Annotated in this window: 96 protein-coding genes and 1 tRNA gene (2 of these 97 only partly in view); 56 read left to right on the top strand and 41 right to left on the bottom strand. The window is 43.9% G+C overall.

Translation table 11 applies throughout. The features are described 5' to 3' along the window. From ZOBGAL_RS09875 to ZOBGAL_RS09835, 9 genes are all read right to left on the bottom strand, one after another. Nucleotides 1–348 carry the 5' portion of a sugar O-acetyltransferase gene (locus tag ZOBGAL_RS09875; RefSeq protein WP_013993448.1) on the bottom strand. It extends 213 nt beyond the left edge of the window, so only the first 348 of its 561 coding nucleotides appear in the window; its start codon is at nt 346–348; its stop codon lies beyond the left edge, outside the window. A 7-nt stretch (nt 349–355) separates the two neighbouring features. Beyond that, entirely contained in the window at nt 356–2,128 is a 1,773-nt protein-coding gene (locus ZOBGAL_RS09870; RefSeq protein WP_013993447.1) for a glycoside hydrolase family 36 protein, read from the bottom strand. A 449-nt stretch (nt 2,129–2,577) separates the two neighbouring features. Continuing rightward, nucleotides 2,578–3,903 carry a vanadium-dependent haloperoxidase gene (locus ZOBGAL_RS09865; RefSeq protein WP_013993446.1) on the bottom strand — a complete coding sequence of 442 codons (1,326 nt, stop codon included), beginning with the start codon at nt 3,901–3,903 and terminating at the stop codon, nt 2,578–2,580. Then, a complete protein-coding gene (locus ZOBGAL_RS09860) occupies nt 3,887–7,396 on the bottom strand; it encodes a VCBS repeat-containing protein (RefSeq protein ID WP_013993445.1) in 3,510 nt (1,169 codons plus the stop codon). Before ZOBGAL_RS09860 ends, ZOBGAL_RS09865 begins: the two co-directional genes overlap by 17 nt. Further along, complete coding sequence (locus tag ZOBGAL_RS09855; protein WP_158499726.1) at nt 7,393–10,872, bottom strand: VCBS repeat-containing protein; 3,480 nt, start codon at nt 10,870–10,872, stop codon at nt 7,393–7,395. Before ZOBGAL_RS09855 ends, ZOBGAL_RS09860 begins: the two co-directional genes overlap by 4 nt. Before the next feature lie 171 nt (nt 10,873–11,043). Beyond that, nucleotides 11,044–12,570 (bottom strand): RagB/SusD family nutrient uptake outer membrane protein, encoded by a 1,527-nt coding sequence (locus tag ZOBGAL_RS09850; protein WP_013993443.1) that lies wholly within the window; start codon nt 12,568–12,570, stop codon nt 11,044–11,046. A 39-nt stretch (nt 12,571–12,609) separates the two neighbouring features. Then, nucleotides 12,610–15,705: a SusC/RagA family TonB-linked outer membrane protein gene (locus ZOBGAL_RS09845; RefSeq protein WP_013993442.1), complete on the bottom strand. Its 3,096-nt coding sequence runs from the start codon at nt 15,703–15,705 to the stop codon at nt 12,610–12,612. A gap of 378 nt (nt 15,706–16,083) precedes the next feature. Next, nucleotides 16,084–17,097 carry a GntR family transcriptional regulator gene (locus ZOBGAL_RS09840; protein ID WP_013993441.1) on the bottom strand — a complete coding sequence of 338 codons (1,014 nt, stop codon included), beginning with the start codon at nt 17,095–17,097 and terminating at the stop codon, nt 16,084–16,086. Nucleotides 17,098–17,432: 335 nt separating this feature from the next. Then, nucleotides 17,433–18,689, bottom strand: coding sequence for an NAD(P)/FAD-dependent oxidoreductase (locus ZOBGAL_RS09835; protein WP_013993440.1), 1,257 nt, complete (start codon nt 18,687–18,689; stop codon nt 17,433–17,435). A gap of 208 nt (nt 18,690–18,897) precedes the next feature. Between ZOBGAL_RS09835 and ZOBGAL_RS09830 the strand changes: the two genes are divergently transcribed. From ZOBGAL_RS09830 to ZOBGAL_RS09675, 32 genes are all read left to right on the top strand, one after another. Further along, the gene (locus ZOBGAL_RS09830; RefSeq protein WP_013993439.1) at nt 18,898–20,436 is read left to right on the top strand and encodes an HAL/PAL/TAL family ammonia-lyase; all 1,539 of its coding nucleotides are present in this window, start codon (nt 18,898–18,900) and stop codon (nt 20,434–20,436) included. Continuing rightward, nucleotides 20,433–21,560 carry a WG repeat-containing protein gene (locus tag ZOBGAL_RS09825; RefSeq protein WP_013993438.1) on the top strand — a complete coding sequence of 376 codons (1,128 nt, stop codon included), beginning with the start codon at nt 20,433–20,435 and terminating at the stop codon, nt 21,558–21,560. The genes ZOBGAL_RS09830 and ZOBGAL_RS09825 overlap by 4 nt, the downstream gene beginning before the upstream one ends. Before the next feature lie 109 nt (nt 21,561–21,669). Continuing rightward, complete coding sequence (gene fabG / locus ZOBGAL_RS09820) at nt 21,670–22,425, top strand: 3-oxoacyl-ACP reductase FabG (protein WP_013993437.1); 756 nt, start codon at nt 21,670–21,672, stop codon at nt 22,423–22,425. 17 nt (nt 22,426–22,442) lie between these two features. After that, nucleotides 22,443–23,660 (top strand): beta-ketoacyl-[acyl-carrier-protein] synthase family protein, encoded by a 1,218-nt coding sequence (locus ZOBGAL_RS09815; RefSeq protein ID WP_013993436.1) that lies wholly within the window; start codon nt 22,443–22,445, stop codon nt 23,658–23,660. Nucleotides 23,661–23,672: 12 nt separating this feature from the next. Then, nucleotides 23,673–23,915: an acyl carrier protein gene (locus tag ZOBGAL_RS09810; protein ID WP_046287850.1), complete on the top strand. Its 243-nt coding sequence runs from the start codon at nt 23,673–23,675 to the stop codon at nt 23,913–23,915. A 23-nt stretch (nt 23,916–23,938) separates the two neighbouring features. After that, complete coding sequence (locus tag ZOBGAL_RS09805) at nt 23,939–24,826, top strand: LpxL/LpxP family acyltransferase (RefSeq protein ID WP_013993434.1); 888 nt, start codon at nt 23,939–23,941, stop codon at nt 24,824–24,826. A gap of 71 nt (nt 24,827–24,897) precedes the next feature. Then, nucleotides 24,898–25,821, top strand: coding sequence for a hypothetical protein (locus ZOBGAL_RS09800; RefSeq protein WP_013993433.1), 924 nt, complete (start codon nt 24,898–24,900; stop codon nt 25,819–25,821). Between the two features lie 9 nt (nt 25,822–25,830). Beyond that, the gene (locus ZOBGAL_RS09795; RefSeq protein ID WP_013993432.1) at nt 25,831–26,964 is read left to right on the top strand and encodes a beta-ketoacyl-ACP synthase III; all 1,134 of its coding nucleotides are present in this window, start codon (nt 25,831–25,833) and stop codon (nt 26,962–26,964) included. 1 nt (nt 26,965) lies between these two features. After that, complete coding sequence (locus ZOBGAL_RS09790) at nt 26,966–27,403, top strand: hypothetical protein (protein ID WP_013993431.1); 438 nt, start codon at nt 26,966–26,968, stop codon at nt 27,401–27,403. Between the two features lies 1 nt (nt 27,404). Continuing rightward, on the top strand, nt 27,405–27,857 hold the full coding sequence (locus ZOBGAL_RS09785; RefSeq protein ID WP_231854807.1) for an ABC transporter permease: 453 nt from the start codon (nt 27,405–27,407) through the stop codon (nt 27,855–27,857). A gap of 36 nt (nt 27,858–27,893) precedes the next feature. Continuing rightward, nucleotides 27,894–28,292 (top strand): hypothetical protein, encoded by a 399-nt coding sequence (locus ZOBGAL_RS09780; RefSeq protein WP_013993429.1) that lies wholly within the window; start codon nt 27,894–27,896, stop codon nt 28,290–28,292. An 8-nt stretch (nt 28,293–28,300) separates the two neighbouring features. Continuing rightward, the gene (locus ZOBGAL_RS09775; protein ID WP_013993428.1) at nt 28,301–29,296 is read left to right on the top strand and encodes a BtrH N-terminal domain-containing protein; all 996 of its coding nucleotides are present in this window, start codon (nt 28,301–28,303) and stop codon (nt 29,294–29,296) included. Between the two features lie 74 nt (nt 29,297–29,370). Beyond that, nucleotides 29,371–30,114, top strand: a complete 744-nt coding sequence (locus ZOBGAL_RS09770; protein WP_013993427.1) for an ABC transporter ATP-binding protein — start codon at nt 29,371–29,373, stop codon at nt 30,112–30,114. Next, the gene (locus ZOBGAL_RS09765; RefSeq protein ID WP_013993426.1) at nt 30,107–31,375 is read left to right on the top strand and encodes an ABC transporter permease; all 1,269 of its coding nucleotides are present in this window, start codon (nt 30,107–30,109) and stop codon (nt 31,373–31,375) included. The genes ZOBGAL_RS09770 and ZOBGAL_RS09765 overlap by 8 nt, the downstream gene beginning before the upstream one ends. Then, entirely contained in the window at nt 31,365–31,802 is a 438-nt protein-coding gene (locus ZOBGAL_RS09760; protein ID WP_013993425.1) for an acyl-CoA thioesterase, read from the top strand. Before ZOBGAL_RS09765 ends, ZOBGAL_RS09760 begins: the two co-directional genes overlap by 11 nt. Further along, complete coding sequence (locus ZOBGAL_RS09755) at nt 31,795–32,943, top strand: beta-ketoacyl synthase N-terminal-like domain-containing protein (RefSeq protein WP_013993424.1); 1,149 nt, start codon at nt 31,795–31,797, stop codon at nt 32,941–32,943. Before ZOBGAL_RS09760 ends, ZOBGAL_RS09755 begins: the two co-directional genes overlap by 8 nt. Further along, the gene (locus tag ZOBGAL_RS09750) at nt 32,940–33,548 is read left to right on the top strand and encodes a hypothetical protein (protein ID WP_013993423.1); all 609 of its coding nucleotides are present in this window, start codon (nt 32,940–32,942) and stop codon (nt 33,546–33,548) included. Before ZOBGAL_RS09755 ends, ZOBGAL_RS09750 begins: the two co-directional genes overlap by 4 nt. Continuing rightward, nucleotides 33,545–33,802 carry a phosphopantetheine-binding protein gene (locus tag ZOBGAL_RS09745; protein WP_013993422.1) on the top strand — a complete coding sequence of 86 codons (258 nt, stop codon included), beginning with the start codon at nt 33,545–33,547 and terminating at the stop codon, nt 33,800–33,802. The genes ZOBGAL_RS09750 and ZOBGAL_RS09745 overlap by 4 nt, the downstream gene beginning before the upstream one ends. 122 nt (nt 33,803–33,924) lie before the next feature. Beyond that, nucleotides 33,925–35,127 carry a beta-ketoacyl-[acyl-carrier-protein] synthase family protein gene (locus ZOBGAL_RS09740; protein WP_013993421.1) on the top strand — a complete coding sequence of 401 codons (1,203 nt, stop codon included), beginning with the start codon at nt 33,925–33,927 and terminating at the stop codon, nt 35,125–35,127. Beyond that, nucleotides 35,127–36,191: a beta-ketoacyl synthase N-terminal-like domain-containing protein gene (locus ZOBGAL_RS09735; RefSeq protein ID WP_013993420.1), complete on the top strand. Its 1,065-nt coding sequence runs from the start codon at nt 35,127–35,129 to the stop codon at nt 36,189–36,191. The genes ZOBGAL_RS09740 and ZOBGAL_RS09735 overlap by 1 nt, the downstream gene beginning before the upstream one ends. Then, complete coding sequence (locus ZOBGAL_RS09730) at nt 36,185–36,961, top strand: polysaccharide deacetylase family protein (RefSeq protein WP_013993419.1); 777 nt, start codon at nt 36,185–36,187, stop codon at nt 36,959–36,961. The genes ZOBGAL_RS09735 and ZOBGAL_RS09730 overlap by 7 nt, the downstream gene beginning before the upstream one ends. After that, complete coding sequence (locus ZOBGAL_RS09725; RefSeq protein WP_013993418.1) at nt 36,954–37,571, top strand: LolA family protein; 618 nt, start codon at nt 36,954–36,956, stop codon at nt 37,569–37,571. Before ZOBGAL_RS09730 ends, ZOBGAL_RS09725 begins: the two co-directional genes overlap by 8 nt. Then, nucleotides 37,552–38,163: a hypothetical protein gene (locus ZOBGAL_RS09720; protein WP_013993417.1), complete on the top strand. Its 612-nt coding sequence runs from the start codon at nt 37,552–37,554 to the stop codon at nt 38,161–38,163. Before ZOBGAL_RS09725 ends, ZOBGAL_RS09720 begins: the two co-directional genes overlap by 20 nt. Beyond that, nucleotides 38,160–38,747: a porin family protein gene (locus ZOBGAL_RS09715; protein WP_013993416.1), complete on the top strand. Its 588-nt coding sequence runs from the start codon at nt 38,160–38,162 to the stop codon at nt 38,745–38,747. The genes ZOBGAL_RS09720 and ZOBGAL_RS09715 overlap by 4 nt, the downstream gene beginning before the upstream one ends. A 5-nt stretch (nt 38,748–38,752) precedes the next feature. Next, nucleotides 38,753–39,121, top strand: coding sequence for a 3-hydroxyacyl-ACP dehydratase (locus ZOBGAL_RS09710; protein WP_013993415.1), 369 nt, complete (start codon nt 38,753–38,755; stop codon nt 39,119–39,121). A gap of 5 nt (nt 39,122–39,126) precedes the next feature. Further along, the gene (locus tag ZOBGAL_RS09705) at nt 39,127–39,630 is read left to right on the top strand and encodes a hypothetical protein (RefSeq protein WP_013993414.1); all 504 of its coding nucleotides are present in this window, start codon (nt 39,127–39,129) and stop codon (nt 39,628–39,630) included. Nucleotides 39,631–39,722: 92 nt separating this feature from the next. Further along, nucleotides 39,723–40,892 (top strand): DUF2062 domain-containing protein, encoded by a 1,170-nt coding sequence (locus ZOBGAL_RS09700; RefSeq protein WP_046287849.1) that lies wholly within the window; start codon nt 39,723–39,725, stop codon nt 40,890–40,892. Continuing rightward, the gene (locus tag ZOBGAL_RS09695) at nt 40,885–44,571 is read left to right on the top strand and encodes a 1-acyl-sn-glycerol-3-phosphate acyltransferase (protein ID WP_013993412.1); all 3,687 of its coding nucleotides are present in this window, start codon (nt 40,885–40,887) and stop codon (nt 44,569–44,571) included. The genes ZOBGAL_RS09700 and ZOBGAL_RS09695 overlap by 8 nt, the downstream gene beginning before the upstream one ends. Beyond that, the gene (locus ZOBGAL_RS09690; RefSeq protein WP_013993411.1) at nt 44,571–46,118 is read left to right on the top strand and encodes a phytoene desaturase family protein; all 1,548 of its coding nucleotides are present in this window, start codon (nt 44,571–44,573) and stop codon (nt 46,116–46,118) included. Before ZOBGAL_RS09695 ends, ZOBGAL_RS09690 begins: the two co-directional genes overlap by 1 nt. Continuing rightward, nucleotides 46,118–46,999 (top strand): cupin-like domain-containing protein, encoded by an 882-nt coding sequence (locus tag ZOBGAL_RS09685; RefSeq protein WP_013993410.1) that lies wholly within the window; start codon nt 46,118–46,120, stop codon nt 46,997–46,999. Before ZOBGAL_RS09690 ends, ZOBGAL_RS09685 begins: the two co-directional genes overlap by 1 nt. A gap of 49 nt (nt 47,000–47,048) precedes the next feature. After that, nucleotides 47,049–48,725, top strand: coding sequence for an acyl-CoA--6-aminopenicillanic acid acyl-transferase (locus ZOBGAL_RS09680; RefSeq protein WP_013993409.1), 1,677 nt, complete (start codon nt 47,049–47,051; stop codon nt 48,723–48,725). Further along, nucleotides 48,726–50,015, top strand: coding sequence for a phenylacetate--CoA ligase family protein (locus tag ZOBGAL_RS09675; protein WP_013993408.1), 1,290 nt, complete (start codon nt 48,726–48,728; stop codon nt 50,013–50,015). Nucleotides 50,016–50,047: 32 nt separating this feature from the next. Here ZOBGAL_RS09675 and recQ read toward each other — a convergent pair whose 3' ends face one another. Both recQ and ZOBGAL_RS09665 read right to left on the bottom strand, forming a co-directional pair. Next, a complete protein-coding gene (gene recQ / locus ZOBGAL_RS09670; protein WP_013993407.1) occupies nt 50,048–52,147 on the bottom strand; it encodes a DNA helicase RecQ in 2,100 nt (699 codons plus the stop codon). A gap of 111 nt (nt 52,148–52,258) precedes the next feature. Continuing rightward, nucleotides 52,259–52,591 (bottom strand): single-stranded DNA-binding protein, encoded by a 333-nt coding sequence (locus ZOBGAL_RS09665; RefSeq protein ID WP_013993406.1) that lies wholly within the window; start codon nt 52,589–52,591, stop codon nt 52,259–52,261. Between the two features lie 229 nt (nt 52,592–52,820). Between ZOBGAL_RS09665 and ZOBGAL_RS09660 the strand changes: the two genes are divergently transcribed. From ZOBGAL_RS09660 to ZOBGAL_RS09635, 6 genes are all read left to right on the top strand, one after another. Next, nucleotides 52,821–53,321, top strand: coding sequence for a hypothetical protein (locus ZOBGAL_RS09660; RefSeq protein ID WP_046287437.1), 501 nt, complete (start codon nt 52,821–52,823; stop codon nt 53,319–53,321). A 189-nt stretch (nt 53,322–53,510) separates the two neighbouring features. Further along, complete coding sequence (locus ZOBGAL_RS09655) at nt 53,511–54,302, top strand: hypothetical protein (RefSeq protein ID WP_013993404.1); 792 nt, start codon at nt 53,511–53,513, stop codon at nt 54,300–54,302. An 83-nt stretch (nt 54,303–54,385) separates the two neighbouring features. Then, the gene (locus ZOBGAL_RS09650; protein ID WP_013993403.1) at nt 54,386–54,787 is read left to right on the top strand and encodes a hypothetical protein; all 402 of its coding nucleotides are present in this window, start codon (nt 54,386–54,388) and stop codon (nt 54,785–54,787) included. Between the two features lie 310 nt (nt 54,788–55,097). Continuing rightward, nucleotides 55,098–55,667 carry a hypothetical protein gene (locus ZOBGAL_RS09645; protein WP_013993402.1) on the top strand — a complete coding sequence of 190 codons (570 nt, stop codon included), beginning with the start codon at nt 55,098–55,100 and terminating at the stop codon, nt 55,665–55,667. A 216-nt stretch (nt 55,668–55,883) separates the two neighbouring features. Next, nucleotides 55,884–56,399, top strand: a complete 516-nt coding sequence (locus ZOBGAL_RS09640) for a hypothetical protein (protein WP_013993401.1) — start codon at nt 55,884–55,886, stop codon at nt 56,397–56,399. A 92-nt stretch (nt 56,400–56,491) separates the two neighbouring features. Then, on the top strand, nt 56,492–56,929 hold the full coding sequence (locus ZOBGAL_RS09635) for a hypothetical protein (protein WP_046287848.1): 438 nt from the start codon (nt 56,492–56,494) through the stop codon (nt 56,927–56,929). A gap of 38 nt (nt 56,930–56,967) precedes the next feature. Here ZOBGAL_RS09635 and ZOBGAL_RS22675 read toward each other — a convergent pair whose 3' ends face one another. Next, nucleotides 56,968–57,585, bottom strand: coding sequence for a collagen-like triple helix repeat-containing protein (locus ZOBGAL_RS22675; protein ID WP_013993399.1), 618 nt, complete (start codon nt 57,583–57,585; stop codon nt 56,968–56,970). 197 nt (nt 57,586–57,782) lie between these two features. Here ZOBGAL_RS22675 and ZOBGAL_RS09625 point away from each other — a divergent pair, with 197 nt between their 5' ends. Next, nucleotides 57,783–58,409 (top strand): chloramphenicol acetyltransferase, encoded by a 627-nt coding sequence (locus ZOBGAL_RS09625; RefSeq protein ID WP_013993398.1) that lies wholly within the window; start codon nt 57,783–57,785, stop codon nt 58,407–58,409. Nucleotides 58,410–58,499: 90 nt separating this feature from the next. Here ZOBGAL_RS09625 and ZOBGAL_RS09620 read toward each other — a convergent pair whose 3' ends face one another. Together ZOBGAL_RS09620 and ZOBGAL_RS09615 are read right to left on the bottom strand one after the other, a co-directional pair. Next, nucleotides 58,500–60,149: a RagB/SusD family nutrient uptake outer membrane protein gene (locus ZOBGAL_RS09620; RefSeq protein ID WP_013993397.1), complete on the bottom strand. Its 1,650-nt coding sequence runs from the start codon at nt 60,147–60,149 to the stop codon at nt 58,500–58,502. 10 nt (nt 60,150–60,159) lie between these two features. After that, nucleotides 60,160–63,204: a SusC/RagA family TonB-linked outer membrane protein gene (locus ZOBGAL_RS09615; RefSeq protein ID WP_013993396.1), complete on the bottom strand. Its 3,045-nt coding sequence runs from the start codon at nt 63,202–63,204 to the stop codon at nt 60,160–60,162. A gap of 276 nt (nt 63,205–63,480) precedes the next feature. Here ZOBGAL_RS09615 and ZOBGAL_RS09610 point away from each other — a divergent pair, with 276 nt between their 5' ends. The 4 genes from ZOBGAL_RS09610 to ZOBGAL_RS09595 all read left to right on the top strand — a co-directional run bounded on the left by ZOBGAL_RS09610 (nt 63,481) and on the right by ZOBGAL_RS09595 (nt 65,252). Then, nucleotides 63,481–63,693 (top strand): hypervirulence associated TUDOR domain-containing protein, encoded by a 213-nt coding sequence (locus ZOBGAL_RS09610; RefSeq protein ID WP_013993394.1) that lies wholly within the window; start codon nt 63,481–63,483, stop codon nt 63,691–63,693. Nucleotides 63,694–63,771: 78 nt separating this feature from the next. Then, complete coding sequence (locus ZOBGAL_RS09605; RefSeq protein WP_013993393.1) at nt 63,772–64,347, top strand: pentapeptide repeat-containing protein; 576 nt, start codon at nt 63,772–63,774, stop codon at nt 64,345–64,347. A gap of 61 nt (nt 64,348–64,408) precedes the next feature. Further along, on the top strand, nt 64,409–64,900 hold the full coding sequence (locus ZOBGAL_RS09600) for a DUF6265 family protein (RefSeq protein ID WP_013993392.1): 492 nt from the start codon (nt 64,409–64,411) through the stop codon (nt 64,898–64,900). A 1-nt stretch (nt 64,901) separates the two neighbouring features. Further along, nucleotides 64,902–65,252, top strand: coding sequence for a hypothetical protein (locus ZOBGAL_RS09595; protein WP_013993391.1), 351 nt, complete (start codon nt 64,902–64,904; stop codon nt 65,250–65,252). Between the two features lie 93 nt (nt 65,253–65,345). Here the strand turns inward: ZOBGAL_RS09595 and ZOBGAL_RS09590 are convergent, their stop codons facing one another. Beyond that, complete coding sequence (locus ZOBGAL_RS09590; protein ID WP_013993390.1) at nt 65,346–65,813, bottom strand: CBS domain-containing protein; 468 nt, start codon at nt 65,811–65,813, stop codon at nt 65,346–65,348. A 205-nt stretch (nt 65,814–66,018) separates the two neighbouring features. Between ZOBGAL_RS09590 and ZOBGAL_RS09585 the strand changes: the two genes are divergently transcribed. From ZOBGAL_RS09585 to ZOBGAL_RS09565, 5 genes are all read left to right on the top strand, one after another. Further along, nucleotides 66,019–68,304 (top strand): M20/M25/M40 family metallo-hydrolase, encoded by a 2,286-nt coding sequence (locus tag ZOBGAL_RS09585; protein ID WP_013993389.1) that lies wholly within the window; start codon nt 66,019–66,021, stop codon nt 68,302–68,304. Continuing rightward, a complete protein-coding gene (locus tag ZOBGAL_RS09580; RefSeq protein ID WP_013993388.1) occupies nt 68,297–69,100 on the top strand; it encodes an SDR family oxidoreductase in 804 nt (267 codons plus the stop codon). Before ZOBGAL_RS09585 ends, ZOBGAL_RS09580 begins: the two co-directional genes overlap by 8 nt. A 117-nt stretch (nt 69,101–69,217) precedes the next feature. Continuing rightward, entirely contained in the window at nt 69,218–69,589 is a 372-nt protein-coding gene (locus ZOBGAL_RS09575; protein ID WP_046287436.1) for a hypothetical protein, read from the top strand. A 152-nt stretch (nt 69,590–69,741) separates the two neighbouring features. Further along, nucleotides 69,742–70,446, top strand: coding sequence for a hypothetical protein (locus ZOBGAL_RS09570; RefSeq protein WP_013993386.1), 705 nt, complete (start codon nt 69,742–69,744; stop codon nt 70,444–70,446). A 150-nt stretch (nt 70,447–70,596) separates the two neighbouring features. Beyond that, nucleotides 70,597–71,898, top strand: a complete 1,302-nt coding sequence (locus ZOBGAL_RS09565) for an esterase-like activity of phytase family protein (RefSeq protein WP_013993385.1) — start codon at nt 70,597–70,599, stop codon at nt 71,896–71,898. A 64-nt stretch (nt 71,899–71,962) separates the two neighbouring features. On the opposite strand, the gene ZOBGAL_RS09560 is transcribed toward ZOBGAL_RS09565, so the two are convergent. After that, nucleotides 71,963–72,457, bottom strand: a complete 495-nt coding sequence (locus ZOBGAL_RS09560) for a hypothetical protein (protein WP_013993384.1) — start codon at nt 72,455–72,457, stop codon at nt 71,963–71,965. A 64-nt stretch (nt 72,458–72,521) separates the two neighbouring features. Between ZOBGAL_RS09560 and ZOBGAL_RS09555 the strand changes: the two genes are divergently transcribed. Beyond that, nucleotides 72,522–73,463, top strand: a complete 942-nt coding sequence (locus ZOBGAL_RS09555) for an NAD-dependent epimerase/dehydratase family protein (protein WP_013993383.1) — start codon at nt 72,522–72,524, stop codon at nt 73,461–73,463. Between the two features lie 100 nt (nt 73,464–73,563). On the opposite strand, the gene ZOBGAL_RS09550 is transcribed toward ZOBGAL_RS09555, so the two are convergent. The 10 genes from ZOBGAL_RS09550 to ZOBGAL_RS09505 all read right to left on the bottom strand — a co-directional run bounded on the left by ZOBGAL_RS09550 (nt 73,564) and on the right by ZOBGAL_RS09505 (nt 87,551). Next, nucleotides 73,564–75,516, bottom strand: a complete 1,953-nt coding sequence (locus ZOBGAL_RS09550) for an OmpA family protein (RefSeq protein WP_013993382.1) — start codon at nt 75,514–75,516, stop codon at nt 73,564–73,566. A gap of 12 nt (nt 75,517–75,528) precedes the next feature. Beyond that, a complete protein-coding gene (locus ZOBGAL_RS09545; protein WP_013993381.1) occupies nt 75,529–76,452 on the bottom strand; it encodes a PorP/SprF family type IX secretion system membrane protein in 924 nt (307 codons plus the stop codon). A 41-nt stretch (nt 76,453–76,493) separates the two neighbouring features. Then, complete coding sequence (locus tag ZOBGAL_RS09540; RefSeq protein ID WP_013993380.1) at nt 76,494–79,517, bottom strand: T9SS C-terminal target domain-containing protein; 3,024 nt, start codon at nt 79,515–79,517, stop codon at nt 76,494–76,496. A gap of 328 nt (nt 79,518–79,845) precedes the next feature. After that, on the bottom strand, nt 79,846–80,340 hold the full coding sequence (locus ZOBGAL_RS09535; protein WP_013993379.1) for a CAP domain-containing protein: 495 nt from the start codon (nt 80,338–80,340) through the stop codon (nt 79,846–79,848). 493 nt (nt 80,341–80,833) lie between these two features. After that, nucleotides 80,834–82,204, bottom strand: coding sequence for a 30S ribosomal protein S6--L-glutamate ligase (gene rimK / locus ZOBGAL_RS09530; protein WP_013993377.1), 1,371 nt, complete (start codon nt 82,202–82,204; stop codon nt 80,834–80,836). A gap of 1 nt (nt 82,205) precedes the next feature. Beyond that, the gene (locus ZOBGAL_RS09525) at nt 82,206–83,735 is read right to left on the bottom strand and encodes a bifunctional GNAT family N-acetyltransferase/carbon-nitrogen hydrolase family protein (protein ID WP_013993376.1); all 1,530 of its coding nucleotides are present in this window, start codon (nt 83,733–83,735) and stop codon (nt 82,206–82,208) included. 114 nt (nt 83,736–83,849) lie between these two features. Next, on the bottom strand, nt 83,850–84,176 hold the full coding sequence (locus tag ZOBGAL_RS09520; protein ID WP_013993375.1) for a hypothetical protein: 327 nt from the start codon (nt 84,174–84,176) through the stop codon (nt 83,850–83,852). After that, the gene (locus ZOBGAL_RS09515) at nt 84,173–85,150 is read right to left on the bottom strand and encodes a deoxyhypusine synthase family protein (protein ID WP_013993374.1); all 978 of its coding nucleotides are present in this window, start codon (nt 85,148–85,150) and stop codon (nt 84,173–84,175) included. Before ZOBGAL_RS09515 ends, ZOBGAL_RS09520 begins: the two co-directional genes overlap by 4 nt. After that, the gene (gene speB / locus ZOBGAL_RS09510) at nt 85,137–86,078 is read right to left on the bottom strand and encodes an agmatinase (RefSeq protein WP_013993373.1); all 942 of its coding nucleotides are present in this window, start codon (nt 86,076–86,078) and stop codon (nt 85,137–85,139) included. The genes ZOBGAL_RS09515 and speB overlap by 14 nt, the downstream gene beginning before the upstream one ends. A 15-nt stretch (nt 86,079–86,093) precedes the next feature. Then, nucleotides 86,094–87,551 carry a type III PLP-dependent enzyme domain-containing protein gene (locus ZOBGAL_RS09505; RefSeq protein WP_013993372.1) on the bottom strand — a complete coding sequence of 486 codons (1,458 nt, stop codon included), beginning with the start codon at nt 87,549–87,551 and terminating at the stop codon, nt 86,094–86,096. Between the two features lie 483 nt (nt 87,552–88,034). Here ZOBGAL_RS09505 and ZOBGAL_RS09500 point away from each other — a divergent pair, with 483 nt between their 5' ends. After that, nucleotides 88,035–88,727 (top strand): hypothetical protein, encoded by a 693-nt coding sequence (locus ZOBGAL_RS09500; protein ID WP_013993371.1) that lies wholly within the window; start codon nt 88,035–88,037, stop codon nt 88,725–88,727. A gap of 349 nt (nt 88,728–89,076) precedes the next feature. Here the strand turns inward: ZOBGAL_RS09500 and ZOBGAL_RS09495 are convergent. From ZOBGAL_RS09495 to ZOBGAL_RS09455, 9 genes are all read right to left on the bottom strand, one after another. Then, a tRNA-Arg gene (locus tag ZOBGAL_RS09495) sits at nt 89,077–89,148 on the bottom strand. Nucleotides 89,149–89,240: 92 nt separating this feature from the next. Next, a complete protein-coding gene (locus ZOBGAL_RS09490; protein ID WP_013993369.1) occupies nt 89,241–90,059 on the bottom strand; it encodes an alpha/beta hydrolase in 819 nt (272 codons plus the stop codon). Nucleotides 90,060–90,070: 11 nt separating this feature from the next. Further along, nucleotides 90,071–91,345 carry a TRAP transporter large permease gene (locus ZOBGAL_RS09485; RefSeq protein WP_013993368.1) on the bottom strand — a complete coding sequence of 425 codons (1,275 nt, stop codon included), beginning with the start codon at nt 91,343–91,345 and terminating at the stop codon, nt 90,071–90,073. Further along, a complete protein-coding gene (locus tag ZOBGAL_RS09480; RefSeq protein ID WP_013993367.1) occupies nt 91,342–91,806 on the bottom strand; it encodes a TRAP transporter small permease in 465 nt (154 codons plus the stop codon). Before ZOBGAL_RS09480 ends, ZOBGAL_RS09485 begins: the two co-directional genes overlap by 4 nt. After that, entirely contained in the window at nt 91,796–92,806 is a 1,011-nt protein-coding gene (locus tag ZOBGAL_RS09475) for a TRAP transporter substrate-binding protein (RefSeq protein ID WP_013993366.1), read from the bottom strand. The genes ZOBGAL_RS09480 and ZOBGAL_RS09475 overlap by 11 nt, the downstream gene beginning before the upstream one ends. 3 nt (nt 92,807–92,809) lie before the next feature. Continuing rightward, complete coding sequence (locus tag ZOBGAL_RS09470; protein ID WP_046287433.1) at nt 92,810–93,346, bottom strand: RidA family protein; 537 nt, start codon at nt 93,344–93,346, stop codon at nt 92,810–92,812. A 119-nt stretch (nt 93,347–93,465) separates the two neighbouring features. Then, nucleotides 93,466–94,533, bottom strand: coding sequence for a twin-arginine translocation signal domain-containing protein (locus ZOBGAL_RS09465; RefSeq protein ID WP_013993364.1), 1,068 nt, complete (start codon nt 94,531–94,533; stop codon nt 93,466–93,468). Between the two features lie 5 nt (nt 94,534–94,538). Further along, the gene (locus ZOBGAL_RS09460; RefSeq protein WP_013993363.1) at nt 94,539–96,017 is read right to left on the bottom strand and encodes a DUF1501 domain-containing protein; all 1,479 of its coding nucleotides are present in this window, start codon (nt 96,015–96,017) and stop codon (nt 94,539–94,541) included. A gap of 9 nt (nt 96,018–96,026) precedes the next feature. Further along, nucleotides 96,027–99,248: a DUF1553 domain-containing protein gene (locus tag ZOBGAL_RS09455; protein WP_197541283.1), complete on the bottom strand. Its 3,222-nt coding sequence runs from the start codon at nt 99,246–99,248 to the stop codon at nt 96,027–96,029. A 124-nt stretch (nt 99,249–99,372) separates the two neighbouring features. Here ZOBGAL_RS09455 and ZOBGAL_RS09450 point away from each other — a divergent pair, with 124 nt between their 5' ends. Then, nucleotides 99,373–100,566, top strand: a complete 1,194-nt coding sequence (locus ZOBGAL_RS09450) for a hypothetical protein (RefSeq protein ID WP_148560702.1) — start codon at nt 99,373–99,375, stop codon at nt 100,564–100,566. 8 nt (nt 100,567–100,574) lie between these two features. Here ZOBGAL_RS09450 and araA read toward each other — a convergent pair whose 3' ends face one another. From araA to ZOBGAL_RS09425, 5 genes are all read right to left on the bottom strand, one after another. Then, entirely contained in the window at nt 100,575–102,077 is a 1,503-nt protein-coding gene (gene araA, locus ZOBGAL_RS09445) for an L-arabinose isomerase (RefSeq protein ID WP_013993360.1), read from the bottom strand. 23 nt (nt 102,078–102,100) lie between these two features. Further along, nucleotides 102,101–103,666: a solute:sodium symporter family transporter gene (locus ZOBGAL_RS09440; RefSeq protein WP_013993359.1), complete on the bottom strand. Its 1,566-nt coding sequence runs from the start codon at nt 103,664–103,666 to the stop codon at nt 102,101–102,103. A 24-nt stretch (nt 103,667–103,690) separates the two neighbouring features. Then, entirely contained in the window at nt 103,691–104,395 is a 705-nt protein-coding gene (locus tag ZOBGAL_RS09435; RefSeq protein ID WP_013993358.1) for an L-ribulose-5-phosphate 4-epimerase, read from the bottom strand. Continuing rightward, the gene (locus ZOBGAL_RS09430; RefSeq protein ID WP_013993357.1) at nt 104,388–106,082 is read right to left on the bottom strand and encodes a ribulokinase; all 1,695 of its coding nucleotides are present in this window, start codon (nt 106,080–106,082) and stop codon (nt 104,388–104,390) included. Before ZOBGAL_RS09430 ends, ZOBGAL_RS09435 begins: the two co-directional genes overlap by 8 nt. Nucleotides 106,083–106,181: 99 nt before the next feature. Further along, entirely contained in the window at nt 106,182–106,859 is a 678-nt protein-coding gene (locus tag ZOBGAL_RS09425; RefSeq protein WP_013993356.1) for an NUDIX hydrolase, read from the bottom strand. Between the two features lie 396 nt (nt 106,860–107,255). Between ZOBGAL_RS09425 and ZOBGAL_RS09415 the strand changes: the two genes are divergently transcribed. The 5 genes from ZOBGAL_RS09415 to ZOBGAL_RS09395 all read left to right on the top strand — a co-directional run bounded on the left by ZOBGAL_RS09415 (nt 107,256) and on the right by ZOBGAL_RS09395 (nt 113,117). Continuing rightward, nucleotides 107,256–108,260 carry an NAD-dependent epimerase/dehydratase family protein gene (locus ZOBGAL_RS09415; protein WP_013993355.1) on the top strand — a complete coding sequence of 335 codons (1,005 nt, stop codon included), beginning with the start codon at nt 107,256–107,258 and terminating at the stop codon, nt 108,258–108,260. Further along, the gene (locus tag ZOBGAL_RS09410; RefSeq protein WP_013993354.1) at nt 108,257–109,561 is read left to right on the top strand and encodes an NAD(P)/FAD-dependent oxidoreductase; all 1,305 of its coding nucleotides are present in this window, start codon (nt 108,257–108,259) and stop codon (nt 109,559–109,561) included. Before ZOBGAL_RS09415 ends, ZOBGAL_RS09410 begins: the two co-directional genes overlap by 4 nt. Nucleotides 109,562–109,593: 32 nt before the next feature. After that, nucleotides 109,594–110,559 (top strand): polysaccharide deacetylase family protein, encoded by a 966-nt coding sequence (locus ZOBGAL_RS09405; protein ID WP_013993353.1) that lies wholly within the window; start codon nt 109,594–109,596, stop codon nt 110,557–110,559. Between the two features lie 169 nt (nt 110,560–110,728). Next, nucleotides 110,729–111,808 carry a glycosyltransferase family 2 protein gene (locus ZOBGAL_RS09400; protein ID WP_013993352.1) on the top strand — a complete coding sequence of 360 codons (1,080 nt, stop codon included), beginning with the start codon at nt 110,729–110,731 and terminating at the stop codon, nt 111,806–111,808. Continuing rightward, nucleotides 111,801–113,117, top strand: coding sequence for a glycosyltransferase family 39 protein (locus ZOBGAL_RS09395; RefSeq protein ID WP_013993351.1), 1,317 nt, complete (start codon nt 111,801–111,803; stop codon nt 113,115–113,117). Before ZOBGAL_RS09400 ends, ZOBGAL_RS09395 begins: the two co-directional genes overlap by 8 nt. An 82-nt stretch (nt 113,118–113,199) precedes the next feature. On the opposite strand, the gene ZOBGAL_RS22670 is transcribed toward ZOBGAL_RS09395, so the two are convergent. Beyond that, a protein-coding gene (locus ZOBGAL_RS22670) for a PKD domain-containing protein (protein WP_013993350.1) crosses the window boundary here: on the bottom strand, nt 113,200–115,343 show its 3' portion. The gene runs 829 nt beyond the window's last position; 2,144 of the gene's 2,973 nt are visible here — the last part of the coding sequence; its start codon lies beyond the right edge, outside the window — the gene reads right to left on this strand; it ends in the stop codon at nt 113,200–113,202.

The following is a 115,343-nucleotide window of genomic DNA, read 5'->3' as shown; positions in this document are numbered from 1 at the left end:
CTCCAATGGGTGTGTAGCCGTAAGCAACTTTACCCCCGGGGCCATCATTACGTTCTTACCGATGTACACCGGTGCAGCGTCCAAAATAATACAATCAAAATTGGCATATGCGTTCTCGCCCCAATAAATATTGAAACCATAATCGCAGGTAAAGCGGTTTTCGATATAGAAATTCTTTCCGGTCTCGGCAAATAGCTCTTTAAAAAAGTGCTTGCGCTGCCGTTCTTTGTCCATGGGGATGGCCGCTATTTCCTGCATCAACTTTCGGGCCCGCAACCTGGCCCTTACCAACTCTTTATCACTTGGATCATAGGCTTGCCCGCTGATCATTTTCTCTTTTTCGGTCATGTGAACTCTACTCTATTTTCTCGGCCCTTATGATTCCGCATTCGGGAACCTCCACCTCTATTACCCCTTTCGAAAATACTACATTCTCCTCCCTTATCAAATTTCCTTGACAATCATAGACTTTACAGGCATAAGCCCCCAAATCATTTAAAATTCGAACGACTACTTGGGTGGCTATTTGAGCATTCAAGATATCTATGTGCGTATAAGCCCCATCGAGCTCTACTACCCAAGCATCATAAACCCCAATAATGAGGTGTCCGTTCTTAGATACCCGTTGGGTGGGGTAATTGGCCAACGGTTTAGAAGGAAGGAAATATCCGTTCATAAGCACATCGGCATTTTCGTTCCAGTACTTCGTATAAAAGCCGATCATGTTTACGTATGCTTCGGGTGTCTCACTCAACATAACGGAAAGTTGGGGCACCCCAAAAAGCGTATTGATGACTTGAAGAGCCGCAATTTCCAAGGGTTCGTCCGCATGCCAGGTAACCATATCGGAGTGTACCGCAGTATTTCCGGCAAGCATACGAATATCCGCAATTCGCAATCGGTTCATGGTAGCATCTCCCGGACAGTCGAAGGCCCTGAACATATTACCGTATTTACGCATCGCAGGTCCCGTATACTTCTGTCTGAACTCAATAAAGATTTCGGGGTTAATTTTTGTCAAGGCGTCTTTCACATCTGTCAACAAGCGATCAACAGCCCCATTTATCGACGCATAATCCGCATCTGGCCCCAATTTAGTCGGGGTATCTTTATAAAACCTAAAGTCGTCGATAAAATCAAGCTTGAAGCCGTCGAGGCTCCAATCTCGCGCGGCATTGGTATAAATATCGATAAGGTATTGCCTAACATCGGGATAACGTGGATCAAAAACAGGAGCCCATCTATGGTCTTCGGTCAGGAATTTCCCTTTAAAACGTTTGTAGGCCTTTGATTTTTCACCACAGAAGGGAACGGAGTACCAAAGAGCGATTTTCATACCGGTTTCATGTACACTTTTTACGAATTCCGCCATTTCAGGAATACGGTCTGGCTGCCAATCCCCCGTAAAATCATAGCCTCGGTTCGAATCGAAGGTTTGCCAACCGTCATCAATGATGATAGCTTTGTAGCCCAGATTTTTTGCCAATCGACATTCTTTCAAAAGCAAGGGTACATCGAGGTTCTGATGAAACTGGTACCAGGTAGAGTACAATGGCGTTTTAGCGATATCAGGTACATAGGCCGGCTTCAATTGCTCAAAGCTTTCCCACCACGAAGCCACCGCCCGAAGGCTATCGGAAAAATGCCAGTCTTGATAATCCAATCGCAATTGCACCTTAAAATTTTTAAGGGGATAATGTTGTTCCGTAAAAAAGGTAACGTGGCAATAAAAACAATTGTCCTCTTCACGTAAACGGGCATTCATTTCCAATTTATTGATGGCATTGGAGCAAGCGAAGGTCAAGACATTGCCATCGCTATTCCCAAATAGGGAAATTACGGGCGAATCGATAGAAATCCGCGACTCCATATTGTCAAGTTCCCAATCGGCTTGAATACGTTTATTGAAATCCGTGGTGGGTTTCCAAACGCCCTTTACGTTGATGGCCGGAACCTTCCATTGCAAGGTTATAGGTTTGGGCACCTCTTCGACATCATTGTTGACTTCAAAATCGTATAACGTTACCCCTTCATCCCCATATACCTTATTCAGGGTGGTACGGAAATTTTGTTTTTCCCCGATAATGATTATTTCCGGAAAGCTTGTAATGGTAGTGTTTGCAATCATCTCAATTATATGGCCAGTGATTAATTAATGGTTCGCTATCGTAAAATCCCTCCCAAAAAAGAGGAAATTCCCCTTTCATGGAATGTTTAAGTAAAACTCGTAGAAAAGACATCCCATATGTATTCTATACTATGATATTCTATGCTACTTTTCAAATATACAGTGTATCCTATTGACCACAAAACAAAATTGTGTCAATTATGCACTAATGAGCCTATTACCCTAAAAAACGCCTCAACCTCAGGGGCAAATCTCATCCTAATCTTCAGATTTTACTCCTTAAAACGACAAATAAAGAGGAATAAAAGTTTTGAAATATAGCTATTTTCCTAATTCTATATAGGAATAATCTTCATATGACACAAATACAACTCCATTTGTTAACCCAAAGGAGAAATGGGAAGATTTCGATACTAACAACGGGAAATACTATGAAGCCTACGGAAGAATCAATGCTCCTTTCTTAATCGCTCGAGAACCAATCGGCCCACGGCCCTGCCCTGTTTAACGCCCAGTTCAATGGCCGGCCTATAGTGAATCCCCCCGTAAAGCCTGCTGATCGCTGCTTCTTCCGCTGCTTGCCAAAACGACTGAAAGCTTCTTGGAGGAAGGCCGTATGGTACTTCCGTAGCATCTACAAATGCATAATCATCGCCGAATACCCCGGTAAGTACCGTAGCTGCTGCACTTGACGCCACACTATGTCCAGACGTATGCTCAGGAAAAGCCGGCGTTTGCAATATAGGTTCCCAATCTTGGTCAATATAGTTATTGATATAGGTTTCAGGCCGGGTCAAACTGCTTTTATACTTCTGGTCCCAACAACTGATAAAGGCATCGGCCAGGGCCACCCCTAACATCGACATGGTTTCGGCAGCCTTTACCCCGTCGACCTTTTGTTCTTCCAGTATCTGTGCAGCTATATGCATCCAATGGCCCCCAGGGGAAATTTGTTGTTGGAAATACATGACATGCCCCTTGGTGTGCGATATATTCGGGTTACAGTCCCAAAACTTCGCCACCTCCAATTTATCATCATCTAGATTTTCCACCGTTTCATAGACCTCCATGGCTTCCTTATAAAATGGGGAGTCTTCGGCACTGTCAAAAGGCGTGGGCAGTCCTGGATCAAATTGTGCTGCCGAATCAAGCACAAAGGGCCGTAAGGTATTCCAATGCGGTTCAATGGCCTCCATATAGTCCGGTGGCGTAGGCCTCCAACGGCCCGGGTCATCACTGACCGAATATCGGGGCAATGCCGTACGGCGGAGATACCCATCTTTTGCCGCCCAAGCCAAGATTTCGCTTGCCAGGGTCTCCCCTAGATCAATTGAATTCCGATAAACTTCTTGGTCCATACCTATTTCCTTGACCTCCCCGAGCATCTTGTTCTTGATGGCCTCGACCTTGTCCAAATCAAAAACCAAGGATTTTCCCACCTGGGTAAACGCTACAATTGACACTAAGGGATAGTAATAATTCTTGGACGGATCAGGTGTCGATAACTCTTTTAACCCATTCAATCGGGACGACAGGGACAATTTTGTCGAGTCCATAAAGCGTATCCCTTCGTAGGCCGCAATATTGGAATAAGCATAGATCCTACTGGCCACCGGTGGGGTAAAAATATCAGATACGATTACATTGGTGAGTTCCCGGTTGTATCTCGACAAACCGCCTTCAAAATACGTATCTAACCGCTCTTTGTCGTGATTTGTTCCACAGGATACCATAAGCACCGTACATACGATAATAAACCTACTTAATCGCTTCATTTGTATACACTATTTTTGTGTTTCCTTCAGAGTCGGTAATTTCAATTTCTTGTATATTCCGATTCAATAAAATACTTCTTGAACTTTGGGATAAATAACCGGATCCGAGATAAAACTCTTTTCGATATTCCTTTCCGTTTTTCAATCGGACCGTTGCAAACGCCACATCGGCGGTTTGGGTCAATCGTTTTGAACCTGCCTTCGAAGGCCTCGACCCAAATACTTTCAAGGGACCGTTACTTTGGGCAGAGAGCACATACCTACCTTGTTCAGAATCCATAATCGCTAATCCGCTCGCGTCAAAATCGCTTAAAAAGCCACTTTTTTCCAAAGGAATACTTTCAAAAGACTCACCACCCCCCTTGAAAAACGCCCCCAAAAAAGCATCATACCGACCGGTGGCGGCTTCCGTTGCATATGAGTTACCGGTAAACAGTACATCTTCATTTCCGTCCCGATCAAAATCCCCAACTGCGATACCCTCAAGAGGTGCGGTCTGTAAAGTCAAGGGCAATGGCCGCAGTGCAAACTTTCCTCCCCCTATATTTTCAAGATAACTACTAGCAAAATTATAGCTCTTGACCACATAGGCATCTTCAAGTTCTTCGGGCAAAAAAGATTTTTCAAAATTCGTTTCCGCATAAGACCTATAAGTCTTAAACCTGCTCCGCATCGCATTGACCTGTCCAATGATTTCATCCCGAGAATGGGCCAAATGGTTTTCGCCTTCTATGTAATAACACATTATAGGGTCTACACGGCCATCTTTGTCGTAGTCTTTGGCATAGATGCACAGCGGCTCTTCCTCAGTGGCGGTATATTTACTGTTCAGACCAAGGTTCCCTAAAATATAATCGGTATCGCCATCTTGATCAAAATCACCTCCATTGATACCGTTCCACCATCCTTCGGTTTTTGTTAGACCCGTCGTTTCCTTTTGTAAGACCAGCTTTCCATTCTCATTATGGAATACGACAATAGGCATAAATTCACCCACCGCAATAAGGTCGACCCATCCATCATTGTCATAATCGGTCCACAATCCGGAAGTAACCATGGTGAGTTCGTTCCACCCCTCAATCTGTTCACTTACATCAATGAACTTAGCTTCCCCACTTTCGCCTGAACGATTCTCAAGCAAGTAACTATGGGCGGGCATCGGATATTTGCCCGGGTCAACCCTACCTCCCACAAACAAATCAAGATCTCCATCTTTATCATAATCATTCGCAACCACGCAAGAACCACTCGTCCTGATTTCGGGCAAGGCATCGGACCGTTTAAAATTACCCTTGCCGTCATTCAAATAAAGCCGGTCTTGATATATCTCGGAATCAGCAGATACAACTACACCCCCACTGACCACATAGAGATCCTTATATCCATCGCCATTGGCATCAAAAAACAAGGCGCCCATATCTTCAAACATAGCCTCAAAGCCCATACCCGACCTAAAAGTACCATCCTCATTTTGATGAAATACTTTTCCCGATTGGCCCGAAGCCCCTCCTACGAAAAAATCTTCCAAACCATCACCATCTATATCAGCGACCGCAACCCCGGGTCCGTTTCGGGAATGCATGTGTGGTAAAATCGGCTGCAACTTAAAATCCACAACATCATCTTCATGATGTTCAAAGCTTACGCCCAGACTATCCGTTGCATCGATAAAAAATGTTTTTTGGGACATCTCTTCTTGAACTATGTTTTTAGAGGCATTCGATTGTTGCAAGCTCAGAGTCGTATCAACGGCTTGAGCGGTTAAGGCCTGATAACTCCCATCGGGCCACCATACTTCGACACTTTTTACCTCTAGTGCCTTGCCCAAACCGAAATGCACTACGGGATCAACACTGGATTCGTATCCCCGACTCAAGTAATGTTGATAGAACTGTTCCGAGTCTTCGGTAGTAACCTTCAATTTTGCACCTATCCCCTGAAGATTTCCCGGACTCCCTTTAAGTTGAATACGCAGGTAATGATTCCTTTCCTCAGGTATCCCAACATTTTCATAGACAAAAGCAGGTTGGTCCATATTGTTGACCAAAAGATCTAGGTCTCCATCGTTATCCAAATCTGCGTAAGCCGCACCATGTGAACAACTACTTTTATCAACGCCCCAAACATCGGAGACCTTTTCAAAGGTCATATCTCCCTTGTTCCTATAGGCATAATTCGGAAGATCGGCCATGGGCAGTTCACTAATCGATTTCAGTTTTTGTCGAATCTTGGTATCGACATCCCCTACCGGGGTATCATAGGTCTTTTGATAATGAATATAATCCAAGTCGCCCAAATCCCTTAAAAAGCCGTTGGTAACGTATAGATCTTTACGACCATCGTTATCATAATCGGCCAAGAGCGGGCTCCAACTCCAATCAGTACTACTGATCCCGGCCAGAAAGCCGATTTCACTAAACTTGCCCTGGCCTTGGTTCAACTGTAAGGTATTGCGACTATACTGAGCATTATAACCCGCTTCCAACATGATTTGAAAACGATCATAACCCGTTGATGAAATGATCATTTTTTGTCTCTCATTATCTTCGGGACGCATGTCCAACACCAGAATATCAGGTTCCCCGTTATTATCGATATCGGCTACATCATTGCCCATACCTGCGTAAGAAGTATGCTTTATCTGTTCGGAAATCCGGTCTTTGAACGTACCGTCCTTTTGGTTGATATAAAGAATGTCATTACCGATAAAATCGTTGGAGACATACATATCGGGCCAGCCGTCGCCATTTATATCGGAAACCCCTACGCCAAGGCCATAACCCTCTAACAAAATACCGGCTTCCCGAGAAACATCCTCAAACCTACCGTTCCCCATATTTTTGTACAAACGGTCATTACTCACGGATTGTCCATCGACCTCCCTTGGTTTGCTCACATTTACGTTATATTCGTAAGCGGCAGGGTTGACCAAGAGGTACATGTCTAGGTCACCATCTTTATCATAATCAAAAAAAGCCGAATGCATACTTTGTCGTGTATCGGCCAGTCCGTATTCTTCTGCCCTTTCGGTAAAAGTCATATCGCCATTGTTGATATACAACATATTGGCCCTCTGCGCTACTTCGGCACTTCCCGACACGCAGATATAGATATCCAAAAATCCATCTTGGTTCACATCTACCATACTTACGCCCGTGCCCCAGCGGGAGTTCAACAGACCTGCAGACTCGGTAATATCTTCGAATTCCATATTACCCTTGTTGCGATATAATCTTCCAGAAACCATGTTCCCACTAAAATACACGTCGGTAAGACCATCGTTATCGATATCGCCAACGGCCACGCCGGCACCGGTGTATACATTCATGAATTCGAACACATTGATACTATCGTTTTCCGTAATGGTGTTCTGAAAATCGATTCCCGTCTTGGAAGCATCCAACAAACGGAAACGATGGGTTTTGTTCTCGCCACAACCCGTTAAAAGAAGGAAAAGGCCCCACACCAGCACAAACCGATTCATTTTCTTCATAGCGTATCCAAAATTTCGGTTTCCCTTCCGTTTCCATCCATAATTTTAACCGAGACGGCCGCTTCCGGAATAGCAATATTGCGACTCGTACTTGAAAGGTAACCGCCACCATAATGGATTTCCACTTTTTGCTTATCCCCATTTTCAAAAGTCATCAAGGCATATACGTCATTAGGCTTTGGGATATACATTCTATTTTTCATGGGACGATAAAAAGTTTTCAAACCCTCGTTGTTCCGCCCTACGACAACCAGTTCTTTCCCAGCGGCATTCAAACCCACCAGACTTTTTGCATCGCCTTCTACGAAAAATCCGCTTTGTGAAACATCCGCCAAGCCAAAACTTCCCGAGCCGTCCCCCAAAAACAACCAACCAATAGAAGCATCGTACCTACCAGAAAACACCTCGCCACCGTAAAAATTACCCACGGCGAGCACATCAAGATTCCGGTCACCATTGTAGTCTCCGACCATCATACCGTACATCGGGGCAATCTGGGCCGGTCTTGACAACTCTGAAAGTCTAAATTTTCCACTACCCAGATTCTCAAGATACGAATTGGCAAAGGTCTCACTTTTCACCACATGGGCATTTTCTATTTCTTCCTTCAAAAACGATTCCTCAAAAGTAGCCTCGGCATAATCTGAAAACGTTCTAAAACGCGAACGCATGGCATTGATCTGATCGATCAGGTCGTTGCGCGAGTGGGCCACGTAATTCTTACCATCTACATAATGACACATAACGGGATCAATTTGACCATTCTTGTCATAATCACTTGCGTAAATGCACAAGGGCTCTTTTGCACTTGCCTTGAACTTAGAATTGAGGCCAAGGTTGCCCAATATATAATCCGTATCCCCATCATTATCGAAATCACCCGAAACGATGCTATTCCACCAACCATGCGTGTGCGAAAGGCCGGTTTGTTCAGTAATCTCGGAAAATTGGCCTTTGTCGTTCCTAAAGAACCGAATAGCCATAAATTCACCCGTTACGATCAAATCTGGCCAATTGTCGTTGTTGAAATCTGTCCAGAGGGCGGAGGTAACCATTCCCAAGTCCTTAAAAACACCGCTAATAGACTGAGTGTCTTTCGTAAACTTTAGCTTACCGGGAACACTATTGTTTTGTAAAAGAAAGCTTTCAGGTGCCATTGGATATTCGCCCGGCCTTACCCGCCCACCGATGAAAAGGTCTAGATCGCCATCTTTGTCGTAATCTGCGGCCGCGGCCACCGACCCACTAACCGGCATATTCGGTAGTGCCCCTCTTTTAGTAAAGTTCCCACTGCCGTCATTCTCGTAGAGGCGATCTTGATAAGCCTTATCGCCCACCGGGAAGGAAGACCCTCCGCTCACTACGTATAAATCTTGGTCCCCGTCATTATCCACATCGAAAAACAGGGCGCCCATATCTTCATGTTCCGTTTCCTCAAATTCATAGGAGGTAAAGGAGCCCTTTTCCTGTAGCATCAATACTCCGGCCTGCCCCCTAGCCCCGCCCATATAGAGGTCCTCCAAGCCGTCGCCATTACTATCGGCCACGGCCAATCCGGGTCCGTTTCTAGAGTGCATATGGGGCAATAACGCCTGAACCTTAAAGTCTACAAAATCGTTTTCGACATGTAAGCGATCAAGACCGATGCTATCGACAGACCGGAACCATGTACCCGATGCAGGAACCCGTGAATTTGGTTTTGTTTCTTCTGCATCTTCATAGGCCAATACCAGCTCTTGATTTGTTGAAATATTTTCAAGTTTTTGCATCTTGCCATCGGGCCAAATCACCTTTACACTGTCCAATGTTTTCAATTGTCCCACCCCAAAATGCAATGCTTGTTCTACGGTCGACAAATATCCGCGATAAGGGGTGAAATACTTTTTCTGTATACTATCATCATAAAAAACCTCCACTTGGCTACCTAAAGCCTGTTTGTTCTTTTGAGGGCCTTTGAACTTAAACCTGATATACCTATTCATTTCCGAAGAAATCGTATTTTCATATAATCCGGCCGGATCGTCAATATTGTTTATGACCAAATCCAAATCACCGTCATTGTCTAAATCGGCATAAGCCATACCGTTGGAATAGGTAGGCGAATCAAAACCGACCTCTTCCGATTGGTCTTCAAAGCTTAAGTTTCCCGTATTTTTAAAAAAGTAGTTCGTTTCTTTTATCCCGGGCAGTTTGTTCAGCTCTTCAATGCGCTTTTTTCTATTGGCCTCTTCGGTTCCCATGGTAAGTACCCTGTCTCCGTAGACCATAAAATCAAGATTGGTGATGTCTTGCCGGTAGCCGTTGGTAATACAAAGGTCGTTAAGTCCGTCTTGATCAAAGTCGGCGAACAAGGCGCTCCAGCTCCATTCCGTAGCATCGATTCCCGCCAGTTGCCCGACTTCACTAAACGAACCGTTGCCGTTGTTGAGCTGCAAGGTGTTTCTGATGTATTGTGGTTGATACCCATAATCAAGCCTAGTCCTAAACTGATCATAATTATTGCCCATCATGGTCAATTTCCAACGCTTATTATCGGGAGGAAGCATATCGAGAACCACTACATCCATATTACCATCATTATCGATGTCGGCAATATCATTGCCCATACCATTAAATGTAAGATGTTTGAAATAAGAGGCTATCTCATTTTTGAAGCTTCCGTCCTTCTGGTTGATATAAAGCAAATCGTCGGTAAGAAAATCGTTGGACACGTATACATCGGGCCAACCGTCTTCATTGATATCGCAGACCTCAACACCAAGACCGTAGCCCCCAATTAAGATACCCGATTCCAAGGAAACATCGGTAAACACCGGTTTCCCTTCAGTTTTTTTACCACTATCGTTTCTATAGAGTTTGTCTACCGAAGGAACTTTATCGGCCTTATCCTTAGGTCTTGCCGTATTTCTATTGAAATCGACCAGTGCGTTGTTCAATAGATACATATCCAAGTCGCCATCACCATCATAATCGAAAAAAACCGACTGCACGGAATAACTCGTGTCTGCCAAGCCCCATTTTTGGGCTTCCTCGGTAAAAAACAGTTTGCCATTTTCCATACCATTGTTAACGAACAACAAGTTGGCCATATCTTCATCTTTCGCGCCCCGCGGCCCCGCCCTACATACATAAATATCAGGATAGCCATCTTGGTTGATATCAACTATGGCCACACCGTTCGACCAGTTTGCAGAACCTACGTTAGCGGCCTCGGTAATATCTTCGAACTTAAAACCGCCCAGATTACGGTACAGTCGATTACTGACCATATTGCCGGTAAAATATATATCTTGTAGCCCATCTAAATCAAAATCGGCTATCGCCACCCCGGCCCCATTGTACATGTACTCAAAATCGAGTATGGTAAGGGAATCGCGTAATTGCAGCCTATTTTCGAATGTCAGCCCTGATTCGGATGCCGCTATCGACCTGAACAAGGCATCCTTTTTTGCATCAGCACATGATATAAGAACCAATGCTGCAAACGTAAAGAGAACACGACAGAACAACCTTATTTTAGACCCGACCAACATGAAAGAAATTAAAAAATGCCTATGAATAGAAAGGAACCCAATCTAGGAGTTACTCAGAATTGGATTCCTTTCAGTAAAATTAATTTTTTTTAGGGACTCCCCTAGAAAGACTGATTAATATCCTGGATTCTGTTTTAGCAATCCTTTTGAACGGTCTATCTCTGTTAGCGGAAAAGGAAGCACATTGAACTTATCATCCCATGCGGCACCAAAAATATCGGCTCCGATACCCCATCTGGCTATATCGAAATACCTGTGCGGCTCCAAGGCCAACTCAACTCGTTTTTCCTGCATTAGCGCACCCATAGGATCTAAACCGCGATCAACAGGACCTAAACCTGCCCGCTCTCGGATGTCATCGATCTCATCGAAGGCCAGACCAACATCGCCTCCGCCCTGTATCAAAGCTTCAGCATAGAGCAATTTTAGCTCTGCAAACCTGAACCATCTTTCATTGTTAAAGTCGGCCGCACCATTCGGAGACCTATTGGCCCCAACTGCATTTTCCTTTCCTAAATACTTTTTGGCGCTAAGACCATTTGAAGACCATTCAGGATCATATGGTTCGGTAACTACTGAATTTGCTGACCAAACATAATAATCTTCACCTTCTTGGTAGATGGTAGTTTCCAACCTAGAGTCTCCCGCCTCATAAGCGTTCAGAAGGTCTTCAGAAGGTATAAACCAGCCTCTTTTCCCTCCAGGTGCCCCATTTGCAGCCCCCCAATGATAGCTTCGGGTCGTACCTTGCGAAGCCTTGAAATTTTCAGAGTGGGTATCATCGAACACCCAAATATTATCATCGGAAAATGGTCCGCCGAACTGAATTTCAAAAATAGATTCCGCGTTGTTTTCAAACAAGTGGCTAAAATTATTGCTATACTCCGGCATTAACATATAAGGCCCCCTAAGAACCACATCTTCCAAAGCAGTAATGGCCGCAGGCCAATCTTCTTTCCAAACATTGACCTTGCCTATATACGATTTGGCGGCCCAAGAAGTAGCCCTTCCCGTATTGGAACCATCCCATTCCTCTGGAAGACCGGCGGCGGCATCAGCCAAATCCGATAATATCGAAGCATACAATTCTTCTTGAGTTGCGTTAGGAAGTGCCAGATCATTAAGATCGGTCTTAACTTCTATGGCCAATGGCGGTGTACCGAACATTTTCAAGGCCTGAAAGTGAAACCATCCCCTTAAGAATTTGGCCTCGGCCCCAATAATGGTTTTATCTTCTTCCGACAACTCGTTCTCTCCCTCTAAGTTTTCCAGAACTAGGTTAGCCCTATAGATTCCTTCGTAGATTTGGGTGTAGGCAGCTCCATAAGGAACATCACTAGATCGAATCAGAAGTTTATCGATGTCTTGTGACACTGCGTCACCCACTTCGGTATCGGCCTCCGCATCATCGCTAATGACTACGGAAATTTTCCAATACTCTCCGTTCTCCCCCAAGGTTTCTGCGCTGATACCCCATAAATCCTGAATAGAAGAATAGGAAGCGAAAATAGCCCCATCAAAGTCTCCCCGCGTTTTATAAAAAGTATCCGCGGTAACCCTATCCAAAGGCAAAAGATCCAGTTCTTTCTCTCCACACGAAAGTGCGAAGAGCACACTGGCAAGTATTATATATTTTTTCATGATAGCTATATTTTATATTAAGTGAACTAAAGTATGATTCTAATTAAATGTAACGGACCAACCCAATTGTACAATTCTCGGCAATGGAGAAGCGCCTCCGTCTTGACCGCTAGCCAATGTAAAATCACCTTTTTGAAAACTTTGGGTACGCCCCACCTCGGGATCAAAACCTGAATATTTGGTAAAAGTGGCCAAATTTTGCACCCCTACATAAAATCGCATTCTAGAAACAAAGTCACCTGTCCAGCCTTTCAACTTTTCCGCAGGAAGGCTATACCCAAACTGTATGTTCTGAATACGTAGGTAACCGGCGTCTTCAACCCAACGGTCAGAAAAACGGTTGTTACCATTGGGATCGTTTCTTACCAACCTTGGATGAGAGCTTGAGTTGGTAGTCCCTTCTCCCGTCCATCGATCGAGCACCTGCGTACTAAAATTATTTGCCCCATCCAAGCTTTCCAAGCTTGTACGTGCTTGGTTATACACCTGCTGGTCACCGACACCCCTGAAGTTAACAGAAAAATCAAAGCCATGATATTCGCCCTGAAAATTAAACCCATAGAAAAACCCGGGGAAAGGGCTACCCAAATAGGTTCTGTCGTTTGAATCTACCTTGCCATCACCATTGACATCTACAAAACGAATGTCTCCAGGAGATGGGGTGCCGTTGGCATCTGGCAACGCGGCCGCAACCTCAGCATCATTTTGATAAAGACCATCGGTCTTATAGCCGTAAAAATGTCCTAGGCTCTCCCCAACAATAGTACGGTGTGTATCAGGACCTCCTAGACCAGTAATGATCTGATCGATTTCCCCTAAATCCGTAACCTCGTTCTTAACCGTGGTAATATTGGCCCCGATGTTGAAACTAAAATCCCCTATTTCATCGCCGTAATTCACGGAGAATTCCACACCGGAGTTCTTGATCTCACCAACGTTCGCATCTACAGGCAAGAAGAAGCCTGATACGTACGGTACCGGAAGCCCCAACAAAACATCACTCGTTACCTTACTGTAGTAATCAGCGGTCATATTCAGCTTTCCGCCCATAAACGCCCCATCGATACCTACATCCAATTGCGTACTCGTTTCCCATTTAAGGTCCCTATTCGCAAAATTCGTGGGTGCAGGTGCGATCTTCGTATCTTGACTATCCCCTACCACGTATCTAATATTATTGTTCAACGCCAGTAGGTATGCAAAGTTCAACCCTGTAAACTGGTTACCGGATTGCCCCCAACCTACACGAACCTTTAAATCATCTACAAAACCTTCCTGCGGAAAGAATTCTTCTTGAGAGATTCTCCAACCAGCGGAAACCGATGGAAAATAATCATCTCTATTACCTTGGGCAAACCTTGAAGTTGCATCCCTACGAACGTTGAAGGTCGCTAAATATTTCCCCTGAAAATTATAGCTCAAACGACCTAACCATCCTTGCAAAACCCAATTATCGGCTTCATTGGCACCAGAAACCGTAGATCCCGTACCAGCAAAATTCTGGTTAAAAAGATCACGCCCCTGAAGTCTCACCTTATCAAATCGAAACTCGGTTTGCTCAAACCCGAAAAGGGCCGAAATATTATGATCGCTGCCAAAGGTCTTATCGTAAGACAAGGTTGTAGAAGGCGTAAGCGTCAATTCAACAGGACGCGATGACACCAATAGCGATTGTCTTGGATTGTTCCCTGCATAATCCGTGGCGGCCTGGTAATATTCACCACGTCCCACGTTATAATCCAAACCTAATGAAGCGCGCAATTTCAAGCCTTCAAGAATGGAAAGTTCCCCATAGAAATTACCTAGGACCTTTCGGTTTCGGATCGTGGTACTGTTAAGCCTAGTATCATTTCTCATGACATAGTTAGCTCCGGTTCCATCACCACTAGTTTCCGGATTTTCTAGGTTATAACCAAAAGGACCATCTCCGTAAATTTTATAATAAGGGGCGTTCAAGGCCGAATTGAACCCTGAAAAGAAGGCCCCCTCACTTTGTACCAAACGATCCGTTTGACTTATTAACAAAGATTGTCCGAAACGCAATCTTTTCCCCACTTTAATATCGGAGTTCGCTTTAAACGAATATCTTTCGAATCCTTGAGCCAACTCGATACCGTCTTGATTCAAATAACCTCCCGATATCAAATAGTTGGCATTTTCACTACCCCCGCTTACCGTAACGTTATGGTTTTGAACAAAACCTGTTTTGAATATGGCATCTTGCCAATCAACAAATCCAGCGCCACTAAACTCGGATACATCACGCCCCAATTGACCCTGAATATCGATGTATTGCTCCACATCCAAAACATCGTAACGATCTCTTATCTGACTAAAGGAGGTATAGCCGTCATAATTAACCTTGGCATCACCGGCCTTACCTCTTTTGGTCGTTACTATAATAACCCCATTTGCCGCCCTAGCACCATAAATGGCCGCCGAAGCCGCATCTTTCAAAACGTCAATGGACTCAATATCACTCGGGTTTATACCTGCAAGCGGATTAGAGTCTGTAGTAGAAGAGGTATTAACGGTAATGTTACTGGTCTGAACGATGGGCACACCATCGATCACCCATAAGGGATCGTTTACCCCTGGGGTACCTATACCGCGAATACGCACATTGATAGGAGCACCAGGATCCCCACTCCTATTGGTAATATTCACCCCCGACAGTGTTCCTGCAAGCACTTGATCCGGACTGGTAATCGGCTTAGATACGATTTCCGCACTGCTAAGTGACCCTACAGCACCGGTAAGATCGGCCTTTCGTTGTGTACCATATCCTACAACAACCACCTCACTGAGGGTTTGTGCATCTTCAGACATAACAACATTAATTGTGGTTTGACCAGCAATAGTCACTTCTTGCTTGGAATAGCCCACATAGGAAAAAACCAGGGTAGAGCCACCATCGGGCACCTCTATACTGTAATTTCCATCAAAATCGGAGACACTTCCTACAGTGGTTCCCTTTACCAAGACGTTTACACCGGGCAATACACCCTGCTCGTCAGAGGTAGTACCTGAAATTGTAGTTTGTGCGCACAACGATGTCACACTGAAGAAAAACAAGGCCACGAGCACGAAACCATGTGATCGAACCCTGTTTAATCTCTTAAAGTTCTGGTTCATAATGAGTAGTTTAAGTTAGTAATTAATTGAGTTAGTAATTTTTCCTTTATCCTTTGTTACTTTAAATATGTTAATAAACACCAAAAAGCCTTTCGACCATATTATCACACAATCACCCTTAAATGACAATATATACCAATTTAACCCCTTTATTTTTAATAAAGCAAAAATTTATAGGATTTGATGTTCAAAAGTTTAACAAAATAAACATAATCTATGCTACTTTATGCTACTGTCACAAAAATAAGTATTTTTTAAATACCAAAAACAAAAAAAACCGCTAAAATTGAGAAATACTCAATCTAGCGGGGAAAAATTATTAAATCGGAAATAAATCGGCCTTGGCTATATCAAACCGAAACCACTAATCAAATGAAGTTATAAGGATTTACGCTTAAAGAGTTTTGATGTGACCATGACCTGCGAGACCATATTGTTTTTTATATGCTGCGCGGCCATTGTAGCCATATCCTTAAAATCCGTAGAAATGGTGGTAATTCCTCCAAAAGCGATTTCTTTGACCACATGGTCATTATGTGACAAGATACCGATATCTTCACCGATAGCCATATTGGAATTATGGCAATCGCGAACAAGCTCCCATAAGGAAGTATCACTTACACAAAAGTACAAAGTTCCTTTTTCAAGACTGCCCGCCTCATAGTCTTCCTCAACCACTCCATTGATCCCGTATTCGGAAACAAACCTTTGAAACGCCTTGAAAATACCATCGGGATAATCCCTGTCATTGGCAAAAAAGAGAACGAAGCGCTTATATTTTTTAATCTTAGGAAGCAGCTCTACCAACTTACTTAGGGTATTCTCTTCAAACTCTTGGGAGATGTACGAATACTGTTCGGGCATTGGAAAATATCGGTCAACGATCAATAACTTCTGGGGGTCTATGCTTTCAAGCAACGGCCGTATGCTTAAATCAGGCATAGGGGCCACTACGTACATACCGTACTTTCCTTTTATATTATTGAATATGGTTTCAAAAACCGATACGTTGTTATGATGAAAAAAGACATCGATCTGGTACCGCTTGCCCAATTCCTTCCTGAAGGCATTATAGAATTCCTCTTGAAAACGTTGAAACGAAAACAACAAGAGGGCGATTCTCAGCGTCACCTTGGTCTCGTCACTGATAATAAAGTACCCCTTTAACTTTTTTGACTCTACGAGCCCCCTTTCCTTTAGCTCTTCGTAAGCTTTTACGATGGTTTTTCTGGCGTAGCCCACATCACCCACCATTTTATTGATCGATGGCAGTTTATCTCCGACCGAAAGTTCGCCGGTATTTAAAGCCTCCAAAACGCCTTGTACAAGCTGTTCGTGCTTGGTGAGGGTATTCACTTCTTTTAGTCGATGGATTATGTGGAGTAATGACATTTATATGATTCAGTAATTAAAACTAATTTGTAAGTTTAATAATACAAATTTTACACGAATATACGCCTAAAACAAAATTTATCACGTACAAAAACAAAAATATTGACCTAGGGATATTACTATGAAAAAAATCCAATTCCAAAAACATAAGTGCCATGACAAACCTTTCCCGTATTATACCAACCGCCTGAACAATGGGGCCTCCTTACAAACGGGCGCCTGCAAAACAAACCACTTCCGCCACAGAGCTACCACCCCCTTATTTTAAGTTATTTTTGATTAGATTCCAAAACTTTTGAATTATTACACAAGAAAGTAACAAGCCACAATGGTATCTAACTATGCTCTTCACTGGTCTGCTCCTCCATCTTCGCTATATGGGCCACCGTCTTGACCAATCGGTTATGGTTTTTCACGAACGGATTGCTCTTATCCCAAACATATCCGGCCAGTACTGCACAAATCTGTTCTTTTATGGTTTCATTCTCTTTATTGTGAAAGAATATGGTCTGAAGGTTTCCGGTATACCATTCCGCCACATAGGTCGAAAAGACATCTACCCCTTCCAGCATATAGTCGGTATATTCCGTTTGCCAATCCACTTCTTCCCCCTTAATCGACCTCGCTATTAACTGTCCCGCCAGATGGGCCGACTCAACGGCAAAGGTCACCCCGGAAGAAAATACGGGATCTAAGAATTCGGCACTGTTACCAGTAAGCACAAATCCATTTCCGTAAAGTTGTTTTACCGACTTCGCTATGTTCCTTATCATTCGAGGCTCAAATGTGTAGTCCACTCCATCGAACCGATCGAAATAATAGCTCGACAGCTTCATCATTTGTTGAAGTTTTTCGGTATTGCTTCCTTCCAACGACTCCAGATGTTCCGATTTCCCGACAAAACCGATACTCGTATATCCGTTAGAAAACGGAATGACCCACAACCAGGTATGGGTATCGATGACATCAAAAGTAATCATGGTTCCCTCCCTACCTTCAGGGCGGTTAACATCTTTTACGTGGGTAAATATGGAGGAATGTTGTGGTATTTTGGAAGGCTTCTCCAAATCTAACAACCGTGGCAAAACCCTACCGAAACCACTGGAATCAACAATAAACTTGGCCTGAACGCTAGATTCGTTTCCATCGATGTCCTTGACCGTGGTCACCGATGATCCGTCTTCAGCGAAACTAACCGTTGTCACCTCGTGTTCAAAAGCAATATCAACACCCCAAGACTGCAACTCATCGGTCAGGGCCTTATCAAAATCGGCCCGGGGCACCTGCCATGTCCAATCCCAGCCGTCCCCATGCTTTTTACTAAAGTCAAAATTACAGACCACCCCTTTATTGTTTATAAATCGGGCACCGTCCTTTACCTCAAAATTCATGGCCTTTAGACAATCCAACAGGCCCACGGCCTCAAAATGATCCATACAACGCGGAATCAAACTCTCCCCTATGACAAAACGAGGGAATCTACCCTTCTCCACGACCTTCACATTTAACCCCTGTTTATGGAGGTATGCGGCAGCCACCGAACCCGACGGTCCCGCCCCAATTATCAAAACATCAACCTTTTCCTGTTGCATATGCATCACTTTTATATGAGGCTCCTATGGTTTATGACCTCCATAAAATGAAGATACATGACCTGAAGAAGCGTATTGTCTGCTAAATTAAGACATTGATTCACTAATTATTATAAATTTGCAATCCAAAATCGCTAATTTTAGCTTAAGGAGTCTTATTTGAAGACGTCACTAAAATATTACAAATACCTCATAGAATCAACCATAGATGACGAAAATAAAAGGAACGTTGGGAATTGAAGAATTCTACAGAACCATCTTTAAAAACGAGCCAATATCAATAGACGAAAAAGTCATCAAGACCGTAAAAGACAGTTTTGATTTCCTAAAAGAGTTTTCAAAGAACAAAGTAATCTATGGGGTGAACACCGGTTTCGGGCCCATGGCCCAGTACAAAATAAAGGATTCTGAAACCATTCAGCTGCAATACAACCTGATCCGAAGTCACGCTTCCGGCACGGGCAATCCGATACCCCCAAAATACGTAAAAGCGGCAATGCTGGCCCGATTGAATACCTTAAGCCTAGGAAATTCAGGCGTACACCCTTCGGTATTGGAGGTTATGACCACTTTGATCAATCAAGACATCACTCCACTCATATACGAACATGGAGGCGTGGGCGCCAGTGGCGACCTTGTTCAATTGGCCCATTTGGCCCTGGTTCTTATCGGTGAGGGCGAAGTTTTCTACAAAGGGGTCAAAAGACCGACCGAAGAAGTTTTCAAAGAACTCAACATCACCCCGATAAAGGTAGAACTAAGGGAAGGTCTTGGCCTAATCAACGGAACCTCGGTAATGACAGGCATCGGAATCGTCAATACCATTTATACGCGAAGATTGCTGGAGTGGGCCATATGCTGCTCTTCCGCCATCAACGAAATCGTTCAGGCCTATGACGACCACCTATCGGAAGACCTGAACCACACCAAAAGACATAAAGGCCAGCGCGAGATTGCACGTGCTATGCGAAGCCACCTAAAAGACAGTACCCTTACACGAAAAAGGGAACACCACTTATACGTAGACAACAATGGGGTATCCGTTTTTGAGGAAAAAGTACAGGAGTATTACTCCCTACGTTGCGTACCCCAAATTTTAGGGCCCGTACTAGACACACTCAACAATGTTGAAAGCGTACTTATAGAGGAGGTCAATTCAGCCAATGACAACCCCATCGTCAATGTAGAGAAAAAACACGTCTACCATGGCGGCAATTTTCACGGCGACTATATCTCCTTGGAAATGGACAAACTCAAACTGGTAGTCACCAAAATGAGCATGTTGGCCGAAAGACAACTTAACTATCTCTTAAACTCAAAACTCAACGATATTCTGCCTCCTTTCGTAAATTTAGGCACCTTGGGACTCAACTTCGGCATGCAAGGGGTACAGTTCACCGCCACCTCGACCACTGCCGAAAACCAAATGCTGTCAAACCCCATGTACGTTCATAGTATACCGAACAACAACGACAACCAAGACATTGTCAGCATGGGCACCAATGCGGCCAATACCACCAAAAAGGTTATCGAAAATGCTTTTGAGGTACTTGCCATAGAAATGATCACGGTCGTACAGGCCATAGAATACCTTGACCTTAAAGACAAGGTTTCGTCCAAGACAAGAATGATGTACGATGCAGTTCGTAAAATAGTTCCCCCGTTTAAGGAAGACATTGTAATGTATCCTTATGTAAATCAAGTGAAGAACTATATTATTAACCATCAAAACAAAGAAGTAAAATGAAAACATTAGCATTTTTATTGGTACTCCTTATCAACTCATCGACTCTTCTTGCACAAGAGTATGCCTTGGTCAGGGAAAATGGAAAATTCGGTTTCATCGACAAAACGGGAGCATACGTAATCGAACCTCAATTTGATAAAGCGGATAGCTTTTCCGATGGACGTGCCGCAGCACTTCAAGACGACAAATGGGGCTACATAGACATTTCGGGAAAATTTGTGATCCAACCTGAATACGACAGGGTAAAAATGTTCAATTCAGGACTTGCCTTGGTACTGAAAGATGACCAATGGCGTTACATCGACACCTCGGGCAAAGAATTAAAAACCCCTGCCAGCGAAAAGTATTACGATTTTGAAGAAGGAGTCGCCCTTTTTCGTTCAGGAGAAAAAATAGGTCTCTTAGGCACTGACGGCCAACTCATTCTAGAGCCTACTTACGACGCCATAAAGAAATTCAGGAATGGCCACGCCAAAGTGAGCAAGGGCGAACTTTGGGGCATGATAAACACTTCGGGGAAAGTGGTCATACCCGTAGAATACGAAGAAATAGGAAACACATATAAGGAAGCCGGTGTTTACGGAAAAAAAGATGGCACCTTTGGCATCATCCACAACGGAAGCTTTAACCCTATCGACAACGCCGACAAGGTCTACAACTTTCATGGAGATTCTAAACTCACTTACGCCTCCCGCACCAAAAAAACGGGTTTTGTAAATAGCAAAGGAGAATGGGTATTAGAACCAAAATACGATAAGGCCAGGGCCTTCTCCCTCGGTTTGGCCCCTGTTGCCATCGGCAAAAAATGGGGATACATCAACGAAAAGGGCGAAATGGTCATTGAGCCCCAATTCCGCGATGCCGAAGTATTTTCAACAAACGGTTTTGCTCCCGTAAAGGACAAGGCCTGGGGGTTTATCAACACCTCTGGCAAGGTCATCATTCCTATGGAATACGGTATTTCAGGGAATTTTGCCTTTCTAAAAGGATCTGAAGAAAAAGGTTTTGTCAATGGCCTGGCCCGGGTAAAATCAAAAAAAGGCTGGGGATATTTTAACGAACAGGGGCAATTATTGGGCGACAAATGGTTTCAGAACGCCGAACCCTTTGTATCCGTCAAATAAAAACATTCCTTTTTTTAACTACTAAATTTCGCTAGTTTTAATTAAAACTAGCCGAACGACCAAGGTATGCCCAACCGTTCAGTAAGTGTTCAAAACATATATAACTTAAATGAAAGAAAAGAAAGCGGAAAAACAAAAATACGCACTGGTAACCGGTGGCTCTAGGGGAATAGGACGGGCAGTTTGCATTCAACTGGCCAAAGACCTCGATTACCAAATTCTTATCAACTACAACAGCAATAAGGCAGCTGCCGAAGAAACCCTTAAGCTTGTAGAGGAAGCGGGGGGAAAGGGTGAATTGCTACCATTTAGCGTAACCGACGCAGAAGCGGTCAAATCGGCTTTGGACAATTGGCACCAAACCCACGAAAACGATATCATTGAGGTCATCGTGAACAATGCAGGAATCACGCAGGACGGTATGTTCATGTGGATGAAATACGAAGACTGGTCCAAGGTCATAGACACTAGCCTGAACGGTTTTTTCAATGTAACCAACCACCTCATTCAAAAGCTTTTGGTCAACAAATACGGCCGCGTCATCAACATGGTTTCCGTATCCGGCCTCAAGGGCACCCCCGGACAGACCAACTATTCCGCGGCCAAAGGCGCGGTCATAGGGGCCACCAAGGCATTGGCACAAGAAATCGCAAAAAGAAACGTTACTGTAAATGCCGTTGCACCAGGTTTCATACGAACCGACATGACGAACGACCTTGACGAAAAGGAATTAAAACGGATGATACCCGCGAACAGGTTCGGAGAAGCCGAAGAAGTAGCACACGTAGTTTCTTTTCTCGCTTCAAAAAAATCGGGTTATATTACAGGTGAGGTCATCAATATAAACGGCGGTATATATTCATAAAATTACAGTAAGGGGCAATGAAAAGAGTCGTAATCACGGGTATGGGTATTTATTCTTGCATTGGCAAGAATCTTGACGAGGTAAAGACCTCCCTGTTCGAGGGAAAGTCGGGCATCTCTATAGATGAAGAACGCCTTAGCTTTGGATACCGTTCCCCTCTTACCGGCAAGGTAGAAGAACCCAACCTAAAGAAACTACTGTCGAGAAGACAGCGCCTTAGTCTCGGGGAAGAAGGCCAATACGCCTACATGGCGACCATTGAAGCCCTAAAAAATGCCCAAATAGAAGATCATTTTTTTGACGAAAATGAAGTTGGTGTTATTTACGGCAATGATAGCACCGCAAGATCGGTAGTAGAATCTACCGATATTTTACGCGAAAAGAAAGACACTACCTTGGTAGGTTCAGGGGCTATTTTCAAAGCCATGAACTCTACCATTACCATGAACCTGTCTACCATATTCAGGCTAAGGGGCGTCAACTTTACCATTAGTGCCGCCTGTGCCAGTGGATCTCATGCCATCGGCATGGGCTACCACCTTATCAAAAGTGGTTTACAAGACTGTATCATTACGGGCGGGGCCCAAGAAATAAACAAATTGGCCATGGGCAGTTTTGACGGACTCGGGGTTTTTGCCACACGCGAAGGCGACCCGACAAAAGCCTCAAGACCTTTCGACCAGGCCAGGAACGGATTGGTACCCAGTGGCGGGGGAGCGACCCTAATCTTGGAAAGTTACGAGTCGGCCGTTAAAAGGGGCGCACCCATTTTAGGCGAAATCATCGGCTATGGTTTTTCATCGAACGGAGGACATATATCGACACCAAACGTTGACGGCCCCTCGCGGGCCATGCGCAATGCCTTGCAAGATGCAGGTCTTGAAGCCTCTGCCATAGATTACGTAAACGCCCATGCCACATCAACACCGGTAGGTGACGCAAACGAGGCAAAAGCCATATACGAAGTCTTCGGCGAACACAATCCGCCCATAAGCTCAACAAAATCGATGACCGGCCATGAGTGCTGGATGGCAGGTGCAAGTGAAGTCATTTACGGAATGATCATGATGCAAAATTCTTTTGTCGCCCCCAACATCAATCTTGACAACATTGATGAAGATGCGGCGAAATTAAACATAGTTAAGGAAACGTTAAATAAAAAAATTGACGTATTTTTGTCAAATTCATTCGGGTTTGGTGGTACAAACTCCGCTTTGATATTAAAAAAATGCTAGCGAAAGATGGTGATGACCAAAGAACTTATAATACAAAAAATAGATGATTTCCTAATCGACGAGTTTGAAGTCGAGGAAGAGGAAATCGCTGCCGACGCCAACCTTAAAGACACCCTAGGTCTAGACAGCTTAGACTTTGTTGACCTTGTAGTAGCCGTTGAGAGTAATTTTGGTGTAAAATTAGTAGGTGAAGACTTTGTAAATGTCACCACCCTACAAAACTTTTACGACCTGATAGAGCGCAAACTTCACTGATATTCCCCTGAGAAAATCCTAAAATGGCAACAGAATGGAAAGGAAAGTCCAAAGGCACCGTTTTAGGGTATAGAATCTATATTTTCTTTATCAAAAAACTGGGGCTGGGAGCTTCATACCTACTTCTGCATTTTGTGGTCTTGTACTACTGCATCTTTTCCGTTGACAGCACCAGGTCTATTTTTTATTACTTCCATAAGAGACTGGGGCATTCGACCCTAAAGAGTCTTTTCAATATCTACAGAAGCTACTACATTTTTGGCCAGACCATTATTGACAAAGCCGCTATATCGGCCGGTCTTCGAGATCGGTTCACTTATGAGTTTGACGGAATAGAAAAGATCGAGCAACTGCTTTCCGAAAAAAAAGGAGGCATTCTACTAAGCGCCCACATCGGAAATTTCGAGGTCGCCGAATTTTTTCTACAAGATGTAAATGCTTTTTCTTCGATCAACCTGGTTACTTGGGACCAAGAGCACGAAGAGATCAAGGCCTACATGGAGAGTGTTACTTCTAAATCGAACATCAAGCTTATCTTGATAAAAGAAGATATGTCGCATATCTTTGAAATACACACCGCCCTGACCAATGGCGAACTCGTTTGTTTTACGGGCGACCGATATATTGAAGGATCCAAATTCTTAGAACAACAGCTCTTAGGGGCCACCGCCAAATTTCCGCTAGGCCCTTACCTACTGGCTTCACGTTTAAAGGTTCCCGTCTTGTTCGTTTACGTAATGAAAGAATCGCGAAAACACTATCACCTATATGCTAGAACCGCCGAAGTAAAACGCGGCGACGCCCAAGGCTTACTTGAAAAATATACCGACAACCTCGAATGGATCATTGCCAAATATCCATTACAATGGTTTAATTATTTTGATTTTTGGGGAGATAAGACAAATAAATAAGATATTTGAACTATCCCTAAAGTACCCGTGAATCATTTATTGCTCAATGACCATCCTATAACCGAAAGCAAATGAAAGAAGTACTCGTTGTATATTACTCCCAGACCGGCCAGCTACGGTCCATTATAGACTCCGTAATATCCCCCTTACAACAAGAATCAATCAATATTACCTATCATCAGATCCTTCCTAAAACCCCTTATGGGTTTCCATGGAAAAAGGAAAGGTTTTTCGATGTATTTCCGGAAGCCTTCCTTCAAATTCCCACAGAAATCAATACCCCAGATGCATCGGTCTTATCGCGCAAATACGATTTGGTCATCTTAGGACATCAAGTATGGTACCTCTCGCCTTCCATTCCCTTAAATTCATTTTTAACCTCCGAAGCCGCAAAAACACTATTGAACGATACTCCGGTTATTACGGTCATCGGTGTACGTAATATGTGGGCCATGTCGCAAGAAAAGGTGAAAAAAATACTTATAGGCCTTAACGCCAAACTCGTCGGAAACATAGCCTTGGTCGATAAAAGTCCCAACCACGTTAGTGTAATCACCATCGTGTACTGGATGCTCCAGGGGAAAAAAGACCGTATGTGGGGAATTTTCCCCAAACCCGGCGTATCGAAAAACACCATAGCCTCGGCAGATAAATTTGGCCATCCGATCAAAGAAGCCCTTATGGCCTCCGATTTTTCTACGCTACAAGAAAAACTGAACGATTTAAACGCATCAAAAATCAGTAACCTACTGGTTCAGATGGACAAGCGCGGCAACCTATTGTTTTCAAAATGGGCCAATCTCATTAGAAAGAAGGGAAATCAAGGCGATCCTGCCCGAAAAAAATGGCTACGTTTGTTCAACTATTACCTGATATTTGCCATTTGGATAATCGCACCTATAGTTTTTATTGTATTTTTGCTCACTTATATCCCTATGTACAGAAAAATCCAAAGGGAAAACAAATATTACGCCTCTGTTGATTATAAGGAGTAAGACCGACACATGAAAAACGCCTACATTACCAAAATATCCAAGTTTCTGCCCAATTCCCCTGTCGAAAATGACCAAATTGAAGATAAATTAGGGTTTATAGACGGACAAAAATCCAGGGCTAAAAGCATCATCCTACGCAATAACAAAATTAAAAAGAGGTACTACGCCATTGATGAAAACGGCAATGTAACCCATAATAATGCCCAGCTCACCGCAGCGGCGATAGAAGAGCTTTGCGACGCCAATTTCAGCAAAGACCAAATAGAGCTTTTATCGTGCGGCACCTCTACACCCGATCAACTTTTGCCTTCCCATGCCGCCATGGTACATGGTGAATTGAAAAACGGGAACATGGAAATCAATTCGGCATCGGGAGTTTGCTGTTCAGGAATGAACGCCCTAAAATATGGCTATATGGCCATAAAAGTGGGCCAAGTAAACAATGCGGTCTGTACCGGTTCGGAAAAAGTTTCGACTTGGACCAAGGCCGATTTCTACCAAGAAGAAATCGAGCACCTTAAGGCCTTGGAAGAAAACCCCATGATCGCCTTCGACAAAGATTTTTTACGATGGATGCTTTCCGACGGATCCGGAGCGATGTTGGTGGAAAACGAACCCAAGGGAGACACTCCATTAAAAATCGAATGGATGGAAGGCTTTTCGTACGCCTTTGAAATGGAAACCTGTATGTATGCCGGCGGAGAAAAACTTGAAAACGGCGAGCTAAAACCTTGGAGCGAATTTGCCCCTGAAGATTGGGCGAAGAAATCGGTTTTCGCCATTAAGCAAGACGTAAAGCTACTTGGGGAGAACATCTTGAAAAAAGGGGTCGACTGCCTAAAAGAAGTATACGAAAAACACGGTATCGGTCCTGATGACGTCGACTACTACCTTCCCCATATTTCCTCGTATTTTTTCAAACAAGGACTCTACGACGAAATGAAAGACCGAGGCGTGGAGATGCCTTGGGAAAAATGGTTCTTAAACCTTGAACACGTGGGCAACGTAGGCGCTGCTTCCATATATCTAATGCTTGAAGAACTTGTTGCATCGGGCAAATTGAAGAAGGGCGATAGAATTTTATTACATGTGCCCGAAAGCGCACGTTTTTCATACACCTATGCCTATTTAACAGTGTGCTAGCATGAACTTATTGAAAACGCCCCTTATCGATAGTGAGTTTCTACAGAATTTAATCCCGCAGAAACCACCCTTTATCATGGTGGGCAAATTACTTCACTATTCAGAGAAGAAAATCATATCGGGCTTTGTCGTTCCCGCAGACAATCTATTTGTTTTTGAAAAACGCTTTATGGCCCCCGGCCTTATAGAAAACATGGCACAGACCGTAGCCCTGCATACGGGCTATAAATTTTATCTGGCCCAACAACCTGCACCTACCGGATATATCGGGGCCATAAAAAAGGCCACCGTAAACGCCCTCCCCTTTGTAGGCCAAGAATTGGAAACCACCGTAGAGATCTTGCACGACATGATGGGAATTACCATGGTATCGGCCACGGTTACCTGCGAAGGTATAGTACTGGCATCAAGTGAAATGAAAACCGCACTGGCAAACTAATTTGGAAGCACGGACCAACATAGATATCAAGAATTTTTTACCGCACCGTGAGCCTATGCTCATGGCCAATGTAACCCCATATCTTGACGAAACCTCCGTAGAGACCTGTTTTAAGGTGGAAGCCTCGTGCATTTTTGTAAAAAACGGACACCTATCGGAAACCGGACTCATTGAAAATGCGGCCCAAACCTGTGCTACCATAGTAGGACAAAGCTTTTTTGACGACAAGGACAAAGACGGGAATAAAAACAAGGTCGTTGGCTATATCAGTGCCGTAAAAAAAGTCGAGGTTTTTGCCCTACCGAAAGTAGGCGAAACCATAACGACCAAAGGGGAACTGATTTCAAGATATGACAACGAAGCCTTTAGCAGCTGCACCATTGCTTCTGAAACTTTCAGAAATGGAGAATTAATCGTAGCTTGTACTTTGAACTTTTTGATCCATGAAGTTTAAGAGGGAAAAATTAATAATCCCCCAAATTAACGAACAGTGAAAAAAGAAGAAGTACCACAAGATAAAGGCCTGTTAAATTCTGCCCACACCAAAGAACTTACCTATGCTGTAGACGAGAATGGCGAATATACCACAGCCCTTAGTTCTGGCTGGGACCCCAAGACCATCGCACTCAACAACGCCATAAAAGAAATCGAGGAGCGTGTTGCCAAGGCCAAAGAACGCGTTCAAAATAATGAGACCAGCCCCATTGAATACTATATGGAACTTCACAAAATGGACCTCCCTATCTTATCGAGCTATGTGGGTCTCTGGCAATGGCGCGTAAAGCGACATTTTAAGCCCAAAATTTTTAAAAAACTGAGCCAAAAAACCCTTCAAAAGTATGCCGATGTCTTCGAAATCAGCATTGAAGAACTGAAACATATTTCTTAAACATCACCATGCAAATAGAATTTACCCATAAACAATCTGCGCACTGCGAAAATGGTGTGGTAAGCAACTTAATGCGCCACAATGGTTTTGAGGTGAGCGAACCCATGGTTTTCGGCATTGGGTCGGGACTATTGTTCTGCTACATCCCTTTTTTAAAGGTCAACCATGCGCCGGTTGTAACCTACCGGGCCATGCCAGGCCTTATTTTCAATCGATTTGCCAAGAGGGTAGGCATAAAAATAAAGCGCGAAAAATTCAGTAGTCCCGAAACGGCAAAGGCACGGCTCGATGAAAATTTACAAAAGAACAATCCCGTCGGACTTCAGGTAGGGGTCTACAACCTCTTGTACTTTCCCGACGAATACCGCTTTCACTTTAACGCCCACAATTTGGTGGTCTACGGCAAGGTAAACGGAAACTACCTGATCAGCGACCCCGTCATGGAACAGGTCACCACCCTGACCGAAAGGCAACTGGAAAAAGTGCGTTTTGCCAAAGGCGCTTTTGCCCCTAAAGGCCATATTTACTATCCGACCGCCTTTCCTAAAGAATTGGAATTGAAAAATGCCATTATCAAAGGCATCAAACAAACCTGCCGAGAAATGACGGCACCCGTACCCATAGTGGGCTATAAAGGCATAAAGACAATCTCAAAACTGATCCGCAAATGGCCTAAGAAAAAAGGGGCCAAGGCGGCCAACCACTACTTGGGCCAAATCGTTCGCATGCAAGAAGAGATAGGAACCGGAGGCGGTGGGTTTCGTTATATCTACGCCGCTTTTCTACAAGAGGCCAGCCAAGTACTCGGCAACGAAAAACTCAAGGAACTTTCAAAGGAAATGACCAAAATCGGTGACGACTGGCGCGATTTTGCCGTAAATGCATCCCGCATCTACAAAAACCGCAGTGCCCAAGACGATGCCTATAACAAAGTGGCTGATGAACTAGATGCCATTGCCGATAGCGAAGCGGCCTTTTTTAAGAAATTGAAAAAAGCGATTTAGCATCGACCGAAGTCCGATTCACTAAAAAGGAAAAACAAGACTTTATCTTAGAATTTTCGATTAGTTTTGACATCATGATCCAAATCAACGATCTTTCAAAAAAGTACAAAGGTGCCGACGATTTTTCCGTCCGGAATTTGGATTTGACCATAGCGGAAGGGGAAATTTTCGGACTTTTAGGTCCCAATGGAGCAGGAAAGACCACCCTTATTTCTATGTTGAGCTCTTTATTGAAACCTACTTCCGGAAGTTTTACGATCGACGGATTGAACTTCAAAGAGCACAAGAACCAACTTAAGCAGTTGATAGGCATCGTTCCACAGGAATATGCCCTCTACCCTTCCCTGACCGCCTATGAAAACCTCGTGTATTTTGGAAGCATGTACGGACTTAAGGGACAAGCGTTAAAGAACGATATCAATTCGCACCTTGAAACCATGGGGCTATCAAAATTCGCCCATAAGAAAATAAAGGCCTTTTCGGGCGGTATGAAACGCCGCATCAACCTTATATCGAGCATTCTGCACAAACCCAAAGTACTATTTTTAGACGAACCTACCGTAGGTGTAGATGTGCAGTCGAAAAATGTGATCATGGCCTATCTAAAAGAATTGAATGCCTCGGGAACGACCATTATTTACACCTCCCACCACTTGAACGAGGCAGAGCAATTTTGTACCCGCGTTGGCATTATCGACCACGGTACATTGGTTTGTTTGGGCAAACCCAAGGAACTTATCGCCCAGGAAGAAAATGCCGAACACCTAGAAGAGGTATTCTTGGCAAAAACCGGTAAAGCCCTACGTGACCATGCATAAACTTTGGGCCTCTACATACAAGGAGTTTTTACTCGTAACACGCGACATCGGGGGCTTGGCCGTACTATTTCTAATGCCCTTGCTATTGGTGATCGTTATCACCACCATTCAAGACAATTCATTCAAGTCCGTAAAAGAGACCAAACTGCCGATCCTATTGGTCGATCTTGACAAGGGAAAAGTATCGGAAGACATCTTACAGGGTTTAGCCGACTCCAAATTATTTCAAGTGGATATGGCAGCTACCGATGAGGAAGCCAAAGCACAAGTACTTAAAGGCGACTATCAACTGGCCATTGTCATACCTGAAAACCTATCGTCGGAACTCGAGGTCAAAATCAACGAGAACGTAGACGGCATTCTTTCTAAATTCAGCGATAACGAAGAAAGCATTCCCGAGCCTAAATCGATAGCCAAGTCCAAGGAAGTAAAACTTTACTTTGATCCGGCTACGCAGCAATCGTTCAAGAGCTCGGTTCGCAGTAACATTGACAAGATGATCTCAAAAATAGAGACCGAGACCATCTACAAGGCCTTTCAAGAGCAGTTGACCGACGATCCCTCGGAAGAAATCTTTGAGACGGAGCAATTCATCACCTTTACCGAAATTGTACCCAGCAAGCACAAAGAAGCCTTGATCCCGAACTCTACCCAGCACAACATTCCCGCATGGACGCTTTTTGCCATCTTTTTCATCATTCTGCCCCTGGCCATTAATATGGTCAAAGAAAAAAATCAAGGGACTTTTGTGCGATTGAGGACGAACCCCGTATCGTATGCCACCGTTCTTGGCGGTAAAACCATAGTGTTTGTAGGCGTTTCCTTGGTGCAGTTCGCCTTAATGTTGGCCGTGGGCATTTTTCTCTTCCCCCTAATAGGACTTCCCAAACTCGATGTTTCGGGCAGACTGCCCCTTTTGTTCGTGGTGGCCTTCTTTGCAGGTCTGGCGGCCGTTGGCCTTGGCCTGTTGCTGGGCACCGTTGCCAAGACCCAAGAACAGTCGGCTCCTTTCGGTGCCACTTTTGTGGTCATCTTAGCCGCTATCGGAGGGGTTTGGGTCCCTGTTTTTGCCATGCCCAAATTTATGCAGTTGCTCTCTAACCTATCACCAATGAATTGGGGGTTAAGTGCATTTTATGATGTATTTTTGCGCAACGCAACCTTTATTGAGCTTATCCCCGAAATATCGCTTTTACTCGGTTTTTTCGTAATCACAACGCTCATTGCCATTATCTATAACGAAAGAAAAAATGCCGTCTAAAACTAAAAAAGAAATTAGCTTCACAAGTGAGGTACGTGTACGTTTTGCGGAAACGGACCCATTGGGCATTGTCTGGCACGGCAATTATATTCAGTATTTTGAAGATGGGCGCGAAGCCTTTGGACGCCACCATGGCATTTCGTACCTAGATCAAAAAGCCCACAATTTTTCCACCCCCATAGTCAAATCGGTCTGCGAGCACAAACTACCTTTGAGCTATGGCGATGTGGCCACTATAAAAACCACCTATGTTGACTGTGCCGCCGCTAAAATGATTTTCAAATATGAGATTTACAACCCTAAGGGGGCCGTGGTCTGTACCGGGGAGACCGTTCAGGTCTTTGTGGAATTGGGTGGAGAACTCTCATTGGTAATTCCTCCATTTTTTGCGGAATGGAAGAAAAAAGTAGGCCTTTTAGATGGATAGTGTTTACCTCTCACATAACAATATTGTTTCCGCTTACGGACTCGATAGCCCAGCCGCGATAAATGGTATTAAGAACGAAGTATCCGGACTCACCTTGGTGAACGACCCCGACGTGCTTCCCAACCCTTTTTACTCTTCCCTGATCGACCAAAAAAGCGTGCATGAGGCATTCTCGAAGCTCAACCCCCAAGAAGCCTATACCCGACTCGAACAAATCCTTTTGGTCTCTTTGGCCGACACCCTTAAGAAATCGGGTATCCCCCTAACGGACAGGGTCGGACTCATCATATCGACTACCAAAGGCAATATCGATGTCTTGGATGCCGACAGCCCTTTCGATGAAAACAGGGCCTACCTGAGTGAACTAGGAGAAAAAATAAAGTCTTTTTTCGGCTTCAAAAACGAAGCCTTAGTAGTATCCAATGCTTGTGTTTCGGGAGTTTTAGCCTTGGCCGTAGCCAAGCGCCTCATTCATCAAAAACGCTATGACCACGTATTCGTGGTTGCCGGAGATTTGGTCAGCAAATTTATTTTATCGGGCTTTAACTCGTTTCAGGCCTTAAGCGAATCTCCCTGTAGACCGTATTGTAAGACCCGGGCAGGAATCAATATAGGCGAAGTTGGCTGCAGTATTCTCGTAACCAAGGACAAAGACCGACTCATTGATGCATCCGTTCGTATACTCGGGGAAGCCTCGTGCAACGATGCCAACCATATATCGGGACCCTCCCGAACGGGCGAGGGCCTTTATCGCAGTATTACGTCGGCCATGGACCAGGCCCAACTAGCACCCAAGGCCATAGATTTTATTTCGGCCCACGGTACGGCTACCATGTACAACGACGAAATGGAAGCCATTGCCTTTAACCGGGCCCATATACAAGACAGCCCCCTAAATAGCTTAAAGGGCTATTTTGGGCATACCTTAGGGGCTTCCGGTCTTTTGGAAACCATTATCGGCATGTATTCCTTACATTCGAACACTTTGTTCGCCTCCCTTGGCTTTCAAGAGCTGGGCGTTTCGCAACCCTTGAACATCATACAAGAAACCTCCGCCAAGGAAAGCAGTGTTTTTCTAAAGACAGCTTCGGGTTTCGGAGGTTGCAATACAGCGGCAATCTTTCAAAAAGTCAATCCATGAATATGCCCGGTTACCATATAAAATCATATTGCCGCATAACCAATGGAGAAATTTCCAGAAACGGAAAAGTTTTGTTTTCCGATGCCTCCGAAGAGTTTCCGGCCTTTATAAAAGCGGCTTACAAACAATTTGAAACCGACTATTCCAAGTTCTTCAAAATGGACAACCTCAGTAAATTGGCCTTTATGGGTGCCGAGGTGCTATTAAAAGACCAGGAAGAAAAAAATACCGCCCTTGTGCTTTCAAATAAGGCCTCAAGCTTAGACACCGACCGTAAGCACCAGGCCGCCATTAGTGACCGATCAGGCGCATTTGCCAGTCCGGCCGTATTCGTCTACACCCTCCCAAATATCTGTATGGGCGAAATTAGCATTCGCCACAAACTGTATTCTGAAAATAGTTTCTTTATATTTGCCGAGTTTAACCCCCATTTATTGTCAGATTATGCCAATGATCTGCTAGAAACGGGCAAAGCCGATGAAGTACTATGCGGCTGGGTTGATTATGATAAAGGAAAATATGATGCGTTTTTATACGTTATCGCTAAAAAAGGTTTGTTGCCCCATGATACCGGAGAACTGACCAAATTATACAGAACAAAATGAGCGAACTTAAACAAGAATTGAAGGAGAAAATCATCGAGCAATTAAACTTGGAAGATGTTTCCGTTGACGAAATCGCAAATAACGACCCGCTTTTTGGAGAGGGTCTTGGTCTTGACTCTATCGATGCGCTAGAGCTTATTGTAATGCTCGACAAAGATTACGGCATTAAATTGGCCGACCCGAAAGAAGGGCGTAAGATTTTTGAGTCTATCGATACCATGGCCGCCTATATTGCGGCGAACCGATCGAACTAAAAATCCCTCGTTTTTTAAGCTACCTGGCACACCGACCTATCGGTCGTAAGCGGTATACAGAATTCGCACTTAAGTCTAAGATTCGTATTTTTATTCTATATCTATAATACTTCCAAATTAATATGTGCAAGGGCGTAGCAATTACGGGAATGGGAGCAATTTCCGCCATTGGGAACAATGTGCAGGAAAACTATGAGGCGCTGGTCTCTGGCAAACTTGGCATTTCTAGAGTTTCAAAAATAGATACCGTTCACAAAAACGATATCATGGTAGGCGAAATAGGGATGACCAATACCCAATTAAAAGTAAAATTGGGAATAGCCGAAGAAACGGCCGTATCAAGAACGGCCCTATTGGCCATGCTTTCCGCAGAGGAAGCCGTATCACAAGCCGGAATAACCGACATCAACGATTGTGAGACCGGACTCATTTCCGGAACTACCGTAGGTGGTATGGACCAATCGGAAAAATATTATTTTGAATATTTTGAAACCGACGAACATTGGGGCCATATCAATGGACTTCATGCGGGCGATTCCACACAAAAACTGGCCGACCATCTTGGCATATCAGAGAGTTTTGTCTCTACCATAAGTACCGCTTGTTCATCGGCTGCCAACGCCATTATGTTGGGGGCACGAATGATAAAATCGGGGCAATTAGACCGTGTTATCGTGGGGGGTACCGATAGCCTGTGCAAATTCACCATCAACGGTTTCAAGACTTTGATGATTCTCTCCGACACCTACAACACGCCATTTGACGACAACAGAAAAGGACTTAACCTGGGTGAGGCCGCGGCCTACCTTGTGTTAGAATCCGATGAAATCGTAAAAAGGGACCAGAAAAAAGTATTGGGTTACGTAAAAGGCTACGGCAATGCCAATGATGCCTTTCACCAAACCGCCTCCTCTGAAAATGGGGACGGTGCCGTATTGGCGATGGAAAAGGCCTTAAAAGTTTCAGGCTTGACCCCATCCGATATCGATTACATAAACGCACACGGAACCGCAACACCGAACAACGACCTTTCCGAAGGCCGTTCCTTACTTCGTATCTTCGGCGACAAAGTGCCCGAATTCAGTTCAACCAAGGCCTTTACGGGCCATACGCTGGCCGTAGCAGGTGGTATAGAGGCCGTATATTCGGTTTTGGCATTACAGAACAACGTAATTTACCCTAACCTCAACTTTACCACCCCGATGAAGGAATTTGAACTGCTTCCGCAAACGACGGTAAAACAAAAGGAGTTGCACCATGTACTCTCCAATTCTTTCGGGTTCGGCGGAAATTGTTCCACTTTAATCTTTTCCAAAGAAGCCTAATGAAACCAGTATATATAAATAGTGTAGGTTCGGTTTCGGCCCAAAAAACCTTTGACAACAGCGAGTTTCTAAATGAAATTACGGAGTACAATGCGAGCACGGTACCCGTAATCGACCCCAATTATAAGGAATACATTCCTCCAGCGGCCGCACGCCGTATGGCCCGAGGTATAAAAATGAGCACGGTAAGTTCTAAAAACGCCCTTAACGAAGCCGGAATAGAAAACATAGATGCCATTATCGTAGGCACCGGACTGGGCTGTATTGGTGACTCCGAACGTTTCGTTAGCGATATCATCAAGAACGATGAGCAGTTTTTAACCCCTACCCGCTTTATTCAGTCATCACACAATACCGTGGCAGGGCAAATTGCGCTTGGCCTAGGTTGCAAAGGACACAATTTCACCTTTGTACATTCGGCCGTTTCGTTTGAATCGTCTTTGATCGACGCCAAGATGATGATCGAAAACGATGAAGCCGAAACCGTTCTTGTCGGCGGTGTAGACGAATTGGTAGACCACCATGTGGAAACCCACCGTTTGATCGGGCATATCAAGAAAGAACCTGTAGCCTCCCAAGAGCTTTTGCAATCGAAGACCGAGGGCATGGTAATGGGTGAAGGCGCCCACTTTTTTGTGCTTTCGAATCAAAAAGCCCCCTCTTGTTACGCCGAACTGCTTGCCGTAAAAACATTCAACACCCTATCAAAAGAACGCCTCGAAGAAAAAGTACTCGCCTTTTTAGAACGGCAACAACTTAATATCGATGATATAGACCTTGCCATACTCGGTAACAATGGCGATGTTAATTTTGACACTTATTACGACCAGCTGGGCTCTTCCTTGTTAAAAGATACGCCCCAAGCCTATTACAAACACCTTTCGGGTGAATTCGATACCGCAACGGGATTTGCTTTTTGGTTGGCCAATAAAATTATAAAGACACAGACGGTTCCCGAAGTGGTACAACTCAATGCAATCGTCCCTGCAAAGCTAGAGACCATTTTGATATACAACCAATATAGAGGAGAAAACCACAGCCTTACCTTAATTCGCAAATGCTAAGGCGGAAAAGGGTAAATACCGCTGTTGTTTTTCTTTTGCTGCCCTTGGTCGCGCTATGCTTTATGGAATACCTACCCTGGTGGCCGGTTTTTGCGCTTTTGTTCCTTTGGTTCTCCCTTACGGTTTTTGGCTCATTCTTTATCCAATGGAATTACCATCTCACCTCAAGACACTCCAACAAAAAAACTGAAAACAATTGGGTCGCCATTACGTTTGACGATGGCCCAAACCCTGAATTCACCCCCAAAGCACTCGAACTATTGGCAAAATACAATGCCAAGGCGACCTTCTTTTGCGTTGGACAACGGATCGAGAAACATCCGGAAATTTTAAAACAGATCATTTCCCAAGGGCACGCCATTGGCAACCATACTTACTCACACGCCAATACTTTCGGTTTTTTTTCGTTAGATAAGGTTTTGAACGAGCTCGTTCAAACCGAAAACCTTGTGCACACCTTGACCGAAAAAAAAATAAAACTCTATCGACCCGCTTTTGGGGTGACCAATCCGCAGATTGCAAAAGCGGTAGACAAACTAAAAGTACACAGCATAGGGTGGAACGTACGCTCATTGGACACGACATCAAGGTCGGAAGAAACCGTCTTAAAACGAATAACGCACAAGGTATCAAAGGGCGATATTATACTGCTGCACGACACCAGCGAAAAAACAATCGCCGTTTTGGAACAGTTATTGTTATTTTTGCGGAAGAAAAATCTCAGTTCGGTCACTGTTGACCGTCTACTAGAAATCGAAGCTTATGCATAAGATACTTTTTCTTATCCTTTTTATTTCCGTTTCGGCCGTTGCACAAAAGCAAATGACGCCGGACGAAGCCACGGCGCTAAAGGCCAAGGTAAAGACCCGGGCAGAGGCGATTACCACGGTAATGAGCGATTTTACCCAATACAAGCACCTAGACTTCCTATCAGACGATATCGTATCACAGGGCCAATTGGCCTTCAAGGCCCCCAACCTGGTCAAGTGGCAATACACCAAGCCCTTTGCCTATTCGGTCTTGTTCAAAAACGAAACCCTATACATCAACGATGACGGTAACAAGAGTAATATGGACGTGGGGTCGAACAAAATATTCAAACAGTTGAACCAACTCATTACGGCCAGTATACGTGGCGATATGTTCGACGACAACGAGTTCAACATCAAATATTTTAAAATAAACGATTCTAGTTTGGTATACTTTCTTCCGAAAGACGAACAGTTTGCCAAGTTCATCAAAGCCTTTCACCTTTCCTTTAACGCCAACGGCGATGTAACCGAGGTGAAAATGATCGAACCCTCAGACGACTATACCCAAATTAAATTTACCGATCGTGTCGTGAACAAAACCTTGTCAGATGCGGTCTTTACTCAGTAGCCTTTGCCTTTTTCTATGGGTCGGATGCGCTTCTTACCCTGCCAAAAATGGGTTTGAACCCCGCACAGAATCTTCTCAAGAGCTTCAAAACCCCTATTTTTCAAATCCCGAGAAAGACTATGTATACAAGGCCAAAATCGATGCGTTCAACAAATCGTTCGGAGGTATTTTTATCGTCAAAAAGTTGGGGCCCGACCATCATCGCATTGCGTTTACCACCGAAATAGGCAATACCATTTTCGATTTCACCTTTAAGGAAAACGACTTCGTGGTAAACCGGATTTTAAAGGAATTGGACAAAAAAGTACTCATCAATATCTTAAAACGGGATTTTAAAGCGTTAATACAGGAACAATCGCAAGTAAAGAATCAATTTAGCCTAGATGGCGATACCGTATTACAGAGCGACATCCTATCTAAAAAACATTATTTTTATTACAAGAGGGGGCAGCTGAACAGAATTGCCCGAGTTGACCGAAACCAAAAAAAAGTAGAATTCTTCTTTAGCAATATCGATGACCAGTTTGCCAAGGAAATTGAAATAGCACACTACAACTTCAAACTTCATATTACATTAAAATCGTTCAAATGAAAACCGTAAAACTTCTTATCATGCTAGTGGTTTTTTGCAGCACGGGCATGACCATGGCACAGACGCGCCCCGGTATAAAGGTAGGTCTGAACAGTTCGAACATCAGTAACACCGCGCTTGATACCAAATCGGGAATATACATAGGCGCCTTTGCCGACATTTCACTAACGGATTACTACTCCTTACAGCCCGAAATCCTATATTCCAATCAAGGGGGCAAATCGAATTCCGACGCATATGGCGATGTAAACATCAACTATATTTCCATCGGCATACCGAACAAATTTTATGTAAGCCCTGACAAGGGATTTCATTTTATACTGGGTCTTGGATTGGATATTAATTTTGACAACAATTTTGTTAACTTGACCAACTTTAACGTCGATGATGAAATCTCGCCTCTAGATGTCGTCGTTTTTGGAGGAATAGGCTACGAGTTTGATTTTGGCCTGATACTTGAAGCAAGGTACAAGCAAGGAACCATAAGCGTTGACTTCTTTGGCGAAGACGATTATTACGAAGAAGCCGGAAGCAATCTCAATGGGGTATTTCAAATAGGTGCCGCATACAAATTTAAATTATAAAGGACATGTTGATCGAAGGATTGTATTCCGTTGAAAGTTTTGAAAAGGAAGGGAAGAACGTAACTGCCACGGTTAAACTGAACGCCGCGCATGATGTTTTCAAGGGCCATTTTCCCGGCAACCCCGTGATGCCCGGCGTATGTATGATCCAAATCATCAAAGAACTCACCGAGCAGGCCACGGAAAAAATGCTGTTTCTTTCGGTCGCCACGAACGTGAAGTTCATGGCCATTATCAATCCCGAGAAAAACGACACCATTCAACTCAAGCTGACGATTACGGAGGAAGAGGCTATCGTAAAAGTGAAGAATACCACAACTTTTGACGATACATTAGCCTTAAAATTAAGCGCTACCTTTAATATTCTAACCTAGATTTTATGCACTTAAAACTAGTTCTGTTCGCTTTTTTTTCACTTTTATCCCTTACAAATCCGGTAGATTTGTCCCGGGTAAGAACAGCCTATGTTGAAGCTTCAGGTAATGAAAGCGCCACCATTGCACTAAACGACGACCTGGTTTCGGTGGCCAAAACCGACAACAAAACGCTAGTAGCCTTTAAAGGGGCGGTGACTACAATGATGGCGAAATACGCCAAAGGCATAAAAGAAAAAAAGACCTTTTTTAAGGAAGGGGCGGAACTTTTGGAATTTGCCATAGCGGCAGAACCCGATAATGTTGAAATACGCTGCATCCGTCTAAGCGTTCAAGAGAACGTACCCAAGATTACGGGGTACACCAAAAACATTGAGGAAGACAAACAATTTATAATCGAGAACTTCAATACCATCCCCAATAAGAACAGCAAGGATTTCGTAAAAGGGTATATTTCAAAATCAGAAGCCTTTAACGAATCAGAAAGGCAATTGTTACAAGGTTCGTAATACGTATCTTTGCTGAAAATTCAGAACCTGTTTTCTGAACCCTTTGAAAAAAATTGCTCGTGCCGACCCTTACCCCATCACTTCAAAATACCATGCAGCAGCTCAATTGTTGCGTATTGGTGCCCACTTATAATAATGCGGGGACACTAAAGCGGGTGCTTGACGGTATTTTAGAACGTACCGACGCCGTCATCGTAATAAACGACGGGGCCACTGACGGCACGTCCGACATCCTAAAAAACTATCCGTCAATAGAGCAAATCCATTTACCGGAAAACAAAGGTAAGGGCAATGCCCTTCAAGTAGGGTTTAAGGCCGCTATTTCCCAAGGATACGATTATGCGATAACCATAGACTCCGACGGGCAGCATTTTCCCGAAGACCTCAGCGTTTTCTTAGATGAATTGCAAAAGGAAGAAACCCCAAACGTGCTGTATATCGGCTCACGGAACATGCAACAAGAAGATGTTCCCGGCAAAAGCAGTTTTGGCAACAAGTTCTCCAACTTTTGGTTCTGGTTCGAAACGGGAACCAAGCTTCAAGATACCCAATGCGGCTACCGGCTATACCCGCTGCATGCCTTAAAAGACCTAAAGTTCTATACCCCGAAATTCGAATTTGAAATAGAGGTCATCGTTCGTTTGGCCTGGGACGGCACCCTTGTAAAAAATGTGCCCGTCCGTATTTTGTACGACGAAACCGAAAGGGTATCGCACTTTAGGACCGTACCTGACTTTGCTCGGATCAGCGTGCTCAACACCTGGTTGGTCATCGTTACGATCTTCTACATAAAGCCTCGCAACTTTATTAGGAAAATAAAAAAAAAAGGGTTTAAAAAATTTTTATTGGAAGACCTGCTCCGCAGTGACGACTCCCCAAAAATAAAGGCCTTATCCATAGCCCTTGGCATCTTTTTGGGCATTGCCCCCTTTTGGGGCTTTCAAACCATACTCGTTTTTGCCCTGGCCACGGTCTTTCGACTGAACAAGGCCATCACTTTTGCATTTTCGAATATCAGCCTCCCGCCCCTAATCCCTTTTATTGTCTATTTTAGTATTAAAATCGGGGTATGGATAACCGGCGAAGAGGTTTCCTTTTCCATGGAACACATGACCGAAAATTTTGGAATGCTACAAAACCTAAAGACATATCTTATCGGCAGTTTTGCCTTGGCCATTATGTCCGCCCTACTTTTCGGCATCATAGGTTATCTAACGATTGTATTCTTCGGAAAGAAAAAAATAATCGTAGACAATGGGTAATTTTTTCTTTAAGGCATATCGACTCATAGCGCGAAAACGCAAATTATCATTAGCGGTACTTCTATTGGTAGTGATGGGCCTAGCTACCATTGTTTCCAAAATACAGTTTGAAGACGATATCACCTCGCTCATTCCCGCCAATGAAGAAGCGCAACGCATTCAAAAGGTCTTAAAGTCGATTACATTTACCGACAAGATCATCATCAGCATACAAAAAGACGAAGAAGGCAGCGTAAACGACCTTACCCAATACGCCAAAGACCTTCTCGATAGCCTAGAGCAAAACCAATCGGAGTTTATTAAAAACGTACAAGGCCGGGTCAATTCCGATGACGTACCCAAGACCCTAGACCTAGTATACGAGCATCTACCCCTATTTTTAGAACCCGATGACTATCCACAGATTGCCCAAAAAATAAACTCTGACAGTATTGCCCATATCACTGCCGAAAATTACAGGACGCTTATCTCACCATCGGGTATCGTTGCCAAAAAGACCATTGTAAAAGACCCTTTGCGGCTCTCGTTCATTGCGCTTAAAAGGCTACAGGAATTAGGTGTAGGCGAAGATTTTAAATTAAAGAACGGTTTTCTTGTCGACCAAGAGGAAAAAAACATCCTTCTTTTTCTAACCCCGGCCTATGGCTCCAACGAAACCGACAAAAACCTACCCTTTTCAGATGCCTTGTACGAACTGCAGAACCAACTGAACGCAGCCTATACCGGCAAGGTGCACAGCGAATACTATGGGGCCGCCTTGGTTGCCGTAGCCAATGCCAAACAGATCAGAAGCGACATCCAATTTACGGTAAGCATAGCCATGACCCTGCTCATCGTTATTTTAATGCTTTTTTACAGAAAACTGGCCCTGCCCTTTATCCTTTTCCTGCCTACATTGATCGGCGCACTATTATCGATTGCCTTTTTGTGTATTCTTCGCGAAAAGATTTCGGCCATATCCTTGGGCATAGGTTCGGTACTCTTAGGGGTCACCCTTGATTATGCCCTGCATATACTGACCCATATACGAAACGGAAACGGGGCGGAAAACCTCTACAAAGAAGTGGCCCCCTCCATTTTAATGAGCAGCCTTACTACGGCATCTGCCTTTTTATGCCTCCTCTTTTTAGAATCACAGGCCTTGCAAGACCTCGGTATTTTTGCGGCGGTCAGTGTATTGGGCGCATCGGTTTTTGCCTTGCTCTTTGTCCCACAGGTCTACTCCGCAAAAAAAGCGGTGAGCTCTAGACGCACCATTTTAGATCGGGTGGCATCTTTTGATTTCCACAAATCGAAATGGGCCATTATGGGGCTAGTACTTTTTTCCGTCATTAGCATCTTTACCTATAACAAGGTGGTCTTCAACAAAGATATTGCCAGGCTGAACTACGAGACCGAACTATTGCGCGATGCACGAAAACGATTGGAAACCTTAACGGACATCAGTTCAAAATCCATTTACCTGGCCACTTATGGTAACGACACCCAGACCGTATTAGGACAGAACGATTCGCTCTACAACATTCTAAAAACCCTCGAAGCGAACGACAAAATACTAAGCTTCAGCTCTGTAGGCGGACTCATACGGGCAAAAAGGACCCAAGAGGAAAAAATAGCCCTGTGGAAGGATTTCTGGAGCACCAATAAAATCAAAACGACCCAAAGGGAGCTGATCGAAAGCGGAAACGAATTCGGTTTTAAACCCACTACCTTCAACAAGTTTTACGATCTGCTGAACGCCGATTTCGAACCCCTAGAGGTCGACGACTTTGTTGCCATAAAATCGTTTTCCCTTGATGATTACATTGTAAAGGACGAAAACGGAACCACCATCACCTCCCTGATAAAGGTAGATGAAGACCATATCGACCTTATTCGCGAGCAGTTCGAGAACTCGCCCAACACCCTGCTCATTGACCGCCAACAGGTAAACGAAACCTTTTTGGGCAACTTAAAGAACGATTTCAATAGCCTTATCGGTTATTCCTTGATCGTGGTGCTATTTATTCTCTTCTTTTTCTACCGCAGCCTTTCCCTGACCGTAGTGACCAGCATACCCATATTTCTCACCTGGTTTTTGACCGTGGGCATCATGGGCCTTTTCCATATTGAATTCAATATTTTCAATATCATCATCTGTAGTTTTATTTTCGGTCTTGGGGTAGATTACAGTATTTTCATAACCAACGGCTTGCTTACCGAATACCGTACTGGGGAAAAGGTGCTACACACCCATAAGACCTCCATATTACTTTCGGTCATTACCACCATTGCAGGCGTTGGGGTCTTGATTTTTGCCAAGCATCCCGTACTGTACACTATTTCTACCGTTTCCTTAATCGGGATCCTTTCGGCGGCCTTTGTGGCCTTTACCGTTCAACCCCTGCTCTTCAGGCTCTTTATCGGAAGTACCGATAAACGCCCTATATCATTGCGCTATTTTATACATTCGGTATTGTCGTTCGGGTATTTTGGTACGGGAGGATTTTTGTATTCCATATACGGATGGGCCAAATTAAAACTATCGCCCCAAAGCCGGATGGAAGAGAATATCGGCTTTCATCGAGCGGTTTCCAAACTCATGGGTTCCGTGTTGTACACCAACCCCTTTGTATCCAAAAAAATAAAAAACCTCAGTAAGGAAACCTTTGAAAAACCCGTAATGATCATTGCCAACCACACCAGCTTTTTAGACATTCTGGCCATTGGCATGCTCCACCCTAAAATTGTATTTTTGGTAAACGACTGGGTTTACAATTCGCCCGTATTCGGTAGTGCGGCAAAACTGGCAGGCGCCTATCCTGTTTCTGGAGGTATAGAAAACGGCGAGGCCTATTTAAAGGAAAAAGTCGCCCAAGGATTCAGCTTGATCGCTTTTCCCGAAGGCACGCGTTCTTCCAGCAACAAGATCAAACGTTTTCACAAAGGGGCCTTTTATTTGGCGCAGCAATTTGAATTGGATATTCTTCCGGTACTGATACACGGTAATTCCGAAGTGCTACCAAAGGGAAGTTTTATTATTCGCGATGGTAGTATCACCGTAGAACTATTGCCCAAGATCAAGGCCAACGACCCTAAATTCGGCAAAAACTATAGCGAACGTGCCAAGCAATTGGGCGCCTATTTCAGGAAGGAATTCCAAAGGCTTAGAAATGAAATCGAAGATCAAGACTATTGGACCAAAACCCTTTTGGAAAACTATAGATACAAGGGCGATGTGGTTTACAAAAGCGTCAAACTTGACTTGGCCGCCCATAAAGAAACCTATGCATCACTTTTAAAGCACATAGGAAAGAAAACCAAAATGGTACACCTGTCGCAAGACTTCGGACAGCTAGACCTAATGCTTGCCCTAGATTCCATCGACAGGAAAATAACGACATATTTGGCCGACCACGAAGCGGCCTTGTTGCTAAAGAACAACTTTTTGACCCAAAACTACAGTAAAATAAGCCTTGCCAAAAATATGGCCCAGGCACTGGAAGCCGATGCCGAGCTCGTTCTGGTCGATATAAAAATGGAAAACCGGCAACTGGCCAAGCTTTTGGGCGATACGGTCGAGACCTTGATTTTATTGAAAGAAGCACAACAAATGGAATTATCGCCTATAGAAGCATTAGGTTTCGTTCCCAGCCAACAAAATGATAACTTTAGGTTATTAAAAAAACGACGCAGTTAATGAACCAACATTATGACGTAGTGATAATAGGCAGTGGTATGGGCGGACTTGTTTCGGCCATTATCATGGCGCGTGAGGGCAAAAGTGTCTGCGTATTGGAAAAAAACAACCAATACGGGGGCAACCTACAGACCTTTGTACGCGAACGTACTATTTTTGATACGGGTGTTCATTATTTAGGAGGATTGGAAAAAGGCCAAAACCTCTACCGTTATTTTGAATATTTAGATATTCTAGACGGACTGCACCTGACCCGTTTGGACGAAGACGGTTTTGACCTGATCACATTTGATGGCGATCCAAAGGAATATCCCCATGCCCAAGGCTACGAAAATTTTGAACGCAGACTGGTAGAAGAGTTTCCCGAAGAAAAGGAAGCCATTCATCAATATTGTAAAAAACTACAGGATACCTGTGGAAAGTTTCCGCTGTATAACTTAAGACTCGGCAAGCCATATCATGACGATACCGAGCTTTTTACCCTGCCCGCCAAAAAGTATATTGACTCCATCACCGAAAACGAGAAGCTGCGTGCCGTGCTTGCCGGCTCCAACCTTTTGTATGCAGGCGAACCCGACAAGACCCCTTTCTACGTACACGCACTTTCCATAAACTCGTACATACAAAGCTCGTACAGGTGTGCGGATGGCGGTAGCCAAATTACCAAATTGCTCATAAAACGTTTAAAGGAAAACGGGGGAAAAACCTATAAACATTGCGAGGTAACCAAGTTCAACGTTGAAGATCAAAAGGTAGTTTCGGTGGTAACCAAAAAGGGAGACATCATAAAAGGCGACCTGTTCATTTCGAACATAGAACCGAAGATTACCATAAAAATGGTGGGGCAAGAGCATTTTAGAAAATCGTACACCAAACGTATAGAAAGTATAGAAAGTACTATTTCCGCTTTCAGCATCCATATTGTACTCAAACCAAAAACCTTTAAATACCTAAACCACAACTATTACCATTTTAAGGACTATAACGCAGTTTGGAATTCGCACAACTACACCCAAGAATCATGGCCCGAAGCCTATATGGTATCTATGGGGGCCCGTAAAAACCAAGGCGAATGGGCCGACCAATTGACCGCCATAACCTATATGCGCTATGAAGAACTCGAACCATGGTCCGGCACTTTCAATACCGTTACCCAAAAAAACAGTCGGGGCGAGACTTACGAAGAATTCAAACAGACCAAAATAGAAGCGTTTTTATGCGCATTGGAAAAAAAGTTTCCGAATATCCGTGAAAGCATTCAATCGGTTCATACCTCTACCCCTTTATCATATAGAGACTACATAGGCTCTAACGAAGGCTCGATGTACGGGTATGCCAAAAACGTAAACACCCCCTTAAAGACCTTTATCTCGCCGCGCACCAAAATAAAAAACCTGTTTTTTACGGGGCAAAGCATCAATATGCACGGCATTCTAGGGGTAACCATCAGTAGCGTGGTCACTTGCTCGGAAATCTTGGGCAGCGAATACTTAGTAGAGAAAATAACCAAAGGAAGTACAAAGACCAATAAAAAAATAGATGCATAATGGGACAGTTTAAGACAACTTCTATCGAACGGGTAGAAAACATCTCAAAAGCGGATTTTATCAAACACTACTACAAACCGCAAAAGCCTGTCTTGATTACCGGATTGACCAAAGATTGGCCAGCCTACGAAAAATGGAAGCTAGACTATATCCAAGAACGTGCGGGAGACCAAATTGTACCCTTGTACAACAACGAACCCGCCAAAGACAAACAAAGTGTATACGCTCCGGTCAAAGAAATGAAATTGAGCGAATATATCGAAGTCTTAAAGACCGAACCTACCGACCTCCGTATTTTCTTTTATAATATCTTAAAGGAAATGCCCGAACTTCTCAAAGATTTTCAATACCCCGATATCGGCCTGAAGTTCTTTAAAAAGCTTCCTGCCTTGTTCTTTGGAGGAGGAAAATCGAAGGTGTTTATGCATTACGACATCGACCTGCCTGACAGCATGCACTTTCATTTTGACGGCGACAAGGTGGTCAATCTCTTTTCCCCCGAGCAAACGCAATACTTGTACAAAGTACCTTTTTCCATACACAATATCGAGAGCATAGATATGGACAACCCCGATTTTGACCAATACCCGGCCCTACAATATGCCGAAGGTATACGTGCCGAAATGAAGCATGGGGACGCCCTCTATATGCCCAGCGGATATTGGCACAGCATACGCTACCTGAACGGAGGTTTTTCTATGACCCTACGTGCCTTGCCCAGGCACCCGCTCCGTTTCGCCAACATGCTCTACAACGTAATGGTCATGCGCCATATCGACAATATCATCAGAAGCTACCGCGGACAGAAGTGGCTCGATTTCAAAGACCGATGGGCCATAAAGCGCACGGAAAAGAACCTAAAACTCAAAAAAGACAGCTAAGGCCCGTACTTTTGCCCTAAAATTGTTTCTTTCATAGCCGATTGACATAATGCCAAAAAAAATAGTTTCAAACATATACGTTCTTCTAGGCCTAGCCTTGCTTTTGGGCTCATGTGGCGTTTCGCGATCATTGAAAGACCTTCCCGACGTAAGTATCTATGAAACCAAGCTGCCCCCTAGGCAACAACTCTCTGATTCTACCTACCGTCTCGCTACCAACTTTTTGACCAAGAACCCCCAAGGCCTTTACGAACTCTATGTTTCGGGAAATCCTTACGAACTGGGACTTAAGACAGGTAGCCTAACCCAAGAGCTTTTTCAGGAACAAGAGCGGGTCTTTGTAGAGAAAATAGATGAGCTCGTGCCCTCAAAAGGAAAGCAAAAAATGCTCAGAAAGTTCTTGGCCTGGTTCAACCGAAAAATGTACAAGAACATTGACGAGCAGTACAAGGCCGAAATCTATGGTATTTCGCAATACGCCTCAAAAGATTATGATCGCATTGCGGCCCCTTACCCGCGTGTCATGTACTTTCACGGGGCACACGATATCGGCCATGCCCTACAAGACCTCGCCCTGGTAGGCTGCTCTTCCTTCGCCGCCTGGGGACCACATACCGAAGACGGCAAACTTATCATCGGTAGGAATTTCGATTTTTACGCCGGCGACGATTTTGCAAAGAACAAGATCATTGCATTCGTTGCTCCCGATCAGGGCCATAAATTTATGTCGGTGAGCTGGGGCGGTATGATCGGCGTGGTTTCCGGAATGAACGACCAAGGCCTGACCGTTACCATCAACGCGGGCAAGTCAAAATTCCCCTTGGTGGCCAAAACCCCCATATCATTGGTTACCCGGGAAATATTGCAGTACGCCTCTACCATATATGAAGCCATTGCCATTGCCAAAAAACGCGAGGTATTTGTCTCCGAATCGATTTTTGTGGGAAGTGCCAAAGACAAAAAAGCGGCCCTCATTGAGGTTTCACCACATAACTTCGGTGTGTACGAGGTAGAAAACGGCAATCAGCTCGTTTGCTCCAACCACTTTCAAAGTGAAGCTTATGCCGATGATAAAAAGAACCAGAAACATATCTTTGAAAGCCATTCGAAATACCGCTACCAACGTATGGAAGAGCTTTTGGAAAACACCCCAAAAGTAACCCCCAAGAGTGCCGTGAGCATCTTAAGGAACAAAAACGGACTCGAAGACAAACATATCGGTTACGGAAACGAAAAAGCCCTCAACCAAATGTTGGCACACCACGGCATTGTCTTTCAACCGGAAGACCTTTTGGTCTGGGTTTCTAGCAATCCCTATCAATTGGGTGAATTTGTAGCTTACGACCTAAAGGAAGTATTCGGCACAGCCGACCAAAACCAAAAGGCACGCCCCATATCTTCGCCCGATAGGAACATAGCCCCTGACCCTTTTTTGAGAACCTTGGCATATCGGCACTACGAACGTTATCGAAAATTAAGGCGTCAGATTACGGAGGCCATGGTCTCGGAAGAAGAAATCGAACCGGCCCTATGGACTGAATTTATAGCCGTAAACCCCGATTTTTGGGAGGTGTATTTCCTTAAGGGGAAGTATTACTATGAAAACCGAAACTACAAGGAAGCCTTAGACGCCTTCGAGAAAGCCAAGACCAAAGAAGTGACCACGGTACCCGATAAGGAATCCATAGACACTTATATTAAAAAACTAAAACGGAAGCTCCAATAAATGATTCCAGAAATAGAAAAAGCATCGTCCGAAAAAATAAAAGCCTTTCAAGAAGAAAAGCTTCAAGAGCTGATTGCCTATATAGCCGAAAAATCGCCTTACTACAAGCGCGTTTTTAAGGAACATGACATTAAAGTATCGGATATCAGAACCCTTGAGGACCTAGCCAAGCTTCCGGTAACCACCAAAGAAGAGCTACAGCATTACAACGATGATTTTCTGTGTGTACCCAAATCGCAGATTATTGATTTTGTAACGACCTCGGGCACCTTGGGCGACCCCGTAATCTTGGGGCAGACCGACAAAGACCTTGACCGATTGGCCCATAACGAGGCCATATCCTTGGCCTGCTCGGGTGTTGGCGAAAATGACATCATACAAATGACCACGACCATGGACCGTCGTTTTATGGCCGGTCTGGCCTACTTTTTAGGAGTCAGAAAATTGGGTGCGGGTATCATCCGTGTGGGAGCAGGTATCCCCGAACTACAATGGGACACCATTCTCAAATTCAGGCCCACCTATCTAATTGTGGTGCCCTCCTTTTTGCTGAAATTGATCCAATATGCCGAAACACATGGTATCGATATCAATACCTCAGGGGTCAAAGGAGCCATTTGTATAGGCGAATCGTTAAGGAACCAAGATTTTTCATTGAACGTTCTGGCCGATAAAATAAAGTCGAAATGGAACATTGAACTCTACTCCACATACGCCTCGACAGAAATGAGCACGGCTTTTGCCGAGTGTTCCGAACAACGCGGGGGACACCACCACCCCGAACTCATCGTTGCCGAGATCTTAGATGACAACGACCAGGCCGTTGCCGATGGCCAAGAAGGGGAGCTTACGATCACCACCCTAGGTGTTGAGGCCATGCCCTTGTTGCGATTTAAAACCGGGGATATTGTCGTGGCCCATACTTCTCCCTGTGCCTGTGGCAGAAACACCATGCGTTTAGGCCCCGTAATAGGACGGAAGAAGCAAATGATAAAATACAAGGGCACTACCCTCTACCCTCCTGCCATGGACAACCTTCTGAACGATTTTGAAGAAGTGGAAGGCTATGTGTTCGAAATCTACCAAAACGAAATCGGCACGGATGAAATCCTTATAAAAATCGCTTCATCTTCAGCCGACCATAAGTTGATGCAGGCCATTAAAGACCATTTTAGGTCTAAATTGAGGGTTTCTCCCAATATTGAAATCTGTCCTAATGAAGAGATTCAGAAATTGCGGATGTCGAAGCTGGGAAGGAAGCCTATCAGCGTAATCGATAAGAGGCAGTAACACCTATCTTCGGCTGCGCTTGGCCACACATTTTACTTTCCGATCAGATACAGTCCCATTTGAATTTTCCAGTAGGGCAGCTTGCCTTCAAAATATTCGAAGAATACTTTTAGGCCTTCGGCATCCTGAAGTTCAGATTGCGCTTTTTTGATGCTTTTGATCTCATCGGAAGAAATAAACTGTCCCAAATCTACGGGAGCCCCTTCGGCATGGGCCTTTTGCAGATGGGTATAGATACTACTTTCCTGTATTCCCCGTTGTTTGGCGATATCTTCAACGGAAAATCCCTCCTTCAACAATTGAAATGAAAGCTGGTGACTGGGATTCTTTTTCGCCTTTTTTCGCTTCTTTTCCGCTTTATGTTCGTTGATTTCCTTCAAGAATATGGCCGCATATTTTTCCAGCTTCGCTTGACCTACCCCGGAAATTTCCATGAACTCGGTTTCGTTCTTAGGAAGTTTTTCCTCCATATCCTTTAAACTGGCATCGCTAAAGACCACATAAGCAGGTACCCCTTGCTCCGCCGCTACTTGTTGCCGTAGCAACCGAAGCTTTTCGAATAGTCCTGACGCACTGGCCTTGGTTTTTCGTTCCTTTTTCGGTTGGGCCTTTTGTTTTTCTAAAATGGCAAGCTGTATTTTTTTGCCTTCGTAAAGCACCTGTTTGGCCAATGGAGTAAGCGCCAAGCGACCGCCTTCCCTAAAGTTTATGGAAAGGACCCCTTGGTTGAGCAATTGAATGATATACTGCTGCAGGTCTTGCCATGATACCTCCTTTACCGCCCCGTAAGTCTTTATATGTTGATAGCCCTTCTCGAACACCTGGGCGTTTCGAGCCCCGCGAAGCACATCGACCAACATGCCCATAGCTTCCCGTTCTTTTAAGCGTGCCACGCCAGAACAGATTTTTTGTGTGAGTACGGTAGCATCAAAATACTTTGGAGGACGCTTGCACATATCGCAATTACCACAATTCTCGACCATATGTTCCCCGAAATAGTTCAGCAGGGCGATCCGTCGGCAACTTAGGGCTTCTGCAAACTGCTGCATACGTTCTAACTTGGCGTATTCCACATCGGCATTCTCGCTCGAAGAAATAAACCTGCGGAGTTGTGCCACATCGGCAAAACTGTAGAAGAGCAAGGCTTTTGCAGGCAGGCCATCACGTCCGCTACGCCCGATTTCCTGATAGTAGCCCTCCACATTTTTGGGCAGGTTGTAATGGATTACCCATCGCACGTTGCTCTTATCAATGCCCATTCCAAAAGCAATGGTCGCCACAATGATAGGTACACGGTCGGTAATGAAATCTTCTTGTACCTGACTCCTTTCCTCGGCAGGAAGACCGGCATGATAGGCTTTGGCATCAAAACCCGATGCCAACAGTTTATCCGCAATGGTCTGTGTACTTTTTCGGCTGAGACAGTAGATGATTCCACTTTCGTTCGGCCGTTCCGAGAGAAAATCAAGAATCTGCGAAATTCGGTCTTGGGCCGGACGCACCTCCAAGGAGATATTAGGGCGATTAAAGGAGGCCAAATGGCGTAATGCACCGGGAATGCCCAACTGTTCCAAAATGTCGTCTTGGGTCGTGGTATCGGCCGTAGCCGTCAAGGCAATTAGGGGTACTCCGGGAAATTGCCGCTTTAGGGTCCCCAACTGCGTATAGGCCGGACGAAAATCGTGCCCCCAGGAAGATATACAATGTGCCTCGTCTATGGCAAAAAGGCTGATGGTGATTTCAGATAGGATATGTTGTACCAAGGCCAAACTTTCCGGAGCCACATAGAGCAACTTCAATTCGCCTTTCACTAATCGATTCTCAACTTCCAGTCGTTTTTCGGGTGCTAAGGAGCTGTTGAAATAGGCCGCGGAAATACCATTGGCGGTCAAGGCATCCACTTGATCCTTCATCAGGGCAATCAGCGGGGAAATAACAATGGCCGTTCCGTTCATGGCCAAGGCCGGAAGCTGAAAGCAAAGCGACTTCCCACCGCCCGTGGGCATTATGGCCAAAACGTCTTTTTTGGCAAGTACATCGCTGATTACGCTCCATTGGTTGGGCCGGAACGAATCGTAGCCAAAATTCGTCTTTAAAAGGGGAAGGAGTTCTTGTTCTGTTGTAAGCGTCATGTAATAAGTATAGCGATTGTTTTATAAAAGTACCGATGTAACAAATGAAGCGAGGCCAAAAAACTTAAAATAGCCCCTTGGAGTCGCTTCATTTGCAAAGAACGGCATATTCTATTTACCCAACATCAAAAGTTCGTTACAACGTACTTCGGTAATATATCGTTTTTCACCCTCCTTGGTCTCGTACGAGCGGTGGGTGAGCTTGCCCTCTACGGCCACCTGTTTTCCCTTGGTCAAATAATTTTCTACGATTTCGGCCGTCTTTCCCCAGGCCACCACATTGTGCCATTGGGTATCGTCTACACGCTCACCCTGGGCGTTTTTATAAGTTTCCGTAGTAGCTATGGAAAATTTGGCCAGTTTATTGCCATTGTCCATGTTTACAATTTCTGGGTCTTGGCCCAAGTTTCCAATCAACTGTACTTTGTTTTTTAAGGCGTTCATTTTACTAATTTTTACGTTAAACAGTTCATACTATTGAACCACTGCGATTCAACACTGCAAACCTAGAACGGCGACCAAATTCTAATCGGTTACAAAACAATTGTTTTCGTTTGTAAACGTTTAAAAACGTCTTATTTATTGAATACAAACATTTTATGTTTTGTAAGAAAATTTACTAATTTTAGTACGTATTATACACCCAGTCATAATAACCTACTAAATGCTAAACATGAGAATACTAGACCGATTTTTTAAAAGACAGAAAAAATACTTGGACACCCCAGAGCATTATAGAGCTTTCTCTGCACACCCTAAACGGGCCTATTGTCAACTCTCCAATTTACTCGATAATTCGTCTGCAATTGAATTTCTTCAAAACCACACACTTAAACTCAAGCACGTACCGTCGGGAACAAGCCTCGAACTTAAGGAGCTCATCGATTATCATGTGATTTTTGTCGTAACATGGGATACCTATTGTGCGAAATCGATCGGGTCCTTAAAGCGAAAGGTTGAAAACAAGGAAATATCAAAATGGTGCCTAGTCTTATTTGAGGAAACCAAAAAGGACGTAAAAGCGAACAAATCCGATTCTTGGTATTACGACCATATTTATGTTCTTGACAAAGATTCGAAAGAATTTGCAGCCAAACTGGGCAGGGTGCCTTTGATTGTCAGCAATGACGATACAGGAAAGGCAGGACAGTTTATAACAGGCTTGATCGAATAGCAAACATTGCCTAGAACTAAGAACGGAACAAGGACGCGAAGCCTATCACATTAAGGGAGGTAGTCCCTTTCCCCAAAACCAGGCCCTTTGTAAACAAGTGATTATACATGAATACTAGGGCATAATTATTTGAGTTATTATAAAATACAATCGCAGTAATAACCATAAATAATTTAAAAAAAAACAAATATGGGTTGGGATATAAGTTATCATCCAATATCGGAAAAGCAAATAAACGAATGGTATTTTGACGTACTCGACAATCAAAATTTAATAGAGAAACGCGCAACCGAAAATAAAATTGAAGATTTCTACAAGGAAAAGTATGAGAACACGATCAACGTAGCTTTAGAAACCAAGCAAAATGATATTTTTGACAAAAGCCATGGCTATTACGTTGCCGTTGTCCAAGGCTTTTTTGAAAAATTTTTCTACACTAGAGGCGCTGCCCTTTCCTTTTCCGAGAAACCTTTTCTTCAGGCGTATTACAAAAAATGGAATGAAATAGTGCCCAGTAAAAGGTTAACCGAACAAGTGCACAATGCCATTATAGAGAATTATTGTTCGGGCATTTATATTCCTGCCAACAAAGTAGCTGAGCTATTAGAAGATTATGAAAATAAGCCTGAAGTCAAAAGTGAACTGGACAATTTGTTTTCGTACGACAGGATCAAGGTGTTTTTAAAGGCTTTAAACTATGCGAAAGACCATGATTTAGGCCTGCTAGAGGCAACAGAAGTTGTGGAGCCCAATCCCTTGGACTTAAACCAATCTTCTTGCTATTCAAATCTGTTGAACTGCGACCCAGAGGGAGCAATACTATACCGGCAAGCCGCCATGGAACAAATTGCGGAAATTGAAAAACAAGAGAAATTAAAAGAAGGGGAAATCGCTTCAAACGCAGAATATAAAGTAAGAAATATTGCCCCCGAAAAGAAAGAGGCGAAAAAAGGATTTTGGAAAAAACTATTCAGAAAATAAGTTAGGGCCGAGAATGCGCTATAATTCCTTCGGATTTTGGCCCAGTGCCCAATAAACAGAACCCCCTTTAAAACATACAGCAAATGGGAATAATCAAAATAGAAAGTGCCACTGGAGCAAAAATATACATCAACGAAAAAGACCATGGCACCATAAAAAAGGGAACCCAAGAATATGAAGTAGAAAACGGTCCATGCGAAATTTATGCCAAAGCCGGTTGGTGTACGAGTCAAAAACGCACTGTAAACCTTAGCGAGGCACAAAGCGTAACATTTACCCTAAATACTTTTAAGTATGAGGGTGTCGCTAAAGCCATTTTCATGTTATTGGCACTACTTCTTGTGCTTACGAAGATCATGATACTAGGCATCATAGCGGGACTAGTGTTTTTGTATCCATTGTATTATCTGACCATAGGAAAAGATAAATACTTCGAGCTCGTTGAGAAAGAAACTAGCGACAAGGAAAATGTACAAAGCGTATAATGGCACCATTATAAGTGCTTTTTTTACTGTGATGGGCAACCGCTTTAGATTCAGACCGAGACGGGCAAATAGGGTTTGGGGCTATTGAGAGTTTAAATTTAGTAGTTTTGGTTTCATCTAGTAAGACTATAAATTGATGTTACCCAAAAACAACATCCGGAACAATATATTTGTCAACACCCTAATAACAAATTAGGGTGGTATGTGACAAACTAATGGCCCGTGTATGTTTGCGAGCCCAGCAAACCCCAAAGATTTGGTGACTAAAAGAAATTGAGCTATAAGCTTCACCCTAAAACAAACAGAATTTATGAAAAAAACTTTTTTGTTCCTGACATTATTTGCCTTGGCCTTTTCCGCCCAATGCCAAGACGCAACCGTTGAAAAATCGACATATGGGATACAAACAGGGGTTTTAGGACTCTGGTTTCACAACGAAAGTAAGTTAAGTGACCTATTTGCCTTGAGAAGTGAAGTGGGGCTCGATGCCGGTTTTTTCGGAGGCAGCGTTTTTTATGACGATGGAACAGGATATTTACTGATTCCCACCATTTCGGTTGAACCAAGGTGGTATTACAACTTAAAGAAACGAGCTTCAAAAACTAAAAATACGGCAGATAATGCAGGTAATTTTGTTTCCTTAAAAACCAGTTTTTTGCCCGATTGGTTCGTTATATCGAATTACGAAAACATTAATGTTATTAACCAGCTGACAATAATACCCACTTGGGGAATTCGAAGAAATATCGGAAATCATTTGAACTACGAAGCCGGTATTGGAATTGGTTACCGCTATTCTTTCGCAAAAAGTGCCGGATTTTCTGAAAACGAAGGAGACGCCGCCGCGAACTTACACCTCCGCATTGGATATCGATTTTAGAACCAAAAAGCAGCTCGGGACCCAGACCCATACCGCAAAGTGATTCTGCCTCTAACAAACCGAGAGGCAAAACACAAGAGATTACAAGGTTTTCCTGATTTTTAGATCATCAAGATGACAAAGGGATAAAGAAAGAAAAAACTAACCGCACTCTTGAAAGATGACCTTGTAGCATTTAACCATTGCAAAAAATCCAAAACTTTCAGCCCCTACGTAATGAGCATTTTTATAAAGACCTTATCCATCGTTCTTTTTTTGTCCGCTATAGGCTACGGTACAATGCACCTATCGCAAGAGAAACCGAAAACGGAACCAGGGACTTTACCATCGGGCATATATCTATTAAACGACTCCGCAGGCGTTAAAAGGGTTCTAAAAGATAAGCCTAACGAATACTATTTTATTCAAAAAAGACCTTGGTTACCTATCGGTAATTTTGACAAGGTTAAACGAATATGTCTGGAGCAGAAATATTTTAAAGCATCCGAAAAACAGTGCGGACTATCTTTTACATTAAACCCAAAAGGGCGGTCCGAAATACAAAACCTATCTAGCATTGGCATGAGAACCCGCCAAAAGCTGGGGCTTATCGTTAAGGATGAACTTATCTTTGCACTTCATGTAGGTTCCGAAATAAATGGCGAATCTTTTTTTATAGAACTGTATAATTCCAAAGACGAAATGAAACGACTTGAAAAAATGGTCAAAAACGAATTAAAAGAATTCAAATAAGTCCCGTATCGCCCCATACGCCAAGACCCACCTTACCAAAGCTTTTTGGCTTACCTAGGATGGACTCCCCCATTTTTTTAAAATTGCCCCAAATGATTCCCCAAACAGAAATAGAGCTAGAAACCTGGATGAAGCGGCATTGCTATAATTTTAATAGTTATTCCATAAACGGAAACGCAATTCTCGAAGGGTTCGGAATCGATAAAATCAAGGGCGAATTCATTTGGTATTACACCGAACGCGGAATCAAAGAAAACATCAAAATTTTCAATACGGAAAAGGAGTTGATCGCCTATGCCTTTGATCAAATTCAATCGGACAAATGGGCGAAAACCCATTGTATCGGAATGACAACTTCAAAGGAAGAGAAAATCGAATTATCCGAAGAACTAAGAAAACGAGATATTGAATTCATTCAAGATGAGATTCCCTATTTCGGACCAGAAAGGCCCGCCTACAGAACTTTTGTTTTGGGCTGCGATGTGCTAAAAACAAAAGACTTAAAAAGTAAGTACTTCAAAACCGTATAGAATTCCATACCAAAGCCTAAAGCGTATGGCCCGGTCCTTTAATCCTCTAAATCAAAATACGCCGCGATCTCTTCATACGACATCTTTTCAAAATTCGGTCGAGAAGAACGCCCTGAGAGACTCACCCCACCGGGAATCATGACATATCTGTACTGCGGTTCGGCAATGGATGAGCCTGTAAGCTCATGCTCCGAAAGATCCGTATCGTCTATAGAATTTACATCAAACCGAACCTCTCCGTAATCAGAAAAATGGATGGCCACAAAATCACGACGTATGGCAAAGCTCGCATGATCAAAAACAAGGGGCAATTGGTATACCGCATTATTCGAACTTCTGTAAAAGCCCAATACAATACCGCCATTATTTAAAAAATCTTGAGTCAGTTTAGCTTCTATAACTCTCATTGATTTGTAGCTTGCCTCATCGCTAAAATTAAAGTCTTGGTCCAGCCAGTCACTATACATTACATTGACAGTCCCTGGTTCGCCTTGGTCTCCCTTATCCCCTTTTGGGCCTTGTTCCCCTTGGGGTCCTTGAAGACCTGTTTCCCCTTGTGCTCCGGCATCACCATCCACACCATCTTTGGAACATGAGGCCAATGCAATCGTAAATACCATTACCATACTAGTCAAAATCTTTACAGTAGTTTTCATATTTCAATTTTATCTGTTTGTTGTACTACTTCATACCCAAACAGCAGCAAAGGTTAACATCAGGAAGAAAAAATAACCATTTCTCCCAGACTCCCCATTTCTGGTCCCAACCAAAAAAAAAGCATCTCTTTATGCGGTTTCCCCCGGCATTGCGTATTTTTCACGGACAAACCAAATCCCTTCCTTAAAAACGTAGTATGCGTAAAGAAATCAATATCGAAACTTGGAACAGGAAAGACCACTTTGAGTTCTTTTCAAAATTTGACGAGCCCTTTCACGGTATTGCCACCAAATTAGATTGCACGGAAACCTATAAGGCCGCAAAGGCTAATGGTCATTCCTTTTTTCTATCCTACTTGCACAAATCATTGGTTGCCGTAAACAGAACGCTTGAATTCAGGTACCGGATCGTCGATGGCAAGTTGTACGAGTACGAGACCATTAATGCCTCGCCGACCATCAACAAAAAAAATGGTGCTTTTGGCTTTTCGCATGTAAAATATCGCGAGGACTTTAAAGATTTTCTTGCCCTGGCCCTACCGGCCATAGAAAAGGTTCGGAATTCAGACCGGCTCATGCCGCCTGAAGAATCGGGAGAGAATGTAGTGCACTGCTCGGCCATTCCTTGGGTGGATTTTACTTCGATCTCACACGCCCGCCACTATGCCCGGCCCGATAGCTGTCCGAAGATTACTTTTGGGAAAATGACTGCCGACGGCGATCGACTGTTTATGCCTGTTTCCGTTCATGTACACCACGCCTTGGTAGACGGGTATCACGTAGCGCAGTTTCTCGAGAAGTTTCAAAACCTAATGCTGGAATAACGCCAAAACTTCGAGTACAATAAAAGGGCTACGGAAATATTCCGTAACCCTTTCAACTCAACTAACATGCAACTCACTATAAACTGTCCCCTAGTAACCAGGGTTCTGCGGAAGTAAATTAGGATTCTTTTCAATTTCGGCCTGAGGAACCGGGAACAGATCAAACTTCTCAGAGTAGATGGTAACAGGCCTGTTGTCAACTGGAAAAGGCTCTAGTTCCATTTCCCCAGTTACAGGGTCGACATCCAGTACCTTCATTCCCGTAAAGATTTTATTGTTCAATACTTCTACGCCCATGCCCCATCGTTTAAGGTCCCAAAAACGGTGACCCTCCAAGGCCAATTCAATTTTGCGCTCATGTACGATCCTATCGAACATATCGGCTTTTGAGAGTCCTGCGGGCAAGTCGGGCTGACCCGCTCTTGTACGCACCCTGTTGATGGCGTCATAGACCGACGCATCTGGACCTGCTACCTCATTCTGTGCTTCGGCATAGTTCAGCAATACCTCTGCCAACCTCATCTCTATCCAACTTTGCTTGCTTTGTCCAAAATCAACTCCAAAAGGCGCACTTTGATCCATAAATTTTCTGATGTAGTAGCCGGTTATGGTATGTAGGCCGGTACGCAAAGGCGCATCTACCCCATCGGGAAAAAGCAAATCCATTTTCCTGCCCATAAAATCGGCTCCTTGATACAATATGGTAGCGTAGAACCTTGAGTCCCTTCCTTCGTAAGGCTTTAAGGGATTATACCCAGATGCCGGATCCGTAATCGGCAGACCATTGGCCATTTCATAGCTATCTACAAACTCTTGCGTAGGGTTACATTGCGAACCCCAATCGGCCCTATAACTGAACGGCAGCATTACCTTATCCATCGAATGGCCTTTGTCGGTACCGTTGAAAAGCACCTCAAAAATAACCTCTGGATCTCCACCATAGGTTTGAAACAAACCTTCGTAATCTGAAGACAGGGTGTACCCGTTCCCATCAATCACGGCCTTCGACAACTCTGCGGAACGCCCATAATTTTTGGCAAACAGTTGGGCCCTTCCGTTAAAAGCCCATGCGGCCTCTTTTGTGGCCCTTCCGATTTCAGAATCGGGAAGTTCCGATACCGATGGCAAATCGGCGGCGGCAGCGGTAAACTCTTGATCGATATACTCGTAAATCTCATCTACCGGGGTTCTGGGCAACAATAGTTCATCATCGATCGATTGCAACTCTTTGATCAAGGGAACGGCCCCATATCTTCGGGCCAGGTCGAAATATTGAAACGCCTTTACAAAACGGGCCTCTGCCGTAACCCTGGCCTTGACCTCATCATCCAACTCGCTATCTTTAATATTGGCCAGAATGGTATTCGCCAAGTATATTCCTTTGTACAGGGTTTCCCAGTTGTCCAAAGGGTTATTGGTAGCATCCATCAAACCGGGACGAATCACCTTCCACGTTTCGATCCAAGCACTTTTGGTCATGGCTATATCGGTATTGTTATCCAAGATGGAAGAAAAACCATAGGCATTGTTTCCAGGCTGATTGTCCTGCCCCCTTCCCGGGAAACCTACGGGCATATAATTATACAATCGATACAGAACAGATTCTACATAACCTTGGTCATTATAGACCACGTCTTCACTAATAATATCTAAGGGTTCTCTTTCTAAAAATCCGTCTTCACATGAAATTGCAAATGCAAAAATCACGACCAGGGACATATATATTTTTATCCTTTTCATTTTTTTAATTTTAAAAGTTTACACTAAAACCAAGGTTTACCCGTCGTAACTGGGGATAGTAGAGGGAATTGCCACTTTCCTCCAAAGGTCGTTCCGGATCATAGAAGTCATATTTTGAAAAAGTCAAGAGATTGTTTCCGGAAACAAAGAAACGAATCGAATCAATTCCCAATTTATCCATTACGGCATCGGGCAAATTGTAACCTACTTCTACATTTCTCAACTTTAAATACGATCCATCGATCATCCAGAAAGTAGAGGTACGCTCATTATTCGGGGGTGTATTGAAATAGGCCCGAGGGAAGGTCGCATTCTCGTTTCCTTCCCTGTACGAATCCAAAACCCTTTCGCGAATGGCATTCGACCCTAGGCTAAAAGCACCGATATAGGCATAGCTGTTATAATCGGTAGCGCCCTGAAAACTGGCGTTCAAATCAAGGTTCTTGTAAGACATGGATAGGTTTAGGCCATATACGATTTCTGGAATAACACTCTTTCCAATTTGTTGGACATCAAAACCATCAATAACATCATCGTTGTTGATGTCTTTGTACTTGATATCACCGGTTTTAAGCGAGGCATTGCCTTGACCATCTTGGTCGGCCCATCCATCTATTTCTTCCTGTGATTTAAAGAGGCCTTCGGAAGTATATCCGTACAATTGATCAAAGGGTCGGCCTGTTTTTCGTATTCTATCCTCAACGTCTTCGGGCTCATCGATAAAGATGACCTCACTGGTGGCCTTGGTCATATTGGGCGACAGCTCAAACTTAAAATTCTCACCGATGCGCCCCTTGTAGGTCAAGGCCAATTCAAAACCTTTGTTATCTACAATACCGAGGTTTTCTTTGGGCAAACTGGCACCAAAGCTTTTTGGAATGGAAGCATTTCGGGCAATCAAGATGTCTTTGGTTCGCTTACTGAAAATATCGAATTCACCCGAGAGACGGCCTTTCCAAAGGCTAAAATCCAAACCAAGGTTTTTGGCCGTTGCCGTTTCCCATGTGATGTTCGGGTTGGGAATGCCCGTATCTTGAATACCGGGCTTATACGCCCCCGAAGTTCCGATGACGGACCCTGAGTTAAAGGTATAGCCCGACAAGAATTGAAACGGCCCTACCCTATCGTTACCGAACTTACCCCATGAAGCCCTAAGCTTTAGGGTCTCTATGGCATCCACACCCGATAAAAATCCTTCTTCCGAAATCTTCCAACCCACAGAGAAAGCAGGGAACGTACCCCATCTTTTATCTTTTGGGAAGTTATAAGACCCATCATGCCTTACATTGGCCTGAAACAAATATTTGTCCGCATAGCTGTATGTTACACGTCCAATATAACCTTGTCTTGCGCTTTCAGAGGCCGTTCCGTCAGAAATCTGGCCCGTTGCCCCACCGGCAAATAACTGGTCAATAGAGGGCGAAACAAAACCTTGGCGGCCTGCTTCTATATTTTTCCTTTCGTTGTCCACCTTCTCATAAACGAACAGGGCCCCTAAATTATGCTTCCCAAACGCCCTGTCATAATTCACAAAAAACTGGGTGGTCTCTTGCACGATTTCATCATAGCCCTCGGTCAACGTAATGTTCGAAATGCTATTGAATGGGGTATAGATATTATTGACCGGATCCGATACGTAGAAGGTATAAGGCTCCTTAAACTCCTTTTCGTTTTTAAAAGAATGGTCATAATTGTACTTGAAAGTAGTGGTCAATCCCTCAATGGGGATATCGTATTTCAATTTAAAATTACCTTGGAACACGTTCCAATTGGTCCTTTTATACCCTGAATATATCGCCTCGCCAATAGGATTGATATTCACACCATTATAGCCTAATCCACCTGGTTCGACACTATCGGGCACATACGCCGGCGAGGTCGGTTGGGAATTCAATAGTGAATTAAAGGGAGAATTACTTGAATCGCTTATTTTCTCTTTTCTTCCCGCCAAATCGATTCCGAGGGTAAACCGGTCAGTTAAATCAATGTCTACGTTGGCCCTTACATTATACCTTTTAAAAGAAGAGGTTTCATACAACCCTTTTTGATCGAGCATACCTAAACTTGTAAAATACCTGACCCTTTCGCCACCCCCACTTACGGTAATACCTTGTTGTTGGATCGGTGCCGATTTACGGATTACCTCTCCCCACCAATCGGTACTGGGCAAAGTTCCGTTTTGGTATTGCTGTACTTGTTCACCTGTAAAAGCCGGGTTATCGCCACTGTTCAAACTGGCTTCATTAAAATACTCGGCAAATTCGCCCGCGTTGAGCATTTCGGGTACCTGTACCGCAGATTGAAAACCAAAGGAACTGTTATAACTTATGCTCGGTGCACCCAAGGCACCGCGCTTTGTCGTTACCAAGACCACACCGTTGGCTGCACGTGCCCCATAAATGGCGGCCGAAGCGGCATCTTTCAATATGGTTATACTCTCTATGGCGTTCGGGTCGAGCCGATCAATACTACGCTCCACTCCATCGACTAAAATAAGTGCACTGTTGTTTCCGAAGGTACTTTTACCTCGAATCAAAAATTCCCCTCCATCGGCACCAGGCTTGCCCGTTTCCTGTCGAGTAATGACCCCTGGTAATTTTCCCGATAGATTCTGCGTCAAACTTGGGGTAGGCGCAATATTTACCTTTTCTCCCTTTACCACTGCTACCGCGCCGGTCAAATCACTTTTCTTTTGGGTTCCGTAACCCACTACTACAACCTCCTCCAAAGACTCTGCATCTTCTTCCAAGGTTACATTGATGACCGTTTGTCCGTTCAAGGCAACTTCCTTCGTCTTGAACCCCACATAACTGAACACCAAAGAGGCATCGTCGGCAACATTGTCCAAGGCATAGTTTCCATCGAAATCAGCTTGGGCACCGTTATTGGTTCCTTTTACAATTACATTGGCCCCCGGCAAAGGTCCATTGCTATCGGAAACGGTTCCGCTCACCGAATTTTGGCCCATAACGGCCAAACTTGTCAAAAACAACATCATACAGAGCAAAGTCTTGCCATGTATGAATGTCTTAAATTTAGGGTTGGTTTTTTTCATAATTATTGAGTTAAATAGTTTCTGACCCAAAGAACTACAACTACAAAATATTTGAGGTGGAAAATGAGGTTTAAAAAAGGGGGTAAATAAGGCAGGCCCATTTTTTGTCATAATCGACCGCTGTCATCCCTTTACCTATATCCCTAGAATTTTGAACCTAAGCGCCATAGCCGAATTGCTACGTACCGTTTCTCGATTGGGTCAGCATTTCCCCCTATCGCTTCCTTTAATGTGCCATCCATTTCTTTTCTTAAGAAAAACATCATTACGGACACTATGATCAGAAAAGGAACACAGGTAAAGTGGAAATGGGGTTCGGGACAGGCCCAAGGAAAAGTGGAAGACACATATTCGGAATCGGTCACCCGAAAAATCGAAAATCATGAAATTACCCGCAACGGCTCGGCCGACAATAAAGCCCTCTTAATCAAACAGGAAGAGGGCAGTGATGTATTGAAGCTCGAGAGTGAGGTTGAACGCATCGATTGATACGGTTTAAGACGAAACCATGCTTTTTTTAGGATATTCAAAGGCATTTCAAGAAATTGCACATCAATTGACCTGATTATGGATAAACCCTTTATTGCCGACCAAACCTTTAAGGGAAGCGACCTGACCAAAAACAAACTGCCCAAAGGGGATTACGAAAACTGCACTTTTGAAGGTTGCGATTTTTCAGATGCCTACCTCGACAACCAAAATTTTATGGAATGTGAGTTTATCGACTGTAACCTCAGCAATGCCAACATTCGCCATACCACTTTTAAGGAAGTATCCTTCTCCCATTGCAAAATGATGGGACTCAAATTTGAAGATTGCAATACCTTTCTCATCGGTTTTGGTTTTAACGATTGCACGCTCAACTATTCCTCTTTCTACGGACTCACTTTAACAAAGCAACAATTTGTCGACTGTAAAATGATTCAAACGGACTTTACCGAGGCCCTTCTCAAAAATGCCATTTTCGACTCATGCGACCTAGAAAATGCCATTTTCGAACGCACCGACCTGGAAAAGGCCGATTTTAGAACGGCCATCAACTTTAATATAGACCCTGAAAAAAACAATATCAAAAAAGCCCGCTTCTCAAAAGAGGGTCTTATTGGCCTCTTAAACAAATATGACTTATCAATAGAGCCTTAATTTTTGAATGCGTTTAAAAACGGATAATTATGTATCTTACAACTCCGTAAACCTATAGACCATGCGCTATTTTATTTGTGCTTTATTTTTTGTTGTATCGGCCGCACATGCCCAAAACACTACGGCACTTCCGGAAGGGGCCGCGTCGCCGAAGGCCACGTTAAAAGATATTTCTTGGATGCAAGGCCATTGGTCGGGCGAAGCCTTTGGGGGTATTACCGAAGAAATATGGGGCCCTCCATCGGGAGGTTCCATGATGTTTTCCTTTAAGCTGGTATCCGACGGCCAAGTTGGTTTTTATGAACTGGGACACATTCGCGAGCTCGACAACACCCTAGTATATGAACTCAAGCATTTTCACGGTGATTTAAAGGGATGGGAAGAGAAAGACGAAGTGCAATCGTTCAAATTGGTAAAAGTAGACGGTAAGCGCGTGTATTTTGAAGGATTTACCTTCGAAAAGGTAAGTAATGACGAAATCAATATTTACGCCCAAATCGGCGACGAAGATGGTTCCGCCGAGGAGGTAACCTTTAACTTTAAAAAAGAATAAGGTGAAAAAAAAGTGTTTGGATTGTGGCCGGGAAATTATAGGCCGTATCGACAAAAAATTCTGTTCCGACTATTGCCGAAACGCCTACCACAACAAGGCGAACAAAGACGCTAACAACCTCATTCGCAATACGAACAACCGCTTGCGAAAGAACTACCGGATTTTAGATAGCTTCCCCCTAAAAGACGGCAAGACCACTACCACCAAGGCAAAGTTGTTGGACAAGGGCTTCGATTTCGATTTTATCACCAACCTCTACACTACCAAAAAAGGCACGGTCTACTACTTTGTGTACGACTTGGGCTACCTACCACTCGACAACGATGTCTATATGATCGTAAAGCGGGAATAAGTACTTCGGGGCCATACTAGCACAAAAAAAATGCTTTCCATAGGAAAGCACTCGTGTTCATCTATTGGCTATGCGTTTGGGGAGAACGTGACATTACCAATTGTGGCCTGTTAATTTCAGAGCGGCAATAACAATGTCCTTGCGGCTAATCTGACCGACCAAAATACCGTCTTTCATAACCGGAAGCCTTCTTCTATTGTGCTTATCAAAGATGCTTGCGGCGTCAAAAATTGAGATATCATGGGGAATTGTCTCAACTTCCTTCGTCATAAACTTCTCTACACTTTTGTCTAGAATAGGCTGGTTGAAATACCGACTTTCGGAAATCTGCTTCATACAGTCGGCCTCTGAGATAATGCCAACCAAAAAACCATTGTCATCCATGACGGGACCACCCGAGATGTTGTGCTTGGTAAACAGCTCCATAACCTCTAGAATAGACTGATCAGGCTTAAATGTCACCAGTTTCTTGGTCATGTAGTCTGAAACCAATATGGGCGCGTCATACTCTTTCTTGACATCGACTTTTGCCCGAGGGCCTTGAAAACTTTTTATTCCCATATAGTATAGTTTTTATTGCCTAGCGGCAGATTAGGTTAATTACTAAAGATAATGAATTTTTTAATAAAATATTCAGTTATTCGACGTATTACCTATTAGATTATTCTTAATTTATATAAAATAATACCAATTTAAAAAAATCCGCCCTTTTCAAAAAAACCGGATTCGACTAGAATTTTATATTTAAAATTGAGAACTTTAACAAATGAGAAAATTCCCCGCCACCCTCTCCTTTCTACTTCTGGTCGCCGCCATCTATTGGGGGTTTCACACTTCAATGCCGGTTTACCAAGAAGATAGTTCCACAGCGGCATCGGCCTTTTCTACCGATCGCGCATTAAAACACGTAAAAAAACTATCCCAAGAGCCCCATGCCGTGGGTTTTCCCGGGCATAAAAAGGTCCAGGACTACATCGTTTCCGAATTGGAAAAAATGGGATTGCAAACTTCCCTGCAAACCGATTATGCGGTCGGCGACTGGGGGAACATGAGCAAACCCGAAAACATTATCGCCAGAATAAAGGGAACCGAGAACGGTAAGGCCTTACTTCTACTTTCGCACTATGACAGCCATCCACACTCCGCTTTGGGCGCCAGTGATGCCGGTAGCGGCGTGGCAACCATTCTAGAAGGGCTACGCGCCTTTCTATCGGAAAAGCAAAAACCCAAAAACGACATCATCATATTGTTCACCGATGGGGAAGAACTGGGTTTGAACGGAGCCGACCTCTTCGTCAACCGGCACGAATGGGCCAAAGATGTGGGCCTTGTACTCAATTTCGAGGCCAGGGGAAGCGGAGGGCCAAGCTATACCTTTATTGAAACCAATAGGGGCAACCAACATTTAATACGTGAGTTTATCAAGGCCAACCCCAAATACCCCATGGCAAACTCCCTATATTACAGCATCTATAAAATGCTTCCGAACGATACCGATCTGACCGTTTTTAGGGAAGACCGCGATATCCAAGGGTTCAACTTTGCCTTTATCGACGATCACTTTGATTATCACACCGCCCAAGATGCCTACGAACGCCTGGACAAAAAAACATTGGCCCACCAAGGTAGTTACCTAGCCCCCTTACTAGAGCATTTTAGCCAAACCGACCTCAGCCAACTGCAAAGTCCCAATGACTACGTTTACTTTAACATGCCCCTTTTCGGTGTTGTTTCCTATCCCTTTGATTGGATTTGGCCCATGTTCCTATTGGCCATTCTTTCCTTTATTGGTCTTCTAATATATGGGTTTAGAAAAGGGGCCTTGACACTGAAGGGAGTTTTTGCCGGTTTTGTCCCCTTGCTTCTTTCCGTTATTACCAATGGCCTCGTCGGGTATTTCAGTTGGCCCGCGTTAAAATGGGCCTACCCCGAATACAAGGACATGCTGCACGGCTTTACGTATAACGGCTACGCCTATATTTTTGCCTTTGCCTGTCTTGCCATAGCCATTTGTTTTGGCATTTATCATAAGTTCAAGAAGTTAACAACGGCCGATTTGCTCGTGGCCCCTTTAGTGCTATGGTTGATAATCTGTGGGCTTATGGCCCAGTATTTACCAGGGGCAAGCTTTTTTACCATACCCGTATTCGCCCTTCTTGCCGCGAGCTATGTAGGCATAAACCAAAAGGCTCCCGATGTGCTGCCCTTGCTGTTTTTAAGTTTACCGGCCCTATGGCTGTACACCCCCTTGGTCAAAGGTTTCCCTGTGGGACTAGGCCTTAAGATGTTGGTCGGCTGTACCTTATTGGTCACGCTTACCTTCTTTCTCTTGCTACCGCTATTTGCTAGGTACCGACATAAAAAGAAATGGGCTTATTTGGCACTGCTCGTTTTTATCGGTGCCATGGCCTACGCCCATATACACTCAGGCTTCAATACCGAAAACGGTAAACCGAGCAGTCTGGTCTACATTCTAGATACGGATAGCCAAACGGCCCAATGGGCCAGTTACGACCAAGTACCCATTACGTGGAACCAAACTTTTTTAGGGGAAGGCAACAACAGTATCGAAAAGCTGAACCAACATACCATCGGCAGTAAGTACAACACCGTATTCACGCGGTCTACAAATGCCCCTTTGAAAACTATCGAAGGCCCGAACATAGAAACCTTAAAAGACACGCTCATCGGAAACGACCGAAAGCTAATACTATGCGTTACCCCGCAACGCCACGTAAACCGGCTTGATGTTTTTACCAAAACCACGAATTTAAAAAAGGTAAAGGTCAATCAACTTGAGCTATCCCCTTTTTATCTCAACCAACGGAAATCGACAAAGCTGGTTACCCATTACATCACTGACGACGCCTATACCGAACTTGAAATCACCATCCCAAAAGACAGTGTTCTCGAGCTTACATTTTACGAAGCGTCAAACGACCTTCTGACCCACCCGCTCTTTGAAGTACCGGAACGGCCCGAAAACAGTATCCCTATGCCCTTTGTACTCAATGACGCCATCATAACCACAAAAACAATCAAATTTGAATAATACCATAGCCATTATGGGCTGCGGCTGGCTCGGCCTGCCCTTGGCCAAAACCTTTATAACTAAAGGGTATCGCGTAAAGGGAAGCACCACTTCGGAAAGCAAGCTCGACGCCTTATCCGGCCAAGGAATCGAGGCTTTTCAGATTTCTCTTTCCGAGACCGCAATCACCGGGGACATCCATTCGTTTTTAAGCGATGCCGATACGCTCATCTTGAACGTCCCCCCTAAACTTCGGGGCGGCAATAGCGAAAACTACGTTCAAAAAATGAAGTTGGTACGCGATGCCATCATAGCCTCGACCATCAAAAATGTTATTTTCGTGAGCAGCACCTCGGTATATGGCGATATAGATGGTGAAGTAACCGAAAAGACCCCTCCCCAACCTTCCACCGAATCGGGCCGACAGCTCTTGGAGTGCGAACGGCTGTTTCAAAACGAGGAAGAATTCAAGACCACGGTCATCAGGTTCGGAGGTTTGATCGGGCCAAATAGGCATCCGGTCACCATGCTTTCCAAACGAAAAAACTTAAAGAACGGCAAGGCCCCTATCAACCTCATCCATTTAAACGATTGCATAGAAATCATCGTTCAAATAGTTACGAAAAATTGGTGGTCGGAATTGTTCAATGCCGTCTTCCCGTATCACCCTACAAAAATTGAGTACTATACCTTACAAGCACTCCAAAACAAAATTCAACCACCTGAATATGACAGCAATACAAACGAAAAAGGAAAGCTAATTCACTCGCGAACCCTTACAAATGTTAAGAAATTCAAATTTACGACAACGTTGTAGATTCGTTTCACAACAGCTCTGGCACGTTTCACAACAAACTCGGCCAATAGTTGTTAACGCACCCTGCATTTCGTCGATTTAAGACTAACTTTGGAGCCTAAATTAAAACTATTTGCCATGGAAAATTCAGGTTTAAGAAGCCAGATTTTGATTGAAATCAAAAATCTGATCGCTTCGAGCTGTACCAAGCAAAAAGTTCCCCAAAAAATGAAAGACCTGCATGTAGCGCTATTAAAACACCACTACAACGCAGTTCATGTGTCTATCGATTACCATAGACGGAGGGTTGAAATGGACATCGTCATGGATGACAATGATTATGATCCGAAAAAAGTGAATCTTAGTATTCCAACATTGTCGACCAACCTGTGGTATAAGCATCTATACGACTTCTTGGGGTCATGTATAGATCAAGAGCCAAAAAGTATTGCTTTTTACGCCATGCTTTTAAAATCGTACCGAAACAACGAGCTTTCGTTGGTTGCGTAGTACAACATGTAAAACTATATCAAAAAAGGTGCCTAAACGGCGCCTTTTTTGATGCCCAAAACTCCATTATGCTTTTATTCACAGCTACATACCGATAATATTCTTAATTTTGCCCACCTGAAGAAAAATTAAAGAACAATAAATAAGGAAACATGAAGAAGATTATCGCCGTTTTGCTTTTGAGCATCGGTTTTTCAGCAACAGCACAAACGAAAAGCGACTTACAGAAACACTATGAGGCCTTTTATAATGAAATGCGGCTCCAGGGTGATGTAAACGGGGTAATCAACGCGCTAACCCATCTGAATGTGATTTCGCCCTCTAAGGAGCGCAAAGACACCTTGGCCTTTGTGTATGCGAACAACAATCAACATATGCAGGCCTTGAATACCATCGGTATTGAAAAAGAGGCTTCCGATTCTGACATGGCCGTACAAGTGAAGGCCATATCACTAAAGGCCCTCAACCAACCCAAGCGTGCCCTAGAGCAGTTTGAGGAACTTTTCAAGAGAACCCCAAACCCTTACTTGGCCTATGAACTGGCCGATCTTAAAATCCAAACTGGCGACCTTGCCTCTGCTACCATCAATATCGATTACGGCATAGCAAATGCCAAAGACGATATGAAATATGCCTTTTATGAAAGACAACAACCTTATGAGGTACCTTTAAAAGCGGCCTTTTTACATTTAAAGGCGCTTACCATATTTGACAACAACAAAGACAACATAGACGCTGCCATAGCAAAAATCGACGAAGCCCTTGCCTTGGACCCAAATTTCAATTTGGCCAGTTTGAGCAAGCAGGCTCTTGAATCTAGAAGAAACTCACCTGCAGAGGAAGATAAAAAGGAGTAACTTTTATATAACCTTATCTTGTGCCGCGTATTGCAATTTGCAGTGTGCGGCGCTTTTTTATAACCATCTGTTTATTCTGGCTTAACATTAGCCTGCATCGAATATTGGAACTTTAAGGGCAATTTAAATAACCTTAAATCCAACTTTACGATGAAAAAACTATTGATTTTCATGGTAGGCCTATGCCTACTAAATTCTTGTGACCACATTGACGACTTTATAGGTGGCGGACCCACCACGCCAGTTGAAGTATCCCCGGTGGAAGTCCTTGAAACAAACACCCAATACCCACTACCCTACAGCGTTCTATCCACTATAAACAATACGGTCGAAATTAGAAACGGAGGTTTCGGTTCCGGAGCTACCTCCCACCCTACCAAAGGCAACGAATTCTACGCTATAACCGACCGCGGACCGAATACCGATTATTTGGATGGAAAAAAATTTCCAGTAGCCTCATATACCCCCCGTATCGGCCATTATAGGGTAACCGAATCTGGAAAAATCGAACTGTTGGAGGAAATTCTTTTAAAAGACCCTTCCGGCCAGTTAATTTCAGGAATACCCAATCCGGAAGGAAAAGGAGCCACGGGGGAAATTCCTTACGATGCCGATGGAAATGCCATTGCCTTCGATGATTTCGGATTAGATTCCGAAGGTATCGTTGCCCTAAAAGACGGCACGTTTTGGGTCTCCGACGAATACGGGCCACATATTGTCCATTATAATGCCAATGGCGTTCAATTGGAAAGGATATCCCCAATAGGTGTAAACGAAGATACGGGCGACCGAAAACTGCCTGCTGTCTTTGCCAAAAGAAGGGCGAACAGAGGAATGGAAGGTCTTGCCGTTACTCCAGATGAAAAGACTTTGGTAGGCATTATGCAATCGACCATGTACAATCCTGAAAAAATACAATCGAATATTACCCGTATCGTAACATTCGACTTGGAAACAGGCTACACCAGACAGTACGTGTATGTTCAAGAAACGGCCAATCTTTCAAACTCTGAAATTACGGCAATCTCCAACACCGAGTTTTTAGTGGTTGAACGTGACGGCAAATTTGCAGGAGCAGGTGCCGCACAAAAACATATTTACAAAATCAACTTGGCAGGGGCCACCGATATAAGTGGTAGCAACCCAAAAAATGAACTCGGTCTAATGGTCGGAGACAAAACCATTGAACAATCTACAGCCGAAGAATTGGCCGAGGCAAACATTGTGCCCGTTCAGAAAGAACTTGTAGTTGATTTGGTAGCCGAATTCGGATATCGCCACGACAAACTAGAAGGTATCTGGCTTGTTGACGACAATACGCTTGGTTTTATAAACGATGATGATTTTACCGTTTCCGACAATGATGGGGATGGCGTTATAGAACAGAAAATACTTCCGGGCAGTACCGATATAGATGCCAGTTCACTTTACTTGGTCAAGGCAAATTTCTAATTGACCTATCTTCCCGATTCAAATAAAATGCGGCTTACCCAACTCTTGTGTAAGTCGCTTTTTTTTAGAGGTCTAAAATCAAATCGGTATCCAAGGTATTGTTTACGACCACATTGAACTGGTTTCTAAAAGCGTTGTAGGCTTCAATCATTTGAACAACCGATTCCTCTGGATCGGTTCTATAAAACAAATCGCCCTTTACTTTTAGCGCGTAGGTCTTGAATACCTTTTGTCGACTTTTTACCTGTGGAATATTGAACGCTTCGGGATAGGTAGATTCTTCCAACTCATTTTGTTTGGCCACAAGGTTCTCGATCACCAAGTTCAGGTCGTCACGGTTGGCCACCGTATAGAGCGCATCAAAACTAGTTTCGAGTGCGGCAAACTCCGCCCAATCCTTCAGAATGGCTTCGGCCTTAGGTTTAACCGCTAGCTTTTTATCCCAGTTTTCGGTATTTATCTCATAGCTTTCGGTATTCTCAGCCGTCGATTCCTGTTTCTCTTCCTTGCAGGAAAGAAACAAAACCAGCATCGCACTAAAAAAGAAGATTCTTTTCATAAAGCGAATGTACAAATTTTAAGAAACGCTATCTTTATTACACAACTCATTTAACGCCACATTAATGCAAAAATCCATTCTAATCATAGGTGCTTGTGGTCAAATAGGCACAGAGCTCACATTGGCCCTTCGTGACAAACACGGTAAGGAAAACGTGATTGCCAGTGACATTCGCGAGGGAAGCGAAAACCTTATGGATTCTGGGCCTTTCGAGGTTTTGGACGCTACCGATTACGACGCCCTTGAAGAAATTGTGGCCTATTACGAAATCAGCGAGGTCTACTTGATGGCGGCCATGTTGAGCGCCACCGCGGAAAAATTTCCGATGCGCGCCTGGAACCTGAACATGAATTCGCTTTTTAACGTACTCAACTTAGGTAAGGAGAAGAAAGTTGACAAAATATTCTGGCCTTCAAGTATTGCCGTTTTCGGACCGAATACCCCAAAGGAACATACCTTACAAAGCACCATAATGGAACCCAGTACCGTATACGGCATTAGCAAACAATCAGGTGAACGCTGGTGTGAATACTACCATCATAAATTTGGGGTCGATGTACGAAGTATACGTTATCCCGGACTTATCAGTTGGAAGACCATGCCCGGAGGAGGTACCACCGATTATGCGGTGGAAATTTACCATAAGGCCTTGTCGGAAGGTACATATACCTGTTTTTTAAAGGAAGATACCGAATTGCCCATGATGTTTATGGACGATGCCATAAGGGCCACACTACAACTCATGGAAGTCGATAAGGAAAACGTAAAGGTGCGCGCTTCATACAATTTAGCGGCCATGAGCTTTACCCCTGCTCAAATTGCGGAGCAAATTAAAAAGCACATCAAGGATTTCAAAATATCGTATAAGCCCGATTTTCGCCAGGCGATCGCCGATTCATGGCCCAGTAGCATTGACGATTCAAAAGCCCGTACCGATTGGGGCTGGCAAGCCCGTTTCGATCTTGAAAACACTACGAAAGAAATGTTGGAAAATTTGGCTCCCTAAGACAAAGATTCCAACAATCTAACGCAGAAATCCGAATGCTCAAATAAAATTCCAAGCCCACGAAATAATAAAAGAGCTATCCGGAGGTGTTATTTTCATCTTATTTTTTGGCATAAGGTTTCTCATCGGCCTTCTTGGAAACGATAATAAAATTAGACCGACGGTTTTCCAAATGTTTCTGGTCGCTACATTTTACGCCATTGGAACATTCATTTTTCAAACGGTATTCACCGTATCCATTGGCACTTTCAATTCTGTCCGCATCGATACCTTTTGAAAGGAGGTAGCGTCTTGTTGATTTGGCACGATCGTCCGATAATTCCAAATTGTATTTATCGGTACCCCTGGAATCGGTATGGGACTCGATCTTGATCTTGATGTCGGGGAATTTCTCCATGGCAAAGAGTACCTTGTCCAATTCAATTTCCGCCCGGGCGGTGATATCAGATTTGTCGTATTCAAAATAAATCGGGTTCACCCTGATTTTCTCTACGTCGCCCTCTTTCTCTACCAAGCTATCAAAGGGTGTTAGGTAAATTTTATTATCGACAGATGGCGCTTCAGGGTTTTCACCCGTTTCTATTACTATCGTTTCCTTAGAATAGCCCGCCTTTGAAAAGACAATCGTATTTTTCTTGTTACAGGGAAGGGTAATATTGAAATACCCCAAGGCATCGGTTCTGTGAACGACAATAAGTTCATCGACCGTATTTTTAAGTTCTATATTGGCTTCGGCGATCGGTTGACCCGTTTGTTGGTTCAACACATAACCGGAATATTCAAGACAATCGGTAGCCTTTACTTTTTCAAAGCGATAAATATCATCATCGCCCTTACCTCCCGCTCGGTTGGAAGCAAAATATCCGTTGCCTTTTTCATCTTCCCTTATGAATGAAAAATCATCCATATTGCTGTTCAAGGGTTTTCCTAGGTTCAGGGGCAGGGAATAATCGGTCTTTGAAGAAATTACCGACCCAAAAATATCCAAACCTCCTAAGCCGTAATGGCTATCGGATGAAAAATACAGGACATCTCCATTGATAAAGGGAAACATTTCCCTACCACGGGTATTGATCGCAGGACCGAGGTTCATGGGATCGGAAAGTACCTCTCCGTCATTGTTAAGGTCTACTACGTAAATATCACTTTCACCATAGCCTCCGGGCATGTTCGATGTAAAATATAGGTGTCTGCCATCTGGGCTCAAAGCCGGATGTCCGCAAGAGTAGTCTTTACTGTTAAAGCTCAATGAGGTTACATTTATAAGCTCGTTATTGCTTATGGTCCCCCTTAAGATCTGCATGTTCGACAAGCCCTCTTCGTTGGCGCTGAGTTTATTCTTCTTTTTGAGATAGTTTCGGGTAAAATACACGGTTTGGCCATCCCAAGAAAAGGTCAGCGTAGCGTCATGGTAAGACGACTCAAGGTTTTCCAGATATTTTTCGGGTACATAACTCGCATCGCTAGGGCGGGTTATATATAGATCCAAATAAGGTTGTTTGTTCCAAGGGTATAGTTCCCCATTGGACTTGATAGTGTCGCGCGCCGAGGCAAAGATCAACCCATCGTTAAAAAACATAGGGCCAAAATCAGATTTAGCACTATTAAAAGCTTGGTTGACCACCTCGTATTTCTCTTTTTGTGTGAGAGTACTGTCCAAGTGTTTTTTCTGAGCCAACATCATGTTCAATCGCTTCTCATCGGTATAGAACTCCCTGAGCAATTCATCGGCCCTATCGATTTGCATGCTCGCCTTGAGGCTTTGCACCAGTTTAATAATATTGCCTTCTCCGACGTCCTTACCTTTGATCAGGTAGAGTTTTTCATACCATTTTACGGCTTCTTGATACCTATTCATATTGAAATAGCTATCGGCCAGGCGTTGTATGACATCAAGGGAAGGCCTCTTTTTTTCAGCCGCCAAATCACTGTACAGCTCAATGGCCTTATCGAACTTAAAATCCTCAAAATAAGAATTGGCTCTTTCTTCCTTGCTCTGAGCAGTAACCATAAGGCATGTACCCATAAATATGTATAGTACTATTTTTTTCATGATTGTCGGTTTTTAGAAGAATCTAGGTGACAGAGCCCTTTTTTGGGCATTGAACAGATTGTATTTGAGAATGATTTCGTGCGAACCATCGTTATAGCTTTTTAAACCGGTCGTAGAATAATCATACGCATATCCGAGAAAGAAGCTTTTAGAAATGTGCAGACCGGCCAAGGCACTGATGGCATCGTTATACCGATAAGCCAAGCCCAAGGCCAATGTTTCCTTGATCAGAAAATTACCCGACACATCTACGGTTATAGGTGCTCCCGCCACATGCTTTGTCAGAATGGCCGGCTTGAACTTCAAGTTATCGGATAGATCTAGAACATAACCCGCCATCAAGTAATACTGACTTTTTCGGTCCGTTACCTCTACTTCGTCATCGTTGTAGATTTGCGAGTTCAAAAAATTGTGGGTAGACAGGCCAACATACCAGTTGCTGCTATAGAAATAGGCGCCGGCACCGAACACCGGTCGGATTTTATTTACGTTTTCTGCAAATACGGGGTCTAGGCCGTCTTGGTAAATCCCTTTGGACCAGTCGACTTTTAGGACATCGATCCCGGCATTGACGCCCAGCGATAGCTTGGTGGTATACCCCGTTGGTATCTCATACGCAAAGGTTCCATTGATATCAAGGTCGTTTGCGGCCCCGATATTATCGTTAATAGCCGTAAGCCCAAGGGCGATACGTTCGCGTAATTTCCCCTGTACCGAAAGGGACTGGGTTTCGGGGGCGCCGTCTATGCCGACCCACTGCGAACGATGCAAAAGAGTTGCCTCTAGCGTACCGCTGGCCGAGTAGCCCGAATTCAATACGGCTGTATTATACATATATTGAGTGTACTGCGGAGGTTGTTGACCGTAGGCCACGCTCATTTTAAATGCGAGATAGCAGACCATAACTATCTTTATAGTAGTACAAAGTGCTTTCATAATAGGTAAAGGTTTGGTGTGAATAGTTAAAGAAAAGCGTGTTATCTAGCCAATTGCAGCCAACCGACGAGGTTTCTTTCCAGCTCAGGAATCGTAATGGAATAGTAATACGTTCCTGAAGGCAAATGATCTCCACTGCTCAAAACGCCTTTGACATTTGCTAGCCCGTTCCAAGTATTTCGATAATCCTTGGCTTTGTAGACAAGGTTTCCGTTTCGGTTATAGACTTCCAAGGTATTGGAGTAATCTTCTATACATTGTATGGTAAAGAAATCATTGAAACCATCATTGTTCGGGGAAAACTCATTGAAAACCTTAAGACAGAATTCCTCTCCCATAACCACGCCACAGCTCTCTACCTCAACATTTTGAGAAAGCATTTTATTGGGGCTACATGTCGATTCATCTACATAGGAAACGCTGATTTGGGTATCGATCAACTCGGTCCACCTTACGGTTGCAAAATCATCGGTAGAAGTTCCTCCCTCTATGATTGTACCTCCCACAATCTCCCAAACATAATTTTGTTTATCGGCATTGGTCACATAGGTATACGAACGGTTTTGACAGGCATCCTCGAATTCACCGGTCAACGTGATAGGTGTAGAACCATCATCGACCAAACTCGTGGTAACCACCAACCGCTGACTGCTTTCGCACCCATTTTCGACCGCCGCAACATAATAGCTAAGGCCATCTTCTATGGGGGTGGAAGGATCGATAACATTTCCGCCCGAAGCACTGTCGTAGAACACTACATTGGTCTGGTCGGTTTGAATATCGCCTACTATGGGACTATCGCTTTCACAGAAAACTTGATCCGTGTCGTCGGTAGTGGGTGTTGGAACATCAATAATCTGAACACTAATCTGTACCCGTGCCAGTATAGAAGTAGGAATATCTAAAATTCCCGCAAAATAAACCTGTCCGTCGACCAAGGGTGTATTGGCATCAATTTGCAATCCTGCCGTGAGGTCATCGAAGAAAACGATATCGTCAAGATCTACCTGCAAATCCGCTACGGTAGCAAAATCAGAGGCACAGAAAACCTGTAGCACATCGTCTATCACTAAATCAGGAAGGTCTACCGAAATTTCAGTGGAAACACTACAAAGAACACCTTGCAAAAAGGCTTCAAGGGTGTTATCTAGGTCGGATACCAGATCGAGTGCATCTACTGCAACGCTAAACGATGAATCGGCTCCCACAACCCCATCAAAAAGCTTTCCGTTTACGGCCAAGGAAATAGGTTCTCCTGCGACAACATCGCCCGATACGGTTCCGGTTACATCTACCGTACTGGTACCATCAAAAATATCAAGGAGATTATCTAGGCTTATCAAAGTTTCAGAATCAATAGATACCGTCTTTGAAAAATCTACCACATTGACCTCTACCGATTTCAAATCGCCAGAAACATTCTCGCAACCGGCCAAATCATCTTTCACCGACACAAAATACGTGTACGGAGATCCCACTTCGGTCAGCCCGGTTACGGTCAAAACACCATTGGAATCAATTTCATAAGTAACCCCACCATCTACCATTCCATCGGTAATTTCGGTGGTCTTTGTCCCATCAAGGTACCAAGTAAAGCTTCCGTTTACCGTACTTGAAGGAACAAGAACTACAGTGTTCGAAGAACAAACAGGGTTTTCGTTGCCCAGAACCGTAATATCGGCCGCAGTCGGAATGGCAACGACATTTACTTCAACTTCGGTTCGAGGAGATTCCTCGGCGCAACCGATTTCGGCAGCGGCCACATAATAGGTCGTGTCTGAATTTAAGACCGGTGTGGTAAACGCATCACCCGAGTTTAAGGTTGCCAATAGGTTTCCGTTGTGTTCGGCATCGTACCATCTCAACTCTGTATTGGTAGTGTTTTGAATTTCCGCAGTTATGCTAGTAGCCGAACCCGCACAGATATTTAGGTCATCTGCGGTAGCGGTGATTACAGGTGTTTCAGGAGCCCTGTACACATCGTAAATTTTAATATTCTGATCGATACCGACACCGACCAAGGATGATAACCTCACCGTTACCCGATCTATAGGGCTTGCAGGATCAAAGCCGATAACGGCCGTTTGACCACTCTGTAACAGACCCAACAGGTCTAAATCCAATAAATTCGATAGACTCTCTGTATAGACAGGTGTTGCCGCACCGTTCTGACCGATTACCTCAATGGAGTCAGCAATATCCAATTGTAATAGCGAAGGGTCGATAGCAATCTCTACATAGTAATAATCATCTGTATCTTCCGGGCTATTGAAATAGATGGTCTGTTCTATATTGGCTGCCACACCGATAACTCCAAGTCCTAACTCAGAAAAGGTATTGCTATCGCCATCAATGGCCAAATGTGGGTCGGTCACTCCTGCGCCTCCTAAGTCGAGAAGGTCCAACGATATGCCGCTACCACTGTACGAAGTAAAACTAGGAGCTCCACATGGGGTATCTCCATCGCCATAAAAAGAGCCATAAACATCGAGATCTCTGGTTTGACTCAATCCGATCAATGATCCGACGCTGTTGGTCAAGCGGACCCTGTCATAGGCGCTTGTTGGGGTCACGGCAAGAAAATAAGTCCCTGCCTCATCAATAACAACCCTTGCCTCATCAGACGCAAAAGCATCGACAATTCCAGAATTCGATTGAAGGACAGTAGTATTGACATTACGGGCCTCAACAGTAAACTCTTGGTTTCCTATAAGCAGTACCCCGACTATATCGGATAGTAAATTCCCTAGACTGCCACCCAATAGGCTGGAGAGCAAATTGTCTTCGGTCTCAATTTTTAAATAACTGGTAGTATTCGCCGGTAGTGTGGACGGATAGGCGAGTTCCAAATGTCCGTCATAAGCACCAATTCCCACAGCAATACCAGAATTCGCCCTGATTGTCGCATTGGTTGTTAAATCGGTACCTATAGCATTGTTAGATAGATCTACTTCGTTTTCACTAGTAATAGCACTAGTATAAACCCTATCTTGAGCAAAAGAAAAAAAGCAAACAAACGAGAAAAGTAACAGCAAGTTTTGCCTTAAGGTAGTTTTACGTATCATAGGTAAAGAATGTTGGTTTAGGTCCTATAAAAAACTCCCTTGTACTAAATGTTATTGCCTACGCTATTATTTTTACTCCATGAAATGCATGTTTTTTCGATGAAATGCACAACTTTTCGCATATTTTAATTCAATAATGTAGTTCATCGAGCGGAAAAAAAACCTAAATCGCACGTATTATTCCCTGAAAAACAATAATTTGGAAGGAAGTCATCGCATTTCCACCCCCTTTTCACCTTATTTTAGGCCATAAAAATGCCCCCTACTTCTGCGAAATAGGAGGCCAACCTAATATTGGTCCATTTAAGTGTATGTTATACTTTTTATCTTATAGAAAAAACAGCTGGGTAAAATAAAGTACCCCATTCTCGTCAGCGGTAACACTAACCGCCGTGTATTCAAAATTACCTTCCATAACCTTCTTGTGAATCGGGCTATTTTTCCATGCTTCAAGAATATCTTCGGCATTCGTAAAATCCATACCCAAGTTTTCAGAAACATAATCGGCCTTGGCATCTACAGATAATTTAGAAGCCCTTATATCAAAATTATCATGGCTGATCTGACCTTCCGAAATCATATAGGTGTTGTGGGCATTTGCATAACTGTAAGCAACCTGGCTAAACTTCAATGCATTCAGCCCGATAGAGACCCTATATTCATTTACTACATCCAGTACCTCTTTTTCTATATCGGAAACCGTTACTTCTTGGGCGGTAGAAGAAACCGATTTGTAAAGTTCATCTTCTTCCGTGGTAGAAGAAGAACATGAAGTCATTAAAACTGTAACTGCAATAAGAAGTAAAGTGTTGAATCGTACCATAACTTAAATGAATTTTATTGTTTCTTGTTTTGCTTAGACCTGAACGGCACATTGTACGGTCAAGTAGAAAAACAATACAAGTGGTACGCTTTACTCGTTGAGTTGTAAAAAACTAAATATCAGATAGATACAATCGTAATTCATTGATTTTACATCGAACAAATAATGCATTAGGTCGGGATTTTGACCCTTAATCGGAGAAAGAAATTACTTGGACGAGACCCCTTTATCGGTGATATCGGCAAGGAGGTCAAAAAGGAAGGTGAAAGACATTTTGATGTGTATCACACCCATGTATTGAAGATAGATCCATGGGCTATGTCGGTAGGTCGAAAAGGGTAACCACAAAGAGAAAGTATACCTCTATTTTGGCATCCTTATATATAACAAAGAAGACCTCGCAAAACGAGGTCTTCTTTTTTCGGTCTATTATATAGGTACTACGGTATAGTATTATAGTTCCAAATTCGGACTATTTGATAGGGTGTTCGATTTAGATACTAAACCTTAACTTCTTTTCAATGGCCACGATCATTTCATTGGCAATGTCTTTTCCCGTTGCATTTTCGATGCCTTCAAGACCGGGGGACGAATTTACCTCTAAGAGCAAGGGGCCTTTGTTCGAGCGAATGATATCGACCCCGGCAACGGCCAGGTTCAAAACTTTTGCCGCCTTTTGTGCCAGTTTGCGTTCTTCGGAAGTGATCCTAATAATGGAAGCCTTGCCGCCTTGGTGGATATTGGCCCTGAACTCCCCTTTTTCAGCCTGTCTTTGCATAGAGGCCACTACTTTTCCGTTGACAACGAAACAGCGAATATCTTGCCCGTTGGCTTCCTTGATAAACTCTTGCACCAAAATATTGGTATTTACACTTTTAAATGCATTGATCACGCTCTCTGCAGCCTTATTGGTCTCGGCGAGCACCACCCCTTTTCCTTGAGTACTTTCCAGCAACTTGATAATTAAAGGTGCCCCATTGACCATTTTGATCAGGTCTTTGGTATCCATTGGGGATTTGGCAAAACCGGTTATAGGAATATGTATATCGTTCTTAGAAAACAATTGCGATGCAAAAAGCTTGTCCCTTGACTGCGTAATGGCCTCGGCCGTATTTTGGCAATAGACCCCAAGATTATCGAATTGTCGGATCAATGCACAACCATAAAAGGTAACCGAAGGTTTGATTCTCGGTATAACGGCATCGAAGGCATTCAGAATATTGCCCCCTCTATACCGGATTTCAGGCGAGTGGGCATCAAGCTTCATATAAGCCAATTCTACGTTCAGAAAAACAATTTCATGACCACGGGCCTCAGCGGCTTCCATGATACGCTTATTACTATATAGGTTAGGGTTGCTGGCCAAGAGGGCAATCTTTAACCCCGTTTTCTCCTTAAAATAGGGAGCGTATTTTTGGTTAATGACCGCTTCGTCAAAATCCTGTATCTGATAATTGAGTGCAGGGTTAACAATGTAACGTTCGTTCAGCGCCTCGCGCCCCAAGAGCATACGAAACTCCATGGTATCACGGTTGGCCAAGGTAAGCTCTATCTCGAAAGTCTCGTCTCCCAAGGTAACCGCAGTACGTACCACCAAGCGCTCTTCTGAGATTCCCGAAGAACTTTTTACCATTCTACGGTCTACCAACCGCGCCTGACAGGGTATGGAAATACTTCGGTTTTCTTGAAGCGGGCTTACTTCAAACTTTACCCATTCTTGGGTGCCCTTCATAATAATCTTTATGTTGGTCGCTTGTATGGACGATGTTTTGGCCCCTGAATCTACCCTTGCCTTTATGGCCGGGATACCCAAATTTTCAAACACGCACCATTCTTCGCTTCCTATAATCTTTAAGTCAGTCAAACTACACTTTTTTTCTTAGTTCAAATATATCTTTTCTTCTATCCTTCAAATTCCGTACGGCCCCAAATTGGTTAAGTTCGCGCAGCAAATCGATATCTACGTCGGCTATTAAGATCATTTCGGTATTCGGTGTGGCCTCGGCCTTGATCCCATTGGTGGGAAAGGAAAAATCACAAGGTGTAAATACCATGGATTGGGCAAATTGAATATCCATGTTCTGCACATTGGGCAAGTTGCCCACGCTACCGGCAATAGCCACATAGCATTCGTTTTCTATCGCCCTTGCCTGGGCACAATACCGCACCCTAGAATAGCCATTTTGGGTATCGGTCAAAAAGGGAACGAACAATATATCCATACCCTCGTCGGCCAACAAACGGCTTAGTTCAGGAAATTCGGAATCATAACAGATCAAGACGCCTATTTTACCGCAATCGGTATCGAAGGCCCTTAGTTGGGTTCCACCTTGCATTCCCCAGACCTTGGCTTCGTCAGGGGTGACATGTAATTTTTCATAACGTTCCATACTACCGTCACGTCGGCACAAATAGCCTACGTTGTACAAACGGCCATCGATCATTTCAGGCATGCTTCCGGTTATGATGTTGATGTTATAGGATATGGAAAACTCAGAAAATTTCTGTACAATATCACCCGTATGCCTAGCCAATTCACGAATGGCGTCGGAAGTGGACAAATGATTGTCCTTGGCCATCAAGGGCGCATTGAAAAACTCGGGAAACAGGGCAAAATCGGACCTATACCCTGAAACGGCATCGATAAAATACTCCGCCTGTTGCAGCAGTTCTTCCAAATCTTTATAGGGTCGCATCTGCCATTGTATAAGCCCTAAACGAATGACTTTTTTCTTGGTCGCCGCCTTTTTAGAAGGTTTTTGATAATAGATATTGTCCCACTCCATCAGAATGGCAAAGTCACTCGAATCCTTATCGCCTTCCAAGTATCCCTTCATGACCTTGGCAGGGTGAAAGTCGTTGCTGATCTGAAAGTTCAGTACAGGATCGGCAATTTCCTTACGGCGCACCTTGGCAATGTATTCTTTTGGGGTAAGCTCGCCCATGTATTTATGAAAATTGGGCATTCTTCCTCCAAAGACAATACTTTTAAGGTTCAACTTCTCGCACAATTCCTTTCGGTAATCGTACAAGCGACGCCCCAATCTAAGACCGCGAAACTGTGGCTTTATAAAGACCTCGATACCGTAGAGCACATCGCCCTCATCGTCATGCGTGGCAAAGGAATAGTTGCCCGTAATCTGCTCATAGGTGTGTTCGTCATCGAAACGGTCATAGTCTACAATAATGGACAGGGCCACACCGGCCAACTGTCCATTTATCTTGATTACCACCTGGCCTTCCGGAAATTTATCGATAAGCGATTTTATTTGCTTTTCTTTCCAGTAGGATCCAGGCATATTGGCATAGGCCGATATCATGGCATCTTTAAGCTCTTGATAATCATCAAGGCTTAAAAACTTCAACTCTATATTCTCTATATCCTCTATTTTCATCGAACAGGCGTTAAGCGGTAATTGTTACTATGAACAAAATTTTGGAATAGAGCTAAGAAGGGCCACTGCCCGAAGAACGGGCAACAAAGGTTTTGCGCAAACCGTAGAACGGCTCTAATCATCGTCTTGAGCCATATCTTCAGGGTCGGGCTCTACTACCGCATCTGGATCGTCATCATCAAAATCTTCATAATCATCTTCGTCGTAATTCTCCATAGTGTACTCAAGCTTCGCACTGATCTTCACCAAATATTTGGTGTCTTCGGTCAACACTTCAACAGCTTCAATACGTTCACCATTGGCATTTTTGAAGGAAATAATATTTCGATCATCATAACCATCGGGATAAGCCTCCACCAAAAGCTTCAACACTTCTGGGGTCAACTTTTTAAAGTCTACGATGACGCGCTTTAAATTTGTGTTTTCTTTTCTACTACTCATAAGTCAAGAAGATAAGCAAAAATTAATGGCGCAACAATGGTTGCATCGCTTTCTATTATAAATTTCGGGGTATCGATATCGAGTTTCCCCCATGTAATTTTCTCGTTCGGAACCGCACCCGAATACGACCCGTAACTGGTGGTAGAATCACTGATCTGGCAGAAATAGCTCCAGAACGGTGTATCGGTACGTTCCATATCTTGATAGAGCATAGGCACTACACAGATAGGAAAATCACCAGCTATACCTCCTCCGATTTGAAAGAAGCCGATACCGTTTTTAGAGTTATCGGTATACCAATCGGCCAAGAAGGTCATATATTCAATACCCGATTTCATGGTACTGGCCTTCAACTCGCCCTTTAGCACATAAGATGCAAAGATGTTGCCCATAGTACTGTCTTCCCATCCTGGGCACACAATAGGTAGGTTCTTCTCCGCAGCGGCGTACATCCATGAATCTTTAAGGTCGATTTCATAATACTCTTCAAGCACCCCGGAAAGCAACATTTTATACATGTATTCATGCGGCAAGTAACGCTCCCCTTTTTCCTCGGCATCTTTCCATATCTTAAAAATATGCTCCTGCAACCTTCTAAAGGCTTCCTCTTCGGGAATACAGGTATCGGTTACCCTATTCAGGCCCTTTTCGAGTAAATTCCACTCATCTTGGGGCGTAAGGTCTCGGTATTCGGGAACACGTTTGTAATGTGAATGTGCTACCAAATTCATGATATCCTCCTCTAGGTTGGCCCCTGTACACGATATGATCTGTACCTTGTCTTGACGGATCATTTCGGCAAAGATCTTGCCCAATTCGGCAGTACTCATCGCTCCGGCCAATGACACAAGCATTTTAGAACCTTTGTTCAATTGCTCTTCGTATGCCTTGGCGGCATCAACCAAAGCGGCAGCATTAAAATGCAGGTAATATTTTTCTATAAATTCGGAAATTGCTCCTTTAGTCTTCGTCATCATCAAATTTTAAACCGTTCGTACCTGATTTGTAATCTACATCGTAGGTATTGTCATATTCGTCATCTGACGCCTCACCCATAAATTTATAGCTTAGCATTTTATAATACAATTTAGCGGCAAGAAAATCTGAAGATTTATCCGCGGGATTGGGACAGAGCTCCACAATATCAAAGCCCACTACGTTTTTCTCCTTGAATACCTGTTTTAAAAACTCTAAGGTCTCGTACCAAAAGAGTCCCCCTGGCTCGGGAGTTCCCGTTGAAGGCATGATCGAAGGATCAAAGGCATCAAGATCAAAGGTAATCAAGACGTTGTCGGTCATGGCTTCGATTACCTTGTCCGTCCAATACTCATCATGTACCATATCGTGGGCAAAGAAGGTCTTTTCTTCGTCCATAAACGATTTTTCTATAGCATCCATGGAACGAATCCCTACTTGGATCAGATTTGTGGTCTGACTGGCTTCGTGAACCGCACAGGCATGGTTGTATTTTGTACCCTCGTACGACTCGCGTAGGTCGGCATGGGCATCGATCTGCAAAACGGTCAGATTATCGAAACATTCGTTAAAGGCGCGGATCGTACCTATCGAAATGGAATGCTCCCCCCCGAACAAGGTTACGAACTTGTTGCGCTTAATGTAATCTTTGGTCTGTTTATGAACAGCGTTTACCACGGCTTCCGGTGAGCTGTTCTCGGTTATGGCCTCGGCCAAATGAATGCCTTGCTCATACACCTCGCTATCGGTTTCGATATCGTAAAGCTCCATATTCTCGGAAGCCTCTAAAAATGCTTGGGGGCCCTTATCGGCACCTTTGCCCCAAGTACTTGTTCCATCATAAGGCACAGGTATTAAAACTACCTTGGCCGTTTCTAATTGTGCGAATTTGTCGGGAATGCCCGCATAATTCTTTGTTGTGCTCATCTTGATTGTTGAAGTTTATACGTTTGATGTAATTGCATGTTCGATAGTAGTATCGCTGGTGCCTACGCTAGATTTATCCGTTTTATAACCCAAAATATCCAGTAGGTCTTCCGCCTTTTGTTGGGGACTAAAGACCTCATAGGTAAGATTGCCATCGGCATCCTTATCTATCAATATATGTTTGGGCTGGGGGATCAAGCAATGCTGTAGACCGCCATAACCGCCAATGGTCTCTTGGTAGGCCCCTGTATTGAAAAAGCCTATATACAAAGGTTTATCGCGTTTGTATTTGGGCAGGTAAATAGCGTTCATGTTCTGCTCACTATTGTAATAATCATCGCTATCGCAGGTCAAGCCACCCAAAAGCACGCGTTCGTACTCGTCGTTCCATCGGTTGATGGGCAACATGATAAATCGCTTGTTAATGGCCCAAGTATCGGGCAAAGTGGTAATGAAAGATGAATCGATCATATTCCATTTTTCACGGTCGTTCTGTTGTTTTTGGTAGAGAATTTCATAAATAGCCCCGCCGCTCTCACCAACGGTAAAACTTCCGAACTCCGTAAAAATATGGGGAACCGGCACATCGGCCTCTTCGCAAGTAATATTGATCTGGTTCAAGATTTCGTTGATCATATATTGATAATCGTACTCAAAGGCCAAGGAATTCTTGATGGGAAATCCTCCACCAATATTCAAGCTATCCAAAGAGGGACAGATTTTTTTCAAACGGGTGTACACTTTCAGACATTTTACCAACTCGTTCCAATAATAGGCATTGTCACGAATACCGGTATTGATAAAAAAGTGAAGCATTTTCAGCTCTACCTTGTCGTTGTCCTTGATTTCGTTTTCAAAAAACGGTACAATGTTCTTGTAGCCAATTCCCAAGCGAGAGGTATAGAACTCGAATTTGGGTTCTTCCTCAGAAGCTATTCGAATCCCGATTTTAAAGGTATCGTCTATAACGTCGGACAAAAGTCCGATCTCTTCGTAATTATCAATGATAGGGATACAGTTCCTATGGCCGTTATTGATCAGCCTCGCGATATTATCTACATACTGCTCGCGTTTGAAACCGTTACAGATTACATAGGCACTATCTTTTAGCTTTCCATCTTTTTTCAACTGCTCTACGATATTGATGTCAAAGGCCGAAGAGGTCTCGATATGGATATCGTTCTTGAGCGCTTCGTGTAAGATATGCTGAAAGTGCGAACTTTTGGTACAATAACAATAGTGGTATTTGCCCTTGTAGGCATTCTTTTCAATAGCGTTCGCAAACCAGTTTCTCGCCCTGCCGATATTCTCTGAAATTTTAGGCAGATAGGTGAATTTTAAAGGGCTCCCAAATTTTTCCACCACATCTCTAAGCGGTATGTCATGAAATTTCAAGTGCTCGTCCTCAAGGGTGAACTCCTCTTGAGGGAAAAAGTAAGTTTGATCGATCAGATCGATGTATTTTGTATTCATTGTGAATTCTTGTGAATGAAAATCGGTATATTTTTTTACTAAGGTGTGCTGTAAAGATTAAATAATTGTTACCGATGGTATCATATAAGAATTTGTTCCTGAGTAGTAGGAATAAAAAAGTAGTTGTGCTGGCTTTGCACAATAGTAGTAGAAAAATCGGAAGTTAGCTTTAAAATTCGGCCGCCCATCTGATGGGTTGCTATGAGATTTGACTTCCTAATCTCCCATAGCCCGAACATAGAAACACATTGCATAATGTTCAGCTAAAAGCTCTATACGCCTCTAGTTTTAAATCGCTAAAGACAGGACAAATGAAAACAAAAAAAAATTAAAATCAAGAATTTTCAAAAAAATTACGACAAAGCGTGAAAAAAAATTTTAAAAGGAGGTCCAAAAGCTAAAAATATAATGTAATTACCTTATTTTTAAACCATTAAAAATCCTCAACAAATGAAAACTACAATCAAAATTAGGACAAAATGCATGGTTTTATTCCTCATTTTGGCCACGACCCATCTTGTCAGTGCCCAAATGGCATCAAAAAGTTACCTTTTTGAAGAGCACATCGACCAAAAAAATACCACCCATGAGCTTCATATCAACGATGGTTACCTTGTACATACGGTCTACGAAAAAAGTCCGGCCCGCTTTATAATGACCCGTGGAGGTTTTGTAAAAGTAGAAGGTAATCACCTTATTGTCGATTTGGAATTCAATTCCAATTACGAAAACGACCAACTGAAGACACTACAGATTCCCTTCGAACAAAAAGAGGATGCCCTTGTTCTTGAACTGAAATCCAGCGCTACTTTTAAACCGATTGCCCACCTTACACAAGCCTTGGACGGGAAATGGCTTTTTGCCACACGCGGCCCCGATACCGGTCAAGAGCGCAGGGGCGAAGAAAACCCTAGAAAAACACTCAAACTACTTATGAACGGACGCTTTCAATGGATTGCCTACCATACCGACAGCATGAAATTTTTCGGTACGGGCGGAGGTTCCTTTAGTTCAAAAGACGGCCATTACACCGAAAACATAGACTTTTTCTCAAAAGACGATTCCCGTGTGGGAGCGACCTTAAATTTCGACTACGAACTAAAAGGAAGCGATTGGCACCATACCGGAAACAATAGTAAGGGAGAACCCATGTACGAGATTTGGGCAAAAAGGTAGGACTGAATCGCCCAAGCACTGATAAAAACCAGTCTTAAGAAGGATTCGGTCGTTTACATACATATTGACCGGACCACCCCGCCCATAAAAAAATATGTATTTGATCAGATACATACAATGTAAGCCATCATATTCCGTTATAATCGGACAATATTAATTATGATGGCATGAATACCATTACCAAAGAACAGATAAAAGAACTGGAAGCGAAGCTAGAAGAAAACAAAAAGAGGATAAACGAATTGATCAAGAAATTCGATGTCTATAAAATATAAAAGCCCTTATCTAAAAAAGGACTTTTCTCTTTTTTAGGGCTTAAGACCCCTTATAAAACAACAATTTAAGATAGTGACCTCGGCAAGAATCGAACTTGCATCTAAAGTTTAGGAAACTTCTATTCTATCCATTGAACTACGAGGCCAATTTAATAAGAGTGCAAAAATAAAGTTTTTTTGCGTGTGCCGAAAAAACTGGGCAACTAATTTTATATTGTTTTTAGATAAAATTGTTGGCTTACCCTTCTGATTTTTCCTTTACAAAATTTACAAGCAAAGGCAGTGCCGGATAAACCATAAGGTGACCATAGCCGTCAAGCTCCATCAACACGGCATCGGTGTGCCCAACAACCTTCATCATTCTATAGAAGTAGGCTACTTCTTCATATCGCCCCAAGAGCTCTAACTCACGGTTGCCCGTAATCAATAACATTGGGGGAGCATCTTTCCGTACGTGGAACAGGGGAGAAAATTTATCCACGATGGGCTGTGTTTCCTTTATTCCCATTTCTTCACGAATGGTCATATGGGTTATGGTATGTCCGCTCAAAGGTGCCAAGCCCGCAATTTTATCGGCGTCTATCCCGTGTTTTCCGAGATACGACTTATCCAGTCCCACCATACTGGCGAGATATCCGCCGGCCGAATGGCCTGATACCACTATTTTATCAGCACTCCCGTGATAGACAGAAATATTCTTGAATACCCAAGCCACTGCCGCCGCGGCGTCTTCAATATAAACCGGATGTTTCACTTTCGGGTGCATACGATAATTGACCGCTACCACAACAATACCTTTTTCCTCCAACCCCTCAGGGATATTCTTTTCTCCATTTTTGAGTCCCCCTCCATGAAACCAAACCACTACCGGAGCATTGACCAAATCTTTCGGATAGTATACATCTAACTTGCACCGTTCTTTCACATAGGCATCTTGAGAACGGATAGCTTCGGGGTAATAAGGAATGTTCTTTTTCAGCACATACGCCTCTTGGCCAAAAGCCATGGTCATGACCATAGAGAAGACGCAAAGAATAAGGTTTTTAATCATCTTCATAAGAAATCGGTTTAATCCATGAATAAATTGGGTAGCACCAAGGAAAACCAAGGAAACAAGGTCACCAAGGTCAACACCACAAAACTGACCACCAAAAAGGGCAGTCCGGCCTTGCTCACTTCCCCGATAGATATCTTACCGATGCTCGACGCCACAAACAGGCATACCCCTACGGGCGGGGTGGTCAAACCGATAATCAGGTTCAGTACGGCAATGACCGCAAAGTGAATGGGGTCTACATCTACGGCCAAGGCCACTTTTAATAAGATGGGAAACAAGATCAAAAGAGCGGCAATGGTCTCCATAAAAGTACCCACCACGATCAAGAGAATATTGATCAACAGCAGTACCACATATTTATTATCGGTAAAGCCCAATATTTCACTAGAAATGCTTTGCGGAATCTGTTCCGTGATCAATATATAGCCGAATAAGTTGGCAAAGCCCACCAACACCATAAGTGAGGCCGAGGTTTTCATACTGTCGAGAAAAACGACTTGAATGTTTTTAAAGCTCAACCGCTTGTATACGAACTTCCCGATAACCAAGGCGTAGACTACTGCGATTATCGAGGCTTCGGTGGGAGTAAAAATACCCCCAATAATACCGTACAAAATAATAAAGGTCATTAAAAGTGACCAAAACGTATCGACAAAACCATGGGCCACCTGCTTAAAACTACTTCTGGCGTGTTTAGGATAATTTTTCTTTTTGGATATGACATAGGCCGTAATCAATAGGCCCACCCCCAACAACAAGCCGGGCAATGCCCCGGCAAGAAACAGTTTTCCTACCGAGAGTCCGCTCAAGGTTGCCGCAATGATCATGGGCACACTAGGTGGGATAATCGGGCCAATAGTTGAGGAAGCCGCCGTAACCGCACATGAAAAACCCGTGTCATAGCCCTCTTTCTTCATAGCCGGAATCATAATAGACCCCATACTGGCCGTATCTGAAATGGCCGTACCCGAAATACCGGCAAATAACATTGAAGCCCCAATATTCACTAAGGAAAGTCCACCTCTAATATGGCCCAACAAATGGTTGCAAAAGGTAATTATCTTTTCGGTCAGACCGCCATGGTTCATAAGGTTCCCTGCCATAATAAAGCCAGGAACGCTCAATAGAACAAATACATCAATGCCCGAATACATTTTCATGGGCACAATGATCAAGGGAATGCCCTTTACCAAGATATACCCCAAACAAGAGAGTCCGAGTGCAAAGGCGATGGGAAACCGCAAGACAAGACATACCACAAATACTACGACAAGGACCCAAATCATGATTTCGAATTTTTATAATTTCTTTGGATTTTTTTCCAGAGGTAATAACTAATGGATGTCGACATGATAAGCATACTAAAAAAGGCAACCCCCATATTAAAGCCCATACTGGGCGATTTCTCAGGAATGCCCAACAGCACGAATTGCACGGAATAGATAGCCATGACCACGAATAAAACCAAAACGACTACCGGAATGACCTGAACCAACCACCGTTGCATTTTTATGGGAAAACGGCTATAGAACATATCTAAGTGAACGTAGTACTCGTTTTTCATGGCCAGGCCGGCACCAAAAGACATGGCATAAATAAAAAAGAGACGTGAAGCTTCCTCTGTCCAAGAGGGGGTGTCCAGAGGAGTGAACCGGCAGAAAATTTGCAAGAGCACGGTAGCGATAAGGCCCCATGTACTCAATAATACGCCTATTTTTAAAATACGTCCTATTGTTTTATGAAGCATCTTTCTCTACTTTGAGTTGATCGTATATCTTTTGCATTTCAGGAGAAAGACTGTTGTAAATGGCCTCCTCACATTTTTGTTGAAAGGCTTCCTTATCCACTTCTATAAACTCCATGCCCTTGGCCTTGAGGGCATCCTGTACTTTCTTTTCGTTCTCCAAAAAGAGACGATGCTCATACGCCTGCATATCTTTGGCCGCTTCCAAAAAAATTTCCTTTAAATCTGGAGGGAGTCGCTGAAACTGTTTTTCGCCCATGACCGGATAGACCCAGCTCATGACGTGCCCGGTCAGGTTCAAGTATTTTTGCACTTCGGCAAAACCTGCGTTGTTGATCAAGGCAAACGGATTTTCCTGTGCTTCTATGGTACCTTGCTGCAACGAGGTAAAAACCTCGGAAAAGGCCATAGGTGTAGGTTTCGCGCCCAGGGCTTTCCACAATGTTACGAAAGAAGGAACGTTCGGCACGCGAACTATGAGTCCCTTTAAGTCGTCGGGATGCCGTATAGGCCTATTTGAAGTAAGGTGTCTGGGTCCCCGTTCAAAATGGCCCAAGGGTCGAAGTCCCGATTTGTTGATCATTTCCTCTTCCATCAATTTACCTATGGGGCCATTGATATACCGGTTCATATCGGTAGAATCTTGCATCAAAAAAGGAAGTTCACAGAAGGTAGCCACTTCAAACCAATTCGTAAGGGTAGATCCCGTGGTTGTCATATCGATAACGTCGGCCTGAATCAGCCTGATCGCTTCGATTTCTTTGGCCAATTGTTCGGAAGGATATACTTCTACCTTGATACGTCCTTTGCTGCGTTCTTCGAGAATTTCCCCGAAATAGACAAAGGCCTTGTACCAAGTATGCTCTTCGTTCACCAAAAGGGCGGTGCGTAACAAAAATTCAGGTTCGTCTTTATCCGGCTTACAACCACTAAGACTTAACAAGGCAAAAAGGCAGGGCAAGGCCTTTTTGAAAACAGGGCGGAACCATCTACGATCAAACATAATCTAATCTTCTACCTCAACTACCATTTCTATTTCCACTGCAATATTGCCGGGCAAAGAACCCATGCCCACGGCGGCACGTGCATGCTTTCCCCTTTCGCCAAAGACCGCTACCATTAAATCTGAATATCCGTTGATGACTTTGGGTTGATCGGTAAAATCGGGGACGGCGTTTACCATACCGCGTACCTTGACGATACGCTTTACTTTTTTCAGGTCGCCCAACTCCATTTTCAAGACCGAAATTTGATTGATACCCGTTACCCTAGCTGCCTCGTAACCCTCTTCTATACTAAGGTCGGCCCCTAATTTTCCCGTAATATTTTCTCCATTGGCTTTGGTAGGACCTTTTCCGGATAAAAAGATAAGATTTCCCGTACGTACCGCATTTACATAATTGGCCATAGGGGCAGAAGGTTTTGAAAGTTCTATTCCCAATTCTAAAAGTTTAGCTTCGGGATTATATTCGGTTTCTTCTTGAGCAGATCCGTTAAACGAAGTAAAAACGGAAATACATACAACTAAAAATAGTCCTTTCATAAAGTTTGAGTTCAATCTTAGAGCTACAATATAAGGATTTCTTGCATTCCTTAACATCCTAAAAAACAGAAAACAAACTTTTAATGAATTTCAATTAGTTTCATATATGAAACCAGTTTCTAAATTCGATGTAACTTATAAGGATAGATTCCACCCGCATTCCATTGGCAAACATATAGATTCTTATCATTGTCTACACACACATCATGACAATGCTTAAAAATGGGGTTTTCTTGGAACATCAACTTCAATTTTCCGTTCTCGTAAACCGGCTCAGTACCACCCGGATTAGAGATTACTTTATTATCCTTATCTAGGATAGTAACAAAGCCCTTGTTCGCCTGCAAATTGTAATTACCTTCTTCCATTCCAAAGCAAACCCCTGAATATACGTTATCTCCGTCGATTACGGGCCGACTCACAAAAAGTCCCGGCATATAATAATCTTCAAGGAATTCCCCTTCAAGGGAAAAGCGTTTGAACGAGTTTTTTATGCGGGCCGTACACAGCAAGGTCGGGTTTGATGGGTCTCTATTATCTAAGGCTACCCCATGCGCCTGTTTGAATTTTTCCTTGGAGAGAAAGCTATCGCCCCCAAATTTGCGAATGAAATTACCCTTGGAATCGTACTGTAAAATATATTGCGAACCGTAGCCATCGGCCACATAGATATCCCCATTGGGACCTATGGCGGTTTCCGTTGGCCTGAAGGGCGCGTGCTCCCCGTAAATTCCCGCCGATACGGGCGAGGCTATCTCTAGGACTACCCTACCCTCTAAATCGGTCTTTACGACCCTCCCTAAAGAGGGATCGGTGATGTATAAAAATTCCGCCCCACCTTCTTCATGTATGCCCAGACCATGTGCACCCGGCAAATTCAGGGTCCAACTGTGCAACAACTCCCCAGATTTATTATAGACCAGCACATTGTTCTTGGCGTGATCGGTAAGCATAAAGACCCTGCCTTTTTTGTCGATTACCATTTCATGGCAATTATTGACAGGATGTTTTTTCGGATCTAGATCGCCCCAACCGACCTCTACCCTATACCTAAAATCTCCATGGCCAATAATTTCCTTGCCCAGGTTTGCCTTTGGATTGTTGATATAGAATGGTACTGAAGACATGGCCAAAACGCCTCCCGTACCCATACCTGTCTTTTTTATAAAATCTCTTCTCGTTGTCATGCGCATTATGCTAATATATCTTTCACTACATGACCATGAACATCGGTCAGGCGGAATCTTCTTCCTTGGTGCTTAAAAGTAAGCTTTTCGTGGTCTACCCCCAACAAATGCAACAAGGTAGCCTGAAAATCATGTACGTGAACCCCATTTTGGGCAACGTTGTAACTAAAATCATCGGTCTCGCCATAGACCATTCCCGCTTTTACGCCGGCACCGGCCATCCACATGGTAAAACAGCCAGGGTGGTGGTCCCTTCCGTAATTATCGGCGGTAAGCCTACCTTGGGAGAAGCTGGTTCTGCCGAATTCCCCTCCCCAGACCACTAAGGTATCTTCTAAGAGTCCGCGTTGTTTTAGGTCGGTAATCAAACCGGCGGTGGCCTGGTCGGTACCCAGTGCCTGTCTTTTTATACCGTTGGGAAGTCCGCCATGCTGGTCCCATCCCATATGGTACAACTGTATGAACTTCACATCTTTCTCGGCCAAACGTCTTGCCTGCAGGCAATTGGCCGCATAGGTCCCCGGAATTCTGGCATCTTCTCCATATAACTCGTAAATATGATCGGGTTCATCAGAGGTATCTACGGCATCAGGCACCGAACTCTGCATGCGGTAGGCCATTTCATACTGATTAATTTTAGATTGGATTTCGGGATCTTTCCAGATATCATATTGCTGATTGTTCAATTCCGAAATATGATCCAAGGCCCGTCTACGGTCGTGCTCGTGTACCCCATGTGGGTTGTTCAAATACAATACCGGATCCTTTCCGGAACGAAACTGCACCCCTTGGTGGTGGGAAGCCAGAAAGCCATTGCCCCAAGCTGCCGAGCTCAAGGGCTGGGCACCTCCTCCCTTGGAGAGCATCACGACAAAATTGGGCAGGTCTTTATTGTCGCTACCAAGCCCATAGCTCAACCAAGATCCGATTGAAGGCCTCCCACTCAATTGGGAGCCCGTTTGCATAAACATTACGGCAGGTTCATGGTTGATAGCCTCGGTATACATTGATTTAATGATACAAAGTTCGTCTACCACCCCGGCGGTATGCGGAAAAAGCTCGCTTACCCAAGCCCCTGATTCACCGTATTGCTTAAAATCGAAAATAGATTTCACCAAGGGAAAGGTACTTTGTGAAGTCACCATACCCGAATTACGTTGCATTCCCCTTACGGAATCGGGAATTTCCTGACCGTGCCATTTTTCCAAGGCCGGTTTGTAATCAAAGGTCTCGATTTGGGAAGGCCCGCCACTTTGAAACAAATAAATAATACGTTTCGCCTTGGCCGGGAAATGGGTTCCGCCCAATGCGCCCCCGTTCGCATTGACCAATGGTGGGGTTTTGGCCATCAACAAATCATTGGCAAAGGATTCGGTAGGCCCCAATAGACTCGATAGAGCAATGGAACCAAAACCCAAGGACGCTTTCTTTAAAAAGCCCCTGCGGGTATCTTCAAACTTCTTTTGTTCTTGAAAATCTCTCATAAGTTCGTCTTATCGTATGGTAAACCCTTCGGCTGTATTCATAATTCCGTTAATGACCGTGGCCAATGCGGCCACCTTGACCGGATCAGAGGTACTCTTGATCTTGGTCTCGCCCATGTTCAAATAGGCTATGGCATCTTCCTTTTTCTCTAAAAACCGTTCCAGCTCCTCATCTAGAAATCTTTTTAAGACGACCATTTCCTTTTGCCGGGCCTTTCTACCGGTACTCAACTGAAACGCCTTCTGCAACTGTATCTCGGCATTGCCATTGTTTTCCTCTAAAAGATGCTCGGCAAGTATATATGACGCCTCTATAAATTGGGGATCGTTCAGTAAGACCAAGGCCTGTAAAGGCGTGCTGGTCTCCCTTCTTTTAACGGCACATACACTTCTATCGCCAGCATCAAAAATTTGCATTGACGGAGGCGCGGAGGTTCGCTTCCAGATGGTATAAAGGCTCCTTCGGTACAAGCCTTCACCTGGTTCTTGTTTGTAGCGGTAACGCCAGGGCTTGTTACTGATTTCGTCCCACAGTCCTTCAGGTTGATAGGGATAGGTGCTCGGTCCTCCGATTTTAGAGACCAACAGTCCGCTAATGGCCAAGGCATTGTCCCTTACCATTTCTGCGGTCATACGTCTACTCGGCCCTCGGGCCAACCAAATATTATCCGTATCCATTTCCAGCAATTCGGGAGTCAGTTCCGAGCTTTGTTGGTAGGTAGCGGACATCACCATCAGCTTGTGTATTTTTTTAATATCCCAACCCGACTCCATAAATTCTACGGCCAGCCAATCCAATAATTCGGGGTGCGAAGGTAAATTGCCTTGGTTTCCAAAATCATCGGAAGTAGACACCAAACCTTGACCGAAGTGCATTTGCCATAAGCGGTTTACAAAGACCCTTGCCGTTAAGGGGTTATTTTTATCGAACAACCATTGGCTCAGCCCCAGCCTATTTCGGGGCAAATCTTTATTAAAGGGCATAACCACTTCCGGTACATCGGGCTGCACCTCTTCCGTAGGGGCATCGTACATACCGCGATCAAGTACATAAGTGGGCCTGGGCTCCGGTAAATCGCCCAACACCATAATCTCCTTTATGGGCTCCAATTCATCGAGCTGTTTTTTACGCAGCTCCTGTATTTTTTTTCGTGTAGTTTCCGCATCCTTATCTATACTTTGATAATAAAAATCGGTCAGTAAGGCTTCATTATTTTTCTTTACCTCCTCCATGGCCTTTGCAGGGGAAAGGCTGTAAAGCACTTCCAGATCGGATAATTGTCGCTCGTATATTTTAAGATTATCGAGCCCCCCGTCTTTAAAGGATTTGAACTTGCCACTTACTCCTAACCTGAAACCTCCGAATGCGTAATTATGTATATTTTTCTTAAATAGGATGGATTTGTACAGGTTGTCTATTTCAATCGCTACCGGCACTTTTTTTCCGTCAATATAGATATGCACCCCTTCCGCTTTACCCAGCCCATCATAGGAAACGGTTACGGTATGCCATTCCTTTTCGGGAACGGGATCCTTTGTTTTTAGCTGTATGGAATTAAAAGGCCAAGAACGGGCAATGATAAACTTGAGATGGTTATCCTCTAAATGCATGGAATAGCCTTTCAATCCCTGCCTTGATTCCTCACAATGTGTAAAAATAGAAGCCTCTTCATAATTTTTACCCGGCTTTATGGCAACGGAAACCGTAAAGGGGTCGGACTGATCGAACCAACCTATTTTATCGGGCATTCCCAGTGTAGTATAATCTCCCAGAAAAACAGCCTTTCCTTCTAGTCCATCCTCTATTATAGGTTCCCTTACCGCTACGGCTTGCCTGTTTCCTCCGCTGTTTTGAACCTTGTACGACTTTTCATCCCGTGCTGCAAACGAATCAAAATTTAAACTGGCCTGCAGTCCTTTCCCTAAAACCTTTTCTAGCTCTGCCTTTACTTCCGAAGGATTGTTCAACCAGGTCTTAACAATCTCAGGTGTTTCCCTTTCAACGGACACCAATTGCCCTTTAGTTTGATCGATATCCCTATCAATAAACTCCAATACCTTTTTTTCCTCTTCGTTGGTCAGTAAGAGTGAAGGTCCCGGCACTTGCCCCGGCCCATAAACAGGGGTTCCGATTTCGTTGGTACTGTTGAAAAAGGCAAAAAGCTCATAGTGGTCTTTTTGACTTATCGGGTCATATTTATGATCGTGGCACCTGGCACATTCCACACTCAAGCCTAAAAATGCCTTTCCAACCGATAAGGTCCTGTCGGCTACATACTCTACGCGGTATTCCTCAAAGACAATTCCCGCTTCGGAATTTTTTTTGTGCAAACGATTAAAGGCAGTTGCCAAAATACTTTCTTGCGATGGGTTCTTTATAAGATCTCCTGCCAACTGCCAGGTTACGAACTGCTCATACGACATATTCTCATTAAAGGCCTTTATGACCCAATCCCTATACGGACTAAAATCACGATGCTTATCATCAAGGTAACCATCACTATCGGCGTAGCGAGCCACATCCATCCATTCGGAAGCCATACGTTCCCCATAGGCGGGAGAGGCCAAAAGACGGTCTACCACTTTTTCGTATGCGTTGGCCGAAGTGTCATTGACAAAATCTTCGATCTGCCGTAACGTAGGCGGCAGGCCGATCAGATCAAAATTCAGGCGGCGGATCAAGTGTTCCTTTTCCGCTTTCTTGGACGGCTCTACGTTCATAGCCTCCAACCTGTCGACCACAAACCGGTCAATGTCGTTCTTTGCCCATTCCTTATGTTTTACTTCAGGGGCCGCTTCCTTTTGAGGGCGTATAAACGACCAATGCGGTTTGTACTCGGCTCCCTGCTCGATCCATTTGGTAAGGGTGGCAATTTCGTTCTTGCTCAAGGCCACGTTGAACTCCGCTGGCGGCATTTTCAAATCGGGGTCATCGGATAAAATCCGGGCCACCACTTCACTCTCCCCAGGTTTATGGGGTACAATAGGATTTTTCCCAGACCCCTTTAAAGCCTCGTAGGCACTTTCGGCTATATCGAGTCGGAGACCTGCTTTTTGATTGGCCATATCCGGACCGTGGCAGGCAAAACACTTATCCGATAATATCGGTTTTACATGGTAATTGAAATCCACCTTCTCGGGTAAACGAGTCATTGCTTCCTCGATTTCTTCAGGTGCATTCCATCCGCAACTGCTTAAACACAACAAACAGAGCGTTAAAATTAGTCTCAATAAAAATCGCATTGGTTTGGAATTTTTATCAATATACGCCTCGATTTTAACTGTTAATCCGTTAAAAAACAGTTTTATTAACTGTTAATAATTTTAATTATCTTTAAAAAATTCCTTCTTTGAAGTGATGAACGCTAAGGATTACGGCAATTACGTTAACAAGATAATTTCGAGCAAGTCGTTCGGCAGCTCTACAACCTATGCCAATTTGTTGCGGTACTTGGTAGAATGTACCCTCGAAAACGATGTGCCAAAAGAAACGACCATCGCCACAGAGATCTTCGCCAAAAAGGAATTCGACCCTTCACAGAGCACACTGATCCGAGTATATATTTATAACCTTCGGAAAAAGCTAAAAGTTTATTATCAGAAGGAAGGATTGCAAGACCCTATCCTTCTCCGCATCCCCAAAGGAAGCTATAAGGTGGAGTTCGAGCACAGAAAGAAAGAACCTAAAGCCGCTAAAGAATTCCTCTCTAAAAAACCACTACTGATTCTTCTTGGCTCCCTACTGGCTCTATCTTTTATTGGAAACTGGTTATTATGGAGCGAAAACCGACAGGTAGATCCTTTTGACGAATCGCGTATATGGCAAGCTATCTTTGAATCTAAAAACCCGATGATACTAGCCTTGGGCGACCTTTTTATCTATCGTGAGATAGACACTACCATCCATAAAGAAAAAGTTATCCGAAGCCCCCTCATCAATTCGGAAGGCCAGCTCTACAATGCTCAGCCACAATTTAAGGCCCCAGGTTTTGTTTACGAACCCATGGAATACAGTTTTTTAATACGGAACAGTATCGAATGGGTAAAAGACGTCAGTAAGGTACTCAATGCGAAAAACAAAGATTTCAACGTACGGACCATTTTACGCTTTAGCCCCAAAGAGCTTCCAGAGAATGATTTTATGGTGGTAGGAATGACAAAAACCTTGGGTATTTTTAAAGACTATATCAAAAAAACCAGCATAAGCTACAATCCGATCGAGGATACTTTTTCACAGAAAGCATCGGACACCACATATAAGCCTAGCGGAGATGCCGAAACCTACCATAAGGATTATGCCATCATTATTAAAGCACCCGGCCCCAACAACAATACCATATACATTTTTACAGGTTTGTGGGATACAGGGGCATCACAAAGCTTGAAAAACTTCACCAATCCGGTTTTGATCCAACGCTTAGAAGCCCGAATGAAAACCGATTTAGGGGAAATACCCCGTTTTTTTGAGGTTTTTATGGAAGTAAGCGGTATAGACCGTATGGAACTGAGTTCCAAAATTCTACATGTAAAGGCACTTGAACTCGAATAAGGTTCGGTCTAGATACCTTTTACGCCATAAGCAGCATCGTTCCAACGCAGTTCTTGTTTAAAGCGATAGAGGTCCGTTTTTTCATCAATCAATAAAAACTCGATATCCATGATTTCGGCAAAATCTTCCAGCGATTCAGCGGAAACGTTCTGGCTATAGCAGGTATGGTGTGCCCCTCCGCCGTAAATCCATGCGGCCGCAGCGGTCTGTAAGTCGGGTTTGGCCTCCCATAGTACCCGCGCCACCGGAAGCTTAGGCATATCGTTCTTGATTTCGACAGCTTCAACCGAATTGACCAACATTCGAAAGCGGTTCCCCATATCAACGATAGAAGCGTTCAAGGCCCTACCCACCCCGGCATTGAAGACCAGGCGAACGGGATCTTCCTTGCCCCCTATTCCCAACGGGTGTATTTCACAGGAAATATCGCCCTTGGCAATCGACGGACATATCTCCAACATATGGGAGCCGAGTACCGTTGTATTTTTAGGATCGAAGTGATAGGTATAGTCTTCCATAAAGCTGTTACCCCCTTCGAGGCCAGCGCCCATAACCTTCATGGTGCGCACCAATGCAGCGGTCTTCCAATCGCCCTCGCCACCGAAACCGTAACCACTGGCCATTAGCCTTTGGGTGGCGATGCCCGGCAACTGCTTCATTCCGTGCAGATCTTCAAAAGTATCGGTAAAGGCCGTATACCCACCTTCCCCTAGAAAGGCGCGCATACCCAATTCTATACGGGCGGCATCCCTTAAAGAACTGTGCATACTTCCATCGGACTGTATTTCGGCCGCCATGGTATAAGTATCCCTGTATTCCTGTATCAAAGTGTCAATTTCCCTTTCGGAAACCCCATCGATATACTTGACCAAATCACCTACACCGTAACCGTTTACCTCATAACCAAATTTCATCTGGGCGGAAACCTTGTTCCCTTCGGTTACCGCTACCTGTCGCATATTGTCGCCGAAACGGGCCACCTTCATCTTTTTAGAATCGGCAACGGCAGAGACTACACGGCACCAATTCGCCACTTTTTGCAGTACGCCCTCATTTTGCCAATGCCCGACCACCACCTTTCGGTTCAAGCGCATCCTAGAGGCCAGGAAGCCAAATTCACGCCCTCCGTGGGCCGATTGATTCAGGTTCATAAAATCCATATCTATGGCATTCCACGGAATATCGCGGTTATACTGGGTATGGAGGTGCAAAAAAGGTTTCTGAAGGGCCTGTAGTCCCGCAATCCACATTTTAGCAGGCGAAAAGGTATGCATCCACATGATCAATCCGACGCAGGCATCGGTATTGTTCGCCTCCTTGCACAAAGCACTTATTTCCCCTGGGGTCTTTACCACCGGCTTAAAAACGACCTTTAGAGGTATGGCCTTGCCCGCGTCGTAATACTTGGCGATATCACGCGAATGTTCCGCTACTTGAGCCAAGGTTTCCGGTCCGTAAAGATGCTGGCTTCCGGTTACGAACCAAACTTCATTATTGCCTAAATCAATCATCCTTTCTTAAGTCAAATTCCTTCCTAGGAAAAATACACATATAACCCAATAACCATGGCACATATCACAAAGCCCACGGGCTTGGCAAATTTCCATGGGGTAATATCCACCTGTTCCGTATATACTTGCACATACTCGGTCTCCCTCGGCCAGAACTTACCGATAACGAACATCAAGAGCACTACCAAAACGAACAAGATACCCATAACGTGTAAAAAACTAATGTCGGGTTTAACGATATAAAGCGTGACCAAATAGGTAACCACGGCGAAAACGATACCGATGTTCGCAGCGATACCCGGAACCTTTTTGGTCAGGTAGCCCACTAGGATAATGGCCAAGATCGGCACACTGTAGGATCCGTTCAATTCTTGGAGGTAATTGAATATGCCCCCTTCGACACCGAACAACAAGGGTGCGATAATCATAGATATAATGGCAAGGAACATCCCGAAGATCTTACCCGCCTTTACCACCTGTTTCTCCGTAGCATCTTTATTGATATACTCCTTATAGAAGTCAAGTCCGAACAAGGTGACCGAACTATTAAGCGCACTGTTGAACGAACTCAATATGGCCCCGAAAAGGACGGCCGCAAAAAAACCGATAAAGGCCGTTGGTAATACTTTTTTGACTACCATCGGATAGGCCTGATCGGCATTGACCAGTTCGCCATTAAAGATTTGATAGGCGATAATACCCGGCAGTACCACAATAAAAGGCCCCAATATTTTTACAAAGGCAGCAAGGCTTAAGCCTATTTGCCCTTCCCTTAAGTTCTTGGCCCCAAGGGCACGTTGAATAATGGCCTGGTTCGTACCCCAATAATAGAAGTTGACGATAACCATACCTGTAAAGAGGGTCCAGAAAGGCACCGAAGAATCAGGTCCCCCTAAGATATCGAACTTTTCAGGGAAATTGGTCGTCAAGACGTCCATACCGGCAGTCAGGCTTCCATCACCCACGTACAACAATCCGAATATGGGGATGAGCGATCCACCGATGATCAAACCAATGGCATTAATGGAATCAGACACCGCAACCGCTTTCAGTCCCCCAAAAATGGCATAGATACTTCCGATGATGCCGATGCCCCAAACGGTGACCCATAAGGCCCCCTCTTCTCCCAAGCCCATAGCTTCGGGCAAATCGAACATTGTATTGATGGCCAAGGCACCAGAATAGAGTACGGTAGGCAGCATGGAAATGGCATATCCCCCTAAAAAGAGAAGGGACACCAAGGTCTTTGTCGATTTCCCATATCGCTTTTCAAGAAATTGGGGAATCGTGGCAATACCTCCCTTTAAGTATCTGGGCAACAATACCAAGGCCGTAAATACCATAGCTATGGCCGCCAAGACTTCATAGGCCATGATAAGGATACCCTCGCTATAGGCGATACCGTTCATACCTACGATCTGCTCGGTCGATAGATTGGTCAAGAGCAATGAGCCGGCAATAACCGGTCCGGTAAGGCTACGACCTCCCAAAAAATAACCATCGGAAGAGGTTTCGTCGGTTTTTCGGGTAGCCAGGTACGCTATGATGGCCACGAGAAGCGTAAAGCCGATAAATGATGCAATTCCCATATATTCAAATTTGTCAGTTAAAAATCAACAGCCTTGTCCGTAATAGGCATCCTTACCGTGTTTACGCTCAAAATGCTTCTTTTTCAAGGCCTCCTTCAAAGGGGACGCGTTCGGATTTATCTGCAAGGTCAAATGGGCCATTTTGGCCACTTCCTCACATACGGCACTATTATAAACCGCCTTGGCTACGGTCGCACCCCAGGTAAACGGGGCATGGCTCCCTACCAGTATCATACCGATCTCGTTATAGTCGAGACCCCTTTCCTTTAGGCAATCGATAATATGATAGCCCGTCATATGTTCATAATCACCTGCAATATACTCGTCTTTCATGGGTGGCGCACAAGGAATATCTGAAATTAAATGGTCGGCATGGGTCGTCCCAAAAATAGGAATATCACGCAGGGCCTGTGCCCAAGCGGTCCCATAAGTGGAATGTGTATGAACCACCCCCCCAATTTTATCCCATTCCTTGTAAAGAACGGCGTGGGTCTTGGTATCGGAGGAAGGTCGCATTTTACCCTCCACGATCTTGGCATCAAAATCGCAAATGACCATATCCTCGACCGTTAGTTCGGCGTAGGGTACACCACTAGGCTTTATGGCGAACACGCCCTTATCCCTATCAACGGCACTCGCATTGCCAAAGGTAAAGAGTACCAGCCCCAATTCGGGCAATTGCATATTGGCCGCATAGGCCTCTTCTTTTAACGATGTATACTTACCCATTGTTCTTGATTTGGTTCATGATATGTTTTTCCATGGTATCGCACAGCCGACCGTATCTTTCATACACCTCGGCATAAGCCCCCACATTGGCCCGGTTCGGTTCGTACACGACCTCAAAGGCACTTCCCATGCGCTCCATGGCTTCGGGGACAGTGTCATAGACCTCTGCCGCTACGGCGCCGAAAATCGCGGCTCCCAAGGCACAAGCCTGCTCGGAAGCGACCACTTTGATGGGCATGTTAAGCACGTCGGCCATCATTTGCATAATAAAGGGGGATTTTTTGGCCACCCCGCCCAAGGCGATAACCCCTTTAATGGGGATACCTTCCGACAGGAAGCGGTCCACTATCTTTTTGGCCCCGAAACACGAAGCCTCGACCAATGCCCGAAATATTTTTGGCGAGGTACTGCCTAGGTTAATCCCGGCAATGACCCCTTTTAAGTTCTGATTGGCATCGGGCGTCCTTCTTCCGTTCATCCAATCCAATGCCAATTCACCCGATGCACCTATGGGCTCCTTGCTTGCGGCATTGCTCAACTCAGGAATGAGGTTGCCAAGGGCCTCCTCTATCAATTTTCTTTTGGTAGCCTCGTCGATCAAGCCAGACTTTGAGATCAATTCCTCAATGGGCCATGCCAGTACCCTTTGGTACCACGCATAGATATCACCGAAAGCCGATTGCCCCGCTTCGAGCCCTAGCATTTGGGGGATTACGGAACCATCTACCTGTCCGCATATTCCCTTGACCAGTTTCTCCTCACCTTCTACGGGTGCCACCAAGACATCACAAGTGGAAGTCCCCATGATCTTGGTCAAATAGTAAGGTTCGATCTTGGCCCCTACCGCCCCCATATGGGCATCGAAGGCCCCTACGGAAACCGTAAGGTTTTCGGAAAGCCCTAACCGTTCGGCCCATGCAGCGCTCAAGTTACCGACCGAAACATCGGAAGTGTAGGTTTTATCGAACAGACGTTCCCTAAGTCCATCTAAAAGCGGGTCAAGGGCCACAAAAAACGCATTGGGCGGCAATCCGTTATAGCTTTCATGCCAAAGGGCCTTGTGCCCTGCGGCGCATCTACTGCGTTTCATTTGTCGCACATCGTCGCCCCCGGTCAACAAAAACGGTACCCAGTCACAATGCTCCACCCAAGAATAGGCGGCCTTGTGTACCTCGGCATCGGCTCTAGACACATGTAATATCTTGCTCCAAAACCATTCGGAGGAATAGATGCCGCCTTCATATTGTGAATAATCGACATCCCATTTCGAGCATAGTTCGTTGATTTCCTGGGCTTCTTGAATGCCCGTATGGTCTTTCCACAGTACGAACATGGCGTTGGGATTCTCTTGAAAACCTTCCAAAAGGGCCAAGGGTGTTCCGGTCGCATCGACCGCTACAGGTGTACTTCCCGTAGTATCTACGCCTATACTGACGATCTGAGCGGAGATTTCCGGGCCCACTTGGGCCACCACGGACCTGACCGTAGCCTCTATACCTTCGATATAATCCAAGGGGTGCTGGCGAAAACGGTTTTCAGAAGGATTACAGTATTGGCCCTCCTTCCATCGTTTATAGTAATGTACGGCAGTAGCAAGCTCTTCGCCCGTTTGCGTATTGACCAATAGGGCCCGGACCGAATCCGAACCAAAATCTAAGCCGAGGCTATAGGTGGTTGATGACTTCATTCATATTATCTTTAAAATTTAGGCAGACCAAGTAAAAACCACCCTTGAAAAAGAGACTAATATAGGACTTTTTACAAGTGTTTCAAAAACACTTATTGTCTAAATTGTAAAGTTTTTTGATTTAGCGTATTTTTTTTCGTCAAAACGGTATAAAAATGCCCCTTTTTTTGACTCCGACATATCCTTTTCGTTCAGTTTTACGAGAAAATCCATTGTCGCCAGTTTTTTCCGGAAGTTGCGCTTGTCCATTTCCTCCTGAAAAATACCCTCGTACAACTTTTGCAACTGTGGCAGGGTGAACTTCTCCGGAAGCAGATTAAACACTATGGGAAAGGTTCGCACCCGTCTTTGAAGCCGTCGAATAGCGGACTCTACCATTTCCTTATGATCAAAAATAAGATCGGGGAGCTCGTCTATCGGAAACCATTTGGCCCGATACTCCTCTATCAGTTCTCTGTTGTATTTCTCCTTTAATATCAATGCGCTGTAGGTAGTCGACACTACGCGCTCATAGGGATCACGTTTGGCCTTTCCGAAGGTTCTTACCTGCTCCATATAAACATCCTCAAGACCGGACAAGTCTTTTAAGATTCGATTGGCCGCATCGTCTAAATCTTCATGATTCCCCACAAAACCGCCCATTAGGGACCATCTATCCTTTTCGGGCTCGAATCCCCTGTGCACCAGTAGCACCTCCAATCTATTGTCATTAAAACCGAATATGATACAATCTACGGCCAGCGTTATTTGCTGTATATCTTTATATGTTCTGTCCATTTTCAAATTTAATAGTAGTTAACGGTTCCTTCAAAAATACGTAAAGAAATCGGGTATAAGTGTATCACTAACATTTTTCAAATCTATCCTACATGGACTTTCATCGATTAGCTCCCGTCCTACATACCATGACCAAGAACAGGCAACGGTCTTTTGAACTTATCCTTGCTTTTTACCCGATGGTTTCGGTGCATTTCACACTCATTAAAATCATCACCATACTGGACGGATTTTTCGGAAAAACGCCTTCGAAATAAAATCTGCCCATAAATTTTCGATATTAGGTCTCTTTTTATCCACCAAACACGGAAAACCCATTTTACAAACCTGTTTTATTGGGGTATCTTGCTCCCTCAAAACCATATACCATTTTTCCTTCAAAACAAACCTAACCATATGATTACGGAGAAAAAGAAAATTCTCGTTACCGGTGTTGCCGGTTTTCTAGGCTCTAACTTTTTAGTAAAATGTTTGAGCCAAGGCCATCAAGTTGTAGGTATCGATAATTTATCGATGGGTACACTCGACAATATTGAAAAAAGCCTTGACCATCAAAATTTCCATTTTATAAAAGGCGATGTACTAGACAAAACCTTAATTGACAATTTAGACGACGACTTTGATGTTATCGTTCACTTGGCCGCTTTTAAAATACCACGATACGGCAATGCGGTCGATACTTTAAAGATCAACACCAAGGGCAGCGAAAACATGCTCGAACTGGCCAGAAAACTCAAATGTAAATTTGTTTTAGCCTCAACTTCAGATGTATACGGCATGAGTCCGGATATCCCGTTCAAAGAAGACGGCAACTGTCTTATAGGTGACTCAAAAGTACCGCGATGGGCCTATGCCGTTTCAAAGCTTTTTGACGAACATTTAGCCTTGGCCTATATGGAAGATTATGACTTTCCAGTCGTTATCTTGCGATTTTTCGGTTCTTACGGTCCCAACCAAAACCTATCTTGGTGGGGCGGTCCACAATCAGTCTTCATTGACTGTATATTGAAGAACAAGGAAATCCCTATTCATGGGGACGGAATGCAGACCAGAACCTTTACCTTCGTTGACGACACCGTAGCGGGAATTTATGCCGCTACCATGAAGCCGGAAGCCAACGGTGAAATCTTCAACATTGGGGCCAATCAGGAAATCACCATTATTGAACTGGCCAATATGCTAAAGCGAATATCGAATGAACCAAGAACACCTGAAATTAAATTGATTCCGTATAACGAAATATCGGCAGGTCGTAAATACCAAGATGTTATGCGTCGCGTGCCCGACACTACAAAAGCCGAAAAAATATTGGGCATCAAGGCGCAGACTTCTTTAGAGGAGGGCCTACGCATTACATTTGATTGGCAAAAAAACGTTTCAAAAAAAGTAGTCACATTATGAAAATAGGCATCGTCGGAGGTGGTTTCATGGGACTAACATTGGCCCATGAAATCGCAAAAAACAATGCCATCGTTAAAGTTTTTGAAAGCGACCAGCAAATGGGTGGCCTGTCTACCCATGAAGATTATGGTGCCTTTGTTTGGGACAGGTTCTACCATGTAATCTTACCCACAGACAACTTTTTAATCGAACTTATCGAAGATTTGGGTATTGGCGACAAGTTGTGCTGGAGACGTTCTTATACGGGCTACTATGTTCAAAAAAAGTTCTACTCCATAAGCAGTTCCAAAGAGTTTTTACTCTTTCCGGCCCTAAACCTATGGGACAAGGCCATGTTAGCCTTTACCATTTTCTACGGCTCAAAGATCAAGGATTGGAAAAAACTGGAGAAGATTACCGTAAAGGACTGGTTGATCAAAATGGGCGGAAGACGCACCTATGAAAAATTCTGGTCGCCCCTGCTCTTGGCCAAGCTGGGCGAAAACCACGAAAAAGTGTCCGCCGTTTTTATATGGACCTATATAAAAAGGCTCTTCAAGGCCCGAAGTTCGGCCGCCCAAAAAGAGCATATGGGCTATGTGACGGGAGGATACAAGACCGTTTTCGACGCCCTGCAAAAATCGCTAGGCGAAAAGGGTTCGGAAGTTGTACTGAACAGTACGGTGGAAGCGATCCAACCCAATGCGAATGGGGGTGTAACCATAACCAACAACGGCGTAGAGGAGCATTTCGACAAGGTAATCGTAACCACCCCTTTGGACGTCATAGAAAGAATCGCGGCCCCCAGCCTCTTCGAGGCCACCAAGGCAAAGGCTCCCGTAGAATACCTCGGGGTTATCTGCCTCGTACTGGTTACCGAAACCTCGCTGTCGCCCTACTATGTACTGAACATCGCCGACAAGGAAATTCCCTTTACAGGGGTAATCGGCATGAGCTCGCTTGTAGACCTCGACCAGAGGGCCGGCAAGCACCTTACGTATTTTCCCAAGTATATAAGCGGAAACGATCCTTTCTGGAAAAAATCGGACGAAGAACTAAAGTCCATTTTTATAGCGGGCGTATCGAAACTCTACCCCGATTTCGACACCAACACTATTGTATCGGCGCATATACACAAGGCGTACAGGGTACAACCCTTGCAGGTATTGAATTATTCGGAGACCATTCCTAAAATAAAAACAAAGCACAACAATTTTTACGTGCTTAATACCTCACAGTTCGTAAACGACACCTTGAACAACAACTCGGTAGTCGGCCACGTAAAAAATTTTATGGATAGCTTTAAAAAAGAGCTTGAATAAAAATAAAGTTGAATTTTTTTTAAAAAGTTATAATGAGCAAACCCTATTTGAGTCTTTCACTGGACATGGACAACCAGTGGTCTTATATGAAAATACATGGGGAAAAAGGATGGGAAGACTACCCCTCTTACCTCGACATCTTTGTTCCCCATGTGTTGCAGGTATTGGACGAATTAGATTTGAAAATCACCTTCTTTATCGTTGGGCAAGATGCCGCTTTTGAAAAGAACCACAAATACCTCAAACAAATTGCAGATGCCGGCCACGACATAGCCAATCATTCATTTAAACATGAAACTTGGCTCCATCTTTATAGCAAGGACGAGATGCGCGCAGAGATCGACACGGCCCATGATATTATTCAAAAGGTAACAGGTAAAGCCCCTAGCGGATTTCGAGGGCCTGGCTTTAGCTGGAGCGGCACCTTATTGGAGGTATTGGCCGAAAAGGGCTATGCTTACGATGCCTCTACCCTACCCACTGTTATCGGCCCCTTGGCCAGACTGTACTATTTTAGCACCAGTAATCTTTCAAAAGAGGAAAAGGAAGACCGAAAGGAAATCTTCGGAAAATTCTCCGATGGCTTCCGAAGGCTTAAACCCTACTACTGGAAATCTAAAAGTGATCAAAAAATACTGGAACTTCCCGTGACTACCATGCCCTTGTTCAGAATTCCGTTTCACCTCAGCTATCTCATTTATATAAGTAATATTTCGACTTCTTTGATGATGTTATACCTGAACATCGCCATTTTTTTATGTAAGATTACCAAGACCGAGCCTAGCTTTTTGTTACATCCGCTCGATTTGATCGGAGGGGACCAGATTAGCAGTTTGGCCTTTTTTCCCGGAATGAACGTATCAAGTGAAAGAAAGGTGTTCATCTTTAAGAAAGTGATGAAAAAACTAGGCAAGCATTTCAACTTGACAGATATGAATGGGCATGTTGAAAGTATAAAGAAAAACAATACCCTAAAAACAGTTTCCATACCCACCTAAAACCATAGTAAACAAAAAATTTACTTTTTGGCCGAAAGGATTGACCTATTGGTCGTTATTCGTATACAATCTAGTTTTATTTTTCCTAATTTTATTGTCCGCTTAAGCAAGTTAGACTCTGATTATCTTCCCCAAACAGATGCTTTCGAGCAAAACCAAACTACCACACATGTCATCAGAAATTAAAAATAACCAAAAGAAGCCTCTTGTTTCAGTAATACTTCCGGCCTACAATGAAGAGGCTATTATAGAAAAAAACATCGTCAGATTATACGACTATCTAGACACTTTGAATCACTTGTACGAATGGGAAATAATCGTAGTCAACGATGGTAGTGTTGACCGTACCGGGGTCATTGCAGACACCTTGTCCGATACTTATTCAAATTTAATAGTACTCCATCATGTGGTCAACCGCAATTTGGGTACCGCCCTAAGAACCGGATTTGCAAATAGCACAGGGGATTACGTTGTAGTTCTGGACATTGACTTAAGCTATTCTCCCGACCATATTGGCAACTTATTATCCGAAATTATAGTCACCCAAAGTGATATGGTACTAGCCTCGCCTTATATGAAAGGAGGCAAAAACACGGCCGTACCACGTTTACGCTTATTGTTGAGCAAAACGGTAAATAAAATGATGCAAACCGCCTCGAGACTTGACATCTGCACTTTTACAGGTATGGTACGGGCCTATAAGGGAGAATTCATTCGTTCGCTCAACACGAAATCGAGTACCTTCGATATCAATTCCGAAATTTTGTTAAAGGCTTATATCTTAAGGGCAAGAATCATTGAAATACCAGCTCATCTGGATTGGTCCGAACAACAACAATTGGCTGAAACCAGAACCTCTAGCCTAAAAATTGTTAAAGGAATCTTCAATGGGCTTGCAAATAGTTTTATGTTTCGCCCCTATATGTTCTTTTGGGTTCTTGGTTTTCTGATTTCTTTGCCCTCACTCTATCTGATTGCTTGGATTTTTATAGATGCTTATAGAATATACCCTACCATAGTGGATTTGGCGCCGGATTTCGGCCATAGATTTGCCCTTGCCGTATCTGAGGTATACAAGCAAAGACCCTACTCGTTTATTATAGGTGGCACCACAATAATAGTTACAATTCAACTATTAAGCCTTGGTTTTATATCATTACAAAAGAAACGTTATTTTGACGAGCTATTTCATATCAATTCCAGCATTTTAAAATCGACTATAAAGAATCAAAGGCCCAATCATGAATAAATACCAAATCACCACCATGAGTGGGTTTAAAGCGCTATTGCCTTTATTCTTGTTATTGTGTATTGCGATAATACCGAGACCTTCGACCCATTCCTCCGATGTTATAGCTGACGAAAGCCATTTTTACAACCATGCAAAAAATATCACCCACGGCTTTTATGCCGATGCCGTCAATCCCAATATTTTAGACGGTCCTGGCTACCCACTGTTTATATCCATTCCGATTGGGCTCGACGTTCCATTTTTCTATATACGGTTAAGCAACATTATACTTCTTTCCTTTGCCGCAATTTATCTATTTTTAATATTACAGCGGTATATTCCTAAAAAACCAGCTATAGTTTTAACCTATTTATTCGGTCTATATCCACCTCTGCTTCGGTGGGCCAATCTTATGTACGCAGAATCGCTTATGCTGCTTCTGTTGATAGGCTTCAGTTACCACTTTATCGCTTGGTACCATAAAGAGGGTAAGTATAAAAGGCATTTTGTTATTGCCCTGTTGTTTCTAGGATATTTGGCCTTGACCAAAATAATATTTGCTTATGTAATACTCGCAGCCTTGGCGCTCTGTGTCGCGGCCTTGGTATTTAGAAAAACCTATAAAACCTATAAACTGAAGGGGCTTAGTTTTATGTTGTTGGGAGCAATGGCCGTTTTTAGTCCCTATGTCATTCACAACTACAAACTAACAGGCAAGTTTTTCTATTTGGGCACCCATGGGGGCATTACCCTTTATTCAAGAGCCACCCCCTTTGAAAACGAGTGGGGCAATTGGTTTTCCGAACGACATGTCTTGAACGACGACGTACCTACGGGACGTGGTTCGGTCATGGCCAATATGGACGTACTAAAGAAAAACCATGAAGAACTCTTTCTCAGCATTGATTCGCTTACTTGGGTCGAAAAGGATAGCGTTCTAAAAGTCAAGGCCATTGAGAACATGAAAAAACACCCCAAAAAATACATCAAGAACACGGTAGCCAACGTGTCGCGTATTTTCTTTCATTTTCCATTTTCATACCGAATGCAAAACTTGGACACCCTGGGGTACTTAATCCCAAATATTTTTATTGTGGTTTTGGCCCTATTGGGCATTTACCCTGCCATCATCAGGTTTAAATCGATTCCAAAAGAATTGATTATACTCATGCTTATAAGCCTTATTTACCTTGGCGGCCATATTCTCTTAGACGGCAGGGGGCGTTATCTGATTCCGGTGGTACCGATATGGCTTATGTTCTATACCTATGTGTATTTTAAAATACTCCGGATCAGAATAAACAGGCCCAATGAAATTAACAATTGATGGAGTAGTGATTACGATCAAAACTAAGATAAAATCAAAGCTCTCAAATTAAATAAGGAATTTTGCCCATTAGTTATATAATTTAATCGGGCTCTACCAAATAGTACGAATCCTTTCCATAATCACTATCTCCGGGCTGTCTTGTAATGGTCCGTAAAGTGCCTATGGAAGTATTCAACTCACGAATGCCCCGTGCAGCGGAGGCCTCTACATTCTCTCGGTCTTTCCATCGCCACTTATAGATACCTAGCTTCCAGTATCCTCCATATGGACGTTGAGAATAGACTGTTCTTTCATTTTGATCATACACTTTTACTCCGTTAATCCACACCCTAAACTTTCCAGAGCCTCCATCTCCCCACACCATGTGGATAACTACTTTTAAGGTCTGGCCAGACCTAGGTATAATACCTGTGGGAGTATATGCGCTAGAACCACTTCGTGCGGCATTATTTACAACAAAAAGCTCCCCTACAGTATTACTGTTTCCATTAAAGTTAGTGGGTCCCAACTGAAGGTTAGTCATAGGGTTGCTCGGACTACTAAAACTCCCATGGGTCTGCCATAAAATCCAAGGCAACTCATCTGCCTTATAACCGCTTTCAAATTTATAATCGAAGCCCCACCATTGTTCGGTGCCAACAGGGTAATTGACATCGGCCGGATGCTCCCGTATTTCGGCCCTATAGTTATAGTCACCACAAGTTGCAGCTGCATTAGGGGTGGTCGGATTTACCTTAAAGCGAAGCCGGCTACCTGATTTTGTGACCATTCCATCGCTACAGTGGCTACTTATAAATAGCTCATGGTTACTAAAAAAGTCATTACTTGGAACGCTTATATTGTTCCAACACCAAACCTTGGCACCGTACTGATTCGCTGGGCCACTGCCGGTACCGCATGGTAAATTTCCCTGTACCGCACTCTGAGTTACCTCAATGATTAACGAAGTCGTATCTTGTCGCCCCTCTTCATCACCTACCGTAAGCTTTACCGTATAACTACCCGGATTGTTAAAGGTATGGGAAGGGTTGGTGCTTGATGAGGTACCGTCACTGAAGTCCCAAGAATAACCCACGACCCCCTTGTCATCGCTCGAATTTCCTCCGGTAAAATCAACTTTTAGTGGGGCTTCACCTGAGAGGACACTTGCCGAAGCTACCGCAGTCGGAGCCTCATTTTCCGGGGCACTTACCGTAATACTTATATGCTCCACGTCCTTTAGTCCGCCTTTATCGACCACCTCCAATTTAACTGAATATGTTCCCGGAGTATCAAAGGTATGCTTAGGGTTCGCTTCAGTGGAAATCGACCCATCACCAAAGTCCCACTTATAACCGGTAATTTCATTATCATCCGTTGAATTGCTGCCCGTAAAATGAATTTCGACCGGAGCTTCACCCGATTGGGAACTGGCAGAGGGTTTTGATACCGGGGGATCGTTCTTAGGCTCTTCTACTGTTATCGTAACAGTCTCTTTGTCGGTAAGCCCTTCTTCGTCGCTTACCGCAAGTTCGACTACAAAAGTTCCGGCCTTGGCAAAAGTATGGACTGGATTTGCGGTACTTGCCGTTTTTCCATCCTTAAAGTTCCAAGCGTACGTTTTGATTCCTTGGTCATCACTTGACCCACTTCCTGCAAAGCGTACCTCTAGAGGAGCTTCTCCCGACTTTGTATTAGCACTGATTTTTGCGGTAGGCGCTTCATTTTTGGCAGCTAGAACCTTAATAGTAAGTTTACCCGAAGAGGATAATCCTTCTTCGTCCTTTACTTTCAATACAACGTCATAAGTGCCGGCCTCTGTAAAAGTGTGCTCGGGGTTTTTAGAGCTAGCCGTTTCCCCGTTCTTAAAGTCCCATAGGTACGAAACCACGGCTTTATCATCCGATGAATCGCCCCCATTAAAACTCACCTTCAACGGCAAGGTCCCTTCCTTGGGAGTGGCACGGACAACGGCGACAGGAGCTTCGTTCGCCGGACTTGCAGGAGGTTCGGGAACCTCGGGGTTTTCCTCCACCGGTTCTTCTTCTGCGGGAGTTTCTTCCTCAATGGGAGTTTCAACAGGCTCCTCTTCTACAAGAGCCTCTTCCTCAACGGGGTCATCAACAGCTTCTTCCTCTTCCACGGGAGCCTCTTCCTCAACGGGGTCATCAACCGGCTCTTCCTCCTCTACTGGAGCCTCTTCTCCAACAGAGTCATCAACAGGTTCTTCCTCTCCTTCTTGTT

The sequence above is a fragment of the Zobellia galactanivorans genome, from assembly GCF_000973105.1.
In the GTDB taxonomy this organism is placed as follows: domain Bacteria; phylum Bacteroidota; class Bacteroidia; order Flavobacteriales; family Flavobacteriaceae; genus Zobellia; species Zobellia galactanivorans.
Note: the sequence above shows the minus strand (reverse complement) of the source record. Positions and strands in the feature narration are given on the sequence as shown.

Coding starts and splice junctions, on each gene's coding strand:
- ZOBGAL_RS09805 (WP_013993434.1), top strand. CDS start 23,939: ATGGCAACAGAATGGAAAGGAAAGTCCAAAGGCACCGTTTTAGGGTAT.
- ZOBGAL_RS09860 (WP_013993445.1), bottom strand. CDS start 7,396: ATGAAGAAAATGAATCGGTTTGTGCTGGTGTGGGGCCTTTTCCTTCTT.
- ZOBGAL_RS09575 (WP_046287436.1), top strand. CDS start 69,218: ATGGAAAATTCAGGTTTAAGAAGCCAGATTTTGATTGAAATCAAAAAT.
- ZOBGAL_RS09865 (WP_013993446.1), bottom strand. CDS start 3,903: ATGAAGCGATTAAGTAGGTTTATTATCGTATGTACGGTGCTTATGGTA.
- ZOBGAL_RS09840 (WP_013993441.1), bottom strand. CDS start 17,097: ATGTCATTACTCCACATAATCCATCGACTAAAAGAAGTGAATACCCTC.
- ZOBGAL_RS09520 (WP_013993375.1), bottom strand. CDS start 84,176: ATGAGTAGTAGAAAAGAAAACACAAATTTAAAGCGCGTCATCGTAGAC.
- ZOBGAL_RS09810 (WP_046287850.1), top strand. CDS start 23,673: ATGACCAAAGAACTTATAATACAAAAAATAGATGATTTCCTAATCGAC.
- ZOBGAL_RS09635 (WP_046287848.1), top strand. CDS start 56,492: ATGATTCCCCAAACAGAAATAGAGCTAGAAACCTGGATGAAGCGGCAT.
- ZOBGAL_RS09485 (WP_013993368.1), bottom strand. CDS start 91,345: ATGATTTGGGTCCTTGTCGTAGTATTTGTGGTATGTCTTGTCTTGCGG.
- ZOBGAL_RS09615 (WP_013993396.1), bottom strand. CDS start 63,204: ATGAAAAAAACCAACCCTAAATTTAAGACATTCATACATGGCAAGACT.
- ZOBGAL_RS09835 (WP_013993440.1), bottom strand. CDS start 18,689: ATGCAACAGGAAAAGGTTGATGTTTTGATAATTGGGGCGGGACCGTCG.
- ZOBGAL_RS09645 (WP_013993402.1), top strand. CDS start 55,098: ATGAAAAAAACTTTTTTGTTCCTGACATTATTTGCCTTGGCCTTTTCC.
- ZOBGAL_RS09815 (WP_013993436.1), top strand. CDS start 22,443: ATGAAAAGAGTCGTAATCACGGGTATGGGTATTTATTCTTGCATTGGC.
- ZOBGAL_RS09700 (WP_046287849.1), top strand. CDS start 39,723: ATGCAGCAGCTCAATTGTTGCGTATTGGTGCCCACTTATAATAATGCG.
- fabG (WP_013993437.1), top strand. CDS start 21,670: ATGAAAGAAAAGAAAGCGGAAAAACAAAAATACGCACTGGTAACCGGT.
- ZOBGAL_RS09695 (WP_013993412.1), top strand. CDS start 40,885: ATGGGTAATTTTTTCTTTAAGGCATATCGACTCATAGCGCGAAAACGC.
- ZOBGAL_RS09765 (WP_013993426.1), top strand. CDS start 30,107: ATGCATAAACTTTGGGCCTCTACATACAAGGAGTTTTTACTCGTAACA.
- ZOBGAL_RS09430 (WP_013993357.1), bottom strand. CDS start 106,082: ATGAAGTCATCAACCACCTATAGCCTCGGCTTAGATTTTGGTTCGGAT.
- ZOBGAL_RS09605 (WP_013993393.1), top strand. CDS start 63,772: ATGGATAAACCCTTTATTGCCGACCAAACCTTTAAGGGAAGCGACCTG.
- ZOBGAL_RS09665 (WP_013993406.1), bottom strand. CDS start 52,591: ATGAACGCCTTAAAAAACAAAGTACAGTTGATTGGAAACTTGGGCCAA.
- ZOBGAL_RS09775 (WP_013993428.1), top strand. CDS start 28,301: ATGCAAATAGAATTTACCCATAAACAATCTGCGCACTGCGAAAATGGT.
- ZOBGAL_RS09680 (WP_013993409.1), top strand. CDS start 47,049: ATGCCAAAAAAAATAGTTTCAAACATATACGTTCTTCTAGGCCTAGCC.
- ZOBGAL_RS09660 (WP_046287437.1), top strand. CDS start 52,821: ATGAGAATACTAGACCGATTTTTTAAAAGACAGAAAAAATACTTGGAC.
- ZOBGAL_RS09770 (WP_013993427.1), top strand. CDS start 29,371: ATGATCCAAATCAACGATCTTTCAAAAAAGTACAAAGGTGCCGACGAT.
- ZOBGAL_RS09440 (WP_013993359.1), bottom strand. CDS start 103,666: ATGGGAATTGCATCATTTATCGGCTTTACGCTTCTCGTGGCCATCATA.
- ZOBGAL_RS09590 (WP_013993390.1), bottom strand. CDS start 65,813: ATGGGAATAAAAAGTTTTCAAGGCCCTCGGGCAAAAGTCGATGTCAAG.
- ZOBGAL_RS09435 (WP_013993358.1), bottom strand. CDS start 104,395: ATGGGTAAGTATACATCGTTAAAAGAAGAGGCCTATGCGGCCAATATG.
- ZOBGAL_RS09535 (WP_013993379.1), bottom strand. CDS start 80,340: ATGGTACGATTCAACACTTTACTTCTTATTGCAGTTACAGTTTTAATG.
- ZOBGAL_RS09725 (WP_013993418.1), top strand. CDS start 36,954: ATGCATAAGATACTTTTTCTTATCCTTTTTATTTCCGTTTCGGCCGTT.
- ZOBGAL_RS09715 (WP_013993416.1), top strand. CDS start 38,160: ATGAAAACCGTAAAACTTCTTATCATGCTAGTGGTTTTTTGCAGCACG.
- ZOBGAL_RS09685 (WP_013993410.1), top strand. CDS start 46,118: ATGGGACAGTTTAAGACAACTTCTATCGAACGGGTAGAAAACATCTCA.
- ZOBGAL_RS09740 (WP_013993421.1), top strand. CDS start 33,925: ATGTGCAAGGGCGTAGCAATTACGGGAATGGGAGCAATTTCCGCCATT.
- ZOBGAL_RS09800 (WP_013993433.1), top strand. CDS start 24,898: ATGAAAGAAGTACTCGTTGTATATTACTCCCAGACCGGCCAGCTACGG.
- ZOBGAL_RS09755 (WP_013993424.1), top strand. CDS start 31,795: ATGGATAGTGTTTACCTCTCACATAACAATATTGTTTCCGCTTACGGA.
- ZOBGAL_RS09625 (WP_013993398.1), top strand. CDS start 57,783: ATGCGTAAAGAAATCAATATCGAAACTTGGAACAGGAAAGACCACTTT.
- ZOBGAL_RS09515 (WP_013993374.1), bottom strand. CDS start 85,150: ATGACGAAGACTAAAGGAGCAATTTCCGAATTTATAGAAAAATATTAC.
- ZOBGAL_RS09405 (WP_013993353.1), top strand. CDS start 109,594: ATGAGCAAACCCTATTTGAGTCTTTCACTGGACATGGACAACCAGTGG.
- ZOBGAL_RS09655 (WP_013993404.1), top strand. CDS start 53,511: ATGGGTTGGGATATAAGTTATCATCCAATATCGGAAAAGCAAATAAAC.
- ZOBGAL_RS09730 (WP_013993419.1), top strand. CDS start 36,185: ATGCTAAGGCGGAAAAGGGTAAATACCGCTGTTGTTTTTCTTTTGCTG.
- ZOBGAL_RS09525 (WP_013993376.1), bottom strand. CDS start 83,735: ATGAAAATAGAGGATATAGAGAATATAGAGTTGAAGTTTTTAAGCCTT.
- ZOBGAL_RS22675 (WP_013993399.1), bottom strand. CDS start 57,585: ATGAAAACTACTGTAAAGATTTTGACTAGTATGGTAATGGTATTTACG.
- ZOBGAL_RS09870 (WP_013993447.1), bottom strand. CDS start 2,128: ATGATTGCAAACACTACCATTACAAGCTTTCCGGAAATAATCATTATC.
- ZOBGAL_RS09710 (WP_013993415.1), top strand. CDS start 38,753: ATGTTGATCGAAGGATTGTATTCCGTTGAAAGTTTTGAAAAGGAAGGG.
- ZOBGAL_RS09505 (WP_013993372.1), bottom strand. CDS start 87,551: ATGAATACAAAATACATCGATCTGATCGATCAAACTTACTTTTTCCCT.
- ZOBGAL_RS09460 (WP_013993363.1), bottom strand. CDS start 96,017: ATGAGAGATTTTCAAGAACAAAAGAAGTTTGAAGATACCCGCAGGGGC.
- ZOBGAL_RS09845 (WP_013993442.1), bottom strand. CDS start 15,705: ATGAACCAGAACTTTAAGAGATTAAACAGGGTTCGATCACATGGTTTC.
- ZOBGAL_RS09425 (WP_013993356.1), bottom strand. CDS start 106,859: ATGGACAGAACATATAAAGATATACAGCAAATAACGCTGGCCGTAGAT.
- ZOBGAL_RS09750 (WP_013993423.1), top strand. CDS start 32,940: ATGAATATGCCCGGTTACCATATAAAATCATATTGCCGCATAACCAAT.
- ZOBGAL_RS09705 (WP_013993414.1), top strand. CDS start 39,127: ATGCACTTAAAACTAGTTCTGTTCGCTTTTTTTTCACTTTTATCCCTT.
- ZOBGAL_RS09465 (WP_013993364.1), bottom strand. CDS start 94,533: ATGACAACGAGAAGAGATTTTATAAAAAAGACAGGTATGGGTACGGGA.
- ZOBGAL_RS09550 (WP_013993382.1), bottom strand. CDS start 75,516: ATGAAAAAAATAGTACTATACATATTTATGGGTACATGCCTTATGGTT.
- ZOBGAL_RS09540 (WP_013993380.1), bottom strand. CDS start 79,517: ATGATACGTAAAACTACCTTAAGGCAAAACTTGCTGTTACTTTTCTCG.
- ZOBGAL_RS09480 (WP_013993367.1), bottom strand. CDS start 91,806: ATGCTTCATAAAACAATAGGACGTATTTTAAAAATAGGCGTATTATTG.
- ZOBGAL_RS09555 (WP_013993383.1), top strand. CDS start 72,522: ATGCAAAAATCCATTCTAATCATAGGTGCTTGTGGTCAAATAGGCACA.
- ZOBGAL_RS09565 (WP_013993385.1), top strand. CDS start 70,597: ATGAAAAAACTATTGATTTTCATGGTAGGCCTATGCCTACTAAATTCT.
- ZOBGAL_RS09475 (WP_013993366.1), bottom strand. CDS start 92,806: ATGTTTGATCGTAGATGGTTCCGCCCTGTTTTCAAAAAGGCCTTGCCC.
- ZOBGAL_RS09760 (WP_013993425.1), top strand. CDS start 31,365: ATGCCGTCTAAAACTAAAAAAGAAATTAGCTTCACAAGTGAGGTACGT.
- ZOBGAL_RS09825 (WP_013993438.1), top strand. CDS start 20,433: ATGAAAACATTAGCATTTTTATTGGTACTCCTTATCAACTCATCGACT.
- ZOBGAL_RS09675 (WP_013993408.1), top strand. CDS start 48,726: ATGATTCCAGAAATAGAAAAAGCATCGTCCGAAAAAATAAAAGCCTTT.
- ZOBGAL_RS09850 (WP_013993443.1), bottom strand. CDS start 12,570: ATGAAAAAATATATAATACTTGCCAGTGTGCTCTTCGCACTTTCGTGT.
- ZOBGAL_RS09545 (WP_013993381.1), bottom strand. CDS start 76,452: ATGAAAGCACTTTGTACTACTATAAAGATAGTTATGGTCTGCTATCTC.
- ZOBGAL_RS09490 (WP_013993369.1), bottom strand. CDS start 90,059: ATGAAGATGATTAAAAACCTTATTCTTTGCGTCTTCTCTATGGTCATG.
- ZOBGAL_RS09585 (WP_013993389.1), top strand. CDS start 66,019: ATGAGAAAATTCCCCGCCACCCTCTCCTTTCTACTTCTGGTCGCCGCC.
- ZOBGAL_RS09620 (WP_013993397.1), bottom strand. CDS start 60,149: ATGAAAAGGATAAAAATATATATGTCCCTGGTCGTGATTTTTGCATTT.
- ZOBGAL_RS09570 (WP_013993386.1), top strand. CDS start 69,742: ATGAAGAAGATTATCGCCGTTTTGCTTTTGAGCATCGGTTTTTCAGCA.
- speB (WP_013993373.1), bottom strand. CDS start 86,078: ATGAGCACAACAAAGAATTATGCGGGCATTCCCGACAAATTCGCACAA.
- ZOBGAL_RS09610 (WP_013993394.1), top strand. CDS start 63,481: ATGATCAGAAAAGGAACACAGGTAAAGTGGAAATGGGGTTCGGGACAG.
- ZOBGAL_RS09395 (WP_013993351.1), top strand. CDS start 111,801: ATGAATAAATACCAAATCACCACCATGAGTGGGTTTAAAGCGCTATTG.
- ZOBGAL_RS09830 (WP_013993439.1), top strand. CDS start 18,898: ATGACGAAAATAAAAGGAACGTTGGGAATTGAAGAATTCTACAGAACC.
- araA (WP_013993360.1), bottom strand. CDS start 102,077: ATGATTGATTTAGGCAATAATGAAGTTTGGTTCGTAACCGGAAGCCAG.
- ZOBGAL_RS09400 (WP_013993352.1), top strand. CDS start 110,729: ATGTCATCAGAAATTAAAAATAACCAAAAGAAGCCTCTTGTTTCAGTA.
- ZOBGAL_RS09640 (WP_013993401.1), top strand. CDS start 55,884: ATGAGCATTTTTATAAAGACCTTATCCATCGTTCTTTTTTTGTCCGCT.
- ZOBGAL_RS09790 (WP_013993431.1), top strand. CDS start 26,966: ATGAACTTATTGAAAACGCCCCTTATCGATAGTGAGTTTCTACAGAAT.
- ZOBGAL_RS09470 (WP_046287433.1), bottom strand. CDS start 93,346: ATGAAAGGACTATTTTTAGTTGTATGTATTTCCGTTTTTACTTCGTTT.
- ZOBGAL_RS09690 (WP_013993411.1), top strand. CDS start 44,571: ATGAACCAACATTATGACGTAGTGATAATAGGCAGTGGTATGGGCGGA.
- ZOBGAL_RS09720 (WP_013993417.1), top strand. CDS start 37,552: ATGCGGTCTTTACTCAGTAGCCTTTGCCTTTTTCTATGGGTCGGATGC.
- ZOBGAL_RS09795 (WP_013993432.1), top strand. CDS start 25,831: ATGAAAAACGCCTACATTACCAAAATATCCAAGTTTCTGCCCAATTCC.
- ZOBGAL_RS09560 (WP_013993384.1), bottom strand. CDS start 72,457: ATGAAAAGAATCTTCTTTTTTAGTGCGATGCTGGTTTTGTTTCTTTCC.
- ZOBGAL_RS09600 (WP_013993392.1), top strand. CDS start 64,409: ATGCGCTATTTTATTTGTGCTTTATTTTTTGTTGTATCGGCCGCACAT.
- ZOBGAL_RS09650 (WP_013993403.1), top strand. CDS start 54,386: ATGGGAATAATCAAAATAGAAAGTGCCACTGGAGCAAAAATATACATC.
- ZOBGAL_RS09415 (WP_013993355.1), top strand. CDS start 107,256: ATGATTACGGAGAAAAAGAAAATTCTCGTTACCGGTGTTGCCGGTTTT.
- ZOBGAL_RS09410 (WP_013993354.1), top strand. CDS start 108,257: ATGAAAATAGGCATCGTCGGAGGTGGTTTCATGGGACTAACATTGGCC.
- ZOBGAL_RS09500 (WP_013993371.1), top strand. CDS start 88,035: ATGGTTTTATTCCTCATTTTGGCCACGACCCATCTTGTCAGTGCCCAA.
- recQ (WP_013993407.1), bottom strand. CDS start 52,147: ATGACGCTTACAACAGAACAAGAACTCCTTCCCCTTTTAAAGACGAAT.
- ZOBGAL_RS09745 (WP_013993422.1), top strand. CDS start 33,545: ATGAGCGAACTTAAACAAGAATTGAAGGAGAAAATCATCGAGCAATTA.
- ZOBGAL_RS09735 (WP_013993420.1), top strand. CDS start 35,127: ATGAAACCAGTATATATAAATAGTGTAGGTTCGGTTTCGGCCCAAAAA.